Below are 111614 nucleotides of genomic sequence, written 5' to 3' on the forward strand. Positions count from 1 at the left end.
TCCGACAGCGCGAAGGGTTTGACCAGGTAGTCGTCTGCGCCGTTGCGGAAGCCTTGCAAGCGGTCGTCCAATTGGTCACGGGCCGTAAGCATGATCACCGGCGTGTCCAGGCGAGCATCCTCGCGCAGGCGCTTGCACAAGGTGTAGCCGTCGATCCCGGGCAGCATCACGTCGAGCACGATGAGGTCATAGTGCTCGGTGGCAGCCAGGTGAAGGCCCGAAAGCCCGTCCTGGGCGCAGTCCACCGTATAGCCTTTGAGGCCCAGGTAATCGGCCAGGTTGGCAAGAATGTCGCGGTTGTCTTCGACCACGAGAATGCGCATGGATGGTTCCTCTTTTTACGCTGCACGACCGGAAGCCGGCGCAGCTTACGCCCTGTTCGCGGCCCAGTGCTAGCGCAAATCCTCACCGCAAAATTTTCACGCGTCCTTGACGGTAGGGCCACGGCGGGCTTGCGAAAGTGCTGCGCCATTGACCACGCCCCGGTTTTGGAGGCCTCATGATTGCCCGCTACACCCGCCCGCTCAATTGGCCCCTGGCGCTGGGAATTCCCGCGCTACTGGTATTTGGCCTGCTGTTGCTTGAGTTCACCAACCTGGATATGTGGCTGGCCAGGCTGGCCTATGACAGCCGTGCCAGGCAGTTCCTGGGAAAACACAGTGCCTTTCTGGAAGATGTACTGCATGACCGCGCCAAGCAAGCGGTGATCGTGATCGGCCTTCTGGCCGTAGCGGCGTTTCTGGGCTCGATGGTGCTGGCCCGGCTTAAACCCTGGCGACGCGAGCTCGGCTGCGTGGTGCTGTCGATGGCGCTGTCCACCAGTTTCGTGACGCCGCTCAAGGCGGTGACCGAAGTTCAGTGCCCCTGGAGCCTGACTCAGTTCGGCGGTAGCGAAACCTACAGCAAGGTGTTCGAAAGCCGCCCGGCAACCGATCACCCAGGCCGATGCTGGCCAGGCGGTCACGCGGCTACCGGCTTTACCTTGTTTGCCCTGTACTTTGCGCTCCGCGATCGGCGGCCTCGGTTGGCACGTGCGGCCTTTGGCGTAGCGCTGGGGCTTGGCATCGTGTTTTCCGTGGGCCGGATGCTGCAAGGCGCGCACTTCTTTTCCCATAACGTATGGACTGCCGTGTTCTGCTGGTGGATCTGCCTGGGCGCCTACAGGCTGGTGCTGTACCGCCGGCCGGCAACACGTGTGTTAGCGGCCAGCCTGCCAACGGGTTCATAGCCCAATCCAGGCCATAAAAAAAAGCCATAAAAAAACCCCGCCGTTTAACCGGCGGGGTTTTCAGGGGCTGGGGTCAGCCGGGCTTACATCATGCCGCCCATGCCACCCATACCGCCCATGCCACCCATGTCAGGCATGCCGCCACCAGCCTTGTCGTCTGGCAGGTCAGCGATCATGGCTTCGGTGGTGATCATCAGCGAGGCGATGGAGGTCGCGGCTTGCAGCGCGGAACGGGTCACTTTCGCTGGGTCCAGGATGCCCATTTCGATCATGTCGCCGTACTCACCGGTAGCGGCGTTGTAGCCGTAGTTACCGGAGCCTTGCTTGACCTTGTCAACGACCACGCTTGGCTCGTCGCCAGCGTTGGCAACGATCTGGCGCAGCGGTGCTTCAACAGCGCGACGCAGCAGCGCGATACCGACGTTCTGGTCTTCGTTCTCGCCTTTGAGCTCGGAGATGGCCTGCAGTGCGCGAACCAGCGCAACACCACCGCCAGGCACCACGCCTTCTTCGACGGCTGCACGGGTAGCGTGCAGGGCGTCTTCAACGCGGGCTTTCTTCTCTTTCATCTCGACTTCGGTACCAGCACCGACCTTGATCAGAGCAACACCGCCGGACAGCTTGGCCAGGCGCTCTTGCAGTTTTTCACGGTCGTAGTCGGACGAGGTATCGGCAACCTGAGCGCGGATCTGGGAAACGCGGGCCAGGATGTCTTCCTTGGAACCGGCACCATCGACGATGGTGGTGTTTTCCTTGGTCATGGTTACGCGCTTGGCGGTACCCAGGTGATCAAGGGTGGTGGTTTCCAGGGTGAGGCCGATCTCTTCGGAGATCACGGTACCGCCGGTGAGGATGGCGATGTCTTGCAGCATGGCCTTGCGGCGATCACCGAAGCCAGGCGCCTTGACAGCGGCAACCTTGACGATGCCACGCATGTTGTTGACAACCAGGGTAGCCAGGGCTTCGCCTTCGATGTCTTCAGCGACGATTACCAGCGGGCGGCCCGACTTGGCAACGGCTTCCAGTACAGGCAGCAGTTCGCGGATGTTGGAGATCTTCTTGTCAACCAGCAGCAGCAGCGGGCTTTCCAGCTCGGCTACCATGGTGTCTGGCTTGTTCACGAAGTAAGGGGACAGGTAGCCGCGGTCGAACTGCATGCCTTCAACCACAGACAGTTCGTTTTCCAGGCCCGAGCCTTCTTCGACGGTGATAACGCCTTCGTTACCGACCTTCTCCATGGCTTCGGCGATGATCTTGCCGATGTCGGTGTCGGAGTTGGCGGAGATGGTACCGACCTGAGCGATGGCCTTGTTGTCGGCGCATGGCTTGGACAGCTTCTTGATCTCGGCGACGATGGCGATGGTCGCCTTGTCGATGCCGCGCTTGAGGTCCATCGGGTTCATGCCAGCGGCGACCGACTTCAGGCCTTCGTTGACAATGGCCTGGGCCAGAACGGTAGCGGTGGTGGTACCGTCGCCTGCGTCGTCGTTAGCGCGGGAGGCTACGTCTTTCAGCAGCTGGGCGCCCATGTTCTCGAAGGCGTCCTTGAGTTCGATTTCCTTGGCAACGGAAACGCCGTCCTTGGTGATGGTCGGAGCGCCGAAGCTCTTGGCGATCACCACGTTGCGGCCTTTCGGGCCCAGGGTAGCCTTGACGGCATCAGCCAGGACGTTAACGCCAACCAGCATTTTCTTGCGAGCGGAGTCGCCGAATTTTACTTCTTTAGCAGCCATGATCGTTTTCCTTGAATCAGAAGTCGTGACGGAATATCAGAGGCACTCAGCGGGCTGATCAGCCTTCGACAACGGCGAGGATTTCGTTCTCGCTCATTACCAGCAGGTCTTCGCCATCAACCTTGACAGTGTTGCTGCCCGAGTAGGGACCAAACACGACCTTGTCGCCTACCTTCACGGCCGGGGCGCGCACTTCACCGCTGTCCAGAACGCGACCGGTGCCAACGGCGACGACTTCGCCACGGTTTGGCTTCTCGGCGGCGGAGCCAGGCAGAACGATGCCGCCGGCGGTCTTGGACTCTTCTTCACTGCGGCGAATGACGACGCGGTCATGCAGAGGACGAAGCTTCATTGTCGATCTCTCCTAATTATGGTTGTCCATCGGCCAGGTTCGCCCGGGCCACTTGATGCAGTCCGGCTTTCGCCGGGCGCGCTGCGCAAGATGCCCAACGCGGATTATTGACCGGCTGCTGTGGCCGGAACCTTGCGGTGACCCATACATGAGGCCATGCACTTCAATTACAAGGCCGACTTAAAAAAAATTTTGCGCTTTATGGCCCGGCAGAATGCACCGCGCCCCCGAAAATGGGGGCGCGATGTGGAAGGCGTATTCAGGAATCCCGGTGTTCGTATTCGCCTTCGATCACGTTGGGCCGGCGCGGCCCCGGAGGCGAAACGTCCGGGCCAGCGTCGCTGAACGCGCGCTGGCGCATCGCCTGCGCCTGCATGCGGTCACCGATCTTGCCCGCCAGCAGGTTACGCGTTGGCGGAAGCAGGAACAGCACACCGACCAGGTCGCTGATGAAGCCCGGCAGCAGCAAGAACAGGCCGCCAGCGGCGATCATTGCCCCGTTCAGCATATCCTGGGCAGGCAGTTGGCCGCTGCGCAGGCTTTCCCGGGCACGCAAGGCGGTGGCCAGGCCCGCCACGCGCAGTACCAGAACACCCAGGGCGGAGCCCGCGATAATCAGCAGCAGGGCCGGGAAAAAGCCAACGGCCGACCCCACCCGAAAGAAGACGTAGAGCTCCAGCACCGGAAACAGGAGCAGCAACAACAAAAAGGCACGCATTGAAATATCCTCGGCGAAAGTCACCCGTATATGTGCCGACGATACGCTTCATTTCAAGCGTGTGCTTGTCGCAAAGCGGGTAAACACTGATGCAGGCTGCGCCAGCCTTGGGCTGGCGCAGATGTTTCGAGGTATTGCCCCGCGCCTTCTGTGTTTACCAGGTAACCCCGAAGCCCGCCGTGTAACGGCTGCTGTCCAGGTCGTTATTGTCGCTGGTGCCGGTGATCAGGTCTTTCTCATACTTGAGGTTGAGCGAAGCCCATTCGGTAACCTTGTAGCGCAGCCCTACCTCGGCATCCAGGCTGTAGTCAGCCACGTTGCTCAGAGGGCGGCCCAGCTCGCCGGTACTGAACAGCTCGACGGTTTTGCCGATCAGGAACCGGTTGTAGTCCCACTTCAGCGCCACCGAGTAGAAGTTTTCCTTGGTGTCGTCGGCGAACTGGTAATCGGTACGGTTCAACAGGCCACCCAGGGAAAAGGCACCCAGTTCGTTGTCCCAGAACTGGTAACCCGGGCCGGTACCCACGGTCCGCTGGCGACGGATGTCTTCGATGTTGTCGTGCTTGTAATTCAAGCGGCCCTGCCAGTACCACTGGTCCGTGATGAACCGGTCCAGGGAATACTCCATGGCCCAGTTGTCGGTTCCAGTCACGCCGTCTTCGGTCTCGCGGTTATATTCTCCGTCCGCGATGTGCCGCCACCGGCCGTGACGGGCCGTGGTCTTGAAGGCGATGTTGTAATCGTCGGTGTTGGTTTCGGCGCGCTTGAAGTCCAGCGCGGCGTCGATGTTGCCCTTCCAGCTCAGGTCCTGGACCAGCGGCTTGGGCTTCATCAGCTGCTGGATGCTCGCCAGCTCGACGGTCTTGGGGGCGTCCCCATTGGCCAGAATTACCTTGCCCTCGTCGGCGGGCTTGAGCGACTTGGCCACTTCGCTGTCATAAGCGTCCTGACGCACCAGCAAGGGCTGGTCGGTTTCCAGGGTTTTGACCTGTTTCATGTCCACCGGGATGGACCCGCCATACGGCGTGTCGAGCATCAGCTTGCCGCCGTCGAACACCTTGATGGTGCCGGTGAGGCGGTCACCGTTTTTCATCCAGACGGTGTCGGCGAAGGCCGAAGACATGGTGCAGGTAACAGCCACACACAACAGGGTTCTGGGGAACATAGGCAACTACGGACTCTATTTCGTGGAAGATCGGCCTTATCCTGCGATAACGAAGGACTCAGGACTGACCCGATTATGCGAAACGAGTTCCGCCACATGCCCAGCAATAATGTAACCGAGCCGTTACCAGACCCCCGCAAGCTCGCGTTGTACGCCACGCTGGCGTCCCTTCCCGAGGGCCGGGTGGTGACCTACGGGCAACTGGGCGAGCTGGCGGGGCTCGCTCGCGCGGCGCGCTGGGTAGGGCGCCAGCTGAGCCAGCTGCCGGAAGGCTCCAGCCTGCCCTGGCACCGGGTGATTGCCGCCGGAGGGCGGTTGAGCCTGCCGGCGGGAAGCCCCAGCGGGGACGAGCAACGGGCCCGTTTGCGTGCCGAAGGTTTGACCATTAGCGGGAATCGTGTGGATATCCAGCGGCATGGCTGGCGCCCGGGCGAGCACAGCGGTTAGAGTGCGCGCTTTGTTTTTGCAGATTTGAGGCACAGCTTCGCCCATGCCCGGTAAAACCTGGCGCGCCGCCCTGGCCGCCTACGCCAGCCCCTCTACACTGGTGCTGTTGCTTCTCGGCTTCGCCTCTGGCCTGCCCTACATGCTGGTGTTTTCTACCCTCTCGGTCTGGCTGCGTGAAGCCGGGGTCGCTCGGGAAACCATCGGCTATGCCAGCCTTATCGGGCTCGCCTATGCCTTCAAGTGGGTATGGTCGCCGCTGCTCGACCAATGGCGATTGCCGGTGCTCGCGCGCCTGGGCCGGCGGCGTTCATGGCTGGTACTCGCGCAGGCCCTGGTAATCCTGGGGTTGATCGGGATGAGCTTCTGCGATCCGCAAAAGCACTTGCCGTGGCTGATTGCGATTGCCGTGGTGGTTGCGTTCGCCTCCGCCACCCAGGACATCGCCGTGGACGCGTATCGCCTGGAAATTGCCGGCGATCAGCGGCAGGCCGCACTGGCGGCCAGTTATATGGCGGGCTACCGGGTTGCCGCGCTCCTGGCCACCGCTGGGGCGCTGTTCTTCGCCGAATGGTTCGGGTCTACCGGCTTTGCCTACCTGCACCGCGCCTGGGCCGGTACGTACCTGCTGTTCGGCGTGATGATGGTGCCGGCGCTGGTGACTACCCTGCTGATGCGCGAGCCCCCGGTTCCGTTGCGCACGCAGCTGTCTGCCGCGCGTTACGGGTTCATTCATCAGGTAGCCTCGGTAGTGGTGCTGATCATTCTGCTGGTGTCCGTGCCAGCCATGTTCACGCAGCTGTACAACACGGATTTCGCCAGTGTGCTCAGCGGCGACATGAGCCCGCTCGACCTGCTGCTCGAAGACCGTGCCTTCCTGCGGGCGCTGCTGTACACCATTCTCACTGCGCTGTGCCTCTCGTCCCTAGGGCGGCGCGGGTTGGCACCGGTGCTTACGCCGGTGAACGATTTCATCCTGCGCTACCGCTGGCAGGCACTGCTGCTGCTGGGGCTGATCGCCACGTATCGGATGTCTGACACGGTCATGGGCGTGATGGCCAACGTGTTCTACATCGATCAGGGCTTCACCAAGGACCAGATCGCCAGCGTAAGCAAGCTGTTCGGCCTGGTGATGACGCTACTGGGCGCGGGCGCGGGTGGGCTGCTGATCGTGCGGTTCGGGATCATGCCGATCCTGTTCATCGGCGGCGCAGCGTCGGCGGCGACCAACATCCTGTTCCTGATGTTGGCGGACATGGGCCCAAACCTGAAAATGCTGATGGTCACCATATCCCTGGACAACCTCAGCTCCGGCCTGGCGACCTCGGCATTCGTGGCCTACCTCTCCAGCCTTACCAACCTGAAGTTCTCGGCCACCCAATACGCCCTGCTGAGTTCGATCATGCTGCTGCTGCCGCGCTTGATCGGCGGCTATTCAGGGGTAATGGTAGAGAAGTATGGGTACCACACGTTCTTCCTCATTACCGCGCTGATGGGCGTGCCCACGCTCATCCTCATCCTGCTTCATTGGCGGTATCACAACATCGCCGAGGAAGAAGAGGATAAGCCCTCGCCGCTGTGAGCTGTCAGTCAGGCCTGGCCCTGTTCCTTGGATTGCGTGAGGATCTGCGGGGCAGGCGCGGGGGCGGGGGCGCTCTGCTCCTGCACCACGCGCACCACACGCTGCGGGAACGGGATATCGATACCTTCGGCACGCAAGCGGTCCCGCACCTCGGCATTGAGCATGTTCAGCACGCCGCCATAGTCGCCGGTGTTCACCCACAGGCGTAGCGACAAGGTAATCGCACTGTCCCCAAGCGCGGCTACCACGGCTTCGGGCGCAGGGGTTTCCAGTACGCGCGGGTCCTTGGCGAGATCGAGCAATACTTCCCGCCCTTTTTGCAGGTCTGCGTCGTAGTCCACGCCGATGTCCAGGGTGATCTTGCGGGTAGGCTGGCGGTTGGTATTGGTGATGATGCCGTTGGACAAATTGCCGTTGGGCACGATAACGGTCTTGTTGTCGCCGGTACGCAGCACCGTATGGAAGATCTGGATGGCGTCTACGGTACCGGATACGCCCTGGGCCTCGATCCAGTCACCAATGCGGAACGGCCGGAACAGCAGAATCAACACCCCGCCCGCGAAGTTCGAGAGGCTGCCCTGCAGTGCCAACCCTACCGCCAGGCCGGCGGCACCGATGGCGGCAACGAAGGACGTGGTTTCGATACCGATCATCGAGGCAACGCTGACCAGTAACAGTATTTTCAGAATGATGTTGGCCAGGGTACTGATGAACCCTTGCAGCGCGAGGTCGGCATGGCGCAGCGCGAGCAGCTTGCCGATCTCCCGGGTGACCTTGTTCACCAGCCACCAGCCGATGACCAACGTAAGGACAGCCAGCAGCACACGGCTGCCGTATTCCATGATCATGGGTATCCACGCCTGCGAGGCGCGGACGAGGTGATCTACTTCAGCGTTCAGATCCATGGGGCGTCTCCTGTTTCAGCTATCCGAGAGGGGCGAACCGGTCGCCTCAGTCAACAGCCGTCCGACGCCCTGCCGCCCCCGATGGTTCCCCGGCACTCAGTCGCGGAAGTTGTTGAACTGCAGCGGCATGCCGAATTGTTCGCCACGCAGCAGCGCCATGGCTTCCTGCAGGTCGTCGCGCTTCTTGCCGGTCACCCGCACCTGCTCGCCCTGGATGGCAGCCTGTACCTTGAGCTTGGCGTCCTTGATACGGGCCACCACTTTCTTGGCCATTTCCTTGTCCAGGCCTTCACGCAGCACCACGTCCTGCTTCATTTCCTTTCCGGAAGCGTAAGGGTCCTTTACTTCCAGGCACTGAACGTCGATCTTGCGCTTCACCAGCGCCATGCGCAGGATTTCCAGCGTGGCCTCAAGCTGGAATTCCGCCTCGGCGGTCAGGTTCACAGTCTTGTCCTTCTCGTTGAACGACATTTGCGCCTTTCCCTTGAGGTCATAGCGGCGCTCCAACTCTTTCACGGCATTGTCGACGGCGTTGGTGACTTCGTGTTTGTCCAACTCGGACACTACGTCGAACGAGGGCATTGAATATTCTCCAAAATGTTACGCATTAGCAGCTTACAGAGTGTTTTTGTCGGTTAAGCACGATAAACCTGCTCACCTGGCTTGACGACCAAAAGCGCGGATCATTATAACGAGTGCCAGCATTGCGACATGCTTTCCTCGCGAATCGGTCACAAGCCCATGGATAGCATTGTTTCCGTTACAGCGGCCTTTCCTTTATTGCGAGCGTCAGATGTCGAACCCCAACCTGAGTATCCTCCTGGCCATCGATGATGCCGGCTTGCGCGATGGCGCAGCCGAGCTGCTGTTGCAGGGCGGTTACACCGACGTGCGGCTTTGTTCGGTTGCCGATGCATTGGCCGAAATGGATCAGCGCTCGGCAGACTTGCTGGTAACTGCCGGCGACGAGGGCCTGCGCCTGGCGTCCAAGGTGCGGGTGCTGGACGAAGCCACCGAAAACCATAGCTGGGTGGTGCTGGTAGACCCCCGTGAGAGCGAGCAGTTGCTCGACGAAACGGCCGATCTGGGCATCGACGACCTGTTACCACCCTCGTTGATCGACGCACAGCTGCTGGCGCGAGTTCATGCCGGTGATCGCCTGTACAGCATGCTGCAGCGCTTCGGCCGGGAAAATAGGCTGTTACGCGACAACATCGCCAGCCTTGAACAGCGCAACCTGGTAGACCCGCTCACCGGCCTGGGCAACGGCCGCTACTTGCGGCAAAAGCTCGAGGACAGCCTGCGGCAGATCCAGGCGCGCGGCGGCGCACTGTGCTACCTGCTGATTGGCCTGCAGAACGCCGACGCACTTCAGCGCGAATACGGCGAGCAATTCTACGACGAATTGCTGCAAGGTGTAGGGCGCCGGCTGCAACAAATGGTTCGCCCGCTCGATGTGCTCGCCCGGGTAGACGAGCACCACTTCGTCCTGCTTACCCTCCCCCGCAGCTTGCAGGAATGTGCGCCTAGCAGCTTCAAGCGGCTGCATGACGGCCTCAACCTCAAAGGCTTCATGACCAGCGCAGGCCTGGTAGACCTGCGTGCGGGCATCAGCCTGGTAGGGCTGGACGAGAAAAGCCTGCCGGTGGAGCCGCTGAGCCTGTTCGGCGAAGCCAGCCGGCTGCTTCAGGAATCGTACCAGTCCGGGCTGGTGAATGCCCGGCGCTTGCCCGCCAAAGCCTGATTTCATGATCGACGCCCCGTGGTACGTGCTCGGCGTGGGCAGCGTAGGCACCTTGTGGGCTTGCCGGCTCGCCCGCGCCGGGTTGCCCGTGCGGCTGCTGCTGCGAGACGCCTCGCGCCTTGGCCGCTATCAGCAGGGGCCAGGTTTGCGGCTGGTGGAAGGCAGCGCTGAAACGGCCTTTGCATTGCCCGCGGAAACCGCCGACGCGCCAGGCCCTATCCAACGCCTGCTGGTGGCCTGCAAGGCCTACGATGCAGAGGCAGCAATCGCCAGCGTGCGGCATCGGTTATCGGCAGGCGCTCAGGTAGTGCTGTTGCAGAACGGCCTTGGCAGCCAGCAAGCGGTGGCCACCCTGCTGCCAAAGGCTGAGGTGATCTTCGCCTCAACCACCGAAGGCGCCTGGGCCCGCCCTGATGGCGCAGTCGTTTTCGCCGGCCAGGGTTTCACATGGCTGGGCACGCCACAAAGCGGCGCAGCACCCGTTTGGCTGGATAACCTGACTCGCGCGGCGATACCTCATCAATGGACCACCGATATCCTGATGCGCCTGTGGCGCAAGCTGGCGATCAACTGCGCCATCAATCCCCTTACGGTGCTTGAACAGTGCCCTAACGGTGGCTTGCGCGCGCACCGGGAAAGGCTGGCAGATGTATGCCAGGAACTCGCAGGGCTGTTGCACGCCGTTGGCCAGCCAACCGCAGCCTGCGGCCTGGCAGAGGACGTAGAGAGGGTTATCGAGGCAACAGCCGGGAACTACTCCTCCATGTACCAGGACGTGGCGGCTGGCCGGCGTACCGAAGTTCACTACCTGATCGGTTATGCCTGTGCCCAAGCGCGGCAGGCGGGCGCGCAAGTGCCCGCGCTGGACGCCCTGCACGAGGCGCTGCTGGCCAAGCTACGTACCCAAGGGCTACCAACGGACTGAGCGCGCTGTTTGCTACACTCGGCCCGTTCCCTGTGAGCCGGATCTGCGATGCCTCTGCGACAGCGTCTTGAAAACCTACCCGTCGGGCAAAAACTGCTCGCGGCCCTGCTGGTGCTGATGGTGACGGTGCTGGTAGTGGCCAACCTCACCTTTATCAGCGCCGCCTACTGGATTTCCCACGAAAGCATGGCGCCCCAGGCCATGCAAACCATTGGCAAGCTGGTCAGCCAGCCCCAGCTGGCTCAGCGGGCAGCGATTGATGCCGAAGCGGCAAACGCACTACTTCGAGAGCTGGACAGCTACTCTCCCCTGCGCGCCGCAGCCGTGTATAGCGCCGACGGGCAGCGCCTGGCGCAACTGCAGCATGGCACCAGGCTGTCCCTTCCCAAGCGTTTCGACGCGCTCGACGACTGGCGGCTTACCGAATTTCGCAGCATACAAGTGGCCGAGCTACCCGTTCCCGGGGCCGCGCCAGGCAGCGCGCCCGGGCACCTGTTACTGGTAGCCAGCAGCGAGTTGCCCATGGCGTTCTATACCGGCACCTTCACCGCCAGCCTGGGCATCCTGGTGTTCAGCGTGCTGCTGTGGATGGTGATCGCGCGGCAGATCCGCCGCCTGATCACCCGCCCCATCTACCAGCTTGAAGAACTGACTCGCCAGGTAACCCGCGAAGAAAACTATTCACTGCGCGCAGCGCCCGGCAACCATGACGAGATCGGTAGCCTGGCCGAAGCCTTCAACACCATGCTTTCGCGCATGGAAGCCCGCGAGCAGCAGCTCAAGCGCGCCCGGGATGACGCCCAGGCCGCCTATGACGCCGCCCAGGGCCTGGCCGAGGAAACCCGCCATACCAACCGCAAGCTGGAGCTTGAGGTAGAGGTGCGCAGCAAGATCGAGAAAAAGCTCACGGGTTTCCAGAACTACCTCAACAGCATCATCGACTCCATGCCCTCGGCGCTTATAGCGCTGGACGAGCAGCTATACGTGACGCAATGGAACAAGGAAGCGAGCGCGCTTTCCGGCACACCACTGGACGAAGCCCTCAACCAGCCGATCTTTCTGGCCTTCGAACCGCTCAAGCCCTTCCTGGCTCAACTCAGGACCACCGTGGAACAGCATCGGGTGGTCAAGGTGGAGCGCGTGACCTGGCTCAAGGACGACGTACCTCATCATTACGCGCTCACCTGCTATCCCCTGGCGGGTGGCGCGGGGCGGGGTGTGGTTATCCGCATCGACGACATTACCCAGCGGCTGTCCCTTGAAGAAATGATGGTGCAGTCAGAAAAAATGCTGTCAGTGGGTGGCTTGGCGGCCGGGATGGCACACGAGATCAACAACCCCTTGGGCGCGATCCTGCATAACGTGCAGAACATCCGTCGACGGCTATCAGTAGAGTTGCCGAAAAACCGGCAGCAGGCCGACGCCGTTGGTGTGCCGTTCGACAAGATCATCCAGTACCTGGAAGCGAGGGAGATCCCTCAGCTGCTCGATGGCATCCAGGGGGCAGGCGCGCGGGCGGCAAAAATCGTGACGCACATGCTCAGCTTCAGCCGCCGTAGCGATCGGCAGATGGCGCCGTGCGACCTCCCTGCGCTCATCGACCAGGCGATCGAGATCGCTGGCAGCGACTTCGACTTGAGTATCGGCTTCGATTTTCGTGGGCAGTCGATCACGCGGCAATTTGACCCACGACTGGGGCCGGTACCCGGTACCGCCAACGAGCTTGAGCAGGTGCTGCTCAATTTGCTCAAGAACGCCGCGCAGGCGATTCATCAGCGCGAAAACCCCACCGAAGCGGGGCGCATTGTAGTGCGTACCAAGCTCAACGGCGGGTGGGCGGAGCTACAGGTTGAGGACAACGGCGTAGGCATGCCGGAGAACGTACGCAAGCGAATGTTCGAACCCTTCTTTACCACCAAAGAGGTGGGCCAGGGCACCGGCTTGGGCTTGTCCGTGTCTTACTTCATCATTACCAACAACCACAAGGGCCAGATGGAAGTGCAGTCCAAGGAAGGTGTAGGCACCTGCTTCACCCTGCGCTTACCGTTGGTGCAGCCCGCCGTGGCCAGCGCTGTTGCCGTAGGAGGCCTTTGAAATGGGATACAGGCTATCGAAGATCTACACCCGTACGGGCGATACGGGGGAAACCGGGCTGGGTGACGGCCGCCGTGTCGCCAAGGACCATCCTCGCGTGGAAGCCATGGGTGAGGTGGACACGCTCAACAGCCAGTTGGGGTTGCTGCTGGCCTACCTGGCAGACAAGCCGGCCCTGGCGGAGGTAGTGGCTGTGCTCGCCCCTTGCCAGCACCGCTTGTTCGACCTGGGTGGCGAGCTGGCCATGCCGGGCCATCGGGCTCTGTTCGACACCGAAATCCAGCGCGTGGAAACTGCAATCGACAGCTGGAACGAGGTGCTCGGCCCGTTGAAAAACTTCATCCTGCCAGGGGGTTCGGTATGCATCGCCCAGGCTCACCTGTGCCGCAGCCAGGCCCGCACCGCCGAACGGCGCTGCCAGCACCTGCACCGCGAGGAACCCTTGGAAGGCGTAGGCCTGGCTTACCTGAACCGGCTGTCAGACCTGCTGTTCGTGGCAGCCAGAATGATTGCCAGGCTGGAAGGGGTGGATGAGGTGCTGTGGGCGCAGCAAAAGGGGCCAAGGTAGGCCCCTCAGGAGTTTTATCCCGTGGATTGACCCGGCACCGGCCAGAAGGCACGAATGCCAGCCACGCCCTGCGCGCCGGCGCTCCAGGCGCGCTTGCAATCCGCGGGGCCTACACCCCCCAGCAGGAACACCGGCTTGCTGAAGCCGGCAATCAGCGCTTCGGCCTGCTCCCAGCCCAAGGGCGACGCCTCAGGGTGGGTCTGGGTGGGCTGCACCGGCGACAGGGTCACGAAATCGACGCCCATGCGCTCGGCAAGCTCGAGCTCTTCCGGGCCATGGCAGGACGCGGCGAGCCAGCGGTCTGGCGGGAAGGGCCTGCCGTTGGGTGCGTATTTGCGCAGCTGGGCCGCTGTGAGGTGCCAGCCTGCGGCAGGAAAGTCCCCCAGCCACTCCAGTGGCCCCTTGAGCATCAGCTGCGCCTTGCCGGCACACAGCCCCACGGCATCGACCGCCAGGTCTCGATACTGCGGGTCATAGAGGTTAGGTGCACGCAGTTGCACCAGCCGCGCGCCCTGGGCGATGGCCGCACGCATGCCACCGAGCAATTCCGGCCCTGGCAACCCTTCAGGCGTGATCAGGTAAGTGGAGGGCAAACGCGCTGCGTTGACAATCGGCAGGTTGGCCGCCGGGAAGTCATAGTTCATCAGTGCCTTTGGCGCTACCCAGGCAAGCGGTTGGCCTTCGGCGCCGTGGGGCTCGCCGTTGAAGCCGTCCACTTCCCATACGTCCAGCAGCACCTGCTTGTCAGGGTAATCGTGGGCCACCTTGATCAACGGCCTTGCGGACGTGACCTCGATGCCCAGTTCCTCGCTCAGCTCACGTGCAAGCCCGGCATGGGCCGACTCGCCCTCCTCCAGCTTGCCGCCCGGGAATTCCCATAGGTTGCCCTGATGCTGCGCCGCGCTGCGGCGAGCGATCAGCACCTTGCCATCGGGGCGACGAATCACCGCCGCCGCTACATGAACCCGTTTCATACATCCTCCATGCCACGCCAGTGCGCGCGATCAGGTGCGGTATTCGGCGTTGATCTTCACGTATTCGTGGGACAGATCGGTGGTCCAGATGGTCTCGCTGCAGTCACCGCGGCCCAGCTCGATACGAATGCCGATCTCCGCCTGCGCCATTACCGCGGCGCCCTGCTCTTCGGTGTAGCTGGCCGCACGGCCACCCTGGCTGGCAATGCACACATCGCCCAGGTACACGTCGATCCTGCTCACGTCCAGCTCTGGCACGCCGGCTCGGCCGACGGCGGCAAGGATACGGCCCCAGTTGGGGTCGGAGGCGAACAGTGCGGTCTTGATCAGGGGCGAATGCGCGACGGCATAGCCGACGTCCAGGCACTCTTGATGATTGCCGCCGCCATTCACTTGCACGGTGACGAATTTGGTTGCGCCTTCGCCGTCCCGCACGATGGCCTGCGCCACTTCCATGCACACCTCGAAGACCGCTGCTTTCAGGGCAGCGAACAGCGGGCCGCTGGCTTCGGTAATTTCCGCCAGCGCGGCCTTGCCGGTCGCGATCAGCATGCAGCAGTCGTTGGTGGACGTGTCACCGTCGATGGTGATGCGGTTGAACGACTTGTTCGCGGCGTCGCGGATCAGGTCCTGCAATACCGCCTGGGACACTTTGGCATCGGTGGCGATGTAACCCAGCATGGTGGCCATGTTCGGGCGAATCATGCCCGCCCCCTTGCTGATGCCGGTAACGGTCACGGTGACGCCGTCATGGGTGAATTGCCGGCTGGCGCCCTTGGGCAGGGTGTCCGTGGTCATGATGCCGGTGGCCGCGTCGGCCCAGTTGTTCTCGGACAGGTTATCGAGGGCAGCCTGAAGCGCGCCTTCGATCTTTTCCACCGGCAGCGGCTCACCGATCACGCCTGTGGAAAACGGCAGTACGGCAGTGGGTTCAACGCCCGCCAGGCTGGCCAGGGTTTCGCAGGTGCGGGCGGCGGCTTCCAGGCCGGGCTGGCCGGTGCCGGCGTTGGCATTGCCGGTGTTGGTCAGCAGGTACCGTACTGCGCCGCCCACGCGCTGCCTGGCCAGGATAACCGGCGCCGCGCAGAAGGCATTGAGAGTGAACACGCCAGCTACGGTAGCGCCCTCGGCACAGCGCATGGCCACCACATCCTTGCGGCCTGGTCGCTTGATACCCGCCGAGGCGATGCCCAACTCAAAACCGGGAACGGGGTGCAGGGTGGGCAAGGGACCGAGACCGACAGCCATTGATGACTCCTTGAAAAAGGGACGAGCCCTGAAAGATAAACGCCGCGACGACAAAGCCGGCGCGGCGTGATTCAACAGCAAACCAACAGGCTATTCAATACGCCCGTGGCAATGCTTGAACTTCTTGCCCGAGCCACACCAGCACACTTCGTTGCGCCCCAGCTTCTGCTCGTTGCGCAGTGGTGCCAGTGCCGCTTCCACTGTGCCTTGCGCACCCTCCACAAGCACTTCGGGCTCGTCCAGGCCCGGGGCCTCGGCGTGGCGGAACTGCATGCGCTGGGCCAGCTCCTCGGCTTCGCGGCGCAGGCGGGCTTCTTCCTCGGCCGGGTCTTCGCGACGAACCTGAACATGCGACAGCACACGGATGGTGTCGCGCTTGATCGAATCAAGCAGCTCCTGGAACAGTGTGAAGGACTCGCGCTTGTATTCCTGCTTGGGGTTCTTCTGCGCATAGCCGCGCAAGTGAATCCCGTGACGCAGGTGGTCCATGGTGGAAAGGTGGTCTTTCCACAGGTCGTCGATTACACGCAGCAGGATCTGCTTCTCGAAGGTACGCAGCGCCTCGGCGCTTGCCTGGGTTTCCTTCTCGTTGTAAGCCGCGAGAATCTCGGCCAACAGGCGCTCGCGCAGGGTTTCCTCGTAAAGTTTCTCGTCTTCGTCCAGCCACTGCTGGATCGGCAGGCTGACCGCGAAGTCGGCCTGCAGGGCAGCTTCCAGCCCGGCGATGTCCCACTGCTCCGGCAGCGATTGCGGTGGAATGTGCTGCGAAACGATGGTGTTCAGCGCGTCTTCGCGGAACTCGGCAATGGTGTCGCCGATGTTTTCAGCGGCCAGCAGGCTGTTGCGCATGTGGTAGATCACTTTGCGCTGCTCGCTGGACACGTCGTCGAATTCCAGCAACTGCTTGCGTATGTCGAAGTTACGACCCTCGACCTTGCGCTGGGCCTTCTCGATGGCATTGGTGACCATGCGGTGCTCGATGGCCTCGCCGGACTGCATGCCCAGTGCCTTCATGAAGTTCTTCACGCGGTCCGAGGCGAAGATACGCATCAGCGGATCTTCGAGCGACAGGTAGAAGCGGCTGGAGCCGGCATCCCCCTGGCGACCGGCGCGGCCACGCAACTGGTTGTCGATACGACGGGATTCGTGACGTTCGGAGGCGATCACGTGCAGGCCGCCCGCCTCCAGCACTTGCTGGTGGCGCTTCTGCCAGTCGGCCTTGATCTGGGCGATCTGTTCTTCGGTGGGGTTTTCCAGCGCCGCTACTTCCACTTCCCAGTTGCCGCCCAACAGGATGTCCGTACCACGGCCAGCCATGTTGGTAGCGATGGTCAGCGCACCCGGCCGGCCGGCCTGGGCAATGATCTCGGCTTCCTTCTCGTGGTACTTGGCGTTCAGTACCTTGTGATCGATGCCTTCCTTCTGCAGCAGGTTGGACATGTGCTCGGAGGTTTCGATGGTGGCGGTACCCACCAGCACCGGCCGGCCCACGGCCATGCATTCCTTGATATCGGTGATGATCGCCGCGTACTTCTCTTCCGCGGTGAGGTACACCAGGTCGTTGAAGTCCTTGCGCGCGAGCGGGCGGTTCGGCGGGATCACCACCACCGGCAGGTTGTAGATCTGCTGGAATTCGAACGCTTCGGTGTCTGCGGTACCGGTCATGCCCGACAGCTTGGTGTACAGGCGGAAGTAGTTCTGGAAGGTAGTGGAGGCCAGGGTCTGGCTCTCTGCCTGGATTTTCAGGCCTTCCTTCGCTTCGATCGCCTGGTGCAGGCCTTCGGACAGGCGACGGCCTGGCATGGTGCGCCCGGTGTGCTCGTCGATCAGCAGGATGCCACCGTCCTGGACGATGTATTCCACGTTGCGGTGGAACAGCTTGTGGGCGCGCAGGCCAGCGTAGACGTGGGTCAACAGGCCCAGGTTATGGGCGGAGTAAAGACTTTCGCCTTCAGCCAGCAAGCCGGCCTGGGTGAGCAGTTCTTCGATGAACTGGTGGCCAGCTTCGTTGAGTTCTACCTGGCGGCTCTTCTCGTCGATGCTGTAATGGCCCTGCTGGGTCACCTCGCCTTCCACTTCCTCGATATGCTGCGTGAGGCGCGGGATCAGCCGGTTGATCTCCATGTACAGGCGCGAGCTGTCCTCGGCCTGGCCGGAAATGATCAGTGGCGTACGTGCTTCGTCGATGAGGATCGAGTCCACTTCGTCGATGACCGCGAAGTTCAGCTCACGCTGGAACTTCTCTTCGAGGCTGAACGCCATGTTGTCGCGCAGGTAATCGAAGCCGAATTCGTTGTTGGTACCGTAGGTGATGTCGGCGGCGTAAGCGGCGCGCTTGTCTTCCGGCGGCTGGAACGGCGTGACCACGCCGACCGTCAGGCCGAGGAATTCATACAGCGGGCGCATCCAGTTGGCGTCGCGGCGGGCCAGGTAGTCGTTCACGGTCACCACGTGCACGCCCTTGCCCGACAGTGCGTTCAGGTACACCGCCAGCGTGGCCACCAGGGTTTTACCCTCACCGGTGCGCATTTCCGCGATCTGGCCTTCGTGCAGGGTCATGCCGCCGATCAACTGAACGTCGAAGTGGCGCATGCCCATGATGCGCTTGCCGGCTTCGCGGCACACGGCAAAGGCTTCGGGGAGCAACTGGTCGAGGGTTTCACCTTTGGCGACGCGAGCCTGGAACTCTGCGGTCTTGGCGCGCAGTTGCTCATCCGAGAGCGCGACCATCTTCTCTTCGTGGGCATTGACGATACCGACCGTCTTGAGCATGCGTTTCACTTCACGCTCGTTCTTGCTTCCAAAGAGTTTTTTCAACAAAGGCGCAAACATATCGGCTGGATCTTCCACACTTAGGGATGGAGGGCGGCCCCAAGGAGTCGCCCGTGCAGCCCTCATGGCCGCATGCGAACGAGCATTCTACCCGGAAACGATGGAGAGGAAAGTGGCGACGCCACATGCTGGCACAGCGCTTTTACGGGGCGGGTTTACAATAAGGCCTTTTTTTTCAACTTCAAGCGCCTGAAGCAAACGTCATGGCAAAACCGCAAGGTTTCGTGCTTGTGTCCATCTGTTACCATGCTGGCCCACCGGAGGAAACCCGTTCCATGGCATTCCGTCCTCACCCGGCGCGCCCGCCCGCCGTCCTGCTGCGCGAGGCCCGGCCGCTCAAGGCCTTGCTCAGCCAGGCCCAGCGCCTGGCCACGATCAAGCGCCTGCTCGATACCCAGCTTCAGCCCGCTGCCCGCGAGCACTGCCACGTGGCCGCCTGGCGCGAAGGCAGCCTGCTGCTGGTGGTGACCGATGGGCATTGGGCCACCCGTTTGCGCTACCAGCAGCGGCGCTTGCAGCAAGGTTTACAGGGTATGCCTGAATTTGCCGGGCTTACCCGAATTCTGTTCAAGGTACAGCCCAGCGTTGGCCCCAAACGCGCGACGGGGCCAGGGCTGGACCTCTCCGATAGCGCTGCCGATAATTTGCAGGCCACGGCTGAAGGCATTACCGACCCTAACCTGCGGGCGGCGCTGGAGCGGCTGGCCAGCCATCGGCGCAAATAATCGAACCGCCCCCAATAAAAAAGGCCACCCGAAGGTGGCCTCAAACAACAGAGAGAAAAGGTTCGAGCTTAAACCGCCGCAACCGGGCGCATGTAGGAGATCGGCGCGGTACTCGCGTCTTCGAAGGTCACCACTTCCCATGCGTCCTTCTGTTCGATGAGCTTGCGCAGCAGCCGATTGTTCAGGGCGTGCCCTGACTTGAAGCCGCGGAACTCACCGATCAGGCTGTTGCCCAGCAGGTACAGATCGCCAATAGCGTCGAGGATCTTGTGCTTGACGAATTCGTCTTCATAGCGAAGACCGTCTTCGTTCAGTACGCCTTCCTTGTCGACGACGATGGCGTTCTCCACGCTGCCACCGAGCGCCAGGTTGTGCTTGCGCAGGTATTCGATGTCGCTCATGAAGCCAAACGTGCGGGCCCGGCTCACTTCCTTGACGAAAGAGGTGCTGGAGAAATCCACACTGGCGCTCTGGGTGCGATCCTTGAATACCGGGTGATCGAAATCGATCTCGAAACTCACCTTGAACCCTTCGAAAGGCAGGAAGGTGGCGCGCTTGTCGCCGTCCTCCACCGATACCTCACGAAGGATGCGGATGAATTTCTTCGGCGCGTCCTGTTCTTCCAGGCCAGCCGATTGAATCAGGAATACGAAGGGACCGGCGCTGCCATCCATGATCGGCACTTCCGACGCGGAGAGTTCGACGTAGGCGTTATCGATCCCCAGGCCGGCCATGGCCGAAAGCAAATGCTCCACGGTGTCTACCTTGATGTCCCCCTGGATAAGGGTGGTGGACATGGTGGTTTCACCGACGTTTTCCGCACGCGCGGGTATCTGGACCACTGGGTCCAGATCGGTACGGCAGAACACGATACCGGCATCGACCGGCGCGGGCTTGAGGGTAAGGTAGACCTTTTCCCCGGAATGCAGACCGACACCGGTGGCACGGATGATGTTCTTCAGGGTGCGTTGTTTAATCATGGCAGTGGCCGCTTCAGCGCAAGTTGCGAACTGGTATCAACAAAGGCTGGCGATAATAGCAGACCCGGCCTTTGCTGAACACCAATCACCCTTATACCCCTGATAAATTCCATTAATCGGCCTGGCGACGCAGGAATGCCGGGATGTCCAGGTAGTCCAGGTCGTCGTTGGGGTTGAGCTTGGCAGCTGCGGCGGCACCGGCGTGAGCCTGGTTACGCATTACCGTCGGGCGCTCCAGGTCGCGATAGTTGACCGCAGCCTGCTCGCGGCGAACCGGGGCAGGTGCCGGAGTTTGCTGAGCGACTGCGCTTTGCAGGCCGTTGTCGATGACCTTCACAGGCTTCTCGATCTTGGCGCCAAGGCCAGTGGCGACCACGGTGACGTGCAGCTCGTCGCGCATGTCCGGATCGATCACGGTGCCTACCTTGACCATGGCGTGGTCGGAGGCGAAGGCTTCGATGATGCTACCCACATCGGAGTATTCACCCAGCGACAGGTCCGGGCCGGCCGTGATGTTCACCAGGATGCCGCGAGCACCCTGCAGGTTGACGTCTTCGAGCAGCGGGTTGCGAATGGCGGCTTCGGTCGCTTCACGGGCGCGGTTCGGGCCGCTGGCGCAACCAGTACCCATCATCGCCATGCCCATTTCGCTCATCACGGTGCGCACGTCGGCGAAGTCGACGTTGATCATGCCTGGGCGCTTGATGATGTCGGAAATACCGCGAACGGCACCTGCCAATACGTCGTCCGCCTTGGCGAAGGCAGACAGCAAGCTGGCGTCCTTGCCCAGGATGGTGAGCAGTTTTTCGTTCGGGATGGTGATCAGCGAGTCAACGCTGTCAGCCAGCGCGCGGATGCCTTCGTCGGCGATCTGCATGCGCTTGCGGCCTTCGAACGGGAACGGACGAGTCACGACCGCCACGGTCAGAATGCCCATTTCCTTGGCCACTTCAGCGATGATCGGCGCCGCACCGGTACCGGTACCGCCACCCATGCCGGTGGTGATGAAGACCATGTTGGTGCCTTGCAGCACTTCGGCGATGCGCTCGCGGTCTTCCATGGCGGCCTGACGGCCGACTTCCGGGTTGGCACCAGCACCCAGGCCCTTGGTCACGCCAGTGCCCAATTGCAGGATGGTACGTGCGCCGATGTTTTTCAGCGCCTGGGCGTCGGTGTTCGCGCAGATGAACTCAACGCCTTCGATGTTGCTTTTAACCATGTGATTGACGGCGTTACCGCCACCGCCACCGACTCCGATCACCTTGATGACCGGGCTTTGCGGGATGTTGTCTACCAGCTCGAACATGTTCCCTCTCCTTCCATTCTCTAGTTTTTTTCGCCTACTGCCGTTATCAGAAATTGCCCTGAACCCACCGCTTGAAGCGTTCAAGTACCGGCGCCTTGGGCTCGTCGCCGTAACTGCTGTCGCGGCCTGTAAGGCCGGTCAAGGTCACGCCTTCGGATTGCTTCTGCAGGCCGTAAGTCAGCAGACCCACGCCTGTCGAATAGATCGGGTTGCGGATAACGTCTTCCAGCCCCCGAACCGTATGCGGTACGCCAAGGCGCACCGGCATGTGGAAAATTTCTTCAGCCAGCTCTACCGCGCCTTCCATCTTGGCGGTGCCGCCGGTCAACACGATCCCGGCCGGGATCAGGTCTTCGTAGCCGCTGCGTCGCAATTCCGCCTGAATCAATGTGAAAAGTTCGTCGTAGCGCGGCTCGACCACCTCGGCCAGCGCCTGACGCGACAGCTCACGGGGTGGGCGATCACCCACGCTCGGCACCTTGATCGTTTCGCCAGCACCGGCCAGCTTGGCCAGGCAGCAGGCGTAACGGATCTTGATTTCTTCGGCGTACTGGGTGGGCGTACGCAGGGCCATGGCGATGTCGTTGGTCACCTGGTCGCCTGCGATGGGGATGACCGCGGTATGGCGAATGGCGCCTTCGGTAAAGATGGCGATGTCGGTAGTGCCGCCGCCGATGTCCACCAGGCAAACGCCCAGCTCTTTTTCGTCATCCGTGAGCACTGAATAGGCCGAGGCCAGTTGCTCGAGGATGATGTCGTCGATTTCCAGGCCACAGCGGCGCACGCACTTCTCGATGTTCTGCGCGGCATTCACGGCGCAGGTCACCACATGCACCTTGGCTTCCAGACGAACGCCCGACATACCCAGCGGCTCGCGTACGCCTTCCTGGTTGTCGATCACGTAGTCCTGCGGCAGGGTATGCAGCACGCGCTGGTCTGCCGGGATCGCGACCGCCTGGGCGGCATCGAGCACGCGCTCCAGGTCGGCGGTGCTGACTTCACGGTCGCGGATGGCCACGATGCCGTGGGAATTGAGGCTACGAATGTGATTGCCCGCCACGCCCACGAAGGCGGAGTGAATGCGGCAGCCCGCCATGAGTTGGGCTTCCTCTACCGCGCGCTGGATCGACTGCACGGTGGACTCGATGTTCACCACTACGCCTTTCTTCAGCCCGCGGGACGGGTGCGTGCCGATCCCCACGATCTCCAGGGTGCCATCGGCCGCGACTTCGCCTACCAGCGCCACCACTTTGGAGGTACCGATATCCAGCCCGACGATCATTTTGCCGCTTTGCGCGTTTGCCATGTCCTGCCTCTTATCAATTCTTCGCCACGGTCGGTACCGCTGGCGCCGCCGCGTTCGGGTCACGCCAGCCTACGGCCAGGCCGTTGGCATAGCGCAGATCGACGCGGGCGATATTCGTGATCTGGTCTTTTAGGGTCTTGTCGTAGATGGCGATGAACCGGCGCAGCTTTTCCACCAGATGATCACGCCCCAGCAGCAAATCGAGCCCTGGCCCGGCGCTTCCTGCACCGGTGGTCAGGAACCAGCTGCCGCGCTCACGCAATTCAAGCCGTGCTATGGAGAAACCAAGAGGCCGAAGCATCTGGCTGAGCACTTGATACTGCTGCATGACCTGTTGCTGAGCACGCTGCGGGCCAAACAGCTGTGGCAGGTGCTCATAATTGGCCAGCTCGCGCGGTGCGAACGCCTGGCCCTGATTATTCAGCAGTTGCCCCTCGCCCCAGCGGGCAACCGGCAGTTGTTCTTCAAGGCGGATTACCACCTGGTCAGGCCATACGCGGCGCACCTCGGCGTGCGCGATCCAGGGCATCTGCTCCAGTTCGGTGCGCATGCCGGTGAGGTCAATGCTGAAAAAGCTCGCGTTGGCGTAGGGTGCGATCCGCTGCTGCACGGCCTGCTGGCTCACGTAGCTCAGGTCGCCCTGCACATTGATCTTCGAGACCGGCCGGTCCAGATAAGGCATGGCGCGCTGCGCGCCTTCGTAAGTGCCCGCCGCCAGGGCGAGCAACAGCAACGGCCACATGAGCCGCTTGAAAAACCCGCCGCTGGCACGCGGCAAGCGCACCGATACCGGCTCTTTGGCCACCATACGGCTGGCACCGCGGGGCGGCGCCTTGCGAGCGGGCATGGGCTGCTGATGACGAAGGGACGCGCCGCGCATGATCAGCCCCTCGCCTGCAGTGAGTCGGTGAGGATGGACAGCACCAGCTGCTGGAAGTCCAGGCCGGCAGCGCGTGCCGCCATAGGTACCAGGCTGTGGTCGGTCATGCCCGGGGCGGTGTTCACTTCCAGCAACCAGAACGTACCCTTGGCGTCCTGCATCACGTCCACGCGGCCCCAGCCGCTGATTCCGATGGCCGCGCAGGCGCGCTGGCTCAATTCCATCAGTTCCTCTTCCTTCTCGGGCGACAGCCCACAGGGAATGCGGTACTGGGTGTCATTGGCCAGGTACTTGGCGTCGTAGTCGTAGAACGTATGCGAGGTGCCGAGGGCGATCGCAGGCAATACCTGATCACGCAGTACGGCCACGGTGAATTCAGGGCCGTCGATCCACTGTTCGACCAACACTTGCGAGTCATAGGCGCTGGCGTCTTTCCAGGCATTGACCAGTTCGTTGATGCTGGTCACCTTCGCCATGCCGATACTTGAACCTTCATGGGCGGGTTTGACGATCAAAGGCAGCCCCAGTTCCGTGATGGCGTTCACACAATCGGCTTCGCTGGCCAATACCGCGTGCCGCGGGGTGGAAATGCCCAGGCTGTGCCACACCTGCTTGGTGCGCAGCTTGTCCATCGCCAGCGCGGAGGCAAGGATGCCGCTGCCGGTATAAGGGATGCTCAGGCACTCCAGCAGCCCTTGCATGCTGCCGTCTTCGCCACCGCGGCCATGCAGGATGATGAAGGCGCGGTCGATCTTCTCGCGCAGCAGGATCTGCAGCAGGTCTGGGCCCACGTCGATGCCAAAGGCATTCACGCCCGCAGCCTGCAACGCACCCAGCACCTGCGCGCCGGACTTGAGCGACACCTCCCGCTCGGCACTGGTGCCGCCGTACAGCACGGCGACGCGGCCGAAGTCACTCGGCGCCACGTTGGACTTCAGGCTTTCATACGCGCGGGCGTTCATTGGCTTTTCCCCGGGGTGGCTACTGCACCGGCAAACAGCGGGCTTTTCAATAATTGAGGGGCGATGGCGCCGACGTCTCCGGCGCCCTGGCACAGCAGGATGTCGCCAGGGCGCAGCAGTGGCTTGACCACTGGCGCGATGTCAGTGCCGCGTTCCACGTAGATCGGGTCCAGCTGGCCGCGCTGGCGGATGCTGCGGCACAGCTGGCGGCTGTCCGCGCCCGGGATCGGCTCTTCCCCCGCCGGGTACACTTCCATCAGCATCAACACGTTGGCATCGCCCAGCACCTGCACGAAATCGTCGTAGAGGTCACGGGTGCGGCTATAACGGTGCGGCTGATAAAGCATGACCAGGCGGCGATCCGGCCAGCCGCCGCGCACGGCCTGGATCACCGCAGACACTTCACGCGGGTGATGGCCGTAGTCGTCCACCAGCATCACCGAACCACCGTCGACCGGCAGTTCGCCGTATACCTGGAAGCGACGGCCCACGCCCTGGAAGCACGAAAGCCCGCGCACGATGGCGTCGTCGCTGATGCCTTCGTCGGTGGCAATGGCAATAGTTGCCAGGGCATTCAATACGTTGTGGTTGCCCGGCATGTTCACTGACACGTCCAGCGGCTCACGGTCCCGGCGCAATACGGTGAAGTAGGTTTGCATGCCGGCCTGGCGGATGTTGATCGCACGCACGTCGGCGGCATCGTGCACGCCATACGTGACGACAGGCCGAGCCACTTGCGCAAGAATCTCGCGCACCACGGCGTCGTCCAGGCACACCACCGCCAAACCGTAGAACGGCAGGTTGTGGAGGAACTCGACGAAGGTTTTCTTCAGTTTGTTGAAGTCCCCTTCGTAGGTTTCCATGTGATCGGCATCGATGTTGGTAACCACGGCTACCAACGGCTGCAGGTGCAGGAAGCTTGCATCGCTTTCGTCCGCTTCGGCGATGAGGTAGCGGCTGCTGCCCAGCTGGGCATTGGTGCCCGCGGCATTCAAGCGCCCACCGATCACGAAGGTCGGGTCCAGGCCGGCCGCGGCGAATACCGAGGCAAGCAGGCTGGTGGTGGTGGTTTTGCCATGGGTGCCGGCCACGGCGATGCCATGGCGGTAGCGCATCAACTCGGCGAGCATCTCGGCGCGGCGTACCACGGGAATGCGACGCTCCAGCGCAGTGGCAACTTCCGGGTTGCTGACGTTCACGGCGCTCGACACCACCAGCACGTCGGCGCGGGCGGCGTTCTCGGCGCGGTGGCCGATGAATACTTCGGCGCCGAAGGCACGCAGGCGCTCGGTCACGCCGGAGGCTTTGAGGTCCGAGCCGGAGACCTGATACCCCAGGTTCAGCAGTACTTCAGCAATACCGCACATGCCCACGCCACCGATACCCACGAAGTGGATACGGCGGATGCGGCGCATTTCCGGTTGTGGCATGGCGCGTTGGCTTTCAACCATGGGCCACCTCCAGGCAGGCGTCGACGACGCTGCGGGTAGCATCGGGTTTGGCCAAGCGGCGGGCAGTCTCGGCCATGGTCACGAGTGTGTGCGGTTGCATCAAAACCTCTTCAAGGCGCGCGGCCAGTTCAGCGGCGCCGGTTGTTGCTTGCGGCATGACGAAGGCAGCGCCTTCGCGGGCCAGAAATTCGGCATTGCGGCTCTGGTGGTCGTCAATGGCGTGAGGCAGCGGCACCAGCAGCGAAGGCAGGCCCGCGGCGGCGAGCTCGCTCACGGTCAATGCGCCGGCACGGCAGATCACCAGGTCTGCCCATGCGTAGGCTTGAGCCATGTCCGCGATGAATGGCGCGACCTGAGCCTCTACCCCAGCGGCCTTGTAGCGTTCGGCGGTAGGGCCATCGTGTTGCTTGCCAGCCTGGTGGAACACTTCCGGGCGATGGGCCTCGGGCAGGCTGGCCAAGGCCAGGGGTACCAGCTTGTTGAGCGGTTCGGCGCCCAGGCTGCCCCCCATCACCAACAGGCGGGCGCGGCGGCCCGGCAGGGGTTGGCGAGGTGTGACCAGGAACAACTCGCTGCGCACCGGGTTACCAGTGGTAAGGCATTTGGCGGAGGCGGCGAAGGTTTGAGGGAAAGCTTCGCAGACTCGGGTAGCCAACGGCAGCAGCAGCCGATTGGCGGTACCGGCCACGGCGTTCTGTTCGTGCACCACGATCGGCACGCCGCTCAGCCGCGCAGCCAGCCCGCCGGGGCCGGTCACGTAGCCGCCGAAGCCCACCACACACACCGGCCGCAAGCGTTTGATGATCGAACGCGCCTGCAGCACGGATTTCACCAGCATCAGCGGGGCTTTCAGCAGGGCCAGCCGCCCCTTGCCGCGCAGGCCGCTGGCCTGGATGGTATGCAAGGTGATGCCCGCCGCTGGCACAAGGTCGTTCTCGATGCCGCGTGGCGTGCCCAGCCAGTGCACGGTGTAGCCCCGGGCCTGGAACTCCTTCGCGCAGGCCAACGCGGGGAACACATGCCCCCCGGTGCCGCCTGCCATGATCAGCACGTTACCGGCCATGGTAGGGCTCCTCGGCGAAGTCCTTCTCGGTGAATTCCACCTCTTCGCTGCCCAGGTGCGTGCGGCTCTCCCATTCGATGCGTAGCAGCAGCCCCAGACAGGCGCAGCAGATCACCAGCGAGCTGCCACCATAGCTGAGGAACGGCAGGGTGAGGCCCTTGGTAGGCAGCAGGCCCACGTTCACGCCAATGTTGATCAGGAACTGGCCGATCCACAGGAACGACAGGCCATACGCCATGTAGGCGGCGAAGAACTGTTTGGATTTCTCGGCCCACAGGCCGATGTACATGCCCCGGATGCACACGAACACGAACAGCGCGACCGTGCACAGCGAGCCCACTACACCCAGCTCTTCAGCCAGCACCGAGAACACGAAGTCGGTATGCGCTTCAGGCAGGTAGAACTGCTTCTGCACGCTGTTGCCCAGGCCAACCCCGAACCACTCACCGCGGCCGAACGCGATCAAGGCCTGGGTAAGCTGGTAGCCCGAGCCGAACTGGTCTGCCCAGGGATCGGTGAAGGTGATAAGCCGCGCCATACGGTAGGGCTGCGCCTGCACCAGGATAAACACCGCCGCCACCGCCAGCACCACCATCAGTGCAAAGCGGAACAGCCCTACCCCGCCCAGGAACAGCATCGCGGCCGCGGCGCCCATCATCACGACGGTGGCGCCGAAGTCGGGCTCCATCAGCAACAGGCCGGCCATCGGTAGCAGCACAATGAACGGCTTGAAGAAGCCCATCCAGCTCTCGCGCACTTCTTGCTGGCGGCGTACCAGGTACCCCGAGAGGAAGATGACCACGAACACCTTGGCCAGCTCCGACGGCTGCACGTTGAAGGCACCGAAGCCGATCCAGCGCATAGAGCCGTTCACCTCGCGGCCCACCCCGGGCACGATCACCAGGAACAGCAAGCCGAACGCCGCCACGAGCAGCATCCAGCCCATGCGCTGCCAGGTGGCGATAGGGATCAGCAGGGTCACGCCGCAAGCACCCAGGCCCAATACCAGATAGATCAGGTGGCGGATCATGTTGTACAGCGCATTGCCGCTCTGGGCCGCCGCCACTTCGGAGGATGCCGACGTGATCATCACCAGGCCAAGGCCCAGCAGGGCCAGGCAGCCGGCGAGCATGGGAAAGTCGATGTCGATCCCACGGTTGCTGATGAGCGGCGATGGATAAGGCTTGATGACGTTGAAAATCATGCCAGCGCCTCCACAGCTTGAGCGAACAGGCGCCCGCGCTCTTCATAATTACGGAACATGTCCAGGCTGGCGCACGCAGGCGACAGCAGCACGGCATCGCCCGGTTGGGCCAATTCGGCGCAACGGGCTACAGCCGCATCAAGGTCGCTTACTCGCACTTTCATTACCTGTTCATCAAGGGCTGCGGCCACGCGCTCGGCGTCACGCCCGATCAGTACCACCGCCCGGCAATGGCGGCTTACCGGAGCACGCAGGGCCACGAAATCCGCGCCCTTGCCGTCGCCACCGGCCACCAGCACCAGCTTGCCGTCGATATCGCTGCCCAGCCCTTCGATCGCCGCCAGGGCGGCGCCTACGTTGGTGGCTTTGGAATCGTCGTACCAGGCCACGCCGTTGCGCTCGCGCAACCATTGGCAGCGATGGGCAAGGCCTGTGAATGCGCGCACGGCGTCGAGCATCGGCGCCATGGGCAGGCCGGCCGCGTGCCCGAGCGCCAGCGCCGCCACGGCGTTGGCCTGATTATGAGCGCCGCGTACCTTGAGCTCGCTGACCGGCAGCAACAGCTCCTGACCGAACGCCAGGTAGCGGGCTTCACCCTGCTGGCGCAGGCCGAATGCGTTGAAATCAGGGGCATTCAGGCCGAATGACCCAACCTTGATGTCGTCACGCAGCAGCGGCCGGGTGAGCGCGTCCTGGCGATTGATCACTACCTGCCGAGCGCCACGGAAGATCCGATGCTTGGCCAGATGGTAGGCCGGCATGCCACTGTAGCGGTCCATGTGGTCTTCGCTGAGGTTGAGCACCGTGGCTACCTCGGCGTTGAGCTGATGGGTGGTTTCGAGCTGGAAGCTGGACAGTTCGAGCACGTACAGCTCGACGTCGTCGGCCAGAAGGTCCAGCGCGGGCGTACCCAGGTTCCCGCCCACCGCCACCCGCTTGCCAGCAGCCTGTGCCATCTCGCCCACCAGGGTGGTAACGGTGCTTTTGGCGTTGGAGCCGGTGATCGCGATGATCGGCGCCTTGGCGTGGCGAGCGAAGAGGTCGATGTCCCCGGACAGCTTCACCCCTTGAGCTGCCGCTTCAGCCAGCGCGGGCGTTGACACGGCCAGGCCAGGGCTGACGTACAGCTCGCTGGCGCGGCAGAGAAACTGCGCATCGAGCGCCCCGCAACGTACTTCCACTTCAGGGAAATCGCGTTGCAAGGTCGCCAGCTCCGGAGGATTCTCGCGTGTGTCGGCCACGGCAAAGGCAACGCCCTGCTTCGCCAGGAAGCGAACCAGGGACATGCCGCTCTTGCCGAGGCCGACAACGATGCGGAATTGGTCGGAAGCGATCAGCGACACAGGGCTACCTCAGCTTCAACGTGGCCAGGCCGATCAGCACCAGGATCACCGTGATGATCCAGAAGCGCACGATAACCCGGGGTTCGGGCCAGCCTTTGAGTTCGAAATGGTGGTGGATCGGTGCCATGCGGAATACGCGCCGGCCGGTCAGCTTGAACGAAGCGACCTGGATCACCACCGAAAGGGTTTCCATCACGAACACACCGCCCATGATGAACAGCACGATTTCCTGACGAACGATCACCGCGATGGTGCCCAGGGCCGCGCCCAACGCCAGCGCGCCTACGTCGCCCATGAACACTTGCGCCGGATAGGTGTTGAACCACAGGAAGCCCAGCCCCGCGCCAATCAGCGCGCCGCAAAATACGATCAGCTCGCCGGCACCCGGCACGTAAGGGATCAGCAAATAGTCGGCGAACTTCACGTTACCCGAGAGGTAGCAGAAGATCCCCAGCGCCCCGCCCACCATGACCGTTGGCATGATTGCCAGGCCATCCAGCCCGTCGGTGAGGTTGACTGCGTTGCTCGAGCCCACGATCACCAGGTACGCCAGCACCATGAAGCCCGCGCCCAACGGGATGCTGGCATCCTTGAGCATCGGGATGATCAGCGTGGTTTCCATCGGGCTGTTGGCGGTGGTGTACAGGAACACTGCGGCGCAGATCCCGAATACCGACTGCCAGAAATACTTCCAGCGGCTTGGAAGGCCGCGGGAGTTCTTTTCGATCACCTTGCGGTAGTCGTCCACCCAGCCAATGGCACCGAAGGCGAACGTGACCACTAGCACCACCCACACATAGCGGTTGGTGAGGTCGGCCCACAGCAAGGTGCTGATGCCGATGGCCGAGAGGATCAGCGCGCCGCCCATGGTCGGGGTGCCGGATTTGGACAGGTGCGATTGCGGACCGTCATTGCGCACAGCCTGGCCGATCTGGCGGATCTGCAGCGTACGAATGAACCAGGGCCCCAGCCACAGCGCAAGAACCAACGCAGTCAGTACGCCCAGAATCCCACGCAGGGTGAGGTACTGGAAGACCGCGAAGCCCTTGTAGAACTGTTGAAGGAATTCGGCCAACAGCAGCAGCATTAATGTGTCTCCCCGCTGGCACCGCACAGGGCCGCTACGACGTGTTCCATCGCAGCGCTGCGCGAGCCTTTTATTAAAATGGTCGTGTCGGCCACCTGTTCCACGGCCAGGGCCTGGATCAGATCAGCCTGAGTTTCGAAATGGCGGGCGTGTTCCCCAAAGGCTTCGACGGCGTTAGCCATGAGTGGCCCCACGGCATACAGCGCACTGACCTTGCCCCGAGCGTAGGCACCCACCTGGCGGTGGCCCTCGATAGCCCAGTCACCCAGTTCGCCGATATCCCCAAGCACCAGGACGGTGCGGCCGGAAAAGCCGGCGAGTATATCAACGGCCGCGCTCACCGAGGAGGGGTTTGCGTTGTATGTATCGTCAATAACACGGATACCGGAGGGGGTGACCTGCGCAACAGTGCGGCCCTTGACGGGCTGCACGCTGTTCAGCCCACGGGCGATTTCCGGCAGCGTGGCCCCCATGGCGCGAGCGACAGCCGCGGCAGCCAGGGCGTTGCGCACGTTGTGCTCACCCAGCAGGTTCAGCTGGATACTCTCTATACCGTCGTTGCAGCGCAGCTCGAACGCCGGGCAGCCGCGGGCATCGGCGGTGACCGGGCCGGCATGGAAGTCGGCGTCCGGGTTGGCCAGCGCGAAGGTGAGCACCGTGCGGGCGCCCGCCCGGGCCGCCCAGATCGGGAAGGCCTTGTCGTCAAGGTTGAGCACTGCCACGCCGGTAGCGTCCAGGCCTTCGAGGATTTCCCCCTTGGCCTCGACGATTTTCTCGGGCCCACCGAACTCGCCAACGTGGGCGGTGCCGGCGTTGTTGATCAGCGTCACCATTGGGCGGGTAAGCCCTACGGTGTAGCGGATTTCACCGATGCGCGACGCGCCCAGCTCGATCGCTGCAGCCCAATGCTCGGGTGCCAGCTCCAGCAGGGTAAGTGGCGCACCAAGGTCGTTGTTCAGGTTGCCACGGGTGGCCAATGCCGGCCCGCGCACACGCAGGATGGCCGCCAGCATCTCTTTCACAGTGGTTTTACCGCTGGAACCCGTGATGGCGGCTACCGGGCCCTGGAATACAGCACGGTTGAGCGCGCCCAGCTCCCCAAGGGCCACGCGGCAATCGCGAACCACCAGCTGCGGCAAGCCGACGCCGGGTACTTCACGCTCGACCAGCGCAGCCACCGCACCTTTGGCGGCAACGTCCGCGAGGTAGTCGTGGCCGTCGAAGCGAGGCCCCGTGAGGGCAATGAACAACTGCCCGGGCTGGATAGCCCGGCTATCGATGCTCACACCATCGAAACTGCAGTCGCTGCCCACCAGCCGACCATTCAGGGGCTGGGCCACAGCGCTAAGGCGCAGAGGCTCAAGCATGGTCTGCCTCCCATGTGGCAAGCGCCGCTTCGGCCTGTTGAATATCGGAGAATGGCTGGCGCTCGCCGAGGATTTCCTGGTAATCCTCATGCCCCTTGCCTGCCAGTACCACCACATCCCCGGCGCGGGCTTCGCTGATGGCCTGGGCAATGGCGGCGCCACGCCCAGACACGAATCGGGCCTGCTCTGGCCGGGCGAACCCGGGCCGAATGTCCGCGAAGATAGTGTCGGGCGCTTCGCTGCGGGGGTTGTCGTCGGTAACGATGACGGTGTCGGCGAAGTCTTCGGCCACTCGGGCCATCAATGGGCGCTTGCCGCGGTCGCGGTCGCCGCCGCAGCCGAATACGCACACAAGGTTACCGCTGGCATGGGGGCGAAGGGCCTGCAGCACTTTCTCCAGCGCGTCTGGCGTGTGGGCGTAGTCGACCACTACAAGCGGGCGATCCCCGCCGCCCAGGCGCTGCACCCGGCCCTGAGGACCTTGCAGCTGCGGCACGGCTTTGAGGATTTCATCCAGCGGGTAATCCAGCGCTACCAGCGCGCCTATCGCGGCCAGCAAGTTGCTCAGGTTGAAGCGGCCCAGCAGGCGGCTGCGCAGGCTGAAGGTACCGTGCGCGGTGACCAGGGTCGCGCTCACGCCGTGGTCGTCGAACCGGGCATCGCGGCAATACAGTGCGGCGGTGGGGTCTTCCAGGCTATAGCCGATCACCCGCGATACGCCGGGGCGGGAAGCCAGGTCCTGACCGAACGGGTCGTCCAGGTTGATCACCCGTGCACGGAGCGTGGACCAGGCGAACAACCGCGCCTTGGCCTCGGCGTAGGCCTGCATGCTCCCGTGGTAGTCAAGATGGTCGCGCGACAGGTTGGTGAACACGGCGATGGAGAAATCCAGCGCGGCAACCCGCCCCTGCTCCAGTGCGTGAGAGGAGACTTCCATCGCCACTGCACGGGCGCCGGCTTTGCGCAGGTCCGACAGCGTGGCTTGCACAACCACTGCATCGGGGGTAGTCAGGCGGCCGCTTTTCAACTCACCATGAAAACCGCTGCCCAGCGTGCCGATCAGCCCGCAAGGCAACCCCAGGTGGTCGAGGGCCTGCGCAATCAGCTGGGTAACGCTGGTTTTGCCGTTGGTGCCGGTAACGCCCACCAGCCGAAGGTGGCGGCCTGGGTCCGAGTAGAAGCGGCCGGCAATGCTGGAGAGCTGCCGAGCCAGGCCCCGCACTGGAATCAAGGGCGCGCTGGTGAGGGGCAATACGCTTGCGCCGTCCGCCTCATAGGCAACGGCGGCGGCGCCTCGCGCCAGGGCGTCGGCGATATGCTCGCGGCCATCGACGCGGGTACCCGGCACCGCCAGGAACAGGTCGCCCGGGCGCACGTCCCGGCTATCGAGGGCCAGTTCGCGGATCAACGGGTCACGCCCGGCGTCCGGGAACAAGTGGGTCAATGGCATGCTCATCAGCCTTGCCGTCCTTTGGCGGGCGCAGGCGGGGCTACGGGGGTAGCGTTGGCCTGCTGTTGCGGAGTAGCGGGAAGGTTGTCTGGCGGCACGTTCATCAAGCGCAGCGTGCCGGACATCACCTTGCTGAATACAGGCGCCGATACCAGGCCGCCGAAGTAACCGCCGGCACCCGGCTCGTCGATCACCACCACCACCGCATAGCGAGGGTTGGCCACCGGGCCGAAGCCTGCGAAGAGAGAGCGATAGGCGTTTTCGGTATAGCCGCGCGAGCCGATGGTGGCCTTGCGCGCGGTACCGCTCTTGCCGGCAACGTGATAGCCAGGCACCTGCGCCCGGTAAACGCCGCGCGGCGCTTCGATAACCTGCTGCAACATGCCTTGAATGGTGGCCGCAACGTTCTGCGGGATCACTTGCGCGCCTTCAGGTTCGTTATCGACCTTGAGGATCGACAGCGGCACCAGTTTGCCGTGGTTGGCCAGTGTGGCGTAGGCGTGCACCAGTTGCAGTGCGGTCACGGAAAGGCCATAGCCATAGGACAGCGTGGCGGTTTCGGCCTTGTGCCATTCCCGGTGGTTGGGCAGGTTGCCCACGCGTTCACCGGGGAAACCAAGCCCCGAGTACTGGCCCAGGCCAACCGACGACATTACCCGGTAGATGTTTTCACCACCGACGTCGAACGCGACCTTGCTCATGCCCACGTTACTGGAGTTGATCAGGATACCGGTGAGGTCCAGCACCGGGCCTTCGGTCTTGGACACGTCCTTGATGGTGTAGCGGCCGATCTGCAACGAGCCGGGATACACATCCACCTTGTCGGTGGGTTTCCAGCGGCCGGTTTCCAGCGCAGCGCTCATGGACAGGGGCTTCATGGTGGAGCCCGGCTCGAACACGTCGATGATGGCCCGGTTACGCATGGCCGCCGGGACCATGGTGCGACGGTTGTTCGGGTTGTAGGTAGGCATGTTGACCATGGCCAGCACTTCGCCGGTTTTCACGTCCATGATCACCAGGCTGCCCGCCTTGGCCTGGTTGTCGGTGATGGCCTTGCGCAGCTCGCGGGTGGCCAGGTATTGCAGGCGCAGGTCGATGGACAAGGCCAGGGTTTTCCCGGCCTTGGCGTTCTTGGTCACTTGCACGTCACGGATCAGCCGCCCGCGGCGGTCCTTGATCACCTGACGCCGCCCGGCCACGCCCGCCAGCCATTCGTCATAGGCCAGCTCCACGCCCTCGCGGCCGTGGTCGTCGAGGTCGGTGAAGCCGACCATGTGCGCGGTGACGTCGCCAGCCGGGTAGAACCGGCGGAACTCTTCCAGCCCGTAAACGCCCGGTACCTTGAGGTCCAGCACTGCCTGGCCTTGCTCGGGGGTAAGGCCGCGCACCAGGTAGAGGAATTCCTTGTTCGCGTTCGCCTCGAAACGCTCGCTCAGCTGCGCGGGATCCTGCCCGAGGGCGCGTGCAAGGTCGGGCCAACGGTCCTTCGCCAGTTGCAGCTCCTTGGGGTTGGCCCACAAGGTGCTGACCGGGGTACTCACCGCCAGGGGCTCGCCGTTGCGATCGGTGATCAGGCCACGGTGCGCGGGAATGGGGATGTGCCGCATGCTGCGCGCGTCGCCCTGGCCCTTGAGAAAGTCCCGATCCACCACCTGCAGGTCGATGATCCGCCAGCTGATGGCCGCCACCATGATGCCGAGCAAGCCCAGCACCACGCGGAAACGCCACGGATAGAGTGCGCCGTCGAGCTTCATCATGGCGCCACCATCCGCACGTCGGCTGCGTCGGGCACATGCATCTTCAACTGCTCGGTGGCCAGCGCCTCGATTCGGCTATGGGCCGTCCAGGTACTTTGCTCGAGGATCAACCGGCCCCATTCAGCCTGCGCCTTGTCCCGCTCGTTGAGTTCGGTGTACAGGGCATTGAGCAGCGTACGGTTCAAGTGCGCGCTGTAGGCCACAGCGATGGCCGACACCAGGACAGCGACGAACATCAGCAGCATCAGGAAGCTACCGGTTGGCAGTGGCTTGAAGAAGAGCTTGCTCACCGCAGCTTCTCCGCGACCCGCATTACCGCGCTGCGGGAGCGGGGGTTGGCTTTGAGCTCGGCCTCTGAAGCAAAGCGTGCCTTGCCCAGCGTGCGGACGATGGGGTCGAAACGCTGCACCTGCACCGGAAGGTTGCGGGGCAGTGTGTCCACCTCGCCCTTTTCAAGGCGACGCAGGAAGAGTTTGACGATGCGGTCTTCGAGCGAGTGGAAACTGATGACTGCCAGGCGCCCGCCTACTTCCAGAAGGTCCATCGCGGCCCGCAGCCCGGCTTCCAGGTCTGCCAGCTCGTTGTTCACGTGAATCCGCAAGCCCTGGAATGCTCGGGTGGCGGGGTGCTTGTTCTTTTCCCAGGCCGGGTTCGCATCCTTGAGTACCTGCGCCAGGTCACCGGTGCGCTCGAAAGGCTGAACCTGGCGGCGCTCGACCACCGCACGCGCCATGCGCCGGGCGAAGCGCTCCTCGCCGTACTCCTTGAAGACGCGGGCAATCTCCTCCTCGGGTGCCTGGGCAATGAACTGCGCGGCGCTGACGCCACGGTCAGGGTCCATGCGCATGTCCAGGGGCCCATCGTTGAGGAAGCTGAAACCGCGGGTGGGGTCGTCCAGCTGTGGCGAGGACACACCAAGGTCGAGCAGGATACCGCTCACCTTGCCTTTCAACCCCAGGCGCTCGGCCTCGTCGGCCATTTCCGCAAAACTGCGCTGCACAATGACAAAGCGGCCGTCTTCGGCCGCCAGCGTTTGCCCCGTGGCAATCGCTTGAGGGTCCTTGTCAAAGCCAAGTAATCGGCCATCGCGCCCCAGCTGCTGGAGCAACAGGCGGCTATGCCCGCCGCGGCCGAAGGTGCCATCTATATAGCAGCCGTCCGCGCGCACGGCCAAGGCCTCGATCGCCTCGTTTAGCAACACGGTAATGTGGTTGAAGCTGCTGTCAGTCGTCACAGGATCAGGTCACGCAATTCGTCAGGCATGGCGCCCGGTTGTTGGATAGCTTCGAGGTCCGCCGCGGAAACTGCATTCCACGTATCTTCGTCCCACAATTGAAACTTGTTCAGCTGGCCTACCAGCATCGCCCGTTTGTCCAGGCGGGCGTATTCGCGCAAGCGCGGCGGCACCAGAAAGCGGCCACTCGAATCGAGCTCCAGGTCCACGGCATTGCCAATAAGCAGCCGCTGCAGGCGCTTGACCTCTTCACGTAGCGAGGGCAGCGCCTTGAGCTTGGTTTCGATGATTTCCCATTCGTCGAGGGGGTAGACGTTAAGGCAACGGTCGACAGTGTCGATGGTGATGATCAACTGGCCGGAACTGCGCGTATTCAGCTCGTCACGGTACCGGCTCGGCATGGCGAGACGGCCCTTTGCGTCAAGACTGATAGCATTGGCTCCGCGAAACACTGTTGAGCTTCCCCGAAAAAAGACCCTGCCGCGCTATTGTTCCTTATGCGCCTGTATTTCCCACTTCCTGCCACTTTCCGCCACTCGCGCACACTATAGGAACCCCCTCCCTGCACCGTCAAGGCGCGCCGTCAGTGATTTCCTTTACATATCGGTGATTTACGACACAGATGGTGTGGAACGCGTGAAAAAGCGCTCAGAATCGACTGGGAATACCGTTCCGAGGCAGGGGATTGCGTCGAATACTTAAAGTAGATTGTGAGGATTAAGATTTTTTCGATCTAGCCAGGAGGGGGTATCAAGCGAAACGGGGAAGGAGGAAAAAGGTGGAGAGTCGGTCTGTAAGCCGGGTTCTGTCGAGGACAGTCATTCCTCTACGGTGGTCATCGCTGAACACCTTTAGCAACCTACCCGGTTCCAGCGCGGGCCACGCCTATGGAACCCTATTTGGTCTTGCTCCGAGTGGGGTTTACCTTGACCACGAACTGTTGCCAGACGCGCGGTGCGCTCTTACCGCACCTTTTCACCCTTACCGGCGCCGAAGCGCTTAGGCGGTTATTTTCTGTGGCACTTTCCGTAGGCTCACGCCTCCCAGGCATTACCTGGCACTCTGCCCTATGGAGCCCGGACTTTCCTCCCCCGCGCATGCGAGCATGCAACGGCAGCGACTGTCCAACCGACTCTCCGCCGCCAAGGATACAGACCGGCAAGAGCCGGCGCCAGCCCGCGAGCTTCTTTATATCCCGGGCCAGGAGCACAAGTAGCGTGGCTTTCGCCGTTTCGCTTATCCCTGCCGCTCCAGCGCCACCTGATAAAGAAGGTTCTTGCGCACGCCGGTAATCTGCGCTGCCAGGGCAGCGGCCTTCTTCAGCGGCATTTCGGCCAGCAGCAGGTCAAGCACCCGCAACGCTTCGGCACTGATCGCGTCCTCGCCCACTGGAGCAATCCAGCCACCCACCAGCACCACGCATTCACCGCGTTGCTGGTTCGAATCCGACTCGATGAACGCACGCAATTCTGCCAATGGGAGGCCCTTGAGGGTTTCAAAGGCTTTGGTCAGCTCCCGTGCCAGCACCGCCGGTCGATCGCCGCCGAAAGCGGCTTCCATCGCCTGGACCGATTCGAGAATACGATGGGGCGCTTCATAGAAAATCAGCGTGCGCGGCTCTTCGCGCAGCGCTTCCAGCCGGCTCGCGCGGGCGGCGGCCTTGGCCGGGAGAAAGCCCTCGAAGATGAACCTGTCCGATGGCAACCCGGCAGCGGAGAGTGCAGCGATAACGGCGCAGGCGCCAGGCACTGGAACCACTTTTACACCTGCGGCGCGAGCTTGCCGTACCAGGTGGTAGCCTGGATCGGAAATCAGCGGCGTGCCCGCGTCGGAGATCAGTGCAACGCTTTCGCCTGCCTGCAGCTTGCCGAGGAACCGCCCGCCATCCTCGCGCTCATTGTGCTCATGACAGGCCGCCAAGGGCGTCTGGATACCGAAATGCTGCAACAGGCGCAGGGAGTGACGCGTATCTTCAGCGGCGATCAGTGCCACGCCCTTGAGCACATTCAATGCCCGCGGGGTCATGTCGTCGAGATTACCGATGGGGGTGGCGACCACATAAAGTGTGCCGAAAGTTGAATCTGTCGCGCCTGAGAGGGTCACAGCACACACCTTGGAAACGCCGGAAAGCGGCCATTGTAGCGGCCTCGGCAGGCTTTTGCCGAATCCGTGGGCCGCACGCCGTGGCGTCGCACCGGCGACCGGGCTTGGGTACAATTGCCCGTTCAACGATTCGTATCAGGAAGATGTACATGACCGGTTGCCTGCGTTCGCTAATCGCCTTATTCATGGCCGTGCTACTTGCGGCCTGCGCCAGCCAGCCTGGCTCGAACCTGGGCGAACTGCCGCGAACGCCTGCCGCCAGCGTGGAGGAGCTGCTGCAGCAAGCCAGCGCAAGCCAATCTCCCGAAGAGGCTGCGTTCCTGCGTCTCACAGCCGCCAGCAAGGCAATGGAGCAACATAACGACGCCCAGGCCACGCAGATCTTCGGCGACATCGACCTGAACCGCCTCAAGCCCGCCCAGCAGGTGTTCGCCAGCACCTTGCTGGCCGAACTGGCGCTGAACCGCAACGACCCCAAGGCGGCGCTTACCGCGCTGGGTCATCCCAGCCTGCAACACCTGGGTGAGCTGCCGCTCGACCAACAGATCCGTACCCAGACCGTGCGCGCCCGCGCCCTGGAAGCAGACGGCCAGGCCCTCGCCGCCGCGCGCGAACGTATTTTCATGGCGCCGACGCTGCAAGGGGAGGCGGCTGCGGCGAACCATGAAGAAATCTGGAAGCTGGTAGCCAGCCTTCCCGCCGATCAGGCGCAGCCAGCCGGCAACGATGACCTGGCTGGCTGGCTCAGCCTCGCCCAGGTGGTGAAAACGCCTGGCACTCTCGAACAACAGAAAGCCGCCATTGAAGCCTGGCGTGCCCAACATGCTACCCATCCGGCGGCCCGCACGCTGCCTCTGCCATTGCAACAACTAATGGCCGTAACCAATCAGCCGCTGGACCGTATCGCGCTGCTGCTGCCCCAGCAAGGCCAACTGGCGGGCGTGGCCCGGGCGCTGCGCGATGGCTTCATGGCAGCGCATTACCAGGCGCTGCAAGCCGGCCAGCCGGCGCCCGCGATCGAGTTCTATGACAGCTCCCGGGTAACGTCCATGGACGACTTCTATCGCCAGGCGCAGGCGGCCGGCGTTCAGATGGTAGTTGGCCCCCTGGAAAAGAACCTGGTGAAACAACTGAGCACCCGCCCTCAACTGCCCATCATCACGCTGGCACTCAATTACAGTGACAGTAACCAACCCGGCCCTTCGCAGCTGTTCCAGTTCGGCCTGGCTGCCGAAGACGAAGCGCGTGAAGTGGCCCGGCGTGCGCACGCCGATGGCCTGCAACATGCCGCAGCCATCGTTCCCAAAGGCGAATTCGGTGACCGTGTGCTGGCCGCGTTCCGCCAGGACTGGCAAGCCAGTGGCGGCACACTGGTGGCTGCCATCCAGATCGATCAGCCTGTTGCGCTCGCCCAACAGATCGGCGAGCTGATGCAGGTACGGCAGACCGGAACGGGTGGTCAGGGTACTCGCCGCCAGGACATCGACTTCATCTACATGACGGCCACGCCGCAACAGGCCCAGCAAGTAAAGCCCACGCTCAACTATCAGTACGCAGGCGATGTGCCCGTCTATGCCACCTCGCACGTCTACAGCGCCAGTGGAGACCAGGCGCAGTACAACGACCTTAACGGGGTGCGCTTCTGTGAAACCCCCTGGTTGCTGGATACGAGCAACGGTTTGCGCCAACAGGTTGCGCGCCAGTGGCCGCAGGCTAACAGCAGCCTGGGCCGGCTATACGCCATGGGTGCGGATGCCTACACACTCGCGCCACGCCTGGGCCAGCTCAAGGCGCTGCCTGAAAACCGTATCGAGGGCCTTTCAGGCAGCCTCAGCCTCAACAATGCCCAGCGCATTGAACGGCAGCTGCCGTGGGCGCAGTTCAGCAATGGCAAGGTCGAGCGGTTACCGGCCAGCGGCCAGTGAACAACCCGGTACACCCTGGGGAACACGGCAAGCAAGCCGAGGCCTGGGCGGAGCGGCACCTGAATGAGCACGGCTTGCGGCTGTTGGCGTGCAACTGGCGTTGCCGCGAAGGTGAACTGGATCTGGTCATGCTAGATGGCGATACAGTAGTATTCGCCGAAGTTCGCTATCGCCGGCACCGCCAATGGGGCGGCGCCTTGGGAAGCATCGACAGCCGCAAGCAGGCTCGCGTGATCAATGCCGCTGAACGGTACCTCTTCGAAGAGCCCGTATGGGCAGACCACCCGTGCCGCTTCGACATCATCGCCATTGAAGGCAACGACCCGAGCGCCCCTGGCCTGACCTGGCTCAAGGACGCGTTCTCGAGTTGATTACAGGCTGTGGCTGGCCGATCCACTCTGATAGTTCCGCACCAGCCCACTGGTAGCGCTCCCGCTTCGCGGGCCAAGGTTTTCTAAGGTAAACGATGGACATGCAATCCCGGATTCGCCGGCTTTTCCAGGCCAGCATCGACACCAAACTACAAGCGATGGAAGTGCTTGCCCCACATATCGAGCAGGCCAGCCAGGTAATGGTCAATGCCATGCTCAGCGAGGGCAAGGTGTTGGCCTGTGGCAACGGCGGTTCGGCTGGCGATGCCCAGCATTTCTCGTCGGAGATGCTCAACCGCTTCGAGCGCGAGCGCCCCGGCCTGCCGGCCATTGCGCTCACAACCGACAGCTCCACGCTCACCTCCATCGCCAATGACTACAGCTACAACGAAATCTTCTCCAAGCAGATTCGCGCATTGGGACAGGCGGGCGATGTGCTGCTGGCCATTTCCACCAGCGGGAACTCTGCCAACGTGATCCAGGCGATCCAGGCGGCGCACGACCGTGACATGACGGTAGTCGCCCTCACTGGCCGCGACGGTGGCGGCATGGCCTCGCTGCTGCTGCCCGAAGATGTCGAAATTCGCGTGCCGTCACAGGTTACGGCGCGCATCCAGGAAGTACACTTGCTGGCTATCCACTGCCTCTGCGATTTGATCGACAGCCAACTGTTCGGGAGTGAAGAATGAGCCCCACCCGCGTCGGCCTTGCGGCCCTCACCTTTTGCCTTGCCCTCTCCGGCTGCAGCTCCGTGCTGACGGCTACCCGCGACAAACCCATCGATGATGATCGAGGCACCCGTACCCTGGGCAGCAAGATCGACGACTCGCTGATCGAAACCAAGGTCGCGGTCAACGTTGCCAAAGCCAGCCCGGACCTGGACCAGGGCTCGCACATCGTGGTCACCAGCTACAACGGCGTGGTGCTGCTGGCCGGCCAAACGCCGCGGGCAGACCTCAAAGCCATGGCCGAGCAGGCCGCCGCTTCGGTACAGCGGGTGAAAAAGGTGGAGAACGAGCTACAGGTCATTCAGCCGTCATCCTTGCTGGCACGCAGCAACGACGCGGTACTGACCACCAAGATCAAGACACAGATGTTCGCGGATAACACCATCCCCGGCTCGCGCATCAAGGTTGTGACCGAGAACGGCATCGTGTACTTGCTTGGCCTGGTAACCCAACAGGAAGCGACCCGTGCTACCAACCTGGTGCAGAGCGTTTCCGGGGTGCAGAAAATTGTGAAGCTGTTCGAGTACATCGACTGATCAGCTTCACAGGCGAAAAAAAGGCGACCCGAAGGTCGCCTTTTTTTATTTCACCACTTTAAGGCTGGGCCGCCCGCTTGGGCGAGGCGGCTGACCGCCGGGCGGTGGCTGGTCGTCATCCAGGCCTTCTTCTTCCAGGTCGAGCTCATCGTCATCCAACGAAGGCACTTCAGGGTCAAATACCATGCCTTGCCCGTTCTCACGTGCGTAGATACCCATGATGGCCCCGACCGGCACATACAAGGTATGGGCAACGCCGGAGAAGCGGCCTTCAAAGCTGACGGCTTCGTTATCCATGTGCAGGTGACGCACCGCAGTGGGCGAAACGTTGAGCACGATCTGCCCATCGGTCGCGAAGCCCTCCGGGACTTGCACCGCGCGGTATTCGGCATTTACCAGGATATGGGGCGTGCAATCGTTATCTACGATCCACTCATACAAGGCGCGGACCAGATAGGGACGACTGGAATTCATCAAGGGCTCCTCTAAAACTAACGCATTTCACGTTCGGCAGCCGAGAGGCTGGCCTGGAACGCTTCTCGGGCAAATTGCCGATCCATGTAATCGAGCAAGGGCTTCGCCGCACGCGGCAATTCGACGCCCATGACCGGGAGCCGCCACAGTATGGGCAATAGACAGCAGTCAACCAGGCTTTGCTCATCACTCATGAAGCAGGACATCTCGGCAAACAGCGGGGATACCCCCGTAAGGCTTTCGCGCAAATGCTTGCGCGCCTCGACCCGTGCTGCCTCTTTGCTGCGCGGATCGAGCAGCAGATCCACATGCCCACACCAGTCCCGCTGGATACGGTGCATCAACAGCCGAGCATTGGCGCGAGCCACGGGGTAGGCGGGAAGCAACGGAGGATGAGGGTAGCGCTCGTCGAGGTACTCCATCACTACCGTGGACTCATACAGCGCAAGGTCGCGATCCACGAGCGTGGGAAGGCTGCCGTAAGGGTTTACTTCCATCAACGCCGCCGGCGGGCGCCCCGGAGCGATGTCGATGATTTGCACGGTAACGGCCTTCTCGGCCAACACGATACGCACGCGATGGGAATAATGGTCGGCAGGATCGGAGTAGCAGGCCAACCTGTTGGTTACGCCCATGGCGATCTCCTCGCTGGAAACAGATAAACGAACGCGCCCGAGGCGCTTCCCCCGCACAGGGCCCGGCACTAGCCAGGCAACAGCGAACGGAAACACCCCAAGGCGCGCGATAACTGCGAATCTTACAACAATTTTGCTGTCAGCGGGGCTGACCGCGGTCATCGCGCAAGGCCTTTCACCCTGTGGGAAGCGCCGGGGCCGGCCATCCGGCGCCAGCTCGCGAATAAGGGCAACACCAGAGGATCAGGGACACTGAAAACAAAAAGCCCGGTTCTTTCGAACCAGGCTTTTTGTTGAAGCTTGAGCAGCGAATTAACGCTTGGAGTACTGCGGACGCTTACGCGCTTTACGCAGACCAACCTTCTTACGCTCAACTTCACGGGCATCGCGGGTAACGAAGCCGGCACGGCGCAGATCGCCACGCAGGGTTTCGTCGTACACCATCAGGGCACGGGTGATACCGTGACGGATGGCGCCAGCTTGGCCGCTTACGCCACCGCCGGAAACGGTCACGAACACGTCGAATTTCTCGACGGTGCCGGTCAGTTCCAGAGGCTGACGAACAACCATGCGCGCAGTTTCACGACCGAAGAAGGAATCCAGCGTGCGGTTGTTGATGGAGATGTTACCGGTACCCGGACGCAGGAAAACGCGAGCGGTAGAGGTCTTGCGACGGCCAGTGCCGTAATTTTGAGTCGCCGACATAGTGAACTATTCCGTTAAATCTTCAGTTCTTGGGGCTGCTGAGCAGTATGAGGGTGTACAGCGCCCGCATAGACTTTCAGCTTACGGTACATGTCGCGACCCAGCGGGTTCTTCGGCAGCATGCCTTTGACCGCGGTCTCGATCACGCGCTCAGGTGCCTTGTCGATCAGCTTGTCGAAAGTGATCGATTTGATACCGCCCGGAAAACCGGAGTGGGAGTAGTACACCTTGTCCGTGGACTTGGCGCCGGTTACACGAACCTGCTCGGCGTTGATGACGACGATGTAGTCACCGGTGTCAACGTGCGGAGTGAATTCAGGCTTGTGCTTGCCACGCAGACGGCTCGCGATTTCAGTAGCCAGACGACCCAGGGTCTGGCCAGCGGCGTCGACGACAAACCAGTCGCGCTTTACTGTTTCCGGTTTAGCAGTAAAAGTTTTCATTCTTTATAGCCTCAGGGGCCGTCCAGCAAAAATAGACGGCGGAGCTTACTGAATAGTGCTTGCTTTGACAAGGTCAAAGGCAGCCGCATCCAGACGCTTTTGGGGGCTCGGGTCATCGCGTCAGGGTTCGGCAAAGGGCCTGTTCGTGGAGGGGCATCACTTCCTCCGCGTGCAGAGCAGGCGAATTATCCGGATTACAGCGAAAACATCAAGCGACTTTTTCAGTGTCCGCGTTAACGCAAGGGGCAGCTGGACAGCTGGGGGCAAAACCAAGACGATAGTGCCAACAAATGACCGTTTCCCCTTACAAGAACAATAATCCATGCCCGTACTGCCCCCTCTTCCGCTGCGCCGTGTCGCTATCCTCGCCACCGACCAGGTATTTGCCTCCACGCTCACCCAGGCCAAGGACTTCTTTCATCTTGCCAGCCTTCGATACGGTCGCGAGTCAGGGCTTGGCCTTACGCCGGCCTACGAGACGTGCCTGGTAAGCCCCGGCGGAGAGCAGGTGATGACCTTCAGTGGCACCTCCATCAGCGTTGATGGCGGGCTGGCAGACGCCGATGTAATCGTTCTGCCTGCGTTTTCGGACGGGATCGACCCGATGTTCGCCCGCGCGCCGCAGGTAGTCCCTTGGTTGCGCGAACAGCATGCCCGGGGCGCGGTGATCTGCGGCGAGGCGAACGGGGTATTCTGGATGGCCGAGGCAGGGCTGTTGAATGGCAAGGAAGCGACCACCTACTGGCGGTTCTTCGATCGGTTCGCCGAACGGTACCCGCAGGTGAAGCTGACCCGCGACAAGCACCTGACCGACGCTGACAACCTCTACTGCGCCGCAGGCCTGACCTCCGCCTCTGACTTGTACATCTACCTGATCGAACGGTTCTGTGGCACATCGGTGGCCCAAGGCGTGGCCCGGGACATTCTCCATGAAGTGCGCCGCACCTATGCGCCAGGCCGCATCGGCTTCGGAGGCCAGAAGCTGCACCAGGACCCGCAAGTGCTGCAGGTGCAGCACTGGCTGGAGGCACATTTTGCGAAGAAATTTCGCTTCGAAGACCTGGCCCGGGACCACGGCATGAGCATTCGAAACTTCATGCGCAGGTTCCAGGCCGCTACGGGCGATAAACCGCTGCACTACTTGCAACGCTTGCGCATCGAGACAGCCAAGGGGCTGCTCTCCAGCAGCGCGAAGAGCGTCAAGACCATCAGCTACGAAGTGGGCTATGACGACGCCAGCTTCTTCGCGCGGCTATTTCGGCAACACACCGGTGCGTCGCCGAACCAGTACCGGCAGCGCTATGTGGCGCAAACCGCCTGACAGTGCTGTATCAGGGCTTGTGCGCCCGGGAGAGGAACTCGTGCGACTGCATTTCCAGCAAGCGGCTGAGAGTGCGCTGGAATTCGAAGTTCAGGCGGCCACCTGAATAGAGGTCCTTGAGCTCCACTTCCGCCGAAATGATCAGCTTCACGTTCCGGTCGTAGAATTCGTCGACCATGTTGATGAAGCGTCGGGCGATGTCGTCAGTGGCAACGCCCATCTGCTCCACGCCGCTCAGGATCACCGCATGGAATATCTTGCCCAGCTCGATGTAGTCGTTCTGGCTGCGGGGGCCGTCGCACAGCGCGCGGAAGTCAAACCAGGCCACATCGTCACAGGTACGCACGGCACGGATTTCACGGTTCTCGATGATCAGTACATCGTTCTCGACCGCTTGCGTGCATTCAGGGGTAAGCGCCCGGAAGCTGTCGCGCAGGCTCTTCTCGGCGGCTTCGTCCAGCGGGAAGTGGAACAGCTCGGCCTGCTCGAGGTGCCGCAAGCGGTAATCGACGCCGCTGTCGACGTTGACCACTTCGGTGTTCTGCTTGATCAGGGCAATTGCAGGCAGGAAGCGGGCGCGCTGCAAACCGTCCTTGTACAGGCCATCCGGCACGATGTTCGAGGTAGCGACCAGCGTGACGCCGTGCTTGAACAGCTCTTCCATCAGGGTGCCGAGGATCATGGCGTCCGTGATATCGGACACGAAGAATTCGTCGAAACAGATGACGCGCGACTCGTCAGCGAAACGCTTGGCGATGAGGGTGAGTGGGTTTTTCTCGCCCTTGAGGTTTTTCATTTCCTCGTGCACACGCTTCATGAACCGGTGGAAGTGGGTGCGGGTTTTTTCCTTGAACGGCAGCGCTTCGAAGAAGGTATCGACCAGGTAGGTTTTCCCCCGGCCTACGCCGCCCCAGAAATACAAGCCTTTGACCGGTGCTGCTTCTTTTTTGCCGAACAGCTTGCCTAGCAGCCCCGGCTTGGACTGGCTGGCAGCGATCAGGTCGTCATACAGGCGCTGCAGATGGCGAACCGCTGTTTCCTGCGCCGCATCGTGGAAAAAATCAGGACGTTTCAGGTCAGCTTGGTATCGTTCAAGAGGCGTCATAGTCGTCTGCGAGGCTTTAAAACCGGGCCGCCACTTTAACGGCGGCCCTGCGGTATGGCAATCAAGGCCGCGACCAATCGCCGCGGCCACCAGGGCACTCAGGCTTGCGGTCGAAGCGCCTGACGTACGGCATCAATGGCAAGGTCGCGAGTGGCTTCATCGGCGAACTCAGGGCTATCTGCCACGCAGGCGCCGTCCAGCCACAGGCCGAAGCCGCTGCCTTCAGCACGCAGGTCGGGATTTCCTTCCTGCAATCGCTTGCTCGCCGCACCCGCCTGCTTGCCGTCGGCGAATGGCCGGGACAGCAGCAATTGCTCGCCATCGGCACTGAGCAGGCGGAAGCGGAAGGTGCCGTCCTGTTCGCGGAAACTCACGAAACGGGCGGCCTTCTCGGCTTTCTTGCGAGTTTCGCCGGTACCGGCAACCTGCGCGCGGAAAGAGCGCAGGCCAACGGCTTCGCGCAGCTGTTCGAGGAATGGAGTGGCAGTTTTGCGAGCCTTTGCCGCACCAGCCTGCAGGATGTCTTCGAGGTCTGCGGGCCGTTCGATGAAATGATGGTAACGCTCGCGCGCTTCGCCCAACTCGTTGTCGAGCAGGGTGAAAAGCCGCTGCTTGGCATCACCCCAGCCCAGCCCGCCCAGCAGGTGGCCGCGGAATTCCTCGGTTTGCGCCGGGGTCGCGAACGCACTGTAAAGCGTGAACAGGTGGCTGTTGTCTGGGTCTTTCGGCTCACCGGGGGCGCGGGAGTCGGTCACGATCCGGGCGATGGCGTCCTTGAGCTGCTTGGGGCTGCTAAACAGCGGAATGGTGTTGTCATAGCTCTTGGACATCTTGCGGCCGTCCAGGCCAGGCAGCGTAGCTACGCTTTCCTCGATGACTGCCTCAGGCAGCACAAACAGTTCCTTGCCTTTGCCGAACAGGTGGTTGAAGCGCTGGCCGATATCGCGCGCCATCTCGACGTGCTGGATCTGGTCGCGGCCTACCGGCACCTTGTGGGCATTGAACATGAGGATGTCCGCGGCCATCAGCACCGGATAGCTGTACAAGCCCATGGTCACCCCGGCGTCCGGGTCTTCCCCTGTCTCCAGGTTCTTGTCCACTGAAGCTTTGTAGGCATGGGCGCGGTTGAGCAAACCCTTGGCGGCCACACACGTGAGCAGCCAGGTCAGCTCCGGGATCTCTGGAATATCGGACTGCCGATAAAAGGTAGCGCGCTCCACATCCAGGCCACCGGCCAGCCAGGTGGCTGCAATTTCCAGGCGAGAACGCTGGATGCGCAGCGGGTCATCGCATTTGATCAGGGCGTGGTAGTCGGCCAGAAAGTAGTACGAATCCATACCGCTCTGACGGCTGGCCTCGATAGCCGGGCGAATGGCGCCGGCGTAGTTGCCCAGGTGGGGCGTGCCGGTGGTGGTGATACCAGTGAGAATACGGGTGGTCATGGGCGATCGCTTATCAGGCTACATTCAAGGGGCAAGGCGCGGCGAAACCAGGTCTTTGAGGTCTGTGAGTTTGCCATGAAAGAAGTGGCCGCATTCTGCCACTTTCAACAGTTCATGGGGCCGTTCCAGGGCATCGGACCACTGATAGACCAACGAGGGGTCGACGACTTCGTCGTTTTCCGGCTGAACAACTGTAATGGGGCAGCGTTGCGGGAGGGGTTCTTCGGCTCGCAAGCGCATCACCGCGGGCGCGCACATGAACAGATGCCGCAACTGCGCACCCTGGCGCTCCAGGCGGCCAGCGAGCGTGGCCGCCACGAAGCCGCCAAAGGAAAAGCCCAGCAGTGTGAGCGGCAGGCCCGGATGACGAATGCGCAGCCAATTGGCGGCGGCGTGTGCATCGTCGACCTCGCCCAGGCCCATGTCATGGGCGCCGGCGCTGCTGCCCGTGCCTCGGTAGTTGAATCGCAACGTGATGTAACCGGCGTCCCGCGCGGTACGTTGCAAGGTAGACATGACCTTGTTGAGCATGGTGCCGCCCTGCTCCGGGTTCGGATGGCAGAGCAGCGCCAGCCCGCGTGGCTCGGGAACTTCGAGGTAGAGTGCTTCGAGCTGGCCAACCGGGCCGTCGAGCATCAGGGGGTTTTCGCGGATCAGCAAGGGTATGAACTCCGTGACCCTCACGAGGGTCGACTCGTCTAGCTATCGGTTTGTGCCTGTACAGGCCTTGAGGCAAGGCCCGGCGCAGCGCTGCGCTTTTCAAGGCCCGTTGCGGTATACAGCGCGGGTGCGAGCCGTTAACGTAATGCAAAGCCGTTTATAGAGGAAGGACTCGTGGAACACTCGCTCTTGGTTTGGTTGCTCCCCACCCTGGCTCTGGTTGTGGGTGTCATCGTGGGCTTCCTCATTGCTCGCCATGCCCCCAACGCCGTACCAGGCGGCACTCAGCGCCAGCTGGATGACCTGCAGAAGAAATTCGACAACTACCAGCACGAGGTAGTGACGCATTTCAACAGCACCGCCATTCTGGTCAAAAAGCTCACTCAGAGCTATCAGGAAGTTCAGGATCATCTGGCCGAGGGTGCGAACCACCTTGCCCTGGATGAGCTGACCCGCCAGCGCCTGCTGGCCGCCTTGCATTCGGACGCCAACCAGCCTCCACGTGACCGGCTCACCCCGCCCCGTGATCAGGAAGTTCCGAAGGACTACGCGCCCAAAGGGCCTGGCACGCCGGGCATGCTCGATGAGCAGTACGGGTTGAAACGCAAGTAATGAAAAAGGGCCTCGGATGAGGCCCTTTTTTGTTGCGGCAATTGCTTTAACGGGCTCAGATCGCTCCGCGCGCTCGCAGCAGCTCGATCACCTGCTTCACGCCCTCTTCCACTGACACCGCCTGGGTATCGACCACAAGGTCGGCATCCAAAGGAATGTCGTAGGGGAAGGACTCGCCAGGAATGTTGTCCTGCCCGGCGGCATAGAGGCCCTGCGGGTCACGCTCGGCACAGACTTGCGGTGAAGCCTGAACGTACACGGTGATGAGGCGATCGCTGCCGATCAGGTCCCGTGCCTGGGCGCGGCCTTCACCATCAGGCGCCACGAATGCCGCCAGGGTAAGCAGGCCGGCCTCGTTGAACTGACGAGCAACGTGAGCCGCCCTGCGCCAGTTCTCGGTGCGCCCCGAACGATCCTGCGGCAGGCCCTTGTTCAGGTCATGGCGCAGGTTTTGCCCATCCAGTACGAACACCGCACGGCCGGAGTCGAACAGCTTGCGCTCTACGGCATAGGCCAAGGTGCTCTTGCCCGCTCCGGAAAGGCCGGTGAACAGCACGGTGGCGGGCTTCTGGCCGAAGCGAAGGGCGCGCTCTTCCACGCTCACATGCGCCAGCGCACCGTGGGCGCCTGCCGTGCCATGAGGTACCACCGGCGGCGCAATGATCATACCGGCGCCCACGGTGCCGTTAGTGAGGCGGTCGATTACGATGAAGGCGCCTGTAGTACGGTTGCTGTCGTAGCCGTCCAGGGCAATGGACGAATCCAGCGCAACCTTTACCTTGCCGATTTCGTTCAGCGCCAGGGAGCTCGCGGCCCCCTCTTCAAGGGTATTCACGTCTACCCGGTGCGTGATGCTGGCGATGGAGCCTGGCAAATAGCTGGTCGCGCGCTTGATGTCGTATTTCTTGCCCGGGAGCATCGGCTCTTCGGACATCCATACCAGCATGGCGTCGAACTGGTCGGTAACCGGGGGCACATTGTCGGCATGCACCAGCAAATCGCCACGGGAGATGTCGATTTCGTCTTCCATGGTCAGGGTAATGGCCTGCCCCGGCCCCGCCTGCTCCAGCTCGCCTTCGAAGGTCACGATGGATTTCACGCGGCTGCTCTTGCCGGACGGCAGCACTACTACTTCGTCGCCCTTGTGCACCACACCGCTTGCCAGCGTGCCGGCGAACCCACGGAAGTTCAGGTTCGGCCGGTTCACGTACTGCACCGGGAAGCGCAGGTCGGTGAGGTTACGGTCGGCCGCCACTTCCACGGTTTCGAGAATTTCCATCAGCGCAGGGCCGGTGTACCACGGCGAGCGTTCGCTGCGGTTGACCACGTTATCGCCCTTCAGGGCAGACATCGGCACGAAATGCAGGCTCGACGGCGCCAGCTTGATCGCCTCGGCAAACTGCAGGTAATCGGCCTTGATGCTTTCGAACACGCCTTCATCGAAGCCTTTGAGGTCCATCTTGTTGATGGCCACCACGATGTGCTTGATGCCCAGCAGGGAGGCGATATAGCTGTGGCGGCGGGTTTGGGTCTGCACGCCATAACGCGCATCCACGAGGATGATGGCCAGGTCGCAGGTAGAGGCGCCTGTGGCCATGTTCCGGGTGTACTGTTCATGGCCGGGGGTGTCGGCAATGATGAACTTGCGCTTGGCGGTAGAGAAGTAGCGGTAGGCCACGTCGATGGTGATGCCTTGCTCGCGCTCGGCCTGCAAGCCGTCTACGAGCAGCGCCAGGTCCACTTCATCGCCAGTGGTACCGACCTTCTTCGAGTCACGCGTGATGGCTTCAAGATGGTCTTCGTAGATCATCTTGGAATCGTGCAGCAAGCGCCCGATCAGGGTGCTCTTGCCGTCGTCCACGTTCCCGCAGGTCAGGAAGCGCAGCAGTTCCTTGCGTTCGTGCTGGGCCAGATAAGCAAGGATGTCCTCGCTGATCAATTCGGATTGATGCGACATGTTTAGACCCTGATTTAGAAGTAGCCCTGACGTTTCTTGTCTTCCATGGAGCCGGCGCCATCGTGGTCGATTACGCGGCCCTGGCGCTCGGATGTGCGCGTCAGGAGCATTTCCTGGATGATATCGGTCAGGCTTTGCGCATCGGACTCCACCGCGCCGGTGAGGGGGTAGCAGCCCAGGGTGCGGAAGCGGACCTTCTTCTTGACGATCCTGGCCTTTTCTTCATCGGAAAGGTGCTCGAGGATACGATCGTCGTCGATCATGATCAGCGTGCCATTCTTTTCGATCACTTCACGTTCGGCCGCAAAGTACAGCGGCACGATCGGGATCTGTTCCAGGTAGATGTACTGCCAGATGTCCAGCTCGGTCCAGTTCGACAGCGGGAACACGCGAATGGACTCGCCTTTGTTCACCTTGCCGTTGTAGAGGTTCCACAGCTCGGGGCGCTGGTTCTTCGGGTCCCAGCGGTGCTTGCTGTCGCGGAAGGAATACACACGCTCCTTGGCTCGGGACTTTTCTTCATCGCGCCGGGCGCCGCCAAAGGCCGCGTCGAATCCGTACTTGTCCAGCGCCTGCTTCAGGCCCTGGGTTTTCATGATATCGGTGTGTTTGGAGCTCCCGTGGGTGAAGGGGTTGATACCCTGTGCTACCCCTTCCGGGTTCACGTGCACCAGCAGGTCCAGGCCCATTTCCTTGACCATGCGGTCGCGGAACTTGTACATCTCCTGAAACTTCCACTGGGTATCCACGTGCATCACGGGGAACGGCAGCTTGCCCGGGAAAAACGCCTTGCGCGCCAGGTGCAGCATGACGGCGGAGTCTTTACCGATGGAATACAGCATTACCGGGTTGTCGAACTCGGCTGCCACTTCACGGATGATGTGGATGCTTTCCGCCTCGAGCTGTTTCAAGTGCGTCAGTTTATCGACCATGGCTACTCACGGATTGCGTTGCAGATGGGACGGCCAGCGGGCCGTGTTCGAGCCGGCCACTCTATCACAGGGCCCGGGCATATTAGGACCGCAGCTTAGATCCAAAAGGTATGAGCATATGCCGCACGGTTTTAGCGTCAAACCGGGTTCGGGCAGTCGATGAAGACATGCTCGATGGCAAAGCGCTGGGCCAGATACTCGCCCAGCGCCTGCACCCCGTACCGCTCAGTGGCATGATGCCCAGCCGCAATGAACGAGACACCGTTTTCGCAGGCGCTGTGGAAGGTCTGTTCGGAAGCTTCTCCGGTGAGGTACAGGTCTACCCCCGCTTCGATCGCAGTGTCGATATAGCCCTGCCCCCCGCCAGTACACCACCCTACCCGCCGCACGGTCTGGCCGCTGCACACCACCAGGGGCTCGCGCCCGAGCACCTGCGCTACGCGCCGGGAGAACTCCAGCCCCGTTTGCGGCACGTCCAGCGAGCCAACCAGGCCGACCACTTTGGGATCGGCGGGGTCAAGCGGGCCCTCGACCGTCAGGCCCAGGCGCAGGGCAAGCTGCACGTTGTTGCCGACCTCGGGATGAACATCGAGGGGCAGGTGATAAGCCAACAGGCTCATGTCGTGCCTGAGCAATGTTTTGAGGCGCCGATGCTTCATGCCCGTGATACACGGGTTTTCGCCCTTCCAGAAGTACCCATGGTGCACCAGCACCAGGTCAGCCCCGGCACCCACGGCGGCATCGAGCAATGCCTGGCTGGCGGTCACGCCGCTGACGATCTTGCGCACCTGTGGGCGCCCTTCAACCTGCAAACCGTTGGGGCAATAGTCGGAGATTTTCGCGCTACCAAGGTAGCGGTCGGCCTCCTCCACAAGGGTGCTTAACGATACGGCCATAAAAGTCTCCATAAAGGCAGTTTGCGGGCGGCGCGGCGCTCGTATAATGGCCGCCATTATGAGCCGCCCCCCGGCCGTGTGGAAACGCTGTTACCTTTTTAGGAACCCCTGATGTCGATTGCCTTGCGTTATTTCAGCTGGCCATTACTGACCGGCATTCTTGTCGCGCTGCTGATCATCCTGCGCTTTCCCGAATGGGTGGGGCTGCCTAGCCAGGACGTCAACCTGCAACAAGCGCCGCAATCCGCGATCGTGATGCAAGGGCCTGTTTCCTATGCGAACGCCGTGACCCTGGCGGCGCCGGCGGTGGTCAACCTCTACACCACCAAGGCGGTGAACAAATCGTCCCAGGCGATGTTCGAGGATCCGCAATTTCGCCGTTTCTTCGGCGACAACCTTCCTCGCCAGCGCCGCTGGGAATCAAGCCTCGGTTCGGCGGTGATCATGAGCCCGGAGGGCTACCTGCTCACCAACAACCATGTCACATCCGGCGCGGACCAGATCGTGGTAGCCCTCAAGGATGGCCGGGAAACCCTCGCCCGCGTGATCGGCAGCGACCCGGAAACAGACCTGGCGGTGCTGAAGATCGACCTCAAGAACCTTCCAGCCATCACCATCGGCAGCTCGGACAGCCTGCGCATCGGCGACGTGGCATTGGCCATTGGCAACCCCTTTGGCGTCGGGCAAACGGTGACCATGGGCATCATCAGCGCCACGGGCCGCAATCAGCTGGGGCTCAACACCTATGAGGACTTCATCCAGACCGACGCCGCGATCAACCCGGGTAACTCCGGCGGCGCGCTGGTGGATGCCAATGGCAACCTTACCGGCATCAACACGGCGATCTTCTCCAAATCCGGCGGCAGCCAAGGCATTGGCTTTGCCATTCCCACCAAGCTCGCGCTGGAGGTGATGAAATCCATCATCGAGCATGGGCAGGTGATTCGCGGCTGGCTGGGGATCGAAGTGCAGCCGCTGACCGAAGACCTGGCTGAATCCTTCGGCCTGAAAGACCGGCCGGGCATTGTAGTGGCGGGTATCTTCCGCGACGGCCCTGCCCAGAAGGCAGGCCTGCAGCTGGGTGACGTGATCCTGAGCATCGACAACGAGCCCGCGGCGGATGGGCGCAAATCCATGAATCAGGTGGCCCGCACCAAACCCGGCGACCGGATCGGCATTGACGTGATGCGCAATGGCAAAACCTTGAAGCTCACCGCTGAGGTAGGCCTACGCCCACCGCCCGCCCCTGCGGCGGCTCCCAAGGAAGGCAGTTGAGCCGACCCGGCCCCTCGCGCAAGCCAGGGGCCGGCCACCCGGCGAAGCCTGCGACAGGGTTAGTTGTGCAAGGCATCCAGCAGGGCCTGGTTCTGCTCAGGCGTGCCGATGGTAATGCGCAGGAACTGAGCGATTCGCGGCTGCTTGAAATGCCGCACGATCACGCTGCGCTCGCGCAATTGGGCAGCAATCTCCGCGGCGTCCCGCTGCGAATGACGGGCAAAGATAAAGTTAGCGCCGGACGGTAGCACGTCGAAACCACGCTGCTGCAGCTCGGCGGCAAGCGCCTCTCTGCTCGCGATCACTTCATTGCGGGTGTGATCAAACCATGCGCGGTCTTCAAATGCCACGGCGGCGCCTGCCAACGCGACCCGGTCGATCGGGTAGGAGTTGAAGCTGTTCTTCACCCGCTCCAGCGCTTCGATCAAATCCGGATGGCCCACCGCCAAGCCTACCCGCAAGCCCGCAAGAGAGCGGGACTTGGACAGGGTTTGGGTCACCAGCAGGTTCGGGTAGCGGTCAACCAGCGAAATGGCTGTTTCGCCGCCAAAGTCGATGTACGCCTCGTCCACTACCACCACTGAATCCGGGCTGCCCTGGAGGATTTCTTCGATGGCATCCAGTGCCAGCAGGCAGCCTGTAGGCGCGTTGGGGTTGGGGAAAATGATGCCACCGTTGGGCCTGGCGTAATCGGCAGGCTCGATCTGGAACGCTTCATTGAGGGGCACCTGCTCGAACTCGATGCCGTACAGGCCGCAGTACACCGGATAGAAGCTGTAGCTGATGTCCGGAAACAGCAGCGGCCGCTCTTGCTGGAAAAGCCCATGGAAGATGTGCGCCAGCACTTCGTCCGAGCCGTTACCTACGAACACCTGCGCTGGCTGCACGCCATAGAAAGTGGCCACCGCCTGCTTCAACCGGTCCCCGTTCGGGTCCGGGTACAGGCGCAAGGTATCGCCGATCTCCGCCCGCATGGCTTCTAGCGCGAGGGGTGATGGGCCATAGGGGTTCTCGTTGGTGTTCAGCTTCACCAGGTTGGTCAGTTTCGGCTGTTCGCCCGGCACGTAAGGCACCAGCTGCTTGACGAAAGGGCTCCAGAACTTGCTCATGGTCAGGCTTCCTTGATCCGGTATTCCGCGCTACGGGCATGCGCGCTCAATGATTCGCCACGCGCCAGTACCGAGGCGGTACGGCCGAGCTCGGACGCGCCCTGCTCCGAACAGAAAATGATGGAAGAGCGCTTCTGGAAGTCGTACACACCCAGCGGCGAGGAGAAGCGCGCTGTGCCGGAAGTAGGTAATACGTGGTTGGGGCCCGCGCAATAGTCGCCAAGCGCTTCGCTGGTGTGACGGCCCATGAAGATGGCACCCGCGTGGCGGATCTGCGGCAACCACTGGCGCGGTTCCTCAACCGAAAGCTCCAGGTGTTCCGGCGCGATACGGTTGGCCACCTCGATGGCCTGGGCCATGTCCGCCACCTTGATCAGGGCACCACGGTTGGTAAGCGATGTGCGGATGATTTCGGCCCGCTCCATGGTGGGCAGCAGCTTGTCGATGCTCGCGGCAACCTGATCCAGGAAGCCCTGGTCGGGGCTTACCAGAATAGCCTGGGCGTCTTCGTCGTGTTCGGCCTGGGAGAACAGGTCCATGGCGATCCAGTCCGGGTCGGTACCGCCATCGCACACCACGAGGATTTCCGACGGGCCAGCGATCATGTCGATGCCCACCTGCCCGAACACATGGCGCTTGGCGGTCGCCACATAGATGTTGCCCGGGCCGACGATCTTGTCCACCCGCGGCACGCTTTCGGTACCATACGCCAGGGCGGCAACCGCCTGGGCGCCGCCGATGGTGAACACCCGGTCCACGCCAGCGATGCAGGCCGCCGCCAACACCAGCTCGTTCACCTCACCACGTGGGGTGGGCACTACCATCACCACTTCAGGTACGCCGGCCACTTTGGCTGGAATGGCGTTCATCAATACTGAAGAGGGATAGCTCGCCTTGCCGCCGGGCACGTACAAGCCAGCACGGTCCAGCGGGGTAACCTGTTGGCCCAGCACGGTGCCGTCGGCCTCGGTGTAGCTCCAGGAGTCCTGTTTCTGCTTCTCGTGGTAGCTCCGCACCCGGGCAGCCGCCGTTTCGAGCGCTTGGCGCTGCGGCGCAGTGATGCGCTCAAGGGCCTGCTCCAGCCGGGCCCGTGGAAGGATAAGGTCCGACATGGCGGCCGCTTGCACACCATCGAACCGCTGCGTGAACTCCACCACGGCGGCATCGCCACGTTCGCGCACGGCCTTGATGATCTCGAGCACCCGCCCGTTCACCGACTCGTCAGACACGCTTTCCCAGCTCAGCAGATGATCCAGATGCCGCCCGAAGTCCGGAGTTGTAGCGTCAAGTCGGCGGATGGCGGTCGGTGTGGTCATGAGGGGGCCTCAAACAGTGGGCAATGAAACGGGACGATTAATCTAGCAGGGCTACCGCGCCGCCATTAAGCATTTTGGCTATGGCGCGAATAGCGAAGCGCGCCAGAGCGGCGCGCTGAAGGTGTCAGCTGCGGTGTCGTGCTTCCACAGCCTGGCGCAGGCTGTCGATCAACGCCTGGATACGCCCGTGCTGCATCTTCATCGATGCCTTGTTCACCACCAGGCGGGAACTGATGGTGGCGATCAGGTCCTGGGGCTCCAGGCCATTGGCACGCAGGGTGTTGCCAGTGTCGACCACGTCGATGATCTTGTCGGCCAGGCCCACCAGCGGCGCCAGCTCCATGGAGCCGTACAGCTTGATGATGTCGACCTGGCGGCCCTGTTCGGCGTAGTAACGCTTGGCCACGTTGACGAACTTGGTGGCCACCCGCAGCCGGCCTTTGGGAGCAGGCGCACCGATAGCACCGGCAGTCATCAGCTTGCAGCAGGCGATTTTCAGGTCCAGCGGCTCGTACAGCCCCTGGCCACCGTATTCCATGAGCACATCCTTGCCGGCCACGCCGAGGTCGGCGGCGCCATGTTCCACATAGGTTGGCACATCGGTGGCACGCACAATCAGCAGGCGAACGTCGTCCTGGGTTGTGGGGATGATGAGTTTGCGGCTTTTGTCCGGATCCTCGGTCGGGACGATACCGGCCGCGGCAAGCAACGGCAGGGTATCGTCGAGAATGCGGCCCTTGGACAGCGCGATGGTCAGCATGGGAGAAGCGAATCCCTATTCACAATGGGCCGGGCGAACCCGGCCCGGAGTCTAGCCCTAGCCTGGTACGCGACGGATCTTCGCACCCAGCATTTGCAGTTTTTCCTCGATGCACTCGTAGCCACGGTCGATGTGGTAGATGCGGTCGATGAGCGTGTCGCCTTGGGCTACCAGCGCAGCCAGCACCAGGCTTGCCGAAGCGCGCAGGTCGGTGGCCATCACCGGGGCACCCTTGAGGCCGTCGACCCCGGTAACCACCGCGGTGTTGCCTTCGACCAGGATATGAGCGCCCATGCGCAGTAGCTCGTAGACGTGCATGAAGCGGTTTTCGAATACGGTTTCGATGACCGCGCCGGTGCCTTCTGCCACCACGTTGAGGGAAATGAACTGCGCCTGCATATCGGTCGGGAATGCCGGGTAGGGCGCCGTGCGCAGGTTGACTGCCCGCGCGCGCTTGCCGTGCATGTTCAGCTCGATCCAGTCCTTGCCGGTGGTCACTTCCGCCCCGGCCTCGCGCAGTTTGTCGAGCACTGCCTCAAGGATGGTGGGATCGGTGTCCTTGAGCTTGACCCGGCCCCCTGTAATGGCTGCCGCCACCAGATAAGTACCGGTCTCGATGCGGTCCGGCATTACCTTGTAGGTAGCAGAATGCAACCGCTCGACGCCATCGATGGTGATGGTGTCGGTACCCGCGCCCTGGACGTTCGCGCCCATGGCATTGAGGAAGTGCGCAAGGTCGACCACTTCCGGCTCACGGGCAGCGTTCTGCAGCACCGTGCGGCCTTTGGCCAAGGCAGCGGCCATCATGATGTTCTCGGTACCGGTCACGCTCACGGTATCGAAGAAGAAGTTGGCACCACGCAGGCCGCCTTCCGGCGCCTTGGCCTTGATGTAGCCGCCTTCCACGTCGATGGTCGCGCCCATGGCTTCAAGGCCACGGATGTGAAGGTCCACAGGGCGGGAGCCAATGGCGCAACCCCCGGGCAAAGCCACTTCGGCCTCACCGAAACGGGCCACCATGGGACCCAGCACCAGGATCGAGGCGCGCATGGTTTTCACCAGCTCGTAAGGCGCGACCAGGGTTTTGATGGTGCGGGGGTCGATTTCCACCGCGAGCTTTTCGTTGATCACCGGTTCGATACCCATGCGCCCGAACAGCTCGATCATGGTGGTGATGTCGTGCAGGTGCGGCAGGTTCGCCACGGTAACCGGGCCATCGGCCAGCAGGGTTGCGGCAAGGATCGGCAAGGCAGCGTTTTTCGCGCCGGAGATGCGGATTTCGCCATCGATGCGGGCGCCGCCGGTAATAATCAGTTTGTCCATAACACTCTCGAAGCCTGTGGCTCAGGTGCGCTCAGCCCAGGCTGCGCGGGTGAAAAATTTCATCGTCACGGCATGGATGCTGCCATCGGCGATCCACGGGTTCAGGTGCGTGTAGATCTGTTGCTGACGCTTGACCGGGCTCAGCGCGGCCAACTCGTCGCTGACGACGTTCAACTGGAAGTTGCAGCCTTCGCCTTCTACTTCCACCTGGACCTGGGGCAGCTTCGCTTCAAGGAAGCTTTTAACTTCTAGGGCCTGCATGCTTAACCTCGATCGGCGCCCTGTGCGCGCGGGTCGGCCATGATACAAAAAAAGCCCGCTGGCTGCGAGGGTGGCTGACCCTTTGCTTCGTTTTACAGACTACGCGCGTTCGAGCAAGCCTGCGATGCCGCACACGTCGGCGATCTGGCATAACTCGTGGGGAAGGCCGCGCACCTTGAAGCCCTTGCCCAAAGCACGCGCATCCCGGCTCAAGGCCAGCAACAGGGAAACGCCGACGCTGCTGGCCTTCTCGACCGCGGAACAATCCACCATTACCTCGTTGCCCGCCACTTGCCCGACCAGGGCTTGCCCCTGCTGGCGCAAGCGGGCGCCGGTGCGGTAGTCCAGAACGCCAGACAAGCGCAGCTCGCCTTGCAGCAGCTCGACCGATGCCAGGGTCATTGCTGACCCTGCTGAAGTGGCTGATCGCCAGCGGCATCCTTGGCCTTGGCCACTTCACCAGCCCAGCCGTCGATGGTCTTGTCCAGGTCATTGCCGTTACGCTGCATCGCATCGGCGAACTGATCACGGAACAGCTTGCCGATATTGATCCCGTTCACGATAACGTTGCGAACCTTCCACTCGCCATTCACCTTCTCGAGGGTGTAGGACACCGGGTAGACCGCGCCGTTGGTGCCTTTTACCTGCATGCCAACAGACGTACGGTCACCGCTTTCATCCTTGGGCGGGTCGACCGTAATGCCCTGGTTGTTGTACTCCAGCAATGCATTGCCATAGAACTGGAACAGGCTGCGGCGGAAGTTTTCCTGGAATCGCGCCATCTGCTCAGGGGTAGCATTGCGCGAGTACTTCACGGTCATGATGCTACGGGATATGCCATCGGCATCCACCACCGGCCCTACGATGCGGTTGAGTGCGTCATAGAAGGCCGAGGGATTGCTGCGGTAGGTTTCCCGGTTGGCGCTCAGGTCCGCAAGCAGCTCGCGGGTAGTGCCCTGCACCAGATCATGGGCAGGTGTAGCGGGCGCGGCAGTGGCCAGCAATGGCACGGCCAGCAGCATGGCGGCCAGGGCTCGACGCAGAATGGCTATCATTGGAACTCCTTATTTCGCCTCTTTGCTCACGTTATTGAGCAGGAATTTGCCGATCAGGTCCTCGAGTACCAACGAGGATTGTGTATCGTGAATTGTCTGACCGTCCTTCAGCACAGCGCTCTCCCCGCCCACGCTCACGCCGATGTATTTCTCGCCGAGCAGCCCCGCAGTGAGGATCGAGGCGGTGGAATCCACTGGAAGGTTATCCACGCTCTTGTCCAGCTGCAGGGTTACCCGGCCGGTAAAGGTGTCGCGGTCCAGGTCGATTGCAGCCACTTTGCCAATGGTCACTCCGGCCATGGTCACCTTCGCTCTGACCGTCAAACCGGCAATATTGTCAAAGTAGGCATACAGCTTGTAGGTGTCATGTGCCGCGCCCGGCGACAACCCGCTGACACGAAGGGCCAGCAGCAGCAGGGCGAGGATCCCGGCCAGCAAAAACAGGCCGACACCGACTTCCAGGGTGCGGTTTTGCATCAGAAATCTCCAAACATCAAAGCGGTCAGAATGAAATCGAGCCCCAGTACCGCAAGGGAGGCATAAACGACGGTGCGCGTGGTAGCTCGGCTGATCCCTTCGGAAGTGGGATCACAGTCGTAACCCTGGTATACGGCAATCCAGGTGACGACGAACGCGAACACTACGCTTTTGATCACGCCATTAAGAACATCTTCGGTGAAGCTGACGCTGTTCTGCATGTTTGCCCAGAACGAGCCCTCATAGACGCCCAGCCAGTTGACCGCCACCCAGGAACCGCCCCAGATGCCAACCACGCTGAACATCGCGGCGAGCACAGGCAGCGAGATGAAGCCGGCCCACAAGCGTGGCGCAACGATGTACTTGAGGGGATCGACGCCGATCATTTCCAGGCTGGAAAGCTGCTCGGTCGCCTTCATGTTGCCGATTTCAGCCGCCAGCGCGGAGCCAGCCCGCCCGGCGAACAGAAGCGCGGTGACCACTGGGCCAAGCTCACGCAGCAGGGTCAAGGCGATCATCTGGCCGACCGCCTGTTCCGAGCCGTACTTGGCGAGGATGCTGAACCCCTGAAGCGACAGCACGCCGCCAATGAAAATGCCCGACACGACAATAATGGCCAGAGACAGCACACCCACCGAATACAGCTGACGGACCAGCAGCGAAAAGCCGCCCGAGATCCCCCCACGGCTGAACAGCGCATGCCCCAGGAACAGCGATGCGCGCCCTAGCCCGGCAACCACGTCGATCACGGTTCGGCCCAACAAGCGAACCCGCTCCAATAATGACCTGTGGCGCATCAGCGCTTCCCCAGAAAATCGTCGGCCAAGGCTGGCGCGGAAAAATGAAAAGGAACCGGCCCATCCGGCTGGCCCTTCATGAACTGGCGGATACGCGGGTTATCCGAGGCCATCAGCTCTGCCGGGGTGCCCTGCCCCAGCACCTGCGCATCTCCGACCACGTACAGGTAATCGGCGATGCTGGCGGTTTCCGCCAGGTCATGGGAAACCACGATGCTGGTAATCCCGAGCGCATCGTTGAGCAGGCGAATAAGGCGAACCAGCATCCCCATGGCGATAGGATCCTGCCCCACGAACGGCTCGTCGTACATGAGGATCTGCGGGTCCATCGCGATGGCCCGCGCCAGGGCGACCCTGCGCTTCATGCCTCCGGACAGCTCATCGGGCATCAACTCGATGGCGCCCCGCAGGCCAACGGCCTGGAGTTTCATCAGCACGATATCGCGGATCATTTCTTCGGGCAGGTCGGTATGCACGCGCAAAGGAAAGGCTACGTTCTCGAAAACGTCCAGGTCGGTAAACAGCGCGCCACTCTGGAACAGCACCCCCATGTGCTTGCGGGCATCGAACAGATCGCTGCGCGACAGCCGTGGAAGGTTCTGGCCATTGACCCACACTTCGCCGGCTGTGGGGCGCAACTGTGCCCCCATCAGCCGCAGGAGGGTGGTTTTGCCGGAGCCGGACGGGCCCATGATACCGGTGACTTTTCCGCGCGGGATGCGAATGTCCACGTTCTGGAAAATGCTGCGCGCGCCTCGCTTGAAGGTTAACCCCTTCAGCTCCACGGCGTAGGCTTGTTCGGCACTCATTCGTTCTCCTTGCGATGCGGCACCCCAGTCAGACGTGCGGGCCAGAGGCCAGGGCACATGCCAGACGGGATCGACGAGCGGCGCACTATATCACCGACCCCGGCTTGTGACAGCGCGCGGCGGGGCGCAAACCGCTGCGACAGGGGTGGCGGGATTCGTGCGCGACGTGTGCAATCCGGATATAATCCCGGCCTTTTCTCCGGATCGACCTGCCTCGCATGAACCAGACCCGCGATCTCATTCAGTCGGCACAACGCACCATTGGCCTTGAAATCAAGGCGGTGGAAGGACTGCTCGAGCATATAAATGCAGACTTCGTCAGCGCCTGCGAAATGATCCTGGGCAGCACCGGCCGGGTAGTCGTGATGGGAATGGGCAAGTCCGGCCATATAGCACGCAAGATCGCGGCCACACTGGCCAGCACCGGCACCCCGGCATTTTTCGTTCACCCGGCCGAGGCCAGCCATGGCGACATGGGCATGATCACACCCGACGACATCGTGCTGGCCCTGTCCAATTCGGGCAACACGGCGGAAATCCTCACGTTGCTGCCGTTGATCAAGCGGCTGGGCATTCGCCTGATCAGCCTCACGGGCAATCCGGAATCCACCCTGGCTCGAGCGGCTGAAGCGAACCTGGACGCCAGGGTGGAACACGAAGCCTGCCCGCTGAACCTGGCCCCCACCTCCTCCACCACCGCAGCACTGGTGCTGGGAGATGCCCTGGCGGTCGCCCTGCTCGAAGCGCGAGGCTTCACGGCCGAGGATTTCGCGTTCTCCCATCCGGGGGGCGCGCTCGGGCGTCGCCTGTTGCTCAAGGTGGAACAACTGATGCACACCGGTGCGGCACTGCCTACCGTGACGCGTGGCACTGCGCTGCGCGAAGCACTGATGGAAATGACCCGAAAAGGCCTTGGCATGACGGTGGTGCTGGAAGAAGACGGCCGGCTTGCCGGTATATTCACCGACGGCGACCTGCGTCGAACCCTGGACCGCAACCTGGATGTACACGCCACGCCAATCGAGCAGATCATGACTGCCCATGGCAAGACGGTGACCGCCGATATGCTCGCCGCCCAGGCGCTGAAAATCATGGAGGACCACAAGATCGGTGCATTGGTGGTGGTGGATCACACCGATCGCCCTGTGGGCGCGGTCAACATGCATGACTTCCTCCGTGCGGGGGTCGTGTAATGGACCGCACACTGCTTGAGCGAGCTGGCCGGATCAAACTCGCCGTTTTCGACGTCGATGGCGTGCTCACGGATGGCCGCCTCTACTTTCTTGAAGACGGCAGCGAAATGAAGGCGTTCAATACGCTGGACGGCCAGGGCATCAAAATGCTGATGGCCTCGGGCGTTACCACAGCCATCATCAGTGGCCGCACCAGCGCGGCCACCGAGCGCCGCGCCCGCAACCTCGGGATTCCTCATCTCTTTCAGGGCCGCGAGGACAAACTCGTGGTGCTCGACGGCTTGCTGGAACAGTTGGGCTTGTCATACGAACAGGTCGCCCACCTTGGCGACGACCTTCCCGACCTCCCGGTGATGCGCCGGGTAGGCCTGGGCATGGCGGTGGCCAACGCGGCCGATTTCGTTCGCCGGCATGCCCATGGGGTCACCCAGGCCAGGGGCGGCGAAGGCGCTGCCCGCGAATATTGCGAACTCATTTTGCGCGCCCAGGGGAACCTGGACGCCGCGCTGAACAAATACCTGTAGGTGCTCATGCAAAACCGAAAGTTGCTTGCGCTTGCCGTTGCAGTACCGGTGGTGGCGCTGCTGATCGCCATCGGCTACTGGAACGTCAGCCCCGAGCGGTTCCTCGACAACCCCCGGGCGAGCGTGGACGCCAGTACCATCGACTACTATGCGATCAACGCCCGCACCGTGCAGTACCTGCCCGACGGCAAGATGCAGTATGAAATGACCGCCGACAGGGTCGAACACCTCAAGGCCAGTGAAGTCACCCATGTGACCAAGCCGGTCATGGACGTCTACCGAGGCACCACCTTCCCCTGGCATGTGGTGAGCGAGCGTGCCGAGGTGAACCCGGACGGCACCCAGGTCGAACTCATCGACGCCGTGCGGCTCAACCGCACAGACCAGAAGAACCGCACAACCGTAATCACCACCTCGCGCGCCACGGTCTTCCCGCAGAAGCAATATGCGGAAACCGACCAAGACGTTAGAATCGACGGCGCCGGTGGCGTTACGACTGCCAAGGGAATGAAAGCGTATTTGAATGACAGCAAGATCCACTTGCTGTCCACTGTAAGAGGACAGTATGAGGCTCGTTAAAACCCTCCCCTTCCTGCTTGGCCTGGGCGCGGCACTGGGAAGCGTGAACGCCTTGGCGCTGCCGACCGACAGGGACCAACCGATCCACATCCAGTCCGACGACGCACAACTCGACGACAAGCAGGGTGTAGCGGTCTATACCGGCAGCGTGGTCATCACCCAGGGCTCCATGAAGATCACCGGCAACAAGGTGACCGTCACGCGTGCGGCCAATGGTGATGTGGATGTGTTCACCGCCGTCGGCAACCTGGCCTACTACGAGCAGAAGCCTGCCGTGGACAAGCCTATCGTGCAGGCCTACGGCGTGACCATCCAGTACTTCGCGTCCCAGGACCGGATCGTGCTGATCGACAAGGCCAAGGTCATCAACGACGGCAACACCTCCGAAGGCGAGAAAATCGTGTACGACACGGTTCGCCAGGTGGTAAATGCCGGCCGTGCCACGGGCACCAAGATCACCGCACCGCGCCCGCGCATCGACATGGTGATCCAGCCCAAGAAGAAAACCGACCAGCCGCAGAAGGCGCAGTAATGGCGACGTTGAAGGCCCAGCATCTGGCCAAGAGCTACAAAAGCCGGCAAGTGGTGAGGGACGTCAGCCTCTCCATCGAGAGCGGGCAGATCGTTGGCCTGCTCGGGCCGAACGGGGCCGGCAAAACCACCTGCTTCTACATGATCGTAGGGCTGGTGCAGGCCGATCAGGGCCGGGTGCTGATCGACGACCTCGACGTAAGCCACCAGCCCATGCACGGGCGCGCCAAGGCCGGTATTGGCTACTTGCCGCAGGAGGCCTCGATCTTCCGCAAGCTGTCAGTGGCGGACAACATCATGGCGATCCTCGAAACCCGCAAGGACCTCGACGCCAGCGGCAGGCGCAAGGCACTGGAAAGCCTGCTTCAGGAATTCCATATCACGCATATCCGTGACAACCGTGGCATGAGCCTGTCCGGTGGCGAGCGCCGTCGCGTGGAAATCGCCCGCGCCCTGGCCACCGCGCCCAAGTTCATCCTGCTCGATGAACCCTTTGCCGGCGTGGACCCGATCTCCGTGGGCGATATCAAACAGATCATCCACCACCTCAAGGCCAAGGGCATCGGCGTGCTCATTACCGACCACAACGTACGCGAAACCCTGGATATCTGTGAAATCGCCTATATTGTGAACGATGGCCAATTGATTGCAGAGGGCGATTCGGCGACTATCCTTGCCAATGACCTGGTGAAGGAAGTGTACCTGGGGCACGAGTTCCGGCTTTAAGGGCTCCAAGTGTAAAGACCCCTAGGCAAACGTGGCAGTTTCGGGCATATAATTTGCTTAAGTTCAGGCGCTCCGTTGGAGCGCCCGTTGTGGATGGCGCCTAGCGCCGGCAAACAGGGTGTCAAGCTCACGCCATGAAACCATCGCTTGTCCTTAAAATGGGCCAGCAACTGACGATGACACCGCAGTTGCAACAGGCCATCCGCCTTCTCCAGCTTTCTACCCTGGACCTCCAGCAGGAGATTCAGGAGGCGCTCGAGTCCAACCCCATGCTCGAACGCCAGGAAGACGGCGACGACTTCGATAGCGCCGACCCGCTGGCCGACAAAGCCGAACACTCCGGGCCGGCCGAACCCCAGGAAACACCTTTCCAGGAAACCAGCTTCCAGGAGACCTCCAGCGCGCCCGAGGGCGGCGAAGAGGCGGACTGGAGCGAGCGGATTCCCGATGAGCTTCCCGTGGACACGGCCTGGGAGGACATCTACCAGACCAGCGCCAGCAGCCTGCCCAGCGGGGATGACGACGACTGGGATTTCACCACTCGCACGTCCGTTGGAGAAAGCCTGCAGAGCCACTTGCTGTGGCAACTGAACCTGGCGCCGATGTCCGACAATGACCGGCTGATCGCGGTCACCCTGATCGACTGCATCAACAACCAGGGCTACCTCGAAGAGACCCTCGAGGAAATCTGTGCGTCGTTCGACCCCGAACTGGACATCGAGCTCGATGAAGTCGAAGCCGTGCTTCACCGCATCCAACAGTTCGAGCCTGCCGGGATCGCCGCGCGCAACCTGGGCGAATGCCTGGCCTTGCAACTGCGCCAACTGCCTGCGAAAACCCCTTGGTTGGCCGAGGCCCAGCGGCTGGTCACCGATTACATCGAGCTGCTCGGCAGCCGTGACTACAGCCAACTGATGCGCAAGATGAAGCTCAAGGAAGATGAGCTTCGGCAGGTGATCGAGCTCATCCAGAGCCTGAACCCACGCCCCGGTTCGCAGATCGAGTCCAGCGAGCCCGAGTACGTGGTGCCGGACGTTATCGTGCGCAAGGACAGCGACCGCTGGCTGGTGGAACTCAACCAGGAGTCTGTGCCGCGGTTGCGGGTAAACCCCCAATACGCCGGCTTTGTGCGCCGGGCGGACAGCAGCGCGGACAATACCTTCATGCGCAATCAGCTGCAGGAAGCGCGCTGGTTCATCAAAAGCCTGCAAAGCCGCAACGAGACCCTCATGAAGGTGGCTACCCAGATCGTGGAGCACCAGCGAGGCTTCCTCGATTACGGCGACGAGGCGATGAAACCGCTGGTACTGCATGACATTGCCGAAGCCGTGGGCATGCACGAATCGACGATTTCCCGGGTAACGACGCAGAAGTACATGCACACCCCCCGCGGGATATACGAGCTGAAATACTTTTTCTCCAGCCACGTCAGCACCTCGGAAGGCGGTGAATGCTCGTCCACAGCCATCCGGGCGATCATCAAGAAACTGGTGGCGGCGGAAAATCAGAAAAAGCCGTTGAGTGACAGCAAGATCGCTGGTTTACTGGAGGCACAGGGCATTCAGGTAGCACGCCGCACTGTCGCCAAGTACCGCGAATCCCTCGGGATTGCGCCGTCCAGCGAACGCAAGCGGTTGATGTAGCCTGGTTCCGAAGCGCGCGTAGTCGCTGGCACAAGGCACGTAAGCCAGCGCCGCACCTCGGGATGCCACCAGCGTTTCAGTGGCAGGTTTCGCCTGCCTCTTTATGCACTGGCAATAAGGAGAAGCGGTATGCAAGTCAACATCAGTGGGCATCAACTGGATGTGACCGAAGCCATGCGTAGCTACATGACCGAAAAACTTGCCAAGCTCGAACGGCACTGCGACAAGATCACCAACGTAGAGGTGATCATGGAAGTGGAGAAACAGAAACAGCGGGTCGAAGCGACCCTCCGGGTTCCCAAGTGCGACGTGGTAGCTCAGGCAGAACACGACGACATGTACGCCGCAATCGACCTTCTCACTGATAAACTCGATCGGCAATTGCTCAAGTATAAGGAAAAACAGCAGAGCCACCTGCAAGGTGCGGCCGCTCGCTGACCCCCGATGATCCGACTAGAAAACATCCTGACCCCCGGCCGCTCCCTCGTGGGCGTGCCGGGCGGCAGTAAAAAACGCGTACTCGAACAGATCGCTGCCTTGATCCATAAAGACCTTCCGCAGGTCAGCCAGCAGGTTGTGTTCGAAGCCCTGATCGCCCGGGAAAAGCTCGGCTCCACCGGTTTCGGCAATGGGATTGCCATCCCGCACTGCCGGCTCGCCAATTGCCAGGGCCCGATGAGTGCATTGTTGCACCTGGCCGCACCAGTGGACTTCGACGCAATCGACGGCGCCCCGGTAGATCTGATCTTCGTGCTGCTGGTCCCCGAAGCGGCCACCGATGCACACCTCGAATTACTCCGCCAGATAGCCAGCATGCTCGACCGCAAGGACGTGCGTGAGCGTTTGCGTTCTGCCGCCAACAGCGATGAGCTGTATAAGGTGGTGGTAAGCACCCAGGCCGGCGCGTGACTTTCACATGCGCCTGATCATCGTCAGTGGTCGCTCCGGCTCCGGCAAGAGCACCGCCCTCGATGTGCTCGAAGACAATGGCTTCTACTGCATAGACAACCTCCCCGCCGGGCTGCTGCCCGAACTGGCCGAGCGGGCGATCATCCATACTGAACTGGCTCAGCCACTGGTGGCCGTCTCCATCGACGCGCGTAACCTGCCTAGCCATCTTTCACGTTTTCCCGAATTGCTCGAGGAAGTACGAGAGAAGCACATCCAGTGCGACGTGCTGTTCCTTGACGCTGATGAAGAAACGCTCCTCAAGCGCTTTTCGGAAACACGCAGGCGGCATCCACTCACCAGTGCCGACCGCTCATTGGCCGAGGCGATCCGGGTAGAAAGTGACTTGCTGGGGCCGATTTCCGACCTGGCCGACCTGAAAATCAACACCACCAGCCTCAACCTCTACCAACTGCGTGACACGCTCAAGCTGCGGCTGCTGAACAAACCGGATGTGGGCACCGCCTTCCTGCTGGAGTCGTTCGGTTTCAAACGCGGGATGCCCGTTGATGCAGACCTGGTATTCGATGTGCGTTGCCTCCCCAACCCCTACTGGAAGCCCGAGCTGCGAGAGCATTCCGGCCTGGAGCAGCCAGTCATCGACTATTTGGCGGCGCAACCGGACGTGGAGGAAATGTTCCAGGACATCTCTGCCTACCTGCTCAAATGGCTGCCTCGCTTCGCCGCGAGCAATCGGGCCTACGTGACGGTTGCCATCGGGTGCACAGGCGGGCACCATCGCTCGGTCTACCTTACCGAGCGCCTCGGCTCGCTATTGCAACGTACCCTGAAGAACGTGCAAGTGCGCCACCGGGACCTTACCTGAACCCAAGGACTTACCACGCAATGCCCGCACTCGACATCACCATCATCAACAAGCTGGGCTTGCACGCACGCGCCGCCGCCAAGTTCGTCGGCATTGCCGGCCGTTTCCCCTGCCAGGTTCGTGTCGGCCGCACCGAAGCCAGCCTGGTCGACGGCAAAAGCATCATGGCCGTCATGATGCTCGCCGCCGGCAAGGGCACGCAGATCCACCTTAGCACCGAGGGCGAGCAGGCACAGGAAGCCCTCGACGCGTTGGTTGGATTGATCAACGACAAGTTCGACGAAGGCGAGTAACGGTAGGCGCTCTCAACCTTCCGGGAAGAGGCCGCCTACAAGGCAGGGGTTACACCGCGTTCACAGCGGCCTGGTAGCGTTTTTCGACTTCAGGCCAGTTGACCACGTTGAAGAACGCACCGATGTATTCAGGCCGGCGGTTCTGGTACTTCAGGTAATAAGCGTGCTCCCACACGTCCAGGCCCAGGATCGGCGTATTGCCCTTCATCAGCGGGCTGTCCTGGTTGGCGGTGCTTTCAACCACCAGTTTTTTCTCCGGCGTTACGCTCAGCCAGGCCCAGCCACTACCAAAGCGTGTCAGCGCGGCTTTGGTGAAGGCTTCCTTGAACGCATCGAAGCCACCCAAGTCACTCTCGATCGCATCTTTCACGTTCCCGGAAGGCTGGCCACCGCTGGCGGGCGCCATCACGGTCCAGAACAGCGAGTGGTTCGCATGCCCACCGCCATTGTTGGCCACGGGGCCTTTCAGTTTTTCGTCGAGGGTGGCGTATTCAGCAAGCAGCTTCTCTACCGGCCACTCGGCGTACTCGGTCGACTCCAGGGCGGCATTGAGGTTGTTGATGTAGGTCTGGTGGTGCTTGGTGTAGTGGATTTCCATCGTCTGCGCGTCGATATGCGGCTCAAGCGCGCTGTAGTCATAAGGCAGTGCAGGCAAGGTATGGGGCATGTCAGTGGACTCCGTATCGCGGATGGGCGCCGGTGTGGCGCGACTGTAGGCCCATGGCACCTGCGAGCAAGCTCGAGGTGCGGGGGTATTCGCCATGGACGGCGATGAATCCCAGCAGTTCCGTATAGGTGCGATTGCTGTGACGAAGCGCTGCTTCGCGCAGCGGTTGAGGCAGGTTCGATTGGCCAGCCGTGGAAAGCAGGTGCTCGTGCGCGGCGCACAGGTATTCGGCGCTTTCTTCGGGTTGGTGCAAATGAAGGTGAAGGTCCGCCAGGTTATGGTGCGAGACCACGAAGGCCATCACGGCCTCATCGGCGTTGCTCCAACGCTCGAAAAGGATCTGTGCCAAGGCCAGCGCCTGCAGATAATTCTCCCGCGCCTCTACCCACTGCCCCTGTTCGAAGAGGGCATTGGCGCGCTGAATGGTTTGTTTCCAATGGTCCATGGCCGCTCCGCTCGATAGCTGACGTAGAGGCAAAGCGCCTCATGAGATTGACTATTAGTTGATAATCAATCTCATTTCAAGCGAAGCGGCTGGATATTTATGAAAAGCTCAGCTTCCCGCCACTGTCATACGCTCGATCAACACCGAGCCGGTGCGCACGTTGCTGCGCAGTTCAAGGTCATTCCCTACCGCCACAATCTGGCGGAACATGTCTTTCATATTTCCTGCGATGGTCACTTCCTGAACCGGGAACTGGATTTCGCCGTTTTCCACCCAATAGCCAGCGGCACCACGGGAATAGTCACCGGTGACCATGTTCAGCCCGCTGCCCATCAGCTCAGTCACCAGCAACCCGCGGCCCATCTTACGCAGCAATGCGGCTTGGTCTTCGTTGCCATGGGTCACGAAGAGGTTGTGCACCCCACCGGAATTGGCGGTGCTCGGCATGCCCAGCTTGCGGCCCGAATACGTGCTCAGCACGTAAGAAACCAGCCGCCCGCCGTCAACAAAGGGCTTGGCGTAGGTTGCCAGGCCATCGCCGTCGAACCCTGCGCTGCCCAGAGCGCGGGGCATATGCGGCCGCTCATCAAGCGTCAGCCATTCGGGAAACAGCTGTTGGCCGAGCGTGCCTTCCAGGAAGGAGGACTTACGGTAGAGGTTGCCCCCGGATACCGCAGACAGGAAGCTGCCGAACAGCCCACCCGCCAACTCGGCGGCAAACAAGACAGGCACTTCACAGGTAGGCACGGGGCGCGCACCCAGGCGGCTGGCAGCTCGCTCGGCGGCCTTGCGGCCGATGGCCTCCGGAGAAGCCAGCAAATGGCCCTCACGGTTCACGTCGTACCAGTAGTCGCGCTGCATCTGGCCATCTTTCTCGGCGATCATCACGCAGCTGAGGCTGTGACGCGTCGACGCGTAGCCGCCGATGAAGCCATGGCTGTTCCCGTATACCCGGCAACCCTGATGGGTCGAGACTTGGCTGCCGTCAGCGTTGCGGATAAGCGGGTTGGCATCGAAAGCTGCCGCTTCACAGGCCAGCGCCAGCTCGATGCTTGCTTCGGGGCTGATATCCCAAGGGTGATACAGGTCCAGGGCCAGTAGATCGCGTGCCATCAGGGCGGCGTCCGCGAGGCCGGCGGCTTCGTCCTCCGACGTGTGTTTTGCAATGGCCAATGCCGCGGCCACCGTTTCGCGGATCGCCTCAGGGCCGTTGGCCGACGTACTGGCCGAGCCCTTGCGCTGGCCCAGGTAGAGCGTTATGCCAAAGCCCTGATCGCGGTTGAATTCAACGGTTTCCACCTCACGCTGGCGAATCGAGGTGGACAGCCCTTGTTCCAGGGACACCGCCACTTCGCAGGCGCTGGCACCTTGGCGACGGGCTTCGGCAATGATCTCTTCGACCTGTTGCTGCAGGAGCGGCAGGGCCTGAGGGCCAACGCTTTCGGCTGCTTTCATGGGATTCTCCACACTTCAAATACGGATCGCGGCAAGGGCCGATGCTGGCCGGGCCGGACAATCGGCCCCCGACTGGTTATCATGGCGGCGTTTATCAGCGGACGGCCCCCATGGTTGATTCATACGACGATTCCCTCGGCGAGGGAAAAAGCAAGACACAGGTCAAGCGTGAACTCCACGCATTGACCGAGCTCGGCGAGCGCTTGACCACGCTCAAGCCGGACCTGCTCGCCAAGTTGCCCCTCACGGAGCCGCTGCGCCGGGCCCTGGAAGAAGCACCGAAACATACCGCGAACGCAGCCCTCAAGCGGCACAGGCAGTTCATCGGCAAACTCATGCGCGACCAGGACACGGACGCGATCCTGGAACTGCTCGACCAGGTGGACGCGTCCACTCGCCAGTACAACGAGCGGTTCCATAACCTGGAACGCTGGCGCGATCGGTTGATCGCCGGTGACGATACGGTACTGGACAGCTTCGTGACCCAGTACCCTGAAACCGATCGCCAGCAGCTGCGTTCGCTGGTGCGCCACGCCCAGCACGAAGCCACGCACAACCGGCCGCCTTCGGCGAGCCGCAAGATCTTCAAGTACATTCGCGAGATAGACGAGCAGCAGCGCGGCCTGAGATAGGCCGCGCCAGCTTGCCCATGGGCGCCCGGCTCACGCGCCGGTGCCGCCCACGGTGATTGCATCGATCTTCAGCGTGGGCTGGCCTACGCCCACCGGTACCGACTGCCCGTCCTTGCCACACGTCCCTACCCCACTGTCCAACGCCAGGTCGGTACCTACCATCGACACCCGGCTCATGCATTCCGGGCCGTTGCCGATCAGCGTAGCGCCCTTCACCGGTGCGGTGATCTCGCCATCCTCGATGAGGTAAGCCTCGCTGGTGGAGAACACGAACTTGCCGCTGGTGATATCCACCTGGCCACCGCCGAGGTTGGCGCAATACAGGCCTTTCTTCACCGACTTGATGATTTCCTCGGGGTCGTGCTCCCCGGCCAGCATGTAGGTGTTGGTCATGCGCGGCATGGGCAGGTGCGCGTAGGACTCACGCCGCCCGTTGCCCGTGGCGGCGGCGCCCATCAGCCGGGCATTGAGCTTGTCCTGCATGTAGCCCTTGAGAATGCCTTTCTCGATCAAGGTGGTGCATTGGGTGCGGGTACCCTCGTCATCGACGCTCAGCGAGCCGCGGCGGCCTTGCAGGGTGCCATCATCGACGATGGTGCAGAGGCTGGAGGCCACCTGCTCGCCCACGCGGCCGCTGTAGGCAGAGCTGCCCTTGCGGTTGAAGTCGCCTTCCAGGCCGTGGCCCACTGCTTCGTGCAACAGCACCCCGGACCACCCGGAGCCAAGCACTACAGGCAAGGTACCCGCCGGCGCCGGCTTGGCGTCGAGGTTGACCAGCGCCTGGCGCAGCGCCTCTCGGGCATAACCCATGGCCCGCTCTTCGTCTACGAAGTACTGATAGCTGGTACGGGCGCCGCCGCCATGGCCGCCACGCTCGCGCCGGCCGTTCTGTTCCACGATCACGCTTACGTTGAAACGCACCAACGGGCGCACGTCGGCCGCCAGGCTACCGTCCATGGCGGCCACGAGAATGCGCTCCCATACGCCGGCCATGCTGACGGTGACCTGCTGAATGCGCGGGTCGAGGGTGCGGGTGTAGGCGTCAATGCGCTTGAGCAGCTCCACTTTCTCGGCGCGGGTCATCACGTCCAGGGGATTGTCAGGTGCGTAAAGCGCTTCGACAGTCGGTGCCTGGAACGCCTGCACACGCCCTTGCTGGCCCGCGCGTGAAATCGACCGCGCGGCCTGGGCAGCGAGCCCCAGCGCCTCGCGGGTAATGGTGTTGCTGTAGGCGAAGCCGGTTTTTTCGCCGGCCTGGGCACGAACGCCAACGCCTTGATCGAAATTGAAGCTGCCTTCCTTGACGATGCCGTCTTCGAGGGCCCAGGACTCGGAAATCTGCGCCTGGAAGTACAGGTCCGCGGCGTCAATGCCAGGGCCCGCCAGCTCGCTCAGCACACTGTTGAGGCTGTCGAGGTTCAAATCGCCAGGGGTCAGCAACTGCGCGCTGACCGTGGATAACATCTCGCTCATGTTCACTCCGCGAAAGAGGCAGGCCGCAAGGCGCCCTGCGAGGAAAACCGCCGGTGCGCCTGCACCGGCATACGCTCACGGATAGCCGCCTGTTCGGCGCTGTCGCGTGAGCTCAGTAATACCGCTTCGCCCGTGGCCTGCTGGGCGATCAGGCGGCCCCATGGGTCTACTATCGCCGCCTGACCGTGGGTATGCCGGGGGCCAGGATGTTCGCCCCCTTGGGCAGCGGCCAACACGTAACATTGGGTTTCTATGGCCCGCGCGCGAATCAGCACTTCCCAATGGGCCGCGCCGGTCACGGCGGTGAAGGCCGAGGGCACGCTGATCAGTTCAGCGCCGGCCTCGCGCAGCTGGGTATATAATTCGGGAAAGCGCAGGTCGTAGCACACACTCAGCCCGAGACGGCCGACCGGGGTTTGCGCCACTACCACCCTTTGACCATAGGCATAGTCATCAGACTCCCGGTACCGGGCCCGGCTGTCCTGCACGTCCACATCGAACAGGTGGAGCTTGTCGTAACGGGCTACTGTTTCGCCCTGATCATCAAGCAACAGCGAGCACGCGCGGGGCTTGCCACCAGGTTGCCCGTCGGGCGGCAGTGGGACCGTCCCAGCCACCAGCCACAGGCCGAAGTCTTTCGCACAGCGGCGAAGCGCCGGAAGGATGGGCCCCTCGCCCACCGCCTCGGCGCGCGCAATGGCTGCCGCGTCGCGACGTCCCATGGCAGCGAAATTTTCTGGCAACACAGCAAGCCGCGCACCCGCCCGGGCCGCCTGCTCCAGCAGATACCTGGCCCGCTCGAGGTTCGCCGCCAGGTCTGTCTGGCTCACCATCTGGATCACCGCCAGCTCCATTGGCTCCTCCAAGCTGTCGTGGAACGCGTTCCCTGCATCCTAACCCACTGGATCACGCCCGGCTAACTATCGGGTCGATCAACGGGATTTGTCGAAGGGCCGGTCGAGGCTCAGCTTCGGGTCCTTGAGCGGTCCTTCAACGCGGTATTTGACACTCATCAGGCGGGATACCCGATCTCCCAGCAGCTTGTCGGCCAGGAACAACGCACCGCCAATGGCAGGAGCGCCGACAATAAGCGCGGCGATCGGCAGGTTGGTGCTCACCGGCAGGGTTACCAACAGTTGCGCGTCTACCCGGTCGGCGGCCATGTCGAGGGTACCGTCCAGCTCAAGATTGCTCGAAGGGCCCGTCACGGTGATAGGCGTGCGGGTCACGTAAACACCGTCACTGGCGGCCAGTTGGCCTTTGACCTTGTCATAGCCGAGCCCCCGGCCCAGCAGGTCGGAAAAGTCCAGCCGCAGCCGGCGGCCGATGGCATTGAAGTTCAGCAGGCCGAACACTCGCAACGCCTGGGCGCCGCCTTCCACTTCCACGAACTGGCCATGGTTGAGGGTAGCGTCCAGGCTACCTGAATACCGCTTGGGGGCAGCCCAGGCGGGCGAGCCGGGCCAGCGCCCATCCACCGCCAGTGAAAAATCATGGCTGGTTACCGAAGGCGCGAAGTGCCAGGCCTTGAGAATATCGGCCAGGTTGCCGCCGCGTACATTGCCCTTGAACCAGCTCACGGTGCTCCCGGGGGAACCCTCCCAGCCACCGCTGCCCTGTAACTGCATGCCCTTCAGGCCCAGGTCCAGGTCGTTCAGTGCCAGCCCGCGCTCGGAAGGGCGCAACTTGAGGGACCAGGCGCCAACCAGATCGTCGCCCTGCCACAGCCGAGCAATCCGCACGTTCACCGGCGGCAGGCCGTGGGGGTCCACGTCCGCCAGTGGGTCGGGCGTATCGGGCGGGTCCTGCGCGGTGGCTTCCTGTACTGCAGGGGCAGGCAGGTGGACATCCTGCAGGTCGATGTCCAGCGGCACCGCCGCGCGGTCGGGCAGTGTGGCTTTACCCGTCAGCTGAGGGCTGTCTACGCGCACCATCCAATTGCCCGGCCCGCGATCGAGACGCACCCTGGCGTTTTCGAGCGATTGCCCGAATGCGCTGAGGTGCGCAATGGTCACGTCCGCGCTGCTCAAAGGCGCAGGGGTTGAGGAACTGTTGGCCGGCGCTTGCTCCGCCGCTTTGGCTTGCGGCAGGTACCGATCCCTCACGGCTTGCCAGGCCTTCAGGTCCAGCGAATCCATCACGCCGCGCACCCGCACACCTGTGGCATCGGGCAGGCTTGCCGTGCCCTCGCCTAGCAGCAGCTCGCCACGGCCAGCGCCTGGCGGGCTGGAGAACTGGCCGTTGGCGGGCTGATACACAACGCTTGCAAGGCTGGCGTAGGCCACGCGCATCAGCCGGTCGTTACCCTTCAGGCCCAGCTCGAAGCGCGTTGGGCGGCTGTCCCCCGCTGCCTTTCCGTAGGGCGCGGGAAGGTCCACGGTGGCTCCCGTGAGGTCCGAGTCGATACCCAGCCGGCTGTCCGGCCCGAGGTCCAGCTGCAGGCGGTAAGGAAATTCGCCGCTGGCGGGCAGTGGCTGCGGGTTGCCAAGCCAGCGGCTAAGGGTGGCCACGTCCATGCGGCCATTTACATTCACTCGAGTTAGCGGGGCCCCAGGAGCGCCCAGCGCTTCCAGCCCACCCGTGAAGGGCTTACCCAAGGCCTGCCCGGCCACGCCCTGAGCAGCCAGCCCCTTGTCGAGGTCGAACCGGAATGCCCCTTTGAGCTCGCTGAGTTCCAGCGCCGGCTCGGCGATCTTCAGGCGGGCGGCGGACGTGTTGAAATCCACAATCACCTTGGGCGGCTGGCCATGGGCGAGCGGGATATCCAGGTTCACCGCGCCGTGCAGCGGACCTTCACCCTGCCAACCCGCGAACAGCTCACCCGTGCCGATGGGCGCGGTCTGGAGGATCTTCACCCCGTCGCTCAGCGGCCCGTTAAAGTCGCCCTGTACCGTGAGGTGAGGTACCTGCCCTTCCGGCGCATGGGGGACCTTCACTTGAACATTGCTTACAGCTGTATCCAGCAACTGCCCCTGGCTGGCTTCGATGCGCACATCCCCGTCCTGGATGTAGACGTTGCCATCCACGCCGCTCACCGATGGCCAACCCGGCTGGAACGCGAGCGTCGCGTCGTGCACTTTGAAAAACAGGCTCAGGCTGCGGGCATGATCGGGCGCGGCGTGGGCCAGCGAGCCCTGATACTGGAAGTAGCCCTCATCCACGGCGCCTTTCTGCACCGCAGCGCGCAGCCAGTCAGCTACCTGAGGGCTGAGGGCTTCGGGCAGGTATTTGGGCGTGTAGCGCCCGTCACCCTCGTGTAGCCCCACCCGCAGGTCCATGTAGGGTTCCAGGCCTTCACCGAACGGCAAGCGGATCATGAAATCCGCCGCGATCTTGCCTTCCTCGCCCAGCACCTGGATCACCGGCGCCACCAGGCTGAAGCCGTCGCTGTTCAGCCGCCAGCCCAGCCGGGCGTGCGCCTCCTTGTAGTGCCATGGCTGTTTGAAGATCGGCCACAGGTGCAACATGAAATCCTGGGTGGCCAGGCGCAACTCGCCCTGCCCAAGGTCGCCGGAGATGCTGCCGCTGACGTTCGCCGCGCCTGGCGCGTTGTGGTAGGGCTCGAAGGCGACCTGCTCCAGGTTGGCTGCGAACTCCAGGCGGCGATCGCCGGTTTCCTGGGGCCTTAGCGTAAGGGTAAGGTTGCGCAGCGCGCCTCGGGGTTTGAGGCTGTCCACTGCGAGCGCGGCCTTGTCTGGCCAAGGCGCATAGGCATCCAACAGTGGCTGCAAAGGGGCCAGGTCCACTCGATCGGCCTGTACCTGCCATTCACTACCGACCTGCACAGCCTTCAGGCGAGTATCCCAGCGCTGGCCGCTCACGCTCATGGAGAGCGGCTGGGCAATGGCGGTGTAGCCGTTGTCGTTACGCTGGAGCCAGGCGCTAACCGCCACATCTTCCACCGCAGTGGGTGCCCGGCCATCAACGGCGCCCTCGATTCGCGGGGCATTGAGCCGCAGCGCGGCGCTGCTCACGTGCTGATCGGCCCAGTCAATCCACACTTCACCACCGGCGCGCAGGGCCTGGAATCGCCATTGCCCGGCAAAGCCATCCGGCAGCCACTTGGCCCAATCGCTCTGAGGCAGGCTCAACCACGCCTGGCCGGACGCGTTTTGCCAATGGTCCTGTGGCACCCGGGCGCGCAATTGAGCCGCCACGGGCTTGCCGTCCGGTAAACTCAACCGCAGGTCGAGGCGCTGCTCCCCCAGTAGCGAACGCAGGCTTGCACTGAGGTAGGTAAAGGCGAGAGGGTCGTGCTGCCATGGCCGGATGGTGAGCTGGCTGTCCAGCACGTTCAGCTCACCGAGCTGGCGCAGGCCCGCGAAGGCGCGGCCTGGATCGAATGGCGTGTCATCCTGGTGCTTCGGTAGCCCTTGCAGCGCCCAGCGACCGTCCTCGCCCTGCTCCAACGTAAGCTGCAAGCCTTCCACCTGCAGGGTATCGACTTGCGGCCGCAGGCTCACCAGGCTGCGCCACAGCGCGGGTACCATGCGCACCCGCTCCAGGTGCAGCGCGCCCGGCCCGCTGCCTACTGATACATCGCCGGCCACCAGCACCGGCGCCAGGCCGCTCCAGGTACCTTCCAACCGCCCGATGCCTACGGGCATGCCGAGCGCCTGGCTGGCTTTGGCTACTAGCTCAGGGCGATAGTCCCCGATCAAGGGCAATAGTTGCCGCCCGAGGCTTACATAGAGTGCCAGCAGGATCAGGCACAGCGCGCAGGCGCCGAGGCTCCAGCGAACGAGCGCGCCAGCCACTTGAGTCAAACGCGCCATGGAGAGGGCCTTGTACGGTTACGCAAATGACTCAGAGCAGCACCACATCGTATTGTTCCTGGGAGTACATGCTCTCCACCTGGAAACGAATGGTACGGCCAATGAAGGTTTCGAGTTCGGCCACATTGCCCGATTCTTCGTCCAGCAGACGGTCCACCACCTTCTGGTTGGCCAGCACGCGATAGCCTTCGGCCTGATAGGCCCGTGCTTCTCGGAGGATTTCGCGGAAAATCTCGTAACAGACGGTTTCCGGGGTTTTCAGCTTGCCGCGGCCCAGGCAGCACGCGCAGGGCTCGCATAGCACTTGCTCAAGGCTTTCCCGGGTACGCTTGCGCGTCATTTGCACCAGCCCCAGCTCGGTGATGCCGATGATGTTGGTTTTGGCGTGATCGCGTTCCAGCTGCTTTTCCAGCGTACGCAGCACCTGGCGCTGATGATCCTCGTCTTCCATGTCGATGAAGTCGATGATGATGATGCCGCCGATATTGCGCAGGCGCAGTTGCCGCGCGATGGCGGTGGCGGCCTCCAGGTTGGTCTTGAAGATGGTTTCTTCGAGGTTGCGATGGCCCACGAACGCGCCGGTGTTCACATCGATGGTGGTCATGGCTTCGGCTGGGTCGACCACCAGGTAACCGCCAGACTTGAGCGGCACCTTGCGCTCCAGCGCCCGCTGGATTTCGTCTTCCACGGCATAGAGGTCGAAGATCGGCCGCTCACCGGGGTAATGCTCCAGCCGGTCGGCGATTTCCGGCATGAGCTCGCCCACGAACTGGGTGGTTTTCTGGAAGGTTTCCCGCGAGTCGATGCGGATCTTTTCGATCTTGGGGTTTACCAGGTCTCGCAACGTGCGCAATGCCAGGCCCAGGTCTTCATAAATCACCGAAGGCGCACCGGCGGTCTTGATCTGCGTGGCGATCTGGTCCCAGAGCCGGCGCAGGTAGCGAATGTCCATGAGGATCTCTTCCGCCCTCGCGCCTTCGGCGGCGGTGCGCAGGATAAACCCACCGCTTTCCTGGATGCCCTCCTTCTCCACGCAGTCAGTAACTACCTGCTTGAGGCGCTCACGCTCGGCTTCTTCTTCGATCTTCAGCGAAATGCCCACATGGCTGGTGCGTGGCATGTACACCAGGTAGCGCGAGGGAATGGACAGCTGGGTGGTGAGCCGGGCGCCCTTCGAACCGATGGGGTCTTTGGTGACCTGCACCACCAGGCTCTGCCCTTCATGCACCAGGGCGCTGATGGTTTCCACGGCCGAGCCTTCGCGCAGCGAGATTTCCGAGGCGTGAATGAAGGCGGCGCGCTCCAGGCCAATGTCGATGAATGCGGCCTGCATGCCCGGCAACACTCGAACGACCTTGCCCTTGTAGATGTTCCCGACGATGCCGCGGCGCTGGGTGCGCTCTACGTGCACTTCCTGCAATACACCGTTTTCCACCACTGCCACCCGGGATTCCATCGGCGTGATGTTGATGAGGATCTCTTCGCTCATGACAGGCTCTCGTCAGGATGGTTGCCCCATGATGCCCGGACTGGCGGCGCGGCGCGACGCCAGCGTACGCTCACCGGGAAGTGCTCGGTTGCCAGCAGGCAATCCCGAAGCGCGCCAGCATGGCCGCGGTTTCACACAGCGGCAGGCCAACGACCGCTGAATAGCTGCCCTCTATCGCCTCCACGAATACCGCGCCCAGGCCCTGGATGGCATAGCCCCCGGCCTTGTCCGCGGGCTCGCCGCTGGCCCAGTATGCGTGGATTTCCTGCGGGGTAATGTGTCGAAAGCGTACCCGGGTGCTCACGCAGCACACTTCGCTGCGCAACTCGCTGTGCAGCGCCACGGCGGTGAACACTTCGTGCACTCTTGCGCTCAGGCCGTTGAGCATGCGCGCCGCATCGTGCTCGCCCTGCGGCTTGCCAAGGATCTGCCCGTCGAGGATGACCGCAGTGTCGGCACCCAGCACCACGGCCCCGGCACTCCCATGGCCAAACCCGGCAGCAGCCTTGGCGAGAGCCAGGCGCTGCACGTAGGCTTCGGGCGCTTCGTGGGGCAACGGTGTTTCGTCGATATCGGCCGATACCTGCGTAAACGGCACGCCGACCTGCTGCAGCAGTTCACGCCGGCGGGGCGAGCCGGAAGCCAATAACAGCGTACTCATGGGGACAGCTCCTTGTCATTGTGCGCTTCAGTTGATGTTGAAGCGTCGGCGCAAGCCCCGCAGGCCATAGCTCACCCAGGGCCACAGCAACGCGCTGACCACCGCCGGCAACACAAGCGCCAGGGTAGGCTGACGGTTACCGGTGAGCGCGCTCAGCCATAGCTGCACCAGTTGCATCACGCCCAGCACCACGAAGATCACCAGGCTTTGCTGCCACATGGGGAACATACGCATGCGTTGCTGGAGGGACAGCACCAGGAAGGTGGTAAGGCTGAGGATAAGCGCGTTCTGGCCCAGCAGCGTGCCATAGAGCACGTCTTCGGCCAGCCCCAGCACCCAGGCAGTGGTCATGCCGACCCTGCCCGGCGTATTCAGGCACCAGAAGGCCAGCAACAGTGACAGCCAGAGCGGGCGCAGCACTTCCATGAACTGCGGCAGCGGCGACACACTGAGCAGCAGGCCGATCAGGAAGGTCACCCAGATGATCCAGCCATGGTTGCGCCGGGTATTGACCATCAGTGGGCTCCTTGAGGCGCTGCGGGCACGGCCGGTGTTGCAGGCGCCGCCGGCGCGGTACGAGCGGGATGGCTGGCCGGTGTGGCAGGCCGCGCTGGGGCCGTGGCGGCCGGGCGAGTGGCCGCCGGCGCGGCCGGGTGGGTGCCTGACGCGGCCGGGTGCTGCTCGTGGCTATTGCTAGCAGCCGGTGCCGACGGGGTTGCAGCCGCGGCCGGCACTGTCGCAGGCGTGGCTGGGGGCGCCGTAACCGGCGCGGTAGCCGGCACCAAGCCGTCCTCTGCCTGGGCGGCATCGGCGGCGCGCTGCTCAGGCGTGCGGCTGTCAGAAAACACCAACAGCACATAACGGCTGCGGTTCAATGCGGCCGTGGGCACGGCGCGAACAATGGCGAAAGGCTGGCCGGAGTCGTGAATTACTTCCTTCACGGTGGCCACCGGGTAGCCCGCCGGGAAACGCTGGCCCAGGCCGGAGCTTACCAGCAGGTCCCCTTCCTTGATGTCCGCGGTATCGGCTACATGGCGCAGCTCAAGCCGCTCCGGGTTGCCGGTGCCGCTCGCGATGGCCCTCAAGCCATTGCGGTTGACCTGTACGGGAATGCTATGGGTGCTATCGGTGAGCAGGAGAACCCGTGAGGTGTATGGCATCAGCTCTACTACCTGCCCCATCAGCCCACGCGCATCCAGCACGGGTTGGCCCAGGGACACGCCGTCGCGCTCACCCTTGTTGATCAGGATACGGTGCGTGAAGGGGTTGGGGTCCATGCCGATCAGCTCGGCCACTTCCACCTTTTCGTTCACCAGCGTGGACGAATTGAGCAATTCACGCAGCCGCACGTTCTGCTCGGTCAGGGCCGCCAGCTTCTGCAGGCGCCCCTGCAGGAGCAGGGCTTCGGTCTTGAGCTTTTCGTTCTCGGCGATCAGTTCGGTACGGCTGCCGAACTGGCTCGCCACGCCCTGCCACAGGCGCTGGGGCAGGTCGGTGATCCAGTACGACTGCATCAGCACCAGCGACATCTGGCTGCGCACCGGCTTGAGCAGTGTAAAGCGGGCGTCGACTACCATCAGGGCGACCGATAGCACGGTCAGCACCAGCAGGCGCACACCCAGTGAGGGGGCCTTGGCGAACAGCGGTTTAATGAGCTGTTCCTCCTGGGCAAGAGGACGAAAGGTCTGTCATGGATCGGCGCCGCGGAAAAAACGGAGGAACACACAAACGCCCGGTTGCTACAGCCACCCGGCAAAGGGCTACTGTAAACCACCGGGCGCTACCCTGGCTCATTCGCTGGAGAGCAGGTCCATGGTGTGCTTGTCCATCATTTCCAGCGCCCGGCCACCGCCACGGGCCACGCAGGTGAGCGGGTCCTCGGCGACGATTACCGGCAGGCCGGTTTCCTGGGCCAGCAGCTTGTCCAGGTCACGCAACAGCGCGCCGCCACCGGTCAGCACCAGGCCACGCTCGGCGATGTCGGAGGCCAGCTCTGGTGGCGACTGCTCAAGGGCGCTTTTGACCGCCTGAACGATGGTCGCCAACGATTCCTGCAAGGCTTCGAGCACTTCGCTGGAATTGAGCGTGAACGCACGCGGCACGCCCTCGGCCAGGTTGCGGCCGCGCACGTCGACTTCACGTACTTCGCCGCCCGGGTAGGCCGTGCCGATTTCCTGCTTGATGCGCTCGGCGGTGGATTCGCCGATCAAGCTGCCGTAGTTGCGGCGTACGTAAGTCACGATGGCTTCGTCGAAACGGTCACCGCCCACCCGCACGGATTCGGCATACACCACACCGTTGAGGGAGATCAGGGCGATTTCGGTGGTACCACCGCCGATATCGACAACCATCGAGCCACGGGCTTCCTCGACCGGCAAGCCGGCGCCGATCGCGGCCGCCATGGGCTCTTCGATCAGGAAGACTTCGCGAGCACCGGCACCAAGGGCCGATTCACGAATGGCACGGCGCTCCACCTGGGTGGATTTGCACGGAACGCAGATCAGCACTCGCGGGCTGGGCTGCAGGAAGCTGTTTTCGTGCACCTTGTTGATGAAGTACTGAAGCATTTTTTCGCAGACGCTGAAGTCAGCGATAACGCCGTCCTTCATCGGACGAATGGCTGCAATATTACCCGGGGTACGGCCGAGCATGCGCTTGGCTTCGGTGCCGACGGCCACAACGCTCTTCTGGTTACCGTGAGTACGGATGGCAACCACCGAGGGCTCATTCAGGACGATACCGCGCTCACGCACGTAGATAAGGGTGTTGGCCGTTCCCAGGTCGATGGACAGATCGCTGGAAAACATGCCACGCAGTTTCTTGAACATGGAGAAGTGACCCTGGCAACGCGTGGGTAAAAAAGTGCGGCAAACTCTAACAACGGCGGGGATTTTGGGCAAGGCGCCAATATGTTAAATTGGCTGTTTTTCCGGGCACACGGCCCCACGATCGCGGCTCTGTGACCGCATTTTCGCGGCTGTGTTCCCCGCCGGGCGGACCGTTTCCGCCTGTCTTTCCCCTGGAGATCTCCCATGGCGCTCGAACGCTCCGACGTGGAAAAGATCGCCCACCTGGCCCGCCTCGGGCTGCGCGAGGCCGATCTTCCCAGCACCCTTGACGCTCTGAACAGCATTCTGAGCCTGGCAGACCAGATGCAGAACGTGGACACGCAAAACATCGCGCCCCTGGCCCACCCGCTGGAAGCCAGCCAGCGCCTGCGTCCCGACCAGGTTACCGAACACAACCAGCGCGAGGCCTATCAGGCGGTCGCACCGGCCGTCGACAGCGGCCTGTATCTGGTACCCAAAGTCATCGAGTAAGGGATAACCGCCTGCCATGCATCAACTTACCCTGGCCGAGATCGCCCGCGGCCTCGCCGCCAAGCAATTCTCCTCCGAAGAGCTGACCCGCGCCCTCCTCGCCCGCATCCAGGCCCTGGACCCGCGCCTGAACGCGTTCATCACCGTGACCGAGGCCCTGGCCCTGGAGCAGGCCCGCGCCGCCGATGCCCGCCGTGCCGCCGGTGAAAACAGCCCGTTGCTGGGTGCGCCCATCGCCCACAAAGATCTTTTCTGCACCCGCGGCATCCGTACCAGCTGCGGCTCGCGCATGCTCGACAACTTCGAGGCCCCCTACGACGCCACCGTGGTAGCGAAACTCGCGGCCGCGGGCACCGTCACCCTTGGCAAGACCAACATGGACGAGTTCGCCATGGGTTCGGCCAACGAGAACAGCCACTACGGCCCAGTGAAAAACCCTTGGCAGCTGGACCACGTGCCAGGCGGTTCCTCGGGTGGTTCGGCAGCTGCAGTGGCGGCTCGCCTGCTGCCAGCCACCACCGGCACCGACACTGGCGGCTCGATTCGCCAGCCGGCAGCCTTCACCAACCTCACCGGGCTGAAGCCGACGTACGGTCGCATTTCGCGCTGGGGCATGATCGCCTACGCCTCCAGCCTCGATCAGGCCGGCCCGCTGGCGCGCACCGCCGAAGACTGCGCGCTGCTGCTGCAAGGCATGGCCGGTTTCGATCCGAAGGATTCCACCAGCATCGACGAAGTGGTACCCGATTACAGCGCCACGCTCAACGATTCCCTCGAAGGCCTGCGCATCGGCGTACCGAAGGAATACTTCGGCGCCGGCCTGGACCCTCGCATCGGTGAGCGGGTACAGGCCAGCATTCGGGAGCTGGAGAAGCTGGGCGCGGTGATCAAGGAAATCAGCCTGCCGAACATGCAGCATGCCATCCCGGCCTACTACGTGATCGCGCCCGCCGAAGCCTCGTCCAACCTGTCTCGCTTCGACGGTGTACGCTTCGGCTACCGCTGCGAGAACCCGGTGGACCTCACCGACCTGTACAAGCGCTCGCGCGGTGAGGGCTTTGGCCCGGAAGTGCAGCGCCGGATCATGGTGGGCACCTACGCGCTTTCGGCCGGTTATTACGACGCCTACTACCTGAAGGCCCAGCGTATCCGCCGGCTGATCAAGAACGACTTCATGGCCGCCTTCCAGGAGGTGGACGTGATCCTCGGGCCTACCACGCCCAACCCGGCCTGGAAGCTGGGCGCCAAGGGCAACGACCCGGTAGCCGCCTACCTCGAGGACGTTTACACCATCACCGCCAACCTCGCCGGCCTTCCGGGGCTGTCGATGCCGGTGGGCTTCGCCGATGGCCTGCCCGTGGGTACGCAACTGCTGGCGCCGTATTTCCAGGAAGGGCGGCTGCTCAACATCGCGCATCGCTACCAGCAGGTTACCGACTGGCATCTCCAGTCGCCAGAAGGGTTCTGAGGAGCAATACCATGCAATGGGAAGTCGTGATCGGGCTGGAGATTCACACCCAGCTCGCAACACAATCGAAGATTTTCTCGGGCAGTGCCACCACGTTCGGCTCCGAGCCGAACACCCAGGCCAGCCTTGTGGACCTCGGTATGCCTGGCGTATTGCCGGTACTGAACCAGGAAGCCGTGCGCATGGCGGTCATGTTCGGCCTGGCCATCGATGCTGAAATCGGCCAGCAGAACGTGTTCGCCCGCAAGAACTACTTCTACCCGGACCTGCCCAAGGGCTACCAGATCAGCCAGATGGACTACCCCATCGTCGGCAAGGGCCACCTGGACATCACGCTCGAGGACGGCACCGTCAAGCGCATTGGCGTGACCCGCGCGCACCTTGAGGAAGACGCCGGCAAAAGCCTGCACGAAGACTTCCAGGGCTTCTCGGGCATCGACCTGAACCGCGCTGGCACCCCGCTGCTCGAAATCGTGTCCGAACCCGACATGCGCAGCGCCAAGGAAGCCGTGGCCTATGTGAAGGCCATGCACGCCCTGGTGCGTTATCTGGGCATCTGCGACGGCAACATGGCCGAGGGCTCGCTGCGCTGCGACTGCAACGTGTCGATCCGCCCCAAGGGCCAGGCCGAGTTCGGCACCCGCTGCGAGATCAAGAACGTCAACTCGTTCCGGTTCATCGAACGGGCGATCAACAGCGAAATCCAGCGCCAGATCGAGCTGATCGAGGACGGCGGCAAGGTCATCCAGGAAACCCGCCTGTACGACCCCAACAAGGACGAAACCCGCTCCATGCGCAGCAAGGAAGAAGCGAACGACTACCGCTACTTCCCTGACCCGGACCTGCTGCCCGTGGTGATCGAAGATGCCTTTGTGGCCAGCGTGCGCGCCTCGCTGCCCGAGCTGCCGCCGCAGAAGCGCGAGCGCTTCCAGAGCCAGTACGGGCTTTCCGCCTATGACGCCACGGTTCTGGCTTCCAGCCGCGAGCAAGCGGACTACTTCGAACAGGTGGCGGCCCTGTGCGGCGATGCCAAGCTGGCCGCGAACTGGGTGATGGTCGAGTTGGGCAGCCTGCTCAACAAGCAGGGCCTGGACATCGAGCAGTCCCCGGTGAGCGCCGAATTGCTGGGTGGCATGCTCCAGCGCATCCGCGACAACACCATCTCCGGCAAGATCGCCAAGGCGGTGTTCGAAGCCATGGCCAATGGCGAAGGCACCGCCGATGCGATCATCGAAGCCCGGGGCCTCAAACAGGTGACCGACAGCGGTGCCATCGAGAAAGTACTGGACGACGTGCTGGCCGCCAACGCCGAGCAGGTCGAACAGTACCGCGCCGCCGATGAGGCCAAGCGTGGGAAAATGTTCGGCTTCTTCGTAGGCCAGGCGATGAAAGCGTCGAAGGGCAAGGCGAACCCGCAACAGGTGAACGAACTGCTCAAGCGCAAGCTCGAAGGCTGAGATTTCAGCCGCCTGGCGGCCCCATCGGCCGCCAGGCCACCTTCGCCACAAGGATCAACCATGCGGTGCCTGTTGTTGCCTGCTTTAAGCCTGTTGTTACTCGCCGGTTGCGCCGGCCAGCGTGATGCGCTGGAACCCGGCCAGGCAGAGGAAGGCATGGCGTCGTATTACGGTTCGCGGCATCACGGCCTGCGCACCGCCAGCGGGGAACGGTTCGACCAGAACAGCCTGACCGCCGCCCATCGTACCCTGCCCTTCGGCAGCGCGGTGCGCGTTACCAACCTGGCCAATGACCGCGCCGTGATCGTGCGCGTCAATGATCGGGGCCCACGTGCGCGCAGCCGGATCATCGACCTGTCCCGTGGCGCCGCCCAGCGGCTGGGCATGACCGACGACGGCATCGCCCGCGTCCGTATCGAACGCCTGGACTGACGGAGGCCGGTATCGCCGAGCTCGCTTCACTGCCACCCCTGAGCCTGCTTCAGTTCGCCGCTGGCGTGCTGATGCTACTGCTGGGTGCTGAACTGATGGTGCGCAATGCCCTGCGCCTGGCACTGCGCGCGCGGGTTCGCCCGCTGGTCGTGGGGCTATTGCTGATGGCGCTGGGCAGCAGCGCGCCGCAATTGGCGATCAGCCTGGGCGCCGTGGATGCAGGCGCCCCTGACGTGGCCATCGGGAGCCTGATCGGGGGCACGCTGTTCAACCTGTTGGTTACGCTGGGCCTGTGTGCGCTGGTGGTGCCGCTGCGAGTGTCCCTCCCGGTGGTGAAGCTGGACGTTCCTATGGTGGTGATTGCCGCAGCGCTGTTGTATGCGCTGGCCTGGGACCAGCACCTCGGTGCGTGGGAGGCCGCTCTGCTGCTGGTAAGCGGGGCAGCATACCTGGCGGTCGCAGGCTGGCAATTTCGCCATGCCGGCCGGCCTGTTCCCAGCGCTCCTGAAAGGCAAAGGTCCGTTTTGGCCACCCTCGCCCGGCTGGCGGCCGGGATCGCCTTGCTGACCGTTGGCGGCCAATGGCTGCTGACCGCAGCGGTAACGTTCGCCAACGAATTGGGCCTGTCCGAACGGGTTGTCGGCCTTACCGTGGTGGCGGTCTGCGCCTCGTTGCCCCAGCTACTGATGGCGCTGTTTGCCGTTTGGCGGGGGGAGCGGGAGCTGGCGGTGGGCAGTGTTATCGGCGGCAGCGTTTACACCCTCACTGGCGTAGTTGCCGTGACCGTGCTCGTCAGCCCCGATGGCCTGTCCATTTCTCCCAACGGGTTGGCGTATGAGCTACCGGCGCTGCTGGGCGCTGCCTTGCTGGCGTGGCCCCTGTTCCGCCTGGGCTACAGGATCACCCGGCTGGAAGGGCTGTTGCTGCTGGCCCTGTACAGCGTGTTCGCCCTGCACTTGATCGGCTTCAGTACAGGCATGCCCATTGCGATACGGCTGGAACGGCTGGCGCTGCACTATGCCCTGCCGGCCCTGGTGGTTCTGGTGTTGCTGGCGGCGTGGCGTCATCGGCGGCGCGTTTAGATCCACCCACCCCAATGCAACAGGAATATCCCGGCATTGGTGGTCACGATGGCGGCGATGGTGGTGACCACCACGATGGTGGCGGCCAAACGATAGTTGCCATTGGCGGCACGCGCCATCACGTAGCTGACTGAGGCGGTGGGCGCACCGAAATAGAGAAACAGGATGCCCAGGTCTGCGCCGCGGAACCCGCACAGCCACGCGCCGGCTGTGGCGACCAGCGGCAGTGCAACCATCTTCACCAGGCTGGCACTGATGGCCATCCGGCTACCGGCGCGCAGGGCGGACAGTGACAGCGTGCCGCCGATGCAGATCAACGCCAGCGGCAACGTCATGTGCGCCAGGTACTGGGCGGACTGGTCAAGCCAGCCCGGCAGCGGAATACGCCAGGCCGCAAACGGGACCGCAGCCAGCACGCCAAGGATAAGCGGGTTGCGGATAACCCCCAGCGCCAGGCTGAGCGGATCGGATTTCATCGTTGGGCTGTAATAGGCCAGCACCACCGATGAGAGGCTGTTGTAGAGCACTATCAGCACGGCGGCCAGGATCGAGCCCACCGCGATCCCATAGTCGCCGTACATGCTGGCGGCCAGCGCCAGGCCGATGATCCCGTTATTGCCCCGGAAGGCCCCTTGTACATAAATCCCGCGGTCTTCCACTGGGCAATGCCAGCGTGCCCATAGCCAGATCAGCGCAAAGCTCACCACGGTGGCAACCGCAAAATAGGCCATTACCCCCAGCTGCAGCGCTTCATTGAGGTTGGCGTGGATAATCCCCAGAAACAGCAGGCAGGGCATGGTCACGTTGAACACCAGTTCGGACGCGACCTTGATAAAACCGTCGTCGATCCAGTGAACGCGCTTGAGCAGCAAGCCCATGAACAGCATGGCGAACACCGGTGCGGTGATGTTCAGGGTTTCGAGGAAAATGCCGAGCATGCGGGGGGCAGTCCGTTATCGGTTGTCTGTACTGCATCATAATTCACCGAAACGAAAAAGCGCGCCGCAATGGGCGCGCTTTCAGGCGTACAAAGCCGGTGTTACTGCGGCCCGAGCTTGTCCATCAGCGCGGCGAGCATTTCGTACTCTTCGCCGGTGAGGTCGGTGAGCGGGGTGCGCACCGGGCCTGCGTCGTAGCCTGCGATCTTCGCGCCGGCCTTGACGATGCTCACGGCATAGCCAGCCTTGCGGTTGCGGATGTCCAGGTACGGCAGGAAGAAGTCGTCGATCATCTTGCCAACGGCTACATGGTCGTCCGCAGCGATGGCGTGGTAGAAGTCCATGGCCAGCTTAGGCACGAAGTTGAACACGGCCGAGGAGTAAACCGGCACGCCCAAGGCCTTGTAGGCTGCTGCGTAAACTTCAGCGGTAGGCAGGCCACCCAGGTAGCTGAAACGGTCGCCCAGACGGCGGCGGATGCTGACCATCAGTTCGATGTCGCCCAGGCCATCCTTGTAACCGATCAGGTTAGGGCAGCGCTCGGCGAGCTGTTCCAGCAGCGGCGCGTTGAGGCGGCACACGTTGCGGTTGTAAACGATCACGCCGATGTTGACGGATTTGCACACGGCTTCAACGTGGGCGGCAACGCCGTCCTGCGAAGCTTCGGTCAGGTAGTGCGGCAGCAGCAGCAGGCCCTTGGCGCCAAGGCGCTCGGCTTCCTGTGCGTATTCGATGGCCTGGCGGGTGGCACCGCCTACGCCAGCGAGGATTGGCACGCTGGTAGCGCAGGTATCGACGGCGGTCTTGATGACCTCGGAGTACTCGCTTGCAGCCAGGGAGAAGAATTCACCGGTGCCGCCGGCAGCGAACAGTGCGCTGGCGCCGTAGGGGGCGAGCCATTCCAGGCGCTTGATGTAGCCCGCGCGATTGAAGTCGCCCTTGGCATCGAAGTCGGTAACCGGGAAAGACAGCAGGCCGGCGGAAAGGATGGACTTGAGTTCTTGTGGAGTCATTGTTGTGAACACCCTGGTGCGCTGTAGGACGAAAACCGGCGAGTGCCGATGTTGTAAGTCATCGTACAACCAGATCCGGAACACGACAAGGGGGGCAAGCGAAAGATTCCGGATTTCATGTTCGCCACAGGATCAGCGGGGCCTGCGCATATTCGCAGGCCCTTGTCGTTACACCGGGTTGGCAGCCGCTTCTTCGTGGGCCTGGCGCAGGCGCTCGCGGCTGTTGGTGAGGTGCAAGCGCATGGCGGCGCGGGCGGCGTCGGCGTCCTGGCGGGCGATGGCGTCGAAGATTTCTTCGTGCTCACGGCTCAGCCGGTTCATGTAATGCTGCTGGTCGTCATGAGCCAGGCGGGCGGAATTAAGCCGGGTGCGCGGAATGATGCTGGTGCCCAGGTGGGTCATGATGTCGGTGAAATACCGGTTCCCCGTGGCCAGCGCGATGCGCAGGTGGAACTGGAAATCCGAGGCGACTGCGTCGGTGGCATGGGCCGCGCTTTCGTTGAGCGCATCCAGGGCTTCACGCATGGCCAGCAATTGTTCGTCGCTACGCCGGTGCGCCGCCAGGCCTGCCGATTCCACTTCCAGGCTGATACGCAGCTCCAGCACCGCCAGCACATCACGTAGGGTGACGATGGTCGCCGGGTCGATGCGAAACCCGCTCGGGCTTGGGGTATCGAGCACAAAGGTGCCGATACCATGGCGGGTTTCGACCTGACCGGCCGCCTGCAAGCGGGAAATGGCTTCACGCACCACGGTGCGGCTCACCCCCTGCTCTTCCATGATGGCGGACTCGGTAGGAAGCTTGTCGCCACGCTTGAGTTCGCCGTTACGGATGCGCTCGCTCAGGATAGCTACCAGCTCCTGAGCGAGGCTGCGGGGTTTCTTGCGGGCGCGTGGTATGGCGCTCTGATTGTCCATAGATAAAGCCGGTCTCGGGGTTGATCACGCCCCATCATAGCGCAAAGGTGCTTGTACGATCACCTTAGACTGCGCTAGGCACGCCCTCGCCTTGCGGCTGCAAATGCCCGCCCTCGATACGTACCAACCGGGGGTGGAAGCGACGCAGGCTGCTGCGATGGCCAACGCTGACGATGCTCAAGCCTGCCAACCGATCGATAAGGCTTTGGTAGAGCACCGCTTCGTCTTCCTCGTCCATGGCCGAGGTGGCTTCGTCGAGGAACAGCCACTGAGGTTTGTAAAGCAAGGCACGGGCGAAGGACAGGCGCTGTTGCTCGCCCGGCGAAAGCAGGCGCTGCCAGTGGTTGCTCTCATCGAGGCGGCTTTCCAGGTGCGGTAACCGGCAGCTTTGCAAGGCTTCGCGGTAGCGGTCATCTGTATACGTGTCACCCGGCGACGGGTAGCTCAGCGCCTCGCGCAGGGTGCCGATGGGCAAGTAAGGCTTTTGCGGTAGGAACAGCGAGCGCTCTACCGGCATGCGAACCTCCCCACCACCGCGGGGCCATAGCCCACCCAGCGCGCGCAGCAAGGTACTTTTACCGCTGCCCGAGCGGCCGCTGAGCATCACCCGCTCCGTGGGGGCGACGTCCAGGTTGGCGTTGCTCAGAAGCGTACGGCCGTCGGCCAGCCCCAGCGCCAGGCCGGCGATATGCAGCATATGGCCTTGCTCGCGAACGTCGATAGCCTCGGGCCGTGCTTCGTTTTCATCCATGGCCTGGCGGAAACTGAGCAAACGGTCGCAGGTGGCGCGCCATTCGGCCAGAGAGGCGTAGGCGTCGACGAACCAGCTGAGGTTTTCCTGCACATTGCCGAAGGCCGAGTTGATCTGCATCAGCTCACCCAGCTGGATCTTGCCAGCGAAATAACGCGGCGCTGCCACCACGAACGGGAAAATGATCGCGATCTGGCTGTAGCCGGCGGTGAAGAACGTGAGGCGCTTTTGCACCTTCATCAGCGACCAGAAGTTCCCCCACACTCGCCCGAAGCGATCCACCAGCCGCGCCTGCTCGTTCACCTCGCCGTTATACAGGGCAATGCTCTCGGCGTTCTCCCGTACCCGCACAAGCGAGAAACGCAGGTCCGCCTCGTAGCGTTGCTGGCGGTTGTTCAGCGGGATCAAGTTGCGCCCGATCAAGTGCGTCAGCCAGCTACCGACCACGGCATAGATCAGCGCCGCCCAGAACATATAGCCCGGCACAGTGATGCCGAACACTTCGATACTGCCGGACACGCCCCACAGGATGATCGAGAAGGACACCAGGCTCACCACCGTGCGGATCAACCCCAGCCCCAGCGACAGCGTGGAGCTGGTGAAATTATTGATGTCCTCGCTGATGCGCTGGTCCGGGTTATCGGTGTAGGCACCGGTCTCCAGGTGGTAGTAATTCTTGCGCCCCAGCCAGCGAGCGAAGTGCTGATGGGTGAGCCACCGGCGCCAGCGGATGGTGAGCATCTGGGTAAGGTAGAGGCGATAGACCGCCCCCAGGATCGCTATCGCGGCGATGCCTGCGAAATACAGAATCAGGTGGCTGAACGCGGCCGTGTCCTTTTCCTGAAGTGCGTTGTAGAAGTCCCGGTACCAGTTGTTCAACAACACCGAGATTGCCACGCTGAACAACGACAGCCCGATCACCGCAATCAGCAGCAGCCAGGCTTTGCCTTTTTCTTCACTGCGCCAGTACGGCGTGACCATTCCCCAGACGCGCCGGAAAAAGTGCCCGCGTACAGCGTCGTTCACTGCAGAGTATTCAGCGTTATCCGTCATAATTCGCTCAAGGCTTCCAGACGCCCGCCTGGCATGGCGGGCAGAGAACAAAAGGTCGGCGGCTCGAGGTAAGGGCTAGCGCCTCACGGGCCGCTTCTGCAGCTTGCGTTGCAAGGTCCGCCGGTGCATCCCCAGCGCTCGCGCGGTGGCCGAGATGTTGCCTTCGTGTTCGGCCAGCACCCGCTGGATATGTTCCCACTGCAACCGGTCCACCGACATGGGGTTGTCCGGCACCAGGCTATCGAGGTCTGCGTGCTCGGACAGCAGCGCTGCAAGTACGTCATCGGCGTCGGCGGGCTTGCAAAGATAGTTACAGGCCCCGCGCTTGATGGCTTCCACGGCAGTGGCGATGCTGGAATAGCCGGTGAGGATCACCACGCGCATTTCCGGGTCCAGCTCGAGCATTTTCGGCAACAGCACCAGCCCCGAGTCACCTTCCATCTTCAGGTCGAGCACGGCGTAGTCAGGCAAGTCCTGCTGCGCCAGCGCCAGGCCTTCTTCGGCCGAACCGGCGGTGCTCACCCGAAAGCCGCGGCGGCTCATGGCGCGGGCCATCACGCGGGTGAAGGTCGCGTCATCGTCTACCAGCAGCAGGTGCGGCAGTTCTTCGCCGTCGGGTACCTGGGTTTCGTCAGTCATCTGTATCTCCTCGGGCGTCGCGGGGCAGGCGTAGCTCGGTGAGCGTGCCGCCATCCTCGTGACTATAGAGTCTTACCGAGCCGCCAGCGCGGGTAACGCTGGCCTTGCTCAGGAACAGGCCCAGGCCGAAGCCCTTGCCCTTTGTAGTAAAGAAAGGTTTACCGATTTGCTCGGCAATGGCCAGAGGCACACCCGGCCCGTGGTCGCGAATCCTGATGAAGATGTTTTCATCGTCCCAGTCCAGGTGTACTTCCAGGTCATTCGGGCACGCGTCGGCGGCATTGTTCAGCAGGTTGAGCAAGGCCTGGGTGAGGTCGGCCGGTGGCGCGAGCCGCGGCGGCACCCCTTGGGCCAGCCGCTGCAAGCGGTAGCTCGCCTCCGGCCGCATGAGGTGCCAACGGTTGAGCGCCTCGTCGAGCCAGGCGGTGACGTCCAGCTCGATCACATCCTGGCGCCGGTTCGCTTCGGCGGCGCGCACCAGTTGTTGCAGTGTCTGCTTGCAGAGCTGCACTTGATCCTGCAGCACTTGCAGGTCCTCCTGAAGGGCTGCATCGGCGTGGTCCTGACGCATTTCCTTGATCAACACGCTCATGGTGGCCAAGGGCGTACCCAGTTCATGCGCGGCGCCGGCGGCCTGGGTGGCCACGGCCAGCAACTGCTGATCGCGCAGGCCTTCTTCGCGGCGTTGCGCCCGCCATTCATGCTGCCGGCGCAGTTCCTCGGCCATGCGTGCGGCGAAAAAGGTAATCACCGCAGCCGCCAGGGCAAAACTGAGCCACATGCCGTAGATCTGCATGTTTTCCCGTGCAACGGGGAAGGTTTCGAGCGGGTAGAACCGCACCAGCAACAGGGTGTAGCTGGCAAGCGCCAAGCCAGACAGCATCAGCGAATAACGCCACGGCAGGGTCACCGCAGCAATGGTCAACGGCACCAGATAGTACGAAACGAACGGGTTGGTGCTACCGCCCGAGTAGTACAGCAAGGCGCTGTGAATCAGCAGGTCGCAGGCCAGCTGCACGGCGTATTCCACTTCGGTGACCGGCAGGCTGGTGCGCAGGCGCAGCGCCGTGAGGGCACACAAGATGGCCGAGAAGCACAGGGTAACGCTCAATTGCCACCAGGGCAGCGGCAGCAAATGGGTAAGGTAGGCGAAGCCCACGGAACCGGCCTGGGCAGCCAGTACGAGAATACGCACAAAGGTCAGCCGCCAGAGGTTCTGGCGGCTGGCGGATAACGGCGGGGCAGCGAGCATGGTTCTCCAGCGTGCATTCAGAACAGTGGCGGCAGTATAACGAGCTTCCCTTACCCTCGGCAGCGCTGCGTCAAACCACCACAGCCGGGTATCGCCGGAACCGCCTTTGATGATCTCAGTCCCAAAGACACACCGAACAAGGAATTACCCATGACCCCACGCCTTCGCCATTCAGCCCTCGCCCTTTGCATGGCGCTGCTCGCTGCGCCCGCGTTTGCCGATGAGCCCCGCTATAACCAGGTAACACTGCATGCCGAGGCCTCGCGCGAAGTGGCGCGGGACCTGATGAGCGTGACCCTCTACAGCGAGGCCCAGGACACCGACCCGGCCCGGCTTGCCGAAACCGTGACCAAAAGCCTGAACGAGGCGCTTGCCAAGGCTCGCCAGGCCAAGGGTGTGACTGTTCGCCAGGGCAGCCGCAATAGCAGCCCTGTGTATGACGACAAGGGCCAGAACATCGTCGCATGGCGCGAGCGCGCCGAACTGCGCCTGGAAAGCCAGGATTTCGCGGCGCTGGCGGGCCTCACCGGGGAGTTGCAGCAAAGCCTGAAATTGGGCGGCATGGACTTCAGCATTGCCACCGCAACCCGGCAGCAGAGCGAGAACGCACTCATAAAGGATGCGATCGAGGCCTTCAAGGCCAGGGCAGAAATCGCCCGCCAGGCCATGGGCGCGCAAGGGTACAAGATCGTGAACCTGTCCCTTAACAGCAGCGGCGTGCCGCAGCCTTATATCCGCCCGACAATGATGATGAAGGCGGCCAGGGCCGAAGCGGTAGCACCTGACGTAGAGGCGGGTACCACTGAGGTAACGATGAGCGCCGACGGCACCATCGAATTGCAGCTCCAGTAGCGCAACCCTCAAATACGGCGCACCAAACAGGTGCGTCGCGGCGGAAACTCGCCCGCGCTAATGGCGAAACGGCGGTGAAAATGACCAACCAACTGGTTAATTCATCTTAAATTTATATCCATGCGACATTACAGTACGTTCGTACCGCATTTTCAGACCTGTCTTACCCTTTGGCATTGCATTAGGTATGGCCCCTGCATAAGTATCCGCAGGAAGGCTCACAAGGCCGTCCTCTTTTCGAAAAAAAGACAACAATGAGGCCCCCATGCTCAAACACGCAGTCATTCCGTTCCTGGTTGGCGCAGGCTTGCTCGCCGTTACTCCGCTGAGCCAAGCTGCTTCGAACCTGGTGTTTTGCTCGGAAGGGAGCCCGGCGGGCTTCGACCCAGGCCAATACACCACCGGCACGGACTTCGACGCCTCCGCCGAAACCATGTTCAACCGCCTCACGCAGTTCCAGCGTGGCGGTACGCTGGTCGAACCAGGGCTGGCCACCAGCTGGGACGTTTCGCCGGACAACCTGACCTACACCTTCCACCTGCGCCAAGGCGTGAAGTTCCACACCACCGACTACTTCAAGCCCACCCGTGATTTCAACGCGGACGACGTGCTGTTCACCTTCAACCGCATGCTCGACAAGGACATGCCGTTCCGCAAGGCCTACCCCACCGAGTTCCCGTACTTCACCGACATGGGCATGGACGCGAACATCACCAAGGTAGAGAAGCTGGACGACGCCACCGTTCGCTTCACCCTCAAGGATGTGGACGCCGCGTTCATCCAGAACCTGGCCATGAGCTTCGCTTCGATCCAATCCGCCGAGTACGCCGACAAGCTGCTCAAGGAAGGCAAGCCGGAGAACATCAACCAGCAGCCGATCGGCACTGGCCCGTTCGTGTTCAGCCGCTACCAGAAAGACGCCCAGATCCGCTACAAGGGCAACAAGGATTACTGGAAGCCTGAAGACGTGAAGGTCGACAACCTGATCTTCGCCATCACCACTGACGCTTCCGTGCGCATGCAGAAGCTGAAGAAGAACGAGTGCCAGATCACCGCCTACCCACGCCCGGCTGACATCAAGCCGCTGGAAGCGGACAAGAACCTGCAGATGCCGAACCAGGCTGGCTTCAACCTGGGCTACATCTCGTACAACGTGACCCACAAGCCACTGGACAACATCAAGGTTCGCCAGGCGCTGGACATGGCGGTCAACAAGCAGGCCATCCTCACCGCGGTGTACCAGGGCGCTGGCCAGCTGGCCGTGAACGCCATGCCGCCAACCCAGTGGTCCTACGACACCACCATCAAGGATGCCGGCTACAACCCGGAAAAAGCCAAGGAGCTGCTCAAGGAAGCCGGCGTTGCCGAAGGCACCGAGATCCAGCTGTGGGCCATGCCGGTACAGCGCCCCTACAACCCCAACGCCAAGCTGATGGCCGAACTGCTTCAGCAGGATTGGGCCAAGGTGGGCATCAAGGCCAAGATCGTAAGCTACGAGTGGGGCGAGTACATCAAGCGCGCCAAGAACGGTGAAACCGACGCCATGCTGATCGGCTGGAGCGGTGACAACGGTGATCCCGACAACTGGCTGGGCACCCTGTTCAGCTGCGACGCGGTGAACGGCAACAACTTCGGCAAGTTCTGCAACCAGGACTACGAAAAACTGATCAAGGCAGCCAAGGCCACTGCGGATCAGAGCAAGCGCACCGAGCTGTACAAGCAGGCGCAACAAATGCTTAAACAGCAAGTACCGATGACCCCCATCGCGCACTCCACGGTGTACCAGCCAATGCGTGCCAGCGTGCAGGATTTCAAAATCAGCCCGTTCGGCCTCAACTCCTTCTATGGGGTTGGCATCAAGGACTGACCCCAAGTAAGCCTATACCGCTCGATCACCGTGGCCAGGACGGCCACGGTGCGAGAGATGGCTGCGTCGCTGTTTGACGCAGCGGGCTGAACATTCCCACAACACTCTCGGATATTTCGCATTCCCCTGTTCAACGACCGAACGTAGTTTCGGCCGTTCGCCAACCTGTTCGCGCCGAACGGGGAGGCAACGCCATGCCCGTACGCCGCACAGCGCCGGGTTTCGCTTCACCGTGATCACAAAAGAAATACCCGGAGCTTCGGCTACCGGGGACAAAAGCAGTCAGGAGCTACCACTTAATGAAAACCACCCAACGTACCTTGCTGGCCATTGCCATCGGCAGCCTCAGCACCGTCGCCCTCGCCGAACCTGCCAGCCAGGAGTTCGTGCCGCTTACCGTGAAGAGCAGCAACGCGCAAAGCGAAGCCACCGGCTTCGTTGAAGGCCAGTCGTTGTCGGGTACTACCCGTAACTTCTTCGCCCAGGAGAAGTTCAAGAACACCAATGGCGGCCAGTTCACGGTTCCGAAAAACAACGGCGTGGTCGAAAAGACCAATGACCGCAAGACTTGGACCCAAGGCACTATCGTCAACTACACCTCGGGCTTCACCCAAGGCACTGTGGGCTTCGCGGTAGAAGGCGCCCTCTATAACGAAGTCGCCCTTGAGCAAGGCAAGGGGCAAATTGTGGGTGGTAGCAACCGCACGCTGGCCGAAAACAACGGCGAGGCTGTGGACCAGTGGAGCAAGCTGGGCCTGGGCAACCTCAAGGCGCGCTACTCCAACACCACCCTTACCGCCGGCCGCCAGAGCATGAACACCCCGATGGTAGCCAGCATCGGTAACCGTGCCCTGCCCTCCAGCTTTGAAGGGATCAGCTTGCACAGCGCCGAGTTCGACAACCTGGCCATCGACGCTGGCACCTTCGACCGCGTATCGCCACGGACCGAGCAAAGCCTGACCAAGTTCGTGAGCGAATACGGTGACCGCTCCGTCAGCGCCGACCACGTGAACACCTTCGGTGCCGTGTACAAACCGTTTAAGAGCGTGGAAGCCAGCCTGTACGCCACCCAGGCCAAAGACCTGTGGAACCAGTACTACCTGGGCCTGACCCACGAACTGGGCGATGCCGACGTGATTGCACTCACCACCGGCCTCAACTACTACAAAACCAAGGACGAAGGCGCCAGCAAGCTGGGCAGCATCGACAACGACACCTACAGCCTGAGCTTCACCGGTACCCACGGCGCCCACAGCCTGACCCTGGCGTACCAGGAAGTGAACGGCAACGAGTACTTCGACTACCTGCACGAAACCAACGGCATCTTCCTGGCCAACTCCCTGCTGTCGGACTTCAACGCCCCGAACGAGAAGTCCTTCCAGATCGCCTACGGCCTGGACATGGCCAAATACGGCGTGCCTGGGTTGAAATTCAGCGTATACAGCGCTCGCGGCTGGGGCATCGACGGCACCCACTATCGCAGCACCGGTTACGGCGACCTGAGCTACATGGACGGTGAACACCACCAGGAATACGGCGTGGGTACCTCCTATGCCGTGCAAAGCGGCCCGCTTAAGGCGACCACCGTGCGCGCCACCTACACCATCCACCGCGGTAGCAAGGACGATTCCAACGGTACCTTCCAGCCCGACGGCAGCCTGAACGAGCTGCGCATCGTGACCACCGTTCCATTCAACATCCTGTAAACCCGGCAACCGGGGCGGCGGGTTCGACGAATTCGCTGCCCCGGCTACGCTGCCATTGATAGCGAGAGGTCTTCCATGAAAAGCCATTCCTTGCGCGTTGCCATCGGCGCCGCCTTGTTCGGCCTGGCCGCAATGGCCAGCGCCAAGCCGTTGGTGGTGTGCACCGAGGCCAGCCCCGAGGGGTTCGACATCGTGCAGTACACCGCGGCCACCACGGCTGACGCGTCCTCGGAAACGGTATTCAACCGCCTGGTGGACTTCACCCCTGGCAGCACCGACATCGAGCCAGGCCTGGCGGAGCGTTGGGACATCTCCGAAGACGGCAAGACCTACACCTTTCGCCTGCGCCAAGGCGTGAAATTCCACACCACCGATTACTTCAAGCCCAGCCGTGAATTCACCGCCGACGACGTGGTGTGGAGCTTCCAGCGCCAGCTGGACCCCAAGCACCCGTGGCATGAAAAATCCTCGATGGGCTTCCCGTATTTCGAAGCCATGGGCTTCAAAGACCTGCTCAAAAGCGTGAGCAAGGTCGACGACCACACCGTGACGTTCGAGCTCAACCACCCCGAAGCGCCGTTCCTGCGGGACCTGGCCATGGGCTTTGCGTCGATCTACTCGGCCGAATATGCCGACCAATTGCTCAAGGCCGGCAAAACCGACGACCTGAATACCAAGCCGATCGGCACCGGACCGTTCATCCTTGTGCGCTACAACAAGGACGCGCAAATCCGGTATAAGGCCAACCCGGACTACTATAAGGGCAAGCCGCCAGCAGACCCGCTGGTGTTCGCGATTACCGTGGACAGCAACGTGCGCCTGCAGAAGCTCAAGGCCAATGAATGCCAGGTGGCGCTGTATCCCAAGCCCGATGACGTGAGGGGCCTGAAGGCCGACCCGAATGTGCGCGTCGATGAGCTGGAGGCGCTGGTGGTCAGCTACCTGGCCATGAACACCTCGCACAAATACCTCAGCGATGTACGGGTGCGCGAGGCGATTGGCCTGGCGCTGGACAAGAACAACCTGGTCAAAACGTTGTTCGGCGAGGGCAACGCCACGGTCGGTACCGGGCCTTACCCATCGACGTTGCTCGGTTTCAACTCTAGAATCGCCGACCGCCCGCACGACCTTGAAAAGGCACGGGCCTTGCTGAAGGAAGCTGGTGTGCCTGACGGCACCAGTTTCACAGTGTTTACGCGCAACGGCGGTGGGGTAACCAACCCTAACCCGGCGTTGGCCGCGCAGTTACTGCAGGCAGACATGGCCAAGGTAGGCCTGAAAGCGGATATCCGCATTCTTGAGTGGGGCGAGCTGGTCAAGCGCGCCAAGCTTGGCGAGCATGATCTTGTGTTCTACGGCTGGGCTGGCGACAACGGCGACCCGGACAACTTCGTGACCCCCAACCTCAGCTGCGATGCAGCCAAGAGCGGGGAAAACGCCGCGCGCTGGTGCAACGAGGCGTTCGACAGCCTGCTTTCGCAGGCACGGGCCGAGACGGAACCGGCCAAACGGGCGGCGCTCTATGAGCAAGCCCAGGAGATCTTCCACAAGGACCAACCGTGGATCAGCCTGGCCTACCCCAAGCTGTTCGTGGCGATGCGTAAAACTGTCGAGGGCTTCCATATCAGCCCAATGACCAATAACAACTTCGCCACCACCCAGGTGAAGTAAAACCGACCTGCCGCGGCCCCATCCAGGCCAGCGGCGGGCTCCGAGGCGGGCAGGGACATCCTTTGCCCGCCTCGGCCGTACTGGCCGACGAGGTATGACCCTGAAATGCTGAGTTTTATTGCCCGCCGAGTGGGATTACTGATCCCTACCTTCTTCGGCATCACCCTACTGACGTTCGCGTTGATACGCCTCATCCCCGGAGACCCGGTGGAAGTGATGATGGGAGAACGGCGGGTCGACCCCGAAATGCACGCCCAGGCCATGGAACGCCTGGGGCTGAACAAGCCGCTGTACGTGCAGTACGGCAACTACATCGCACAGCTCGCCCACGGTGACCTGGGCCAGTCCTTGCGTACCCGGGAGAGCGTGTGGAGCGAATTCACTTCGCTGTTCCCCGCCACCCTGGAGCTGTCTATCGCCGCGCTGATCTTCGCTGGCGTGCTCGGCCTGCTGGCCGGCGTGATCGCGGCGCTGCGACGAGGCTCACTGTTCGACCATGGCGTGATGGGTATTTCCCTGGCCGGCTATTCGATGCCCATCTTCTGGTGGGGCTTGATCCTGATCATGTTCTTCTCGGTCACGCTGGGCTGGACGCCAGTGTCCGGGCGTATCGACCTGCTTTATGACATTCCGCCGAAAACCGGCTTCATGCTGATCGACACCCTGTTCACCGATGACGAAGGCGCGTGGATGGATGCCCTTCGGCACCTGATTCTGCCGGCGATCGTACTGGGCACCATTCCGCTGGCGGTAATTGCCCGCATGACCCGCTCCTCGATGCTCGAGGTACTGCGCGAGGATTACATTCGCACCGCACGTGCCAAGGGCCTCTCGCCCACGCGCGTGGTATTCGTGCACGGCCTGCGCAACGCGCTGATCCCGGTACTCACCGTATTCGGGCTGCAAGTGGGCACGCTGCTCGCGGGCGCCGTACTGACCGAAACCATCTTTTCCTGGCCGGGCGTCGGCAAGTGGCTGATCGAAGCCATCGGCGCCCGTGACTACCCCGTGGTGCAGAACGGCATTCTGTTGATTGCCTGCCTGATCATCCTGGTCAACTTCGTGGTGGACATCCTCTACGGCCTGGCCAACCCACGCATCCGTCACCAGCGCTGAGATCACTACCATGACAACCCAAGCTCAACCCGTGGCAGCTGACCAAAGCCTGCTCTACCCTTCCCCGCTCAAGGAGTTCTGGAAGGCCTTCGCCCGCAACAAGGGTGCGGTCGCCGGCCTGCTGTTCATGATCGTGGTGGTGTTCTGCGCCCTGTTCGCGCCCTGGGTCGCCCCGTTCGACCCCAGCGAACAGTTCCGCGACGCGCTGCTCACGCCGCCGTCCTGGTCCGAAGGCGGCCAGATGCAATACCTGCTGGGCACCGACGAACTGGGCCGTGACCTGCTGTCCCGGTTGATCCACGGCGCGCGGCTGTCGCTGCTGATTGGCCTGTCTTCAGTGGTGATGTCGCTGATCCCGGGCATTCTCATGGGCCTGGTAGCCGGGTTCTTCCCGCGCATCCTCGGGCCTTCGATCATGCGCCTGATGGACATCATGCTGGCCCTGCCGTCACTGCTGCTGGCGGTGGCCATCGTGGCAATTCTGGGCGCTGGCCTGATCAATACCGTGATCGCCATCGCAGTGGTCTCGCTACCCTCCTACGTGCGCCTCACCCGCGCCGCCGTGATGGGCGAGCTGAACCGTGACTACGTCACTGCGGCGAAGCTGGCGGGTGCCAGCCTGCCTCGGCTGATGTTCGTCACTGTGCTGCCCAACTGCCTGGCACCGCTGATCGTGCAGGCCACCTTGAGCTTCTCCTCCGCCATTCTCGACGCTGCCGCGCTGGGCTTTCTGGGCCTGGGCGTTCAGCCGCCCACCCCGGAGTGGGGCACCATGCTGGCATCGGCCCGTGACTACATCGAGCGCGCCTGGTGGGTGGTGAGCCTGCCTGGCCTGACCATTCTGCTCAGTGTGTTGGCGATCAACCTGATGGGCGACGGCCTGCGCGATGCGCTGGACCCGAAACTCAAGAACGCGATTTGAGGACGCCTACATGTCACTGCTCGAAATCAAGAACCTGAGCGTGCGCTTCGGCGACGCCAATGCAGTACCCGTGGTAGACGGCCTGGACCTGGCCGTGGACCGTGGTGAAGTGCTGGCCATCGTGGGCGAGTCCGGCTCCGGCAAGTCTGTCACCATGATGGCCCTGATGGGCCTGGTAGAGGCGCCCGGTATCGTCAGCGCCGATGCGCTTCGCTTCGATGGCCATGACATGCTCAAGCTGAGCAAGCGCCAGCGCCGTCAAGTGGTGGGCAAAGACCTGGCAATGATCTTCCAGGACCCGATGACCGCCCTGAACCCCAGCTACACCGTGGGCTTCCAGATCGAGGAAGTGCTGCGCGCGCACCTGGGCCTGTCGGGCCGGGCCGCCCGCGCCCGCGCACTGGAGCTGCTGCAAAAGGTAGAGATCCCCGCCGCCGCCAGCCGCCTCGACGCGTACCCGCACCAGCTCTCGGGCGGCATGAGCCAGCGCGTTGCGATCGCCATGGCCATCGCCGCCGAGCCCAAGCTGTTGATCGCGGATGAACCCACCACCGCGTTGGACGTGACCATTCAGGCGCAGATCATGGAGCTGCTGCTGGCCCTGCAGAAGGACCAGGACATGGGCTTGATCCTGATCACCCACGACCTGGCGGTGGTGGCCGAAACCGCTCAGCGCGTGTGCGTGATGTATGCCGGCCAGGCAGTGGAAGTGGGCCATGTGCCCCAGCTGTTCGATGCCCCCGCGCACCCTTACAGCGAAGCATTGCTGGCGGCGATTCCAGAGCACAGCGAAGGCGCCGAGCGGCTGTCCACGCTGCCGGGTATCGTGCCGGGCCGCTACGACCGCCCCCACGGTTGCCTGCTATCGCCTCGCTGCCCTTATGTTCAGGAAAACTGCCGTCAGCAGCGCCCTGCTCTGGATCAGAAAGCTCAGAGCCTGGCCCGCTGCTTCTACCCGCGTAACCAGGAGGTGGCGTAATGAGCGTCGTACTTACCGCCCGCGAGCTCACTCGCCACTATGACGTTTCCCAAGGGGTGTTCAAGCCCCACGCAACCGTGCAAGCGCTCAATGGCGTGTCGTTCGAACTGGAAGCCGGGAAAACCCTGGCCGTGGTTGGCGAATCCGGGTGCGGCAAGTCCACCCTGGCCCGCCAGCTCACGCTAATTGAAGAACCGAGCTCCGGTTCGCTGAAAATCGCCGGCCAGGAAGTGGCGGGCGCCAGCAAGGAACAGCGCAAGCAATTGCGCCGCGACGTGCAGATGGTGTTCCAGAGCCCTTACGCCTCGCTCAACCCGCGGCAGAAGATCGGTGATCAGCTGGCTGAGCCCTTGCTGATCAACACCAACCTGTCGCGCACCGAGCGCCGGGAAAAAGTGCAGGCGATGATGCAGCAGGTGGGCTTGCGCCCTGAGCACTATCAGCGCTACCCGCATATGTTCTCGGGCGGCCAGCGCCAGCGCATCGCCCTGGCCCGGGCCATGATGCTGCAACCCAAGGTACTGGTGGCGGACGAACCCACCTCGGCGCTGGACGTGTCCATTCAGGCGCAGGTGCTGAACCTGTTCATGGACCTGCAGCAGCAGTACCAGACCGCCTACGTGTTCATCTCTCACAACCTGGCGGTGGTACGCCATGTAGCTGATGATGTGCTGGTGATGTACCTGGGCCGGCCAGCAGAAATGGGCCCCAAGGAGGACCTGTACCATAACCCGCTGCACCCCTACACCCAGGCGCTGCTGTCGGCCACGCCAACCATCAAGCCCAACCCGGACAAGCCCCGTATCAAGATCGCCGGCGAGCTGCCCAACCCGCTCAACCCGCCGTCGGGCTGCGCGTTCCACAAGCGCTGCCCGTATGCGACGGAAAAGTGCGTGACCGACGTGCCTGCCTTCCGCCCGGTGGGCACCCGCCAAGTGGCTTGCCACTATGCGGAACAGTTCCTGAAAGCCTGAGGGCGCCAGCTCGCGAAAATTGACTCCAATTCGCGAGCTGCCGCCGGATGGCCGGCCCCGCCGCTTCCTACAGGTGAGCCAGCCCCTCAGGGTGTCAGGATGAACTCTGTGGGAGATTCTATGGTTGATGCCTAGGTTTTTTGCAGCGCTTGTCTTCGAATGAACCGGGCTTCAAACGGCAAGTCCCTGCCATCCAGGCGCAAGGCTCCACCCGCGCTGGCGACTTCGATATCGCGCGCATGGTCACACTTGCGCCCGCCAAGGCAAAGGCAGGCCTATCAGCAAGGCAAGCGCGGCCCCTGTGGGAGCTGGGGGCCGGCCGTCCGGCGAAGCCTGTGAATTGGCGCACCGCCGAGCTCATTCCCTTTGCGGCTTACCTCACCCTTTACACCGCTTTGGCCTGGTACTCACTCTGGTCCTTGAGCAAAGCGAACACTACCCGGGCAAGCTTGCGCGCCAACATCACCAATGCTGCGGTTGTGCTGAAGCCTCGAGCCTTGCGTGCTTCGTACCAGGCCTTCCAGGCGCCAGTGCGGCTCGCTGCCATGGCCGCGTTATGCAGCAACCGGCGGACTTCCGAGTCGCCGCGCTTGCTTAACGAGCGGCGGCCATCCTTCTGGCCGGAGCTCGAAACACGCAGGTCGATTCCCAGAAACGCGATGAACGCATCAGAACTTCTGAAGTGGCCTCGCTGAAAGCTGGCCATCAGGCGGGCGGCAGTCAGAAACCCGATGCCTTCCACTTTCATGCAGCGTTTTATTTGACCAAGCAAGCCGACCTCCGTGAGGAGGTCCTTGATGGTTTTCTCAACCAGCGCTTCGAGCTTCAACATCGCTTTCACATGGCTTGCAAACGCGGCTTTCAGCAGGGGCTCGTTCGACCAGCTCTGTACCAGGGCGACTCGCGCGGCAACCAACGCGGCGCGCCGGCGAAACAGGCTGAGCAGCCTGCGGTAAAGCGGCGTAGGTGGCACCCAGGGATGCAGGTCATCGCCCTCGTTCTTGAGGTAGCGCGCCAACAGCCGAGCGTCCAGCGGGTCGGTTTTGGCACGGACACCCACCCCTTTACGGTAATGGCTGAGTTCATACCCGCCGACCATGTAAATAGTGCAGCCCGATTCGTGTGCCAGGTCGCAGAATTCAAGGTGGTAAATGTTGGTGGCTTCAATGGCGACTGCCACATTGGCTGGCAACGCCTTGAGCCATTTCTTGATGGCGGCCTTGGTATTGGGGATGGTGACGAGCTGTTCTTCGGCAGCGTGATAGATCACCAGTTCGGCCTTGGCGACATCGACGCCCACGATCGGTTGTAAGACGCAAGCGCGCATTGCCATGAGCTTATCTCCGGGATATGGTCTGAAGCACTTGAAGGGCCACCCAGAGGCGCAAGCTTGTTCCTATCGTTGGTCGAGCCAAAGCATTCTCTATCGGCGCTTGGGTGAAAGGAGGAGGGGCGATATCTCCCACGGTCTGTACTGCGGCTAACAGTCAGAATCGGGCGTTGTCCCTCCTCCTCCCTTCAAGTACTACCATACAAGACGGGCGGAGCCGCAGGCGGAGCTCGCGAATAAGGGCTTAGGGAAACTGCGCAAGACAGCCCCCACAAGGATCAGAGGTCTCCTACAGGCTCCGCTTATCGCTTAGAGGGATCACACCGTGCCCCGCGCAGTCGCTGCTGTATAGCCCTGTGCGGAGTTCCCCATGCGCGTTCATCACCTCAATTGCGGCTGCATGTGCCCCCTCGGCGGGGCGTTATTCGATGGCTTCAGCCGTGGCCTTACAGCCCGGCTGGTCTGCCACTGCCTGTTGATCGAAACCGACACCGACGGCCTGGTGCTGGTCGATACCGGCTTTGGTACCGCCGACGTCGCCCGTCCCGGGGCACGCCTGAGCACCTTCTTTCGCTACTTCAACAACATCCGTTTCGAGCACCGTTACACCGCGCTTGAGCAGGTGCGCCAGCTGGGCTTCGATCCGCAGGACGTGCGGCACATCGTGCTCACACACCTGGATTTCGACCACGCCGGTGGCCTTGAAGACTTCCCCAACGCCCGGGTGCATGTGATGCAAACGGAAATGGACGCGGCGCGTTCGGCGGCGGGATGGCGCGACACTCGCAGGTTTCGCGAAAAGCAGTGGAACGGCGTCACCGACTGGGCCTTCTATCAGCCTCAAGGGGAACGCTGGAATGGTTTCGACGCAGTGCGCACCCTGATTGGCGCCAACAGCCACGACATACTGCTGGTGCCGCTGGCAGGCCACACCCCAGGGCACGCAGGCGTGGCCGTACGCACCGGGGACGGTTGGTTGCTGCATGCTGGCGATGCGTACTTCTACCGGGGTGAAATTGGCAGCCATCGGCGCGAATGCACGCCCGGGCTGCGCTTCTATCAGCGCATGATGGAATACGACCACACCCAGCGTATGAATAACCAGAACCGCTTGCGGGCGCTGTCCCTGGCGACCGATCAGCAGGTGCGCATGTTCTGCAGCCATGACGCGTTGGAACTCGAGCGAGCGCAAGCGGCGAACCCCAGGCGCCCATAGCCCGCCCAAACGAAAACGCCGCAATCGAGGATTGCGGCGTTCTTTTGTCAGCGCATTTGGGTCAATGGACGAACAGCGCAATCAGAATGATGATCGGGATTGGGATGCCCAGGAACCACAGCAGTAGGGAGCGCATGGTGTTTCTCCTTTATTGGTCAGCCCGTTGCCTTAGCGAACGGGAACGGTGGTGGTTTGGGTAGCGTGGCGTTCTTCAATCCAGCGGGCCTGATCGCGTTGACGGCCACCGAACAGCGCCGCCAGGCTGGCAGCGAAGGCACCACACAACAGGGTGATAAAGGTCCACAGCGAAGCCCACGCCGCAGCCTTGGCTGCAGCATCGGCAGCTTGCTGAGCCTTGAGCTTGGCGTCATCCACTGCTTTGCGTACCTGCGCATACACTTGGTCGACACGGGCTTCGGCTTCGGGCTGGCTCAAGCGCGTACGCTGGGCAACCAGTTGCGCCAGGTAGGTGCGGTCATCGGCGTTCAGCGTACCGTCACCCGACAGGGCCTTGGAGAAAATCCGCCCGGCCACACCATTGGCGGCATCGTCACTTACCGAAGCAGGCCCGTTGCTACGGAACAGCGTATCGGTGAAGTAATCCATCGGGTTGCCCCCACCGGCATTGGCAGCGGCGCCGCCGGCGGCGCTACCCGCTACGGTGGCCGCACCAGAAGCAACACTGGCACCCGCCTGGGCACCCGCCCCTACCACGTTACCGGCGGTACCGACGATCATTGCTGTGGTCACCAGTGTGGCAACAGCCCAGGACAGGAAACCGTGAGCCGTGTCGCGGAAATACACCTCATCCCCGTGCAGGTTTGCCCACTTCACCCGCAGCCGGCCGGCCAGATAGCCACCTAACCCGGAGGCGAGGATAGCGGTGACCAGCAGCCAGAGAATGCTGGAAATACCCAGTGTTTTCGCGCTGGCCCCCTCGTTCGCCCACGGCGATGTTGCAGCGAAGCCTAACCCCGCGCCCGCGACTACCAGGATCAATGTCAACGCTGCGGCACCGGCGGCGCCCGCGAAGATGGCTGCCCAGGAGACTCCTGAGCGATTGGGGCCGTCAGAAACGGCAGATGGATACTCGGCAGAAGTGATCATTTAGTGAGGCCTTTTTTAGTTAGCAATAAGTCCGTCACTCAAGGCGAATGCAGTGGGCGTGCCAGCAACGGCAGATCCCCGTCCCCCGCAAAATCAGGTGTTTAAGCAGCGGCGCCACGCGCCGGATCATGCAAAATGCGGGATCCCGCACTTTTTCCATGGTGTTATGCATCATGGCAAAAAGCCGGTTATCCTCCGCTGCCGATCTGCGAAGTGACCACGGATGTTCACCTTCCTCAAGCGCTACCCACTAGCCGTTAATCTGCTGCTGGCCAGTTCCTTCGTGCTCACCCTGGCACGCGCCATCTCGCTGCCGTTTCTGGTGGTTTACCTGTCCTCGAGCTTTGGCCTTGGCATCGCCGCCATTGGCGCCGTGATTGGTGGCGCGTTGGTGGGCGGGTCGTTGTTGAGCCTGTATGGCGGGTACCTCACGGACCGCTGCTCCAATTACACGCTCATCCTTTGCTACGCCACGCTGTTCGTCGCGGGTTTCTGCGGCATGTGCCTCACCGGCGATATCTGGCTGTTTTTCATATTCCTGGTGGCCTTCAACTTCGCGTATGCGGTGATGGATGTTGTGGTGAAAGCCTCGTTTGGCCGCCTTTTATCGCCCGGTGAGCAGGGCCGCGTTTTTTCGGTTCGCTACACCCTGATCAATATGGGCTATGCCATCGGCCCTTTCTTTGGCGCGTGGCTCGCCCAGGCGCACCTGAAGCTGCCGTTCATTGTGTCGGCAGTGCTAGGGCTCGCCTTCCTCGGTGTGTACGCCCGATGGGGCGAGCGCCATGGCAAGCCGGCAGTTGCTGCGGGAGCCCCGTCCTTCCTCGCGGTTGGCCGGGTGCTACTCACGGATCGGCGCCTGGTGTGCTTCACCCTGGGCGGGTTGCTGAGTGCTGTGGTGTTCGGGCAATTCACTGCGTGGCTGTCTGAATACTTGGTGAGCACCCAAAGCGCCGAGGCCGCTTACCCGGTGATCAGCACGCTGGTCGCGGTCAATGCAGTGGTCGTGATATGCCTTCAATACGCCATTGCCCGGCACATTACCCCCGAGCGGTTGCAGGCCTGGCTGATGGCGGGGCTTTCGCTGTTTCTGGTGGGGGTGGCAGGCTTTGCCTTGGCCGACAGCCTGTTGCACTGGGCATTGGCGATGGCGGTGTTCACGCTGGGGGAAATCATCGTGTTCCCTGCCGAGTACATGTTCATCGACCGGATTGCCCCGCACCATTTGCGCGGCATGTATTACGGCGCGCAGAACCTGGCCAACCTTGGGGCGGCATTGGGGCCGGTACTGTGCGGCTGGGTGCTCGGGGCCGCGCCAGCATCGTGGATGTTCCTGATGCTGGGCAGCTTTATCGTCGCGGGCGGGGTGGCCTATCGCACGGGGGCCAGGCTTATGCCCCCCGGGTATCCACCAACACTTCACTCACCTGCGTCACCGGGGTGATGTTGGTGAAGTTGGGCACGTCGGCGTTCAGCTCGCCGCCATGGGCGCCCATCACCGTGGCCAGGCTGGCCATGGATTCGAAATACAGGTTGCATTGGGTCACGTACAACGGCGGGGTGCCAGCTTCGTCACCCACCACGCCTTTGTCCACGCTGTACGAGAGCAGGCTGGGGCCCAGGCGTTCGCTTACCAGGGCCATGTGCTTGTTCAGGTAGTAATCGTGATCGAACGTGGCGCCGTTGGCGTTGGGGTAGAGAACGGAAACCTTGATCATGCGAGGGCCCTTCGTCATAGAGAAAGGCCCAAGCATAAGCGCTATTGGTGATGAATCAATGGTGCTCGCGGGTGGCGCGGAATTTCACGTCCGGCCAGCGCTCTTCCATCACCGACAGGTTCACCCGCGTAGGGGCCAGGTAAGTCAGGTGACCGCCGCCGTCGATGGCCAGGTTTTCCATGGCCTTGACCTCGAATTCCTCCAGCTTCTTCTTGTCGTCGCAGGCGATCCAGCGGGCCGACCACACGGTGATCGGCTCGTAGGCGCATTCCACCTTATATTCTTCCTTGAGGCGGCTGGCCACTACGTCGAACTGCAG

109 protein-coding genes and 1 other RNA gene (2 of these 110 cut by a window edge) are annotated in these 111614 nt (G+C 62.4%); 41 read left to right on the plus strand and 69 right to left on the minus strand.

Annotated features, from left to right (window positions below):
- Positions 1 to 323, minus strand: the start of a protein-coding gene (locus AC3Z8Y_RS19760; protein ID WP_181115312.1) for a response regulator transcription factor. The gene continues 361 nt to the left of window position 1, outside the view; 323 of the gene's 684 nt are visible here — the first part of the coding sequence; the start codon lies at positions 321 to 323; its stop codon lies off the left edge, out of view.
- A gap of 176 nt (positions 324 to 499) precedes the next feature.
- Between AC3Z8Y_RS19760 and AC3Z8Y_RS19765 the strand changes: the two genes are divergently transcribed.
- Positions 500 to 1228: a phosphatase PAP2 family protein gene (locus AC3Z8Y_RS19765; protein ID WP_490087248.1), complete on the plus strand. Its 729-nt coding sequence runs from the start codon at positions 500 to 502 to the stop codon at positions 1226 to 1228.
- Between the two features lie 83 nt (positions 1229 to 1311).
- Here AC3Z8Y_RS19765 and groL read toward each other — a convergent pair whose 3' ends face one another.
- The 4 genes from groL to AC3Z8Y_RS19785 all read right to left on the minus strand — a co-directional run bounded on the left by groL (position 1312) and on the right by AC3Z8Y_RS19785 (position 5196).
- Positions 1312 to 2961 (minus strand): chaperonin GroEL, encoded by a 1650-nt coding sequence (gene groL, locus AC3Z8Y_RS19770; protein WP_181115314.1) that lies wholly within the window; start codon positions 2959 to 2961, stop codon positions 1312 to 1314.
- Positions 2962 to 3019: 58 nt separating this feature from the next.
- On the minus strand, positions 3020 to 3313 hold the full coding sequence (locus AC3Z8Y_RS19775; RefSeq protein WP_181115316.1) for a co-chaperone GroES: 294 nt from the start codon (positions 3311 to 3313) through the stop codon (positions 3020 to 3022).
- A 259-nt stretch (positions 3314 to 3572) separates the two neighbouring features.
- Positions 3573 to 4031, minus strand: a complete 459-nt coding sequence (locus AC3Z8Y_RS19780) for an FxsA family protein (protein WP_490087249.1) — start codon at positions 4029 to 4031, stop codon at positions 3573 to 3575.
- 154 nt (positions 4032 to 4185) lie between these two features.
- The gene (locus AC3Z8Y_RS19785) at positions 4186 to 5196 is read right to left on the minus strand and encodes a DUF481 domain-containing protein (RefSeq protein ID WP_181115322.1); all 1011 of its coding nucleotides are present in this window, start codon (positions 5194 to 5196) and stop codon (positions 4186 to 4188) included.
- A gap of 96 nt (positions 5197 to 5292) precedes the next feature.
- Here AC3Z8Y_RS19785 and AC3Z8Y_RS19790 point away from each other — a divergent pair, with 96 nt between their 5' ends.
- A complete protein-coding gene (locus tag AC3Z8Y_RS19790; RefSeq protein WP_490087250.1) occupies positions 5293 to 5643 on the plus strand; it encodes an MGMT family protein in 351 nt (116 codons plus the stop codon).
- A gap of 43 nt (positions 5644 to 5686) precedes the next feature.
- Positions 5687 to 7222 carry an AmpG family muropeptide MFS transporter gene (locus AC3Z8Y_RS19795; RefSeq protein WP_490087251.1) on the plus strand — a complete coding sequence of 512 codons (1536 nt, stop codon included), beginning with the start codon at positions 5687 to 5689 and terminating at the stop codon, positions 7220 to 7222.
- A gap of 8 nt (positions 7223 to 7230) precedes the next feature.
- Here the strand turns inward: AC3Z8Y_RS19795 and AC3Z8Y_RS19800 are convergent, their stop codons facing one another.
- Entirely contained in the window at positions 7231 to 8127 is an 897-nt protein-coding gene (locus tag AC3Z8Y_RS19800) for a mechanosensitive ion channel family protein (RefSeq protein WP_490087252.1), read from the minus strand.
- Between the two features lie 96 nt (positions 8128 to 8223).
- The gene (locus AC3Z8Y_RS19805) at positions 8224 to 8709 is read right to left on the minus strand and encodes a YajQ family cyclic di-GMP-binding protein (RefSeq protein ID WP_181115332.1); all 486 of its coding nucleotides are present in this window, start codon (positions 8707 to 8709) and stop codon (positions 8224 to 8226) included.
- 211 nt (positions 8710 to 8920) lie between these two features.
- Here AC3Z8Y_RS19805 and AC3Z8Y_RS19810 point away from each other — a divergent pair, with 211 nt between their 5' ends.
- Genes AC3Z8Y_RS19810 through AC3Z8Y_RS19825 form a run of 4 tightly spaced genes read left to right on the plus strand, consistent with a single transcriptional unit; the run spans position 8921 to position 13458 of the window.
- Positions 8921 to 9871 (plus strand): GGDEF domain-containing protein, encoded by a 951-nt coding sequence (locus AC3Z8Y_RS19810; protein ID WP_490087253.1) that lies wholly within the window; start codon positions 8921 to 8923, stop codon positions 9869 to 9871.
- Positions 9872 to 9878: 7 nt separating this feature from the next.
- Positions 9879 to 10796: a putative 2-dehydropantoate 2-reductase gene (locus AC3Z8Y_RS19815; RefSeq protein WP_490090054.1), complete on the plus strand. Its 918-nt coding sequence runs from the start codon at positions 9879 to 9881 to the stop codon at positions 10794 to 10796.
- Between the two features lie 48 nt (positions 10797 to 10844).
- Positions 10845 to 12890 (plus strand): sensor histidine kinase, encoded by a 2046-nt coding sequence (locus AC3Z8Y_RS19820; protein WP_490087254.1) that lies wholly within the window; start codon positions 10845 to 10847, stop codon positions 12888 to 12890.
- 1 nt (position 12891) lies between these two features.
- The gene (locus AC3Z8Y_RS19825) at positions 12892 to 13458 is read left to right on the plus strand and encodes a cob(I)yrinic acid a,c-diamide adenosyltransferase (protein WP_490087255.1); all 567 of its coding nucleotides are present in this window, start codon (positions 12892 to 12894) and stop codon (positions 13456 to 13458) included.
- A gap of 14 nt (positions 13459 to 13472) precedes the next feature.
- On the opposite strand, the gene AC3Z8Y_RS19830 is transcribed toward AC3Z8Y_RS19825, so the two are convergent.
- The 3 genes from AC3Z8Y_RS19830 to secA form a co-directional block, all read right to left on the minus strand.
- Positions 13473 to 14432, minus strand: a complete 960-nt coding sequence (locus AC3Z8Y_RS19830; RefSeq protein ID WP_490087256.1) for a Nudix family hydrolase — start codon at positions 14430 to 14432, stop codon at positions 13473 to 13475.
- Positions 14433 to 14462: 30 nt separating this feature from the next.
- A complete protein-coding gene (argJ, locus tag AC3Z8Y_RS19835; RefSeq protein ID WP_490087257.1) occupies positions 14463 to 15680 on the minus strand; it encodes a bifunctional glutamate N-acetyltransferase/amino-acid acetyltransferase ArgJ in 1218 nt (405 codons plus the stop codon).
- A gap of 90 nt (positions 15681 to 15770) precedes the next feature.
- Positions 15771 to 18512 carry a preprotein translocase subunit SecA gene (gene secA, locus AC3Z8Y_RS19840; RefSeq protein ID WP_490087258.1) on the minus strand — a complete coding sequence of 914 codons (2742 nt, stop codon included), beginning with the start codon at positions 18510 to 18512 and terminating at the stop codon, positions 15771 to 15773.
- Positions 18513 to 18787: 275 nt separating this feature from the next.
- Between secA and AC3Z8Y_RS19845 the strand changes: the two genes are divergently transcribed.
- Entirely contained in the window at positions 18788 to 19237 is a 450-nt protein-coding gene (locus AC3Z8Y_RS19845) for a DUF721 domain-containing protein (RefSeq protein ID WP_490087259.1), read from the plus strand.
- 68 nt (positions 19238 to 19305) lie between these two features.
- Here the strand turns inward: AC3Z8Y_RS19845 and lpxC are convergent, their stop codons facing one another.
- The 18 genes from lpxC to rsmI all read right to left on the minus strand — a co-directional run bounded on the left by lpxC (position 19306) and on the right by rsmI (position 38730).
- Positions 19306 to 20217, minus strand: a complete 912-nt coding sequence (lpxC, locus tag AC3Z8Y_RS19850) for a UDP-3-O-acyl-N-acetylglucosamine deacetylase (protein WP_490087260.1) — start codon at positions 20215 to 20217, stop codon at positions 19306 to 19308.
- A gap of 112 nt (positions 20218 to 20329) precedes the next feature.
- Positions 20330 to 21523: a cell division protein FtsZ gene (gene ftsZ / locus AC3Z8Y_RS19855; protein ID WP_490087261.1), complete on the minus strand. Its 1194-nt coding sequence runs from the start codon at positions 21521 to 21523 to the stop codon at positions 20330 to 20332.
- A 46-nt stretch (positions 21524 to 21569) separates the two neighbouring features.
- Entirely contained in the window at positions 21570 to 22829 is a 1260-nt protein-coding gene (gene ftsA / locus AC3Z8Y_RS19860) for a cell division protein FtsA (RefSeq protein ID WP_181115354.1), read from the minus strand.
- A 13-nt stretch (positions 22830 to 22842) separates the two neighbouring features.
- The gene (locus AC3Z8Y_RS19865; RefSeq protein WP_490087262.1) at positions 22843 to 23709 is read right to left on the minus strand and encodes a cell division protein FtsQ/DivIB; all 867 of its coding nucleotides are present in this window, start codon (positions 23707 to 23709) and stop codon (positions 22843 to 22845) included.
- A gap of 2 nt (positions 23710 to 23711) precedes the next feature.
- A complete protein-coding gene (locus AC3Z8Y_RS19870; protein WP_490087263.1) occupies positions 23712 to 24671 on the minus strand; it encodes a D-alanine--D-alanine ligase in 960 nt (319 codons plus the stop codon).
- Positions 24668 to 26122, minus strand: a complete 1455-nt coding sequence (murC, locus tag AC3Z8Y_RS19875; RefSeq protein WP_490087264.1) for a UDP-N-acetylmuramate--L-alanine ligase — start codon at positions 26120 to 26122, stop codon at positions 24668 to 24670. Before murC ends, AC3Z8Y_RS19870 begins: the two co-directional genes overlap by 4 nt.
- Positions 26115 to 27185 carry an undecaprenyldiphospho-muramoylpentapeptide beta-N-acetylglucosaminyltransferase gene (gene murG / locus AC3Z8Y_RS19880; RefSeq protein ID WP_490087265.1) on the minus strand — a complete coding sequence of 357 codons (1071 nt, stop codon included), beginning with the start codon at positions 27183 to 27185 and terminating at the stop codon, positions 26115 to 26117. The genes murC and murG overlap by 8 nt, the downstream gene beginning before the upstream one ends.
- Complete coding sequence (gene ftsW, locus AC3Z8Y_RS19885; protein ID WP_490087266.1) at positions 27175 to 28389, minus strand: putative lipid II flippase FtsW; 1215 nt, start codon at positions 28387 to 28389, stop codon at positions 27175 to 27177. Before ftsW ends, murG begins: the two co-directional genes overlap by 11 nt.
- On the minus strand, positions 28386 to 29732 hold the full coding sequence (gene murD, locus AC3Z8Y_RS19890) for a UDP-N-acetylmuramoyl-L-alanine--D-glutamate ligase (RefSeq protein ID WP_490087267.1): 1347 nt from the start codon (positions 29730 to 29732) through the stop codon (positions 28386 to 28388). Before murD ends, ftsW begins: the two co-directional genes overlap by 4 nt.
- A gap of 4 nt (positions 29733 to 29736) precedes the next feature.
- Positions 29737 to 30819, minus strand: a complete 1083-nt coding sequence (gene mraY, locus AC3Z8Y_RS19895) for a phospho-N-acetylmuramoyl-pentapeptide-transferase (RefSeq protein WP_181115367.1) — start codon at positions 30817 to 30819, stop codon at positions 29737 to 29739.
- The gene (locus AC3Z8Y_RS19900; protein ID WP_490087268.1) at positions 30819 to 32186 is read right to left on the minus strand and encodes a UDP-N-acetylmuramoyl-tripeptide--D-alanyl-D-alanine ligase; all 1368 of its coding nucleotides are present in this window, start codon (positions 32184 to 32186) and stop codon (positions 30819 to 30821) included. Before AC3Z8Y_RS19900 ends, mraY begins: the two co-directional genes overlap by 1 nt.
- Positions 32179 to 33642, minus strand: a complete 1464-nt coding sequence (locus tag AC3Z8Y_RS19905; protein ID WP_490087269.1) for a UDP-N-acetylmuramoyl-L-alanyl-D-glutamate--2,6-diaminopimelate ligase — start codon at positions 33640 to 33642, stop codon at positions 32179 to 32181. Before AC3Z8Y_RS19905 ends, AC3Z8Y_RS19900 begins: the two co-directional genes overlap by 8 nt.
- Positions 33642 to 35390, minus strand: a complete 1749-nt coding sequence (locus tag AC3Z8Y_RS19910; RefSeq protein WP_181115750.1) for a peptidoglycan D,D-transpeptidase FtsI family protein — start codon at positions 35388 to 35390, stop codon at positions 33642 to 33644. Before AC3Z8Y_RS19910 ends, AC3Z8Y_RS19905 begins: the two co-directional genes overlap by 1 nt.
- On the minus strand, positions 35390 to 35683 hold the full coding sequence (ftsL, locus tag AC3Z8Y_RS19915) for a cell division protein FtsL (RefSeq protein WP_181115373.1): 294 nt from the start codon (positions 35681 to 35683) through the stop codon (positions 35390 to 35392). Before ftsL ends, AC3Z8Y_RS19910 begins: the two co-directional genes overlap by 1 nt.
- Positions 35680 to 36627 carry a 16S rRNA (cytosine(1402)-N(4))-methyltransferase RsmH gene (rsmH, locus tag AC3Z8Y_RS19920; protein WP_490087270.1) on the minus strand — a complete coding sequence of 316 codons (948 nt, stop codon included), beginning with the start codon at positions 36625 to 36627 and terminating at the stop codon, positions 35680 to 35682. Before rsmH ends, ftsL begins: the two co-directional genes overlap by 4 nt.
- Positions 36624 to 37079 carry a division/cell wall cluster transcriptional repressor MraZ gene (gene mraZ / locus AC3Z8Y_RS19925; protein ID WP_181115377.1) on the minus strand — a complete coding sequence of 152 codons (456 nt, stop codon included), beginning with the start codon at positions 37077 to 37079 and terminating at the stop codon, positions 36624 to 36626. The genes rsmH and mraZ overlap by 4 nt, the downstream gene beginning before the upstream one ends.
- 326 nt (positions 37080 to 37405) lie before the next feature.
- An RNA gene (gene rnpB / locus AC3Z8Y_RS19930) (RNase P RNA component class A) lies at positions 37406 to 37763 on the minus strand.
- A gap of 100 nt (positions 37764 to 37863) precedes the next feature.
- Positions 37864 to 38730, minus strand: coding sequence for a 16S rRNA (cytidine(1402)-2'-O)-methyltransferase (gene rsmI / locus AC3Z8Y_RS19935; protein ID WP_490087271.1), 867 nt, complete (start codon positions 38728 to 38730; stop codon positions 37864 to 37866).
- A gap of 149 nt (positions 38731 to 38879) precedes the next feature.
- On the opposite strand from rsmI, the gene AC3Z8Y_RS19940 reads away from it, so the two are divergent.
- The 4 genes from AC3Z8Y_RS19940 (at position 38880) to AC3Z8Y_RS19955 (ending at position 42290) form a co-directional block, all read left to right on the plus strand.
- Positions 38880 to 40655: a penicillin-binding protein activator gene (locus AC3Z8Y_RS19940; RefSeq protein WP_490087272.1), complete on the plus strand. Its 1776-nt coding sequence runs from the start codon at positions 38880 to 38882 to the stop codon at positions 40653 to 40655.
- Positions 40652 to 41026, plus strand: coding sequence for a YraN family protein (locus tag AC3Z8Y_RS19945; RefSeq protein WP_490087273.1), 375 nt, complete (start codon positions 40652 to 40654; stop codon positions 41024 to 41026). Before AC3Z8Y_RS19940 ends, AC3Z8Y_RS19945 begins: the two co-directional genes overlap by 4 nt.
- A 95-nt stretch (positions 41027 to 41121) precedes the next feature.
- Positions 41122 to 41715, plus strand: a complete 594-nt coding sequence (locus AC3Z8Y_RS19950) for a phosphoheptose isomerase (protein WP_490087274.1) — start codon at positions 41122 to 41124, stop codon at positions 41713 to 41715.
- The gene (locus tag AC3Z8Y_RS19955) at positions 41712 to 42290 is read left to right on the plus strand and encodes a BON domain-containing protein (RefSeq protein ID WP_181115391.1); all 579 of its coding nucleotides are present in this window, start codon (positions 41712 to 41714) and stop codon (positions 42288 to 42290) included. The genes AC3Z8Y_RS19950 and AC3Z8Y_RS19955 overlap by 4 nt, the downstream gene beginning before the upstream one ends.
- A gap of 45 nt (positions 42291 to 42335) precedes the next feature.
- Here AC3Z8Y_RS19955 and AC3Z8Y_RS19960 read toward each other — a convergent pair whose 3' ends face one another.
- From AC3Z8Y_RS19960 to rplM, 4 genes are all read right to left on the minus strand, one after another.
- Entirely contained in the window at positions 42336 to 42764 is a 429-nt protein-coding gene (locus AC3Z8Y_RS19960) for a ClpXP protease specificity-enhancing factor (RefSeq protein WP_490087275.1), read from the minus strand.
- 17 nt (positions 42765 to 42781) lie between these two features.
- Complete coding sequence (locus tag AC3Z8Y_RS19965) at positions 42782 to 43399, minus strand: glutathione S-transferase N-terminal domain-containing protein (protein WP_181115397.1); 618 nt, start codon at positions 43397 to 43399, stop codon at positions 42782 to 42784.
- 312 nt (positions 43400 to 43711) lie between these two features.
- Positions 43712 to 44104, minus strand: coding sequence for a 30S ribosomal protein S9 (gene rpsI / locus AC3Z8Y_RS19970; protein WP_181115398.1), 393 nt, complete (start codon positions 44102 to 44104; stop codon positions 43712 to 43714).
- A 14-nt stretch (positions 44105 to 44118) separates the two neighbouring features.
- On the minus strand, positions 44119 to 44547 hold the full coding sequence (gene rplM, locus AC3Z8Y_RS19975) for a 50S ribosomal protein L13 (protein WP_181115400.1): 429 nt from the start codon (positions 44545 to 44547) through the stop codon (positions 44119 to 44121).
- Between the two features lie 322 nt (positions 44548 to 44869).
- Between rplM and AC3Z8Y_RS19980 the strand changes: the two genes are divergently transcribed.
- Positions 44870 to 45868 carry a GlxA family transcriptional regulator gene (locus tag AC3Z8Y_RS19980; RefSeq protein ID WP_490087276.1) on the plus strand — a complete coding sequence of 333 codons (999 nt, stop codon included), beginning with the start codon at positions 44870 to 44872 and terminating at the stop codon, positions 45866 to 45868.
- 10 nt (positions 45869 to 45878) lie between these two features.
- On the opposite strand, the gene zapE is transcribed toward AC3Z8Y_RS19980, so the two are convergent.
- The 3 genes from zapE to AC3Z8Y_RS19995 all read right to left on the minus strand — a co-directional run bounded on the left by zapE (position 45879) and on the right by AC3Z8Y_RS19995 (position 49075).
- On the minus strand, positions 45879 to 46973 hold the full coding sequence (gene zapE / locus AC3Z8Y_RS19985; RefSeq protein WP_490087277.1) for a cell division protein ZapE: 1095 nt from the start codon (positions 46971 to 46973) through the stop codon (positions 45879 to 45881).
- Between the two features lie 98 nt (positions 46974 to 47071).
- Complete coding sequence (locus AC3Z8Y_RS19990) at positions 47072 to 48415, minus strand: tryptophan--tRNA ligase (protein ID WP_490087278.1); 1344 nt, start codon at positions 48413 to 48415, stop codon at positions 47072 to 47074.
- 24 nt (positions 48416 to 48439) lie between these two features.
- Entirely contained in the window at positions 48440 to 49075 is a 636-nt protein-coding gene (locus AC3Z8Y_RS19995) for an alpha/beta hydrolase (RefSeq protein ID WP_490087279.1), read from the minus strand.
- 174 nt (positions 49076 to 49249) lie between these two features.
- On the opposite strand from AC3Z8Y_RS19995, the gene AC3Z8Y_RS20000 reads away from it, so the two are divergent.
- Positions 49250 to 49687 (plus strand): Z-ring associated ZapG family protein, encoded by a 438-nt coding sequence (locus AC3Z8Y_RS20000; protein ID WP_181115411.1) that lies wholly within the window; start codon positions 49250 to 49252, stop codon positions 49685 to 49687.
- A gap of 55 nt (positions 49688 to 49742) precedes the next feature.
- Here the strand turns inward: AC3Z8Y_RS20000 and cysN are convergent, their stop codons facing one another.
- The 3 genes from cysN to AC3Z8Y_RS20015 form a co-directional block, all read right to left on the minus strand.
- Complete coding sequence (gene cysN / locus AC3Z8Y_RS20005; RefSeq protein WP_490087280.1) at positions 49743 to 51644, minus strand: sulfate adenylyltransferase subunit CysN; 1902 nt, start codon at positions 51642 to 51644, stop codon at positions 49743 to 49745.
- A gap of 14 nt (positions 51645 to 51658) precedes the next feature.
- Positions 51659 to 52576 carry a sulfate adenylyltransferase subunit CysD gene (gene cysD / locus AC3Z8Y_RS20010; RefSeq protein WP_181115415.1) on the minus strand — a complete coding sequence of 306 codons (918 nt, stop codon included), beginning with the start codon at positions 52574 to 52576 and terminating at the stop codon, positions 51659 to 51661.
- Positions 52577 to 52713: 137 nt separating this feature from the next.
- On the minus strand, positions 52714 to 53472 hold the full coding sequence (locus AC3Z8Y_RS20015; RefSeq protein WP_490087281.1) for a Nif3-like dinuclear metal center hexameric protein: 759 nt from the start codon (positions 53470 to 53472) through the stop codon (positions 52714 to 52716).
- A gap of 111 nt (positions 53473 to 53583) precedes the next feature.
- On the opposite strand from AC3Z8Y_RS20015, the gene algW reads away from it, so the two are divergent.
- Complete coding sequence (gene algW, locus AC3Z8Y_RS20020) at positions 53584 to 54747, plus strand: Do family serine endopeptidase AlgW (protein ID WP_490087282.1); 1164 nt, start codon at positions 53584 to 53586, stop codon at positions 54745 to 54747.
- Positions 54748 to 54806: 59 nt separating this feature from the next.
- Here algW and hisC read toward each other — a convergent pair whose 3' ends face one another.
- The 10 genes from hisC to AC3Z8Y_RS20070 form a co-directional block, all read right to left on the minus strand.
- Positions 54807 to 55856, minus strand: a complete 1050-nt coding sequence (gene hisC, locus AC3Z8Y_RS20025) for a histidinol-phosphate transaminase (protein WP_490087283.1) — start codon at positions 55854 to 55856, stop codon at positions 54807 to 54809.
- Positions 55857 to 55858: 2 nt separating this feature from the next.
- On the minus strand, positions 55859 to 57172 hold the full coding sequence (gene hisD / locus AC3Z8Y_RS20030; protein WP_490087284.1) for a histidinol dehydrogenase: 1314 nt from the start codon (positions 57170 to 57172) through the stop codon (positions 55859 to 55861).
- A gap of 124 nt (positions 57173 to 57296) precedes the next feature.
- Positions 57297 to 57932, minus strand: coding sequence for an ATP phosphoribosyltransferase (gene hisG, locus AC3Z8Y_RS20035; protein ID WP_181115425.1), 636 nt, complete (start codon positions 57930 to 57932; stop codon positions 57297 to 57299).
- A gap of 57 nt (positions 57933 to 57989) precedes the next feature.
- Positions 57990 to 59255: a UDP-N-acetylglucosamine 1-carboxyvinyltransferase gene (gene murA / locus AC3Z8Y_RS20040; RefSeq protein ID WP_181115427.1), complete on the minus strand. Its 1266-nt coding sequence runs from the start codon at positions 59253 to 59255 to the stop codon at positions 57990 to 57992.
- 21 nt (positions 59256 to 59276) lie between these two features.
- Positions 59277 to 59516, minus strand: a complete 240-nt coding sequence (locus AC3Z8Y_RS20045; protein WP_181115430.1) for a BolA family protein — start codon at positions 59514 to 59516, stop codon at positions 59277 to 59279.
- A gap of 99 nt (positions 59517 to 59615) precedes the next feature.
- Positions 59616 to 59918, minus strand: coding sequence for an STAS domain-containing protein (locus AC3Z8Y_RS20050; RefSeq protein ID WP_490087285.1), 303 nt, complete (start codon positions 59916 to 59918; stop codon positions 59616 to 59618).
- Positions 59915 to 60571: an MlaC/ttg2D family ABC transporter substrate-binding protein gene (locus AC3Z8Y_RS20055; protein WP_490087286.1), complete on the minus strand. Its 657-nt coding sequence runs from the start codon at positions 60569 to 60571 to the stop codon at positions 59915 to 59917. The genes AC3Z8Y_RS20050 and AC3Z8Y_RS20055 overlap by 4 nt, the downstream gene beginning before the upstream one ends.
- A gap of 9 nt (positions 60572 to 60580) precedes the next feature.
- The gene (gene mlaD / locus AC3Z8Y_RS20060; protein ID WP_181115436.1) at positions 60581 to 61048 is read right to left on the minus strand and encodes an outer membrane lipid asymmetry maintenance protein MlaD; all 468 of its coding nucleotides are present in this window, start codon (positions 61046 to 61048) and stop codon (positions 60581 to 60583) included.
- Positions 61048 to 61845 carry a lipid asymmetry maintenance ABC transporter permease subunit MlaE gene (gene mlaE, locus AC3Z8Y_RS20065; protein ID WP_490087287.1) on the minus strand — a complete coding sequence of 266 codons (798 nt, stop codon included), beginning with the start codon at positions 61843 to 61845 and terminating at the stop codon, positions 61048 to 61050. The genes mlaD and mlaE overlap by 1 nt, the downstream gene beginning before the upstream one ends.
- Complete coding sequence (locus tag AC3Z8Y_RS20070; protein WP_490087288.1) at positions 61845 to 62654, minus strand: ATP-binding cassette domain-containing protein; 810 nt, start codon at positions 62652 to 62654, stop codon at positions 61845 to 61847. Before AC3Z8Y_RS20070 ends, mlaE begins: the two co-directional genes overlap by 1 nt.
- Positions 62655 to 62872: 218 nt before the next feature.
- Here AC3Z8Y_RS20070 and AC3Z8Y_RS20075 point away from each other — a divergent pair, with 218 nt between their 5' ends.
- The 10 genes from AC3Z8Y_RS20075 to AC3Z8Y_RS20120 all read left to right on the plus strand — a co-directional run bounded on the left by AC3Z8Y_RS20075 (position 62873) and on the right by AC3Z8Y_RS20120 (position 69917).
- Entirely contained in the window at positions 62873 to 63847 is a 975-nt protein-coding gene (locus tag AC3Z8Y_RS20075) for a KpsF/GutQ family sugar-phosphate isomerase (protein WP_490087289.1), read from the plus strand.
- On the plus strand, positions 63847 to 64371 hold the full coding sequence (locus AC3Z8Y_RS20080) for a KdsC family phosphatase (RefSeq protein WP_181119437.1): 525 nt from the start codon (positions 63847 to 63849) through the stop codon (positions 64369 to 64371). Before AC3Z8Y_RS20075 ends, AC3Z8Y_RS20080 begins: the two co-directional genes overlap by 1 nt.
- Before the next feature lie 6 nt (positions 64372 to 64377).
- Positions 64378 to 64950, plus strand: a complete 573-nt coding sequence (gene lptC / locus AC3Z8Y_RS20085; protein ID WP_181115445.1) for an LPS export ABC transporter periplasmic protein LptC — start codon at positions 64378 to 64380, stop codon at positions 64948 to 64950.
- Positions 64937 to 65482 carry a lipopolysaccharide transport periplasmic protein LptA gene (lptA, locus tag AC3Z8Y_RS20090; RefSeq protein ID WP_181115447.1) on the plus strand — a complete coding sequence of 182 codons (546 nt, stop codon included), beginning with the start codon at positions 64937 to 64939 and terminating at the stop codon, positions 65480 to 65482. The genes lptC and lptA overlap by 14 nt, the downstream gene beginning before the upstream one ends.
- Positions 65482 to 66207 (plus strand): LPS export ABC transporter ATP-binding protein, encoded by a 726-nt coding sequence (lptB, locus tag AC3Z8Y_RS20095; protein ID WP_181115449.1) that lies wholly within the window; start codon positions 65482 to 65484, stop codon positions 66205 to 66207. The genes lptA and lptB overlap by 1 nt, the downstream gene beginning before the upstream one ends.
- A gap of 134 nt (positions 66208 to 66341) precedes the next feature.
- Positions 66342 to 67850, plus strand: coding sequence for an RNA polymerase factor sigma-54 (locus tag AC3Z8Y_RS20100; protein WP_490087290.1), 1509 nt, complete (start codon positions 66342 to 66344; stop codon positions 67848 to 67850).
- A gap of 129 nt (positions 67851 to 67979) precedes the next feature.
- Positions 67980 to 68288 (plus strand): ribosome hibernation-promoting factor, HPF/YfiA family, encoded by a 309-nt coding sequence (hpf, locus tag AC3Z8Y_RS20105; RefSeq protein ID WP_181115453.1) that lies wholly within the window; start codon positions 67980 to 67982, stop codon positions 68286 to 68288.
- Between the two features lie 6 nt (positions 68289 to 68294).
- A complete protein-coding gene (ptsN, locus tag AC3Z8Y_RS20110; RefSeq protein WP_490087291.1) occupies positions 68295 to 68759 on the plus strand; it encodes a PTS IIA-like nitrogen regulatory protein PtsN in 465 nt (154 codons plus the stop codon).
- Positions 68760 to 68766: 7 nt separating this feature from the next.
- Complete coding sequence (gene rapZ, locus AC3Z8Y_RS20115) at positions 68767 to 69624, plus strand: RNase adapter RapZ (protein ID WP_490087292.1); 858 nt, start codon at positions 68767 to 68769, stop codon at positions 69622 to 69624.
- A gap of 20 nt (positions 69625 to 69644) precedes the next feature.
- Positions 69645 to 69917, plus strand: a complete 273-nt coding sequence (locus AC3Z8Y_RS20120; protein WP_181115460.1) for an HPr family phosphocarrier protein — start codon at positions 69645 to 69647, stop codon at positions 69915 to 69917.
- 49 nt (positions 69918 to 69966) lie between these two features.
- Here AC3Z8Y_RS20120 and AC3Z8Y_RS20125 read toward each other — a convergent pair whose 3' ends face one another.
- From AC3Z8Y_RS20125 to pmbA, 3 genes are all read right to left on the minus strand, one after another.
- A complete protein-coding gene (locus AC3Z8Y_RS20125) occupies positions 69967 to 70584 on the minus strand; it encodes a superoxide dismutase (protein ID WP_490087293.1) in 618 nt (205 codons plus the stop codon).
- Between the two features lies 1 nt (position 70585).
- Entirely contained in the window at positions 70586 to 71029 is a 444-nt protein-coding gene (locus AC3Z8Y_RS20130) for a DUF2753 family protein (protein ID WP_490087294.1), read from the minus strand.
- A 108-nt stretch (positions 71030 to 71137) separates the two neighbouring features.
- Positions 71138 to 72484: a metalloprotease PmbA gene (gene pmbA, locus AC3Z8Y_RS20135; protein ID WP_490087295.1), complete on the minus strand. Its 1347-nt coding sequence runs from the start codon at positions 72482 to 72484 to the stop codon at positions 71138 to 71140.
- A 110-nt stretch (positions 72485 to 72594) separates the two neighbouring features.
- Between pmbA and yjgA the strand changes: the two genes are divergently transcribed.
- On the plus strand, positions 72595 to 73116 hold the full coding sequence (gene yjgA / locus AC3Z8Y_RS20140) for a ribosome biogenesis factor YjgA (RefSeq protein ID WP_181115470.1): 522 nt from the start codon (positions 72595 to 72597) through the stop codon (positions 73114 to 73116).
- Between the two features lie 30 nt (positions 73117 to 73146).
- On the opposite strand, the gene tldD is transcribed toward yjgA, so the two are convergent.
- From tldD to mreB, 8 genes are all read right to left on the minus strand, one after another.
- The gene (gene tldD / locus AC3Z8Y_RS20145; RefSeq protein WP_490087296.1) at positions 73147 to 74589 is read right to left on the minus strand and encodes a metalloprotease TldD; all 1443 of its coding nucleotides are present in this window, start codon (positions 74587 to 74589) and stop codon (positions 73147 to 73149) included.
- 2 nt (positions 74590 to 74591) lie between these two features.
- On the minus strand, positions 74592 to 75443 hold the full coding sequence (locus AC3Z8Y_RS20150; protein ID WP_490087297.1) for a carbon-nitrogen hydrolase family protein: 852 nt from the start codon (positions 75441 to 75443) through the stop codon (positions 74592 to 74594).
- A 78-nt stretch (positions 75444 to 75521) separates the two neighbouring features.
- Positions 75522 to 79364 carry a YhdP family protein gene (locus AC3Z8Y_RS20155; protein WP_490087298.1) on the minus strand — a complete coding sequence of 1281 codons (3843 nt, stop codon included), beginning with the start codon at positions 79362 to 79364 and terminating at the stop codon, positions 75522 to 75524.
- A gap of 31 nt (positions 79365 to 79395) precedes the next feature.
- Entirely contained in the window at positions 79396 to 80853 is a 1458-nt protein-coding gene (gene rng / locus AC3Z8Y_RS20160) for a ribonuclease G (protein WP_490087299.1), read from the minus strand.
- A gap of 70 nt (positions 80854 to 80923) precedes the next feature.
- Positions 80924 to 81514, minus strand: a complete 591-nt coding sequence (locus AC3Z8Y_RS20165) for a Maf family protein (protein ID WP_490087300.1) — start codon at positions 81512 to 81514, stop codon at positions 80924 to 80926.
- A 27-nt stretch (positions 81515 to 81541) separates the two neighbouring features.
- Positions 81542 to 82030 carry a rod shape-determining protein MreD gene (gene mreD / locus AC3Z8Y_RS20170; protein ID WP_490087301.1) on the minus strand — a complete coding sequence of 163 codons (489 nt, stop codon included), beginning with the start codon at positions 82028 to 82030 and terminating at the stop codon, positions 81542 to 81544.
- Entirely contained in the window at positions 82030 to 83136 is a 1107-nt protein-coding gene (gene mreC, locus AC3Z8Y_RS20175; protein WP_490090055.1) for a rod shape-determining protein MreC, read from the minus strand. The genes mreD and mreC overlap by 1 nt, the downstream gene beginning before the upstream one ends.
- Positions 83137 to 83304: 168 nt before the next feature.
- Positions 83305 to 84342, minus strand: coding sequence for a rod shape-determining protein MreB (gene mreB / locus AC3Z8Y_RS20180; protein WP_168083969.1), 1038 nt, complete (start codon positions 84340 to 84342; stop codon positions 83305 to 83307).
- A 204-nt stretch (positions 84343 to 84546) separates the two neighbouring features.
- Here mreB and gatC point away from each other — a divergent pair, with 204 nt between their 5' ends.
- From gatC to AC3Z8Y_RS20205, 5 genes are read left to right on the plus strand one after another with little or no spacing between them, the layout of a single operon-like run.
- Complete coding sequence (gene gatC / locus AC3Z8Y_RS20185; protein WP_181115488.1) at positions 84547 to 84834, plus strand: Asp-tRNA(Asn)/Glu-tRNA(Gln) amidotransferase subunit GatC; 288 nt, start codon at positions 84547 to 84549, stop codon at positions 84832 to 84834.
- Between the two features lie 16 nt (positions 84835 to 84850).
- Complete coding sequence (gene gatA / locus AC3Z8Y_RS20190) at positions 84851 to 86302, plus strand: Asp-tRNA(Asn)/Glu-tRNA(Gln) amidotransferase subunit GatA (RefSeq protein ID WP_490087302.1); 1452 nt, start codon at positions 84851 to 84853, stop codon at positions 86300 to 86302.
- 11 nt (positions 86303 to 86313) lie between these two features.
- Positions 86314 to 87759, plus strand: a complete 1446-nt coding sequence (gene gatB, locus AC3Z8Y_RS20195; protein ID WP_181119423.1) for an Asp-tRNA(Asn)/Glu-tRNA(Gln) amidotransferase subunit GatB — start codon at positions 86314 to 86316, stop codon at positions 87757 to 87759.
- A 60-nt stretch (positions 87760 to 87819) separates the two neighbouring features.
- Entirely contained in the window at positions 87820 to 88191 is a 372-nt protein-coding gene (locus tag AC3Z8Y_RS20200; RefSeq protein WP_490087303.1) for a septal ring lytic transglycosylase RlpA family protein, read from the plus strand.
- A 44-nt stretch (positions 88192 to 88235) separates the two neighbouring features.
- On the plus strand, positions 88236 to 89273 hold the full coding sequence (locus AC3Z8Y_RS20205) for a sodium:calcium antiporter (RefSeq protein ID WP_490090056.1): 1038 nt from the start codon (positions 88236 to 88238) through the stop codon (positions 89271 to 89273).
- On the opposite strand, the gene AC3Z8Y_RS20210 is transcribed toward AC3Z8Y_RS20205, so the two are convergent.
- The 6 genes from AC3Z8Y_RS20210 to AC3Z8Y_RS20235 all read right to left on the minus strand — a co-directional run bounded on the left by AC3Z8Y_RS20210 (position 89270) and on the right by AC3Z8Y_RS20235 (position 95837).
- On the minus strand, positions 89270 to 90211 hold the full coding sequence (locus AC3Z8Y_RS20210; RefSeq protein WP_225771850.1) for an AEC family transporter: 942 nt from the start codon (positions 90209 to 90211) through the stop codon (positions 89270 to 89272). The genes AC3Z8Y_RS20205 and AC3Z8Y_RS20210 overlap by 4 nt on opposite strands.
- Positions 90212 to 90312: 101 nt before the next feature.
- Positions 90313 to 91224 (minus strand): 5-dehydro-4-deoxyglucarate dehydratase, encoded by a 912-nt coding sequence (gene kdgD, locus AC3Z8Y_RS20215; RefSeq protein ID WP_181115498.1) that lies wholly within the window; start codon positions 91222 to 91224, stop codon positions 90313 to 90315.
- 168 nt (positions 91225 to 91392) lie between these two features.
- Positions 91393 to 92142 carry a FadR/GntR family transcriptional regulator gene (locus AC3Z8Y_RS20220; RefSeq protein WP_181115500.1) on the minus strand — a complete coding sequence of 250 codons (750 nt, stop codon included), beginning with the start codon at positions 92140 to 92142 and terminating at the stop codon, positions 91393 to 91395.
- A 64-nt stretch (positions 92143 to 92206) separates the two neighbouring features.
- Positions 92207 to 93946 carry an ABC transporter ATP-binding protein/permease gene (locus AC3Z8Y_RS20225; protein ID WP_490087304.1) on the minus strand — a complete coding sequence of 580 codons (1740 nt, stop codon included), beginning with the start codon at positions 93944 to 93946 and terminating at the stop codon, positions 92207 to 92209.
- 75 nt (positions 93947 to 94021) lie between these two features.
- Complete coding sequence (locus AC3Z8Y_RS20230) at positions 94022 to 94585, minus strand: response regulator transcription factor (protein WP_181115504.1); 564 nt, start codon at positions 94583 to 94585, stop codon at positions 94022 to 94024.
- A complete protein-coding gene (locus tag AC3Z8Y_RS20235; protein WP_490087305.1) occupies positions 94578 to 95837 on the minus strand; it encodes an ATP-binding protein in 1260 nt (419 codons plus the stop codon). Before AC3Z8Y_RS20235 ends, AC3Z8Y_RS20230 begins: the two co-directional genes overlap by 8 nt.
- Before the next feature lie 150 nt (positions 95838 to 95987).
- On the opposite strand from AC3Z8Y_RS20235, the gene AC3Z8Y_RS20240 reads away from it, so the two are divergent.
- The 8 genes from AC3Z8Y_RS20240 to AC3Z8Y_RS20275 all read left to right on the plus strand — a co-directional run bounded on the left by AC3Z8Y_RS20240 (position 95988) and on the right by AC3Z8Y_RS20275 (position 105924).
- Complete coding sequence (locus AC3Z8Y_RS20240; RefSeq protein WP_490087306.1) at positions 95988 to 96689, plus strand: SIMPL domain-containing protein; 702 nt, start codon at positions 95988 to 95990, stop codon at positions 96687 to 96689.
- Between the two features lie 265 nt (positions 96690 to 96954).
- On the plus strand, positions 96955 to 98556 hold the full coding sequence (locus tag AC3Z8Y_RS20245; protein WP_490087307.1) for an ABC transporter substrate-binding protein: 1602 nt from the start codon (positions 96955 to 96957) through the stop codon (positions 98554 to 98556).
- A 299-nt stretch (positions 98557 to 98855) separates the two neighbouring features.
- Entirely contained in the window at positions 98856 to 100262 is a 1407-nt protein-coding gene (locus AC3Z8Y_RS20250) for an OprD family porin (RefSeq protein WP_490087308.1), read from the plus strand.
- Positions 100263 to 100337: 75 nt separating this feature from the next.
- Positions 100338 to 101933: an ABC transporter substrate-binding protein gene (locus tag AC3Z8Y_RS20255; RefSeq protein WP_490087309.1), complete on the plus strand. Its 1596-nt coding sequence runs from the start codon at positions 100338 to 100340 to the stop codon at positions 101931 to 101933.
- A 105-nt stretch (positions 101934 to 102038) separates the two neighbouring features.
- A complete protein-coding gene (locus tag AC3Z8Y_RS20260; RefSeq protein ID WP_181115515.1) occupies positions 102039 to 103049 on the plus strand; it encodes an ABC transporter permease subunit in 1011 nt (336 codons plus the stop codon).
- A 10-nt stretch (positions 103050 to 103059) separates the two neighbouring features.
- A complete protein-coding gene (locus AC3Z8Y_RS20265) occupies positions 103060 to 103971 on the plus strand; it encodes an ABC transporter permease subunit (RefSeq protein ID WP_181115517.1) in 912 nt (303 codons plus the stop codon).
- 10 nt (positions 103972 to 103981) lie between these two features.
- Complete coding sequence (locus tag AC3Z8Y_RS20270) at positions 103982 to 104950, plus strand: ABC transporter ATP-binding protein (protein ID WP_181115519.1); 969 nt, start codon at positions 103982 to 103984, stop codon at positions 104948 to 104950.
- Entirely contained in the window at positions 104950 to 105924 is a 975-nt protein-coding gene (locus AC3Z8Y_RS20275; RefSeq protein ID WP_181115521.1) for a peptide ABC transporter ATP-binding protein, read from the plus strand. The genes AC3Z8Y_RS20270 and AC3Z8Y_RS20275 overlap by 1 nt, the downstream gene beginning before the upstream one ends.
- Positions 105925 to 106309: 385 nt before the next feature.
- On the opposite strand, the gene AC3Z8Y_RS20280 is transcribed toward AC3Z8Y_RS20275, so the two are convergent.
- Positions 106310 to 107257: an IS110 family transposase gene (locus AC3Z8Y_RS20280; RefSeq protein WP_490086267.1), complete on the minus strand. Its 948-nt coding sequence runs from the start codon at positions 107255 to 107257 to the stop codon at positions 106310 to 106312.
- A gap of 367 nt (positions 107258 to 107624) precedes the next feature.
- On the opposite strand from AC3Z8Y_RS20280, the gene AC3Z8Y_RS20285 reads away from it, so the two are divergent.
- On the plus strand, positions 107625 to 108470 hold the full coding sequence (locus AC3Z8Y_RS20285) for an MBL fold metallo-hydrolase (RefSeq protein WP_490087310.1): 846 nt from the start codon (positions 107625 to 107627) through the stop codon (positions 108468 to 108470).
- A 168-nt stretch (positions 108471 to 108638) separates the two neighbouring features.
- Here AC3Z8Y_RS20285 and AC3Z8Y_RS20290 read toward each other — a convergent pair whose 3' ends face one another.
- Positions 108639 to 109577: a hypothetical protein gene (locus AC3Z8Y_RS20290; protein WP_490087311.1), complete on the minus strand. Its 939-nt coding sequence runs from the start codon at positions 109575 to 109577 to the stop codon at positions 108639 to 108641.
- Positions 109578 to 109800: 223 nt separating this feature from the next.
- On the opposite strand from AC3Z8Y_RS20290, the gene AC3Z8Y_RS20295 reads away from it, so the two are divergent.
- Positions 109801 to 111021 (plus strand): MFS transporter, encoded by a 1221-nt coding sequence (locus tag AC3Z8Y_RS20295; protein WP_490087312.1) that lies wholly within the window; start codon positions 109801 to 109803, stop codon positions 111019 to 111021.
- Here the strand turns inward: AC3Z8Y_RS20295 and AC3Z8Y_RS20300 are convergent.
- Positions 110969 to 111295: an EthD family reductase gene (locus AC3Z8Y_RS20300; protein WP_181115527.1), complete on the minus strand. Its 327-nt coding sequence runs from the start codon at positions 111293 to 111295 to the stop codon at positions 110969 to 110971. The two genes, AC3Z8Y_RS20295 and AC3Z8Y_RS20300, sit on opposite strands and share 53 nt — an antisense overlap.
- A 55-nt stretch (positions 111296 to 111350) precedes the next feature.
- A protein-coding gene (locus AC3Z8Y_RS20305; RefSeq protein ID WP_490087313.1) for a peptide chain release factor 3 crosses the window boundary here: on the minus strand, positions 111351 to 111614 show its end. 1320 nt of this gene lie beyond the right edge of the window; only the last 264 of its 1584 coding nucleotides appear in the window; its start codon lies beyond the right edge, outside the window — the gene reads right to left on this strand; it ends in the stop codon at positions 111351 to 111353.

It is taken from the genome of Pseudomonas sp. 3MAES_34.3B (assembly GCF_058145875.1).

Excerpts from the sequence above, each read along its gene's own strand:
- AC3Z8Y_RS19765 (WP_490087248.1), top strand. The coding sequence starts at position 500 with ATGATTGCCCGCTACACCCGCCCGCTCAATTGGCCCCTGGCGCTGGGA.
- groL (WP_181115314.1), bottom strand. The coding sequence starts at position 2,961 with ATGGCTGCTAAAGAAGTAAAATTCGGCGACTCCGCTCGCAAGAAAATG.
- AC3Z8Y_RS19775 (WP_181115316.1), bottom strand. The coding sequence starts at position 3,313 with ATGAAGCTTCGTCCTCTGCATGACCGCGTCGTCATTCGCCGCAGTGAA.
- AC3Z8Y_RS19780 (WP_490087249.1), bottom strand. The coding sequence starts at position 4,031 with ATGCGTGCCTTTTTGTTGTTGCTGCTCCTGTTTCCGGTGCTGGAGCTC.
- AC3Z8Y_RS19785 (WP_181115322.1), bottom strand. The coding sequence starts at position 5,196 with ATGTTCCCCAGAACCCTGTTGTGTGTGGCTGTTACCTGCACCATGTCT.
- AC3Z8Y_RS19790 (WP_490087250.1), top strand. The coding sequence starts at position 5,293 with ATGCCCAGCAATAATGTAACCGAGCCGTTACCAGACCCCCGCAAGCTC.
- AC3Z8Y_RS19795 (WP_490087251.1), top strand. The coding sequence starts at position 5,687 with ATGCCCGGTAAAACCTGGCGCGCCGCCCTGGCCGCCTACGCCAGCCCC.
- AC3Z8Y_RS19800 (WP_490087252.1), bottom strand. The coding sequence starts at position 8,127 with ATGGATCTGAACGCTGAAGTAGATCACCTCGTCCGCGCCTCGCAGGCG.
- AC3Z8Y_RS19805 (WP_181115332.1), bottom strand. The coding sequence starts at position 8,709 with ATGCCCTCGTTCGACGTAGTGTCCGAGTTGGACAAACACGAAGTCACC.
- AC3Z8Y_RS19810 (WP_490087253.1), top strand. The coding sequence starts at position 8,921 with ATGTCGAACCCCAACCTGAGTATCCTCCTGGCCATCGATGATGCCGGC.
- AC3Z8Y_RS19820 (WP_490087254.1), top strand. The coding sequence starts at position 10,845 with ATGCCTCTGCGACAGCGTCTTGAAAACCTACCCGTCGGGCAAAAACTG.
- AC3Z8Y_RS19825 (WP_490087255.1), top strand. The coding sequence starts at position 12,892 with ATGGGATACAGGCTATCGAAGATCTACACCCGTACGGGCGATACGGGG.
- AC3Z8Y_RS19830 (WP_490087256.1), bottom strand. The coding sequence starts at position 14,432 with ATGAAACGGGTTCATGTAGCGGCGGCGGTGATTCGTCGCCCCGATGGC.
- argJ (WP_490087257.1), bottom strand. The coding sequence starts at position 15,680 with ATGGCTGTCGGTCTCGGTCCCTTGCCCACCCTGCACCCCGTTCCCGGT.
- secA (WP_490087258.1), bottom strand. The coding sequence starts at position 18,512 with ATGTTTGCGCCTTTGTTGAAAAAACTCTTTGGAAGCAAGAACGAGCGT.
- AC3Z8Y_RS19845 (WP_490087259.1), top strand. The coding sequence starts at position 18,788 with ATGGCATTCCGTCCTCACCCGGCGCGCCCGCCCGCCGTCCTGCTGCGC.
- lpxC (WP_490087260.1), bottom strand. The coding sequence starts at position 20,217 with ATGATTAAACAACGCACCCTGAAGAACATCATCCGTGCCACCGGTGTC.
- ftsZ (WP_490087261.1), bottom strand. The coding sequence starts at position 21,523 with ATGTTCGAGCTGGTAGACAACATCCCGCAAAGCCCGGTCATCAAGGTG.
- ftsA (WP_181115354.1), bottom strand. The coding sequence starts at position 22,829 with ATGGCAAACGCGCAAAGCGGCAAAATGATCGTCGGGCTGGATATCGGT.
- AC3Z8Y_RS19865 (WP_490087262.1), bottom strand. The coding sequence starts at position 23,709 with ATGCGCGGCGCGTCCCTTCGTCATCAGCAGCCCATGCCCGCTCGCAAG.
- AC3Z8Y_RS19870 (WP_490087263.1), bottom strand. The coding sequence starts at position 24,671 with ATGAACGCCCGCGCGTATGAAAGCCTGAAGTCCAACGTGGCGCCGAGT.
- murC (WP_490087264.1), bottom strand. The coding sequence starts at position 26,122 with ATGGTTGAAAGCCAACGCGCCATGCCACAACCGGAAATGCGCCGCATC.
- murG (WP_490087265.1), bottom strand. The coding sequence starts at position 27,185 with ATGGCCGGTAACGTGCTGATCATGGCAGGCGGCACCGGGGGGCATGTG.
- ftsW (WP_490087266.1), bottom strand. The coding sequence starts at position 28,389 with ATGATTTTCAACGTCATCAAGCCTTATCCATCGCCGCTCATCAGCAAC.
- mraY (WP_181115367.1), bottom strand. The coding sequence starts at position 30,819 with ATGCTGCTGCTGTTGGCCGAATTCCTTCAACAGTTCTACAAGGGCTTC.
- AC3Z8Y_RS19900 (WP_490087268.1), bottom strand. The coding sequence starts at position 32,186 with ATGCTTGAGCCTCTGCGCCTTAGCGCTGTGGCCCAGCCCCTGAATGGT.
- AC3Z8Y_RS19905 (WP_490087269.1), bottom strand. The coding sequence starts at position 33,642 with ATGAGCATGCCATTGACCCACTTGTTCCCGGACGCCGGGCGTGACCCG.
- AC3Z8Y_RS19910 (WP_181115750.1), bottom strand. The coding sequence starts at position 35,390 with ATGAAGCTCGACGGCGCACTCTATCCGTGGCGTTTCCGCGTGGTGCTG.
- AC3Z8Y_RS19940 (WP_490087272.1), top strand. The coding sequence starts at position 38,880 with ATGACCGGTTGCCTGCGTTCGCTAATCGCCTTATTCATGGCCGTGCTA.
- AC3Z8Y_RS19950 (WP_490087274.1), top strand. The coding sequence starts at position 41,122 with ATGGACATGCAATCCCGGATTCGCCGGCTTTTCCAGGCCAGCATCGAC.
- AC3Z8Y_RS19955 (WP_181115391.1), top strand. The coding sequence starts at position 41,712 with ATGAGCCCCACCCGCGTCGGCCTTGCGGCCCTCACCTTTTGCCTTGCC.
- AC3Z8Y_RS19960 (WP_490087275.1), bottom strand. The coding sequence starts at position 42,764 with ATGAATTCCAGTCGTCCCTATCTGGTCCGCGCCTTGTATGAGTGGATC.
- AC3Z8Y_RS19965 (WP_181115397.1), bottom strand. The coding sequence starts at position 43,399 with ATGGGCGTAACCAACAGGTTGGCCTGCTACTCCGATCCTGCCGACCAT.
- rpsI (WP_181115398.1), bottom strand. The coding sequence starts at position 44,104 with ATGTCGGCGACTCAAAATTACGGCACTGGCCGTCGCAAGACCTCTACC.
- rplM (WP_181115400.1), bottom strand. The coding sequence starts at position 44,547 with ATGAAAACTTTTACTGCTAAACCGGAAACAGTAAAGCGCGACTGGTTT.
- AC3Z8Y_RS19980 (WP_490087276.1), top strand. The coding sequence starts at position 44,870 with ATGCCCGTACTGCCCCCTCTTCCGCTGCGCCGTGTCGCTATCCTCGCC.
- zapE (WP_490087277.1), bottom strand. The coding sequence starts at position 46,973 with ATGACGCCTCTTGAACGATACCAAGCTGACCTGAAACGTCCTGATTTT.
- AC3Z8Y_RS19990 (WP_490087278.1), bottom strand. The coding sequence starts at position 48,415 with ATGACCACCCGTATTCTCACTGGTATCACCACCACCGGCACGCCCCAC.
- cysN (WP_490087280.1), bottom strand. The coding sequence starts at position 51,644 with ATGTCGCATCAATCCGAATTGATCAGCGAGGACATCCTTGCTTATCTG.
- cysD (WP_181115415.1), bottom strand. The coding sequence starts at position 52,576 with ATGGTCGATAAACTGACGCACTTGAAACAGCTCGAGGCGGAAAGCATC.
- AC3Z8Y_RS20015 (WP_490087281.1), bottom strand. The coding sequence starts at position 53,472 with ATGGCCGTATCGTTAAGCACCCTTGTGGAGGAGGCCGACCGCTACCTT.
- algW (WP_490087282.1), top strand. The coding sequence starts at position 53,584 with ATGTCGATTGCCTTGCGTTATTTCAGCTGGCCATTACTGACCGGCATT.
- hisC (WP_490087283.1), bottom strand. The coding sequence starts at position 55,856 with ATGAGCAAGTTCTGGAGCCCTTTCGTCAAGCAGCTGGTGCCTTACGTG.
- hisD (WP_490087284.1), bottom strand. The coding sequence starts at position 57,172 with ATGACCACACCGACCGCCATCCGCCGACTTGACGCTACAACTCCGGAC.
- hisG (WP_181115425.1), bottom strand. The coding sequence starts at position 57,932 with ATGCTGACCATCGCGCTGTCCAAGGGCCGCATTCTCGACGATACCCTG.
- murA (WP_181115427.1), bottom strand. The coding sequence starts at position 59,255 with ATGGACAAACTGATTATTACCGGCGGCGCCCGCATCGATGGCGAAATC.
- AC3Z8Y_RS20045 (WP_181115430.1), bottom strand. The coding sequence starts at position 59,516 with ATGCAGGCCCTAGAAGTTAAAAGCTTCCTTGAAGCGAAGCTGCCCCAG.
- AC3Z8Y_RS20050 (WP_490087285.1), bottom strand. The coding sequence starts at position 59,918 with ATGACCCTGGCATCGGTCGAGCTGCTGCAAGGCGAGCTGCGCTTGTCT.
- AC3Z8Y_RS20055 (WP_490087286.1), bottom strand. The coding sequence starts at position 60,571 with ATGATAGCCATTCTGCGTCGAGCCCTGGCCGCCATGCTGCTGGCCGTG.
- mlaD (WP_181115436.1), bottom strand. The coding sequence starts at position 61,048 with ATGCAAAACCGCACCCTGGAAGTCGGTGTCGGCCTGTTTTTGCTGGCC.
- mlaE (WP_490087287.1), bottom strand. The coding sequence starts at position 61,845 with ATGCGCCACAGGTCATTATTGGAGCGGGTTCGCTTGTTGGGCCGAACC.
- AC3Z8Y_RS20070 (WP_490087288.1), bottom strand. The coding sequence starts at position 62,654 with ATGAGTGCCGAACAAGCCTACGCCGTGGAGCTGAAGGGGTTAACCTTC.
- AC3Z8Y_RS20075 (WP_490087289.1), top strand. The coding sequence starts at position 62,873 with ATGAACCAGACCCGCGATCTCATTCAGTCGGCACAACGCACCATTGGC.
- AC3Z8Y_RS20080 (WP_181119437.1), top strand. The coding sequence starts at position 63,847 with ATGGACCGCACACTGCTTGAGCGAGCTGGCCGGATCAAACTCGCCGTT.
- lptC (WP_181115445.1), top strand. The coding sequence starts at position 64,378 with ATGCAAAACCGAAAGTTGCTTGCGCTTGCCGTTGCAGTACCGGTGGTG.
- lptA (WP_181115447.1), top strand. The coding sequence starts at position 64,937 with ATGAGGCTCGTTAAAACCCTCCCCTTCCTGCTTGGCCTGGGCGCGGCA.
- lptB (WP_181115449.1), top strand. The coding sequence starts at position 65,482 with ATGGCGACGTTGAAGGCCCAGCATCTGGCCAAGAGCTACAAAAGCCGG.
- AC3Z8Y_RS20100 (WP_490087290.1), top strand. The coding sequence starts at position 66,342 with ATGAAACCATCGCTTGTCCTTAAAATGGGCCAGCAACTGACGATGACA.
- hpf (WP_181115453.1), top strand. The coding sequence starts at position 67,980 with ATGCAAGTCAACATCAGTGGGCATCAACTGGATGTGACCGAAGCCATG.
- ptsN (WP_490087291.1), top strand. The coding sequence starts at position 68,295 with ATGATCCGACTAGAAAACATCCTGACCCCCGGCCGCTCCCTCGTGGGC.
- rapZ (WP_490087292.1), top strand. The coding sequence starts at position 68,767 with ATGCGCCTGATCATCGTCAGTGGTCGCTCCGGCTCCGGCAAGAGCACC.
- AC3Z8Y_RS20120 (WP_181115460.1), top strand. The coding sequence starts at position 69,645 with ATGCCCGCACTCGACATCACCATCATCAACAAGCTGGGCTTGCACGCA.
- AC3Z8Y_RS20125 (WP_490087293.1), bottom strand. The coding sequence starts at position 70,584 with ATGCCCCATACCTTGCCTGCACTGCCTTATGACTACAGCGCGCTTGAG.
- AC3Z8Y_RS20130 (WP_490087294.1), bottom strand. The coding sequence starts at position 71,029 with ATGGACCATTGGAAACAAACCATTCAGCGCGCCAATGCCCTCTTCGAA.
- pmbA (WP_490087295.1), bottom strand. The coding sequence starts at position 72,484 with ATGAAAGCAGCCGAAAGCGTTGGCCCTCAGGCCCTGCCGCTCCTGCAG.
- yjgA (WP_181115470.1), top strand. The coding sequence starts at position 72,595 with ATGGTTGATTCATACGACGATTCCCTCGGCGAGGGAAAAAGCAAGACA.
- tldD (WP_490087296.1), bottom strand. The coding sequence starts at position 74,589 with ATGAGCGAGATGTTATCCACGGTCAGCGCGCAGTTGCTGACCCCTGGC.
- AC3Z8Y_RS20150 (WP_490087297.1), bottom strand. The coding sequence starts at position 75,443 with ATGGAGCTGGCGGTGATCCAGATGGTGAGCCAGACAGACCTGGCGGCG.
- AC3Z8Y_RS20155 (WP_490087298.1), bottom strand. The coding sequence starts at position 79,364 with ATGGCGCGTTTGACTCAAGTGGCTGGCGCGCTCGTTCGCTGGAGCCTC.
- rng (WP_490087299.1), bottom strand. The coding sequence starts at position 80,853 with ATGAGCGAAGAGATCCTCATCAACATCACGCCGATGGAATCCCGGGTG.
- AC3Z8Y_RS20165 (WP_490087300.1), bottom strand. The coding sequence starts at position 81,514 with ATGAGTACGCTGTTATTGGCTTCCGGCTCGCCCCGCCGGCGTGAACTG.
- mreD (WP_490087301.1), bottom strand. The coding sequence starts at position 82,030 with ATGGTCAATACCCGGCGCAACCATGGCTGGATCATCTGGGTGACCTTC.
- mreB (WP_168083969.1), bottom strand. The coding sequence starts at position 84,342 with ATGTTCAAGAAACTGCGTGGCATGTTTTCCAGCGATCTGTCCATCGAC.
- gatC (WP_181115488.1), top strand. The coding sequence starts at position 84,547 with ATGGCGCTCGAACGCTCCGACGTGGAAAAGATCGCCCACCTGGCCCGC.
- gatA (WP_490087302.1), top strand. The coding sequence starts at position 84,851 with ATGCATCAACTTACCCTGGCCGAGATCGCCCGCGGCCTCGCCGCCAAG.
- gatB (WP_181119423.1), top strand. The coding sequence starts at position 86,314 with ATGCAATGGGAAGTCGTGATCGGGCTGGAGATTCACACCCAGCTCGCA.
- AC3Z8Y_RS20200 (WP_490087303.1), top strand. The coding sequence starts at position 87,820 with ATGCGGTGCCTGTTGTTGCCTGCTTTAAGCCTGTTGTTACTCGCCGGT.
- AC3Z8Y_RS20210 (WP_225771850.1), bottom strand. The coding sequence starts at position 90,211 with ATGCTCGGCATTTTCCTCGAAACCCTGAACATCACCGCACCGGTGTTC.
- kdgD (WP_181115498.1), bottom strand. The coding sequence starts at position 91,224 with ATGACTCCACAAGAACTCAAGTCCATCCTTTCCGCCGGCCTGCTGTCT.
- AC3Z8Y_RS20220 (WP_181115500.1), bottom strand. The coding sequence starts at position 92,142 with ATGGACAATCAGAGCGCCATACCACGCGCCCGCAAGAAACCCCGCAGC.
- AC3Z8Y_RS20225 (WP_490087304.1), bottom strand. The coding sequence starts at position 93,946 with ATGACGGATAACGCTGAATACTCTGCAGTGAACGACGCTGTACGCGGG.
- AC3Z8Y_RS20230 (WP_181115504.1), bottom strand. The coding sequence starts at position 94,585 with ATGACTGACGAAACCCAGGTACCCGACGGCGAAGAACTGCCGCACCTG.
- AC3Z8Y_RS20235 (WP_490087305.1), bottom strand. The coding sequence starts at position 95,837 with ATGCTCGCTGCCCCGCCGTTATCCGCCAGCCGCCAGAACCTCTGGCGG.
- AC3Z8Y_RS20240 (WP_490087306.1), top strand. The coding sequence starts at position 95,988 with ATGACCCCACGCCTTCGCCATTCAGCCCTCGCCCTTTGCATGGCGCTG.
- AC3Z8Y_RS20245 (WP_490087307.1), top strand. The coding sequence starts at position 96,955 with ATGCTCAAACACGCAGTCATTCCGTTCCTGGTTGGCGCAGGCTTGCTC.
- AC3Z8Y_RS20250 (WP_490087308.1), top strand. The coding sequence starts at position 98,856 with ATGAAAACCACCCAACGTACCTTGCTGGCCATTGCCATCGGCAGCCTC.
- AC3Z8Y_RS20255 (WP_490087309.1), top strand. The coding sequence starts at position 100,338 with ATGAAAAGCCATTCCTTGCGCGTTGCCATCGGCGCCGCCTTGTTCGGC.
- AC3Z8Y_RS20260 (WP_181115515.1), top strand. The coding sequence starts at position 102,039 with ATGCTGAGTTTTATTGCCCGCCGAGTGGGATTACTGATCCCTACCTTC.
- AC3Z8Y_RS20265 (WP_181115517.1), top strand. The coding sequence starts at position 103,060 with ATGACAACCCAAGCTCAACCCGTGGCAGCTGACCAAAGCCTGCTCTAC.
- AC3Z8Y_RS20270 (WP_181115519.1), top strand. The coding sequence starts at position 103,982 with ATGTCACTGCTCGAAATCAAGAACCTGAGCGTGCGCTTCGGCGACGCC.
- AC3Z8Y_RS20275 (WP_181115521.1), top strand. The coding sequence starts at position 104,950 with ATGAGCGTCGTACTTACCGCCCGCGAGCTCACTCGCCACTATGACGTT.
- AC3Z8Y_RS20280 (WP_490086267.1), bottom strand. The coding sequence starts at position 107,257 with ATGGCAATGCGCGCTTGCGTCTTACAACCGATCGTGGGCGTCGATGTC.
- AC3Z8Y_RS20285 (WP_490087310.1), top strand. The coding sequence starts at position 107,625 with ATGCGCGTTCATCACCTCAATTGCGGCTGCATGTGCCCCCTCGGCGGG.
- AC3Z8Y_RS20290 (WP_490087311.1), bottom strand. The coding sequence starts at position 109,577 with ATGATCACTTCTGCCGAGTATCCATCTGCCGTTTCTGACGGCCCCAAT.
- AC3Z8Y_RS20295 (WP_490087312.1), top strand. The coding sequence starts at position 109,801 with ATGTTCACCTTCCTCAAGCGCTACCCACTAGCCGTTAATCTGCTGCTG.
- AC3Z8Y_RS20300 (WP_181115527.1), bottom strand. The coding sequence starts at position 111,295 with ATGATCAAGGTTTCCGTTCTCTACCCCAACGCCAACGGCGCCACGTTC.